Origin of the sequence: Mesorhizobium sp. L-2-11 (assembly GCF_016756595.1) — a bacterium.
In the GTDB taxonomy this organism is placed as follows: domain Bacteria; phylum Pseudomonadota; class Alphaproteobacteria; order Rhizobiales; family Rhizobiaceae; genus Mesorhizobium.
The window spans coordinates 4,809,497-4,924,593 of the sequence record NZ_AP023257.1 but is presented as its reverse complement, the minus strand read 5'-3'; the positions used below and the strand labels follow the sequence as shown (position 1 = coordinate 4,924,593).

The following is a 115,097-nucleotide window of genomic DNA, read 5'->3' as shown; positions in this document are numbered from 1 at the left end:
TCTTGGGCGCGCAGCCGGCCTCATTGCCAGTGCATTTGGTGTAATAGGATTTGTTCTTCTGGGTGACAGTCTTCCCGCCGATCTTGACCGTGCCGGTTCCGTTGTCCGTGTCACTGTCCATTCCAAACGTTGGATAGGGAACCGGAACTCCCGGCGGGGTTGCCGGAGTTTGCGGCGGAGTGAAGCAGACGTATGGAAAGGCCGCGATAACCTGGTTAGCCTGCGCCTTGCAGGCAACCTCAAGGCCATTGGCATAGACGGTCATGCCGTCCTCCCATAAGCGAATACTGCGGCGCCGCAGGCACCGGCATCGGACGAGGCCTCGATGAGAACCGGATTGCCGGCGGCATACCCTTTGCCGGCTGCGGTCCAAGCCATGCCAACCATGACTGGAACGGCTGCGGCGCCAACGTTTCCCAGAGACTCAGCGGGCGACCATAAGTCCTGAAACTCATGGCGTCCCCGCAGGAGGCGGATCGAGGCCAACGCGGTCTGCTTGAACCAGTACTGCTCGCCGATCAGGTCCGCGATGCGATAGCCGAGCCGGTTCATGTCAATCCCGGTCTCTCGGAATGCCACATCATATGCCGCCGTCATGCCATCGGCGCGTAGCGGCAAATCCCGGTCGTTGTAGATCGAAGCTTCCTCGCGCGAAAGACCGAGTCCGAAGAGCCTGAAACCGTTGTTTCGCGGTCGTGTGCAGATAACCGCAGCCGCGGCTTCGCCTGGAATGAAGCCGTTGGAATTGTCTGCGGTCAACAAGCGGCCCCTGCTGAGGTAGTGGGAAATTGTTGGCCCCGTCAGATAGCTGTCGACGCCCGCGATCATGACATAGGGAGCTTCGCCGGATGCAATCAGTCTGCGGGCCTGATCGAACGCGACATGTCCGGAAGGACGACCATAAGCCACGATACGAGAGCGCAGATGAGGTTCGATTTCAACGATCTCGCTGATCCGACGGAGCAGGGAAGAATTGTCTTTCACCGGTCGGCCGGGCCGATCCTCCTCCGGCAGGCAAAGGATGAGCGCCGTCTGTCCTCGCGCTTGCGGGTGATTTTCGAAAGCCTCCGATATAGCCCCGGCTGCCAGATGGGCTATACGCTTCTCCCCGATCCAGTTGCGTGGCAGCGGCACGGGCGCACCAGTAAGCCATCCTGCGGGTGAGCCGACGAAACGGGTTTCCTGGAAACCATCGAGCCGAGCGCGCATCGCAGCGCAAGCGGAGGGCGCGTCGAGGCCAACGGCAGTCACCATACCAACCGAAACAATCTCGATCGGAGTGGTCATGCCTCTTCCTCCTCCGGCGCGATGCCGTTGGCACGGATATACGTGCGCCCCGTCGCGCGCGCCCTCAGCATAGCCGGCGTCGGCGGACCGACCCAGCACTCCGAGAAATCGAGGATGGTCCGTTGGATGCGCTGCGAGATGCGCCAGACGAGCGAGAAACGCCGATTCTCGGGATCGAGGAGAACTGTGTCTGGAAGGATGTCGGCCTCATAGGCCTTATGCCTGCCCTTGAACAACGTCATTGGCAGTGCTGTCGAAGGCAGCCGGAAGCTCACCCGTCCTTCCGATGTCAGGTTGACCAGCTGCACCTCCTCGCCACCCCTCGGCAGATCGATCTGCTGGTCGGCCGGCGCCATCTGAAAATAGCGTTCGTCGAAATCCGGCGGCAGGAAGGGAAAGATGTTCTTCGACCAATTGTCGTCATAGGTGCCGCCATACTCAATGCGGCCAGGCCAGCCACGGCCCATCGGCCCGAAACTCATCGGCTTGTAGTCGCCGAATGGCGAGCGGATCTCCTCGTCGACCACCTGCGTGTTCGGCAGCCGCAGGCCCGGAATGAGGCGCTGGTTCTTGGTGCGCGACCAGCCGGTGCCGACCGGATTGTATTTGTAGCTGGCCGGGAGCTCGTCTTCGGGGTCCAGTCTGTCTACACCGCCCCAGGCGACATCATAGGAGATGGGCATTTTTAGGAAGGGCTGAGGCGAGGTGGCGGTAAAGACCGGGCCGATGGAGCGCCATTCACGATGGCCGACGACCTCGAAGAGCTTCGACCAAATGCCCACCTTGATGCCGACCGGCACACGCTCCGCCGGGCGTCCTCCTGGCGCGTAGGCACAGCCGTTGGCAATCACGTCGCAGCGAGGTTTGCGGAATGCAAAATCGGTTTCCCAGAGCGTGGCGGAATAACCCGGTTGGCCAGTTTGCGTGTCAGCGAAAACCAGAGGAACTTGTTCCGCCGATTTGCGCACATCTCCGCCAGGTGTCTCCGGAAAATCGAACGTCCCCTTCACCACGACGACGAGCCAATCGTGCCCTGCAACATCCGCTGCTGCCGTGAACTGATGCGGATACCCCATCTGGTTCCAAATCTGCATCAGCTGGTCTCCCAGCTTGCCGCAAAGATCTGCTCCAGCGTGGCTTGCGGCGACAGCGGATCAACGTCGAAAATGTCCGAATGCGCAGTCCACATCACCATGTCGCAAATAATCTCGTCGCCCGGCTCGACCGGCGGCACCGGCAGTGCGCTCAAAGCGGTATCGAATTCGTCAGGCGTCAGCTCGCCCCGTTGGGCGGCGATGGCCGCCTCTTCGATCGCGGCAAACCACGCATCGGCGCGAGTCAACTGAATAGAAGCGTCAGCAAGCTGCGCGACGACGCTCAAAGGGAACTGCCTTCCGACCCTGTCGGCGCTCTGCAGAATGATGCCGGCCGAGGCGCCGAACGCAGCCGGGCCGGCCAAAAAGCGCAGCGCGGTGGTGCGCGGCCAGGTTTCCGAGCCGATCAGCGGGACGATGTACTGCGCCAGCCAGCGGTCCCAAACGCGCACAAAATCGGCCGGCAGCCGCCGCGTGACGAAATCGCCGTTGGCGGGCATTTTGCCGTAAAAGCCGGGCAGGATCATATCTGCGGCGGACATGAGAATTTCTTGAACATTTGCAAATTGTAGGGATTTTCGACGCTTGCCGCCTTGAGCTCGAAATCGGCGTACATGCCTTGTGTGCCCAGCCGCAGGCTGTAGACGTCGGACAGCGAGGTGCCGGTGAAGCGGCCGCTGCGCAGCAGTCTCAGCCATGCCCAGCTGCCGGTTTCGTTCAACATGACTTCGGGCGAGCCGTCGATCGGCTGGAAGGCGAGCGAGATGACGCCGGTGCCGTCCTTGCCGGGCCAGGTCATCGGCTGCGGCCGCGTCGCGTTGTTGTAGTAGACGAGGTTCTGGCCATCGAGATTGAGCGTCACACGCGTGACGTTGGGCGACAGGTCCTTGGGTTGCAGCGTAAAACTCATCACCGGCCCCGTACCACCTGGAAACAGATCGTCGCGGATCCGCCTGGCCTGTTCGAATGCCGCCAGGGCCGCCGCATCGAGGCCGAAATCGGCGCGCCATTTCCATGGCTGGCTGGCGGTGTCGACATAGCTGATCAAATGGTCGTTGATGAAGGTGTCGATCATCCCGGCCGGCCCGAACAGGCGGGCGAAATCGCGGACATTGACGTCGACCGCGCTTTCGGGGCTGAACGGATAGCGGTCGTTCAGCGCCGCCTGGCAGAACGGCAGGATGTCGGCGCGCCAGATGGCGTTAAGCTCCGAGGTGACCGCCTTCTGCGTCAGGCCGCTGGTGTCGCCGGCAATGCCGCCGAGCCAGTCATCGACCGGATCGGGCAGGATCTGCGCCTGCCTGGCGACAGCTCCGGTCAGTTCGGCCAGCCCGCCCTGTTTCTTGATGGCGTCCTGCGGGTCGGGATTGGCGGTTACCGTCTGCAGCACGTTCGAAAGTGCGGTCAGCGCCACCACCGCGGCGTCGAGTGCCGGCGGCTGGCCGTCGACCTCGGCGATCGCCCCCTTGAGCGGCTTGAAATGTTCGGCCACCAGACTGCCTGTTAGATCCACCTCGTTGGCCGAGCCCGCGCGCGGCAGCAGTTTTGCGCCTGTCTTGGCCAGCTTGCCAAGCTTGCCGAGTTTGCTGAGCAGTTTCGAGCCGGCCTTGGTTGCCGCCTTGTTGTCGGCCGGCGCTTCGTCGGACCGGGTCAGCTCGGTCTCCTGAACGACCGCCGTCAGCAGGCGCTTCAGCGCGGAGTCGGCGCTCGAAAGGTCCTTGAGGTTCTCGCTGGCGACATTCAGGTCGGCCAATGGCGCGAGCCTGATATCGCGCAGGATGCTGTCCCATTGCGCGATGTAGTCTTCGTAATAGAGTTTTAGAATATCCTCCGACAGCGCCGAGACCGAGGTTTCGGCATTTTCCGAACAGCCTCCGGCAAAGACCGCCCGATCCAGCGCGGCCTGGGCGGCGACATCCTCGACCCGCTCGAGAATGGCGTCGTGGAAGCCGGAATAGGTGAACGCGCCCGAAATGCCGACGCGCAGCGTCTTGTCGGAACGCCGTGCAAAGACCTTGGCGCCGTTGGGGCCGGCGAAATTCGCCGGGATCCATTCCTTGAGGCCGGCCACCGCCGGGTCGGCCAGCAACTGCCTGTAGGCACGCGCCGGCAGCGAAATCGTGCAAACCGTTTTCAGCGCCTCGGCAACCAGCGCCTGGTCCGGCGCGATGTAGCTGTCGTCGACCGCCATGCGGCGGATCGCGGCAAGCTGGTGCTCTTCCGCGTCGGCGGTCGGAAAGGGCGCTGCCGGTGCGAATTCCGGCAAGTCGTTGACCCACCAGTTCTGGACGTAATCGGCGTCCATCTGCGACAGGCCCGTCATCATGCGATAGCTCTTCAGCGCCCCCAGCATGAAATCCGGATCGCGGATCTGCCGCCACATCGTCGCCTCGAGCAGAGCGACCATGTGCGGCTCGAGAATGTTGCGCAAAGCGTGTTCGTAAGTGTCGGCCTGCGCCCGCAGCAGCTCCGCCGATGCCGATGGCCCGAGCAGGTCCTGGGCACTGCTTGGCGGTGCCGTTCGGGCATTTGCGACCTCGGCCATCGCGTTGAGCGCGCTGTCGATGGCCGGCTGCTCCACCGATGCCGGGCTTGCGGCTGCCGCGGTCAGCGGCGCCTGCAGTGCTTCGAACTGGCCCGCCTGCGCTGCGATCGCATTGCTGTTGTCATAGTAGGACCAGGTGAACATCGCACCGGCCAACAGGGCGGCGGCGGCACAGGCGGCCGCGGCGCCACGCCAGATCCAGGCGCGGCGGCGCTGCGCCAGCGGATCGAACGTTCCCAGGCCGGCTTCCCTGAAGATGACCTCGGTCAGCAGGTTCTTCAGGAAAAAGCTGCGTTTCTCGACGCGCGGTGCCGGCATCGCCCGTCGCGGCGGAAGCCCGAAGGATGACGACAGCGCTGCGGTCAGCCGGTCGATGGGCGCGCCTTCCTGGGTCGCCGAGGTCAGATAGAGGCCGCGCAGCCAGGCGGCTTCTTCATAGCGGCTTTCGCCGAACATCGCCTCGACCAGCACCTGGATAGGCTCGGACAGGCTCGTCAGCTGGGCGGGAAACCTGAAAATCTCGGCGCGGGCGGCGAGTTTGTCCTCGTCCTCCAGGCGCGGCACCAGCCGCCGCTCGAGTTCCGTCGCCAGGGTGGCGATTTCCCGCTCTATGGTCTTTGCGTCGACACGCGCATCCAGCGCGAAGGTCGTGCCCCAGACCTGCTCGCGCGAGGCCGTCGACAGGCCGCCGAAGAAAGCCTCGAAACCCTTGATCAGATCGGCCTTGGTCAGCATCAGATAGACCGGAAGGCGGATTTCGAGCCGGTCGTTGAGCTCGGCCAGGCGACGACGGATCTTGCGGCCATAAGCCTTGATGGCTTCGTCGCCCTCTGAAAGCGCATCGATCGAAAGCGCGACGATCAACCCGTTGAGCGCCCGGCGGCCACGGTGCTTTTTCAACAGGTCAAGGAAGCCCAGCCATTCCGCCGCATCGACGTCGGGCTGGCTCTCCTGCTGCACATAGCGGCCCGCAGTGTCGATCAGAACTGCGTTCTCGGAGAAAAACCAGTCGCAGTTGCGCGTGCCGCCAACTCCCTGCAGATCGTCGGTGAGATCGATCGGAAAGTTCAGGCCGGACTGGCGCAAGGCCGTGGTCTTGCCGGTGGCCGGCGGCCCGACGATGACGTACCAGGGCATCTCGCGCAGGAACTTGCGTCCGCCCAGCTTGCGGCGCTTCAATTCGGCCATCACCTCGGCGAACTTGGCGCCAACGGCGGCGACGTTCTCTTCGCCGGGGCTCAGCGGCTTTTCGACCACGGGCGCAGCGATTTCGGCGACGAACATGCGATTGGCTCGGATCGCCCGGCGCTGCGCGACGATCAGCCAGATCAGCCAAAAAATGACCAGCAGCGCAATGATGACGATGCGGACGTTTTCCGAGGCGAAGGGCTCGTAAGCGCCGATCCTGACGATCGGGCCGAACACCCAGATGACCAGAGAAAGCAGCGCGATGCCGATCAGCGTCCACAGCCAGCGCGATGTCAGAACCGCCCAGAGGAAGCGCAGGATGAACATCTCACAGCCTCTTTTCGACCAGCACCTCGACGCGGCGGTTCAAGGCCCGTCCCGCGCGGGTGCTGTCGTCGGCCACTGGATCGGTAGCTGCACGTCCTTCGAAGCGAATGCGGTCCTGCGGCACGCCGTTCTGGACCAGCATCTCGGTAATGGTTGCTGCGCGCGCTTCCGACAGCCGCTGGTTGGTGGAAAGCGGATTGGACCGCTGCAAGGGAATACTGTCGGTATGGCCGACCACGGTGATGTTTCCGATCAGTTCCTGATTGGCGAGGATCACTTTGGCGATTGAACCGATCAGCGGTTCGAAGCCTTCCGTCAGTGTCGGCCGCGACGACTGGAACAGTTCGGGGTTGGAGGCCTGAATGATCAGCCTGGCCAGCGAAACGCTCTCGGTGCCGCTTAGCGCGGCTCTGAGGTTGGCCGGCGCTCCGGCCTGGAACTCCGGCACCAGCGCGAAATCCACTGCCTCCGGCGGCGGCGCGTCGACCTGTGGCGATGTCCGGCTGATATCGCCGCGTGCCGGCGGCGGCAAAGCACGAACCAGCGTCGAAAGCTCGACCGCCTGACTGCTCAGTCCCATCGACAGCCCGAGATAGATTGCAGTGGCGAGAACCGCCGCGCCGAGCCCCATCACCCAGATCGGCACGATGAAGCGCTGCGGCTCGTCGGATGCGATCACGCCTTTCCAGTTCGGCGACAGCGGTGCGCCGTCGGCATCGGCATCGCGCAGAAAGCGCGCTGCAGCAACGCGAACCGCATTGATCGAGCGGTCGCCCGACCGGCCCGGAACACGATATTTGCCGCGAAAACCGAGCGCCAGGCAATGATATTGCAGTTCGAGCAATTCGCGATCCCGGTTCGGATGCCGCTCCAGTTCGTCGAGACGCGTGAAGAACTGCGTGCCGGCATCGACATCGCCTCGTAGCATCACCACAAGCGGCTGGCGCGGCCATGCGCTGGCGCCGCCCCATGGCGTGTTCAGGGCCAGATCGTCGAGCAATGCCGCCACCACCCAGGCTGCCTGGTCGGCGCGCTCCAGAGAGGACCCCGACGCCATTGCCGCGTCACGTGCTCGAACCAGCTCGTCGAGCAACCGGGTGCGCAACGCTTCCGGGTTTTCCGGCGGCAGCGCGCTTTCAAGCTCGGGGGCGAATTCGAGCAGGGGGGCGAATGCGTTGACCAGCGTGTTCGGATGCGTACGCGACCGTTTGATCGGCACGCCCGACAAGAGTGGCGTCATCGGTCGCGGGATCGGCGCGCCGGTCAGTCGTATGCGCGTGCGTTCGCGATCCTCCGACAGTCCGAAAGGATCATCCCGGCTCATCATCTCACCTGTTTACCGAATAGCAGTCGACCTGCGGTTCGCTCGGCAGCACCCCCGACACACCGATGACGAAACCGGGGGCATCGAGCAGCGAGGCCCAGTGCTCGCTTTTCTGATCCAGCTCAAGGCACAGCCGATCGCCATCGTAGGGGATTTCGCGGGGCTGGGAATGAAGCGGCTTCAGTGGAATGCCCGGTAGACGGGATTTCCAAAGGCCCTCGAACTGATCGGCCGAACCGACGGTCGCCTGGTTGACGAAAATCTTGCGCAGGGCGTCTTCCGACAACTCGGAACCGACCCGGATGACGATCCGGCTGGCCACCAGCAGCTTCGGGTTGTCGATGCGGATTTTCCAGACATTGGTTGAATGCCGCATGACCGGCAGTGCGCGTGATTTGGGCTCGATGTAGCGCAGGCTCAGGATGAGCGAGCGCAAGGCGTCAGCCAGCGCCGAATAGGCGGGGCCGGGCGCCATGTGATCGTAGGCAGGCAACTCGCTCAGCCGTCGCGCGCTTGAGCCATAGGTCGCCATCGAACCGGCAAGACCGGCAAGCTCCAGGTAGAGTTCGGCCGGATGGAAGACATCCTGAGCCAGCATGTGCGCCAGCCGCGGACGCGCCGCATTGGCGAGATTGAGCATCAGCAGGTCTTCGACGCTGCGCCCTGGCCCGCCCATGACCATTTTGCCATGCGCCTCGGCGATCTGGTCGAGGCCGGTGACAACCTCCAGAAGCAACTGCCGGTACCAGGCCACCGCTCCGGTAACCAGTGTCGGCGGCAGGAACGTCTCGTCCAGCGAGACGCCGCCATCGGCTCGAACCCCTTTGATGTCGGCGATCGGCAGGGCGGTGTAGCCGCCAACCGATTTTCCGGGTGCAATCAGCAGCGCCTGCGGGCGGGCGATCTCGATTTCTTCAGGATCCGAACCGCCCTGCACGGCGTCGCGCACCGAAACGATCCGCCCATGATAGCGTGCGCCGGTCGATGCGGCGTGCGCCGGATCGAAGCCGACACCACCGGCCGGCTCGAGCGGCAGGCCAACCAGCACCGGTCCCGCACCCGTATCGGCGGTGACCGGCAGCGGTCGTGGCGCGTCCATCAGGTCGGGGATGGAGAACGGGGTTCCATCCGGAAAGATGCCCCGTGCCGACAGGATCGAGACTTGGCCGGCATCGAGCATTGCCTGGTCCAGCGTCAGCTGCTGAAAGCCGAACGTATGCAGCTGCCCGGCCTGCAACGCGCCGCGCACGGTCGCCTCGAAAAAGCGATCCTGCTGCTGAAAATGCTGGGTCCGCAGAAACAGGCCTTCGGACCACAGCACCCTGTTTGCATCGCTCATGCCGCTACTTCCTGCATCGAGCACCCCTTGCCCTGGCCGCTAGGCAGAAATGCCGCCGCTGCCAAGCGTGACGTTGACGGTAACTGTTGATCCCGGCGACACCGACTTGGTCGTACGCCAGCTGCGGCCGCCGGGCTCGCGAACGAGGGCAACGAAGCCCAGCGCAGCCGCGTCCGGCTCGACCGTGATGGTTTTGGATGCGGTCTTTCCGGGCCCGACGGAGATCTGGTCGGATCCGATGAGATCGCCTGCGAGTGCCGAGCCGGCATCCCCCTGCAGCGCGAAATAATCGGCCGAGTTGAATTTACCGGTGCTGCGCAGCCGCATCACGAGGACCGTCACCGGCCGGTCGCCGCCGCCTGGTCCCGGGTTCATGCCGGCCGCGCCGGTCAGGTTGACGGTCACCGCGGATGGCTTTGGCGGACCGCTCTGGCAAGCAGCAAGCAGCCCGGTTGCGCCCAGGGCAACGACAAATTCGCGGCGATCGATCATGTTTCACTCCTCCTCATATGCATCTCGAAAATCAGCGCCGATTTCGCCCAAAAAACTCGATTCCGCGCTCTGGGCGATTTCACGATGGCGTTTCTGGTAAAGCTCCCACAGCCTGGCGCGGCGCCCGCCCGAAAGCACGGTGCCGATCGCGGAACTCGATTTGAGCTCTTCCTCGATTGCTGCCGGGTCAAAACGGTCGATCATTCGCCGCAAGGCGGACTGCACGCCTCGCCAGGCGCGCACATGATGTTGCGCGAGATCACGGACCGCGTCGGCGATTGCCGCTTCGCCGGCCAGAAATCCGGGGCTGCGCTCCGCGATGAGGGTCACGATGGCGTCGTCGACCGTCGGCAGAAACTTGAGCGGATTGACTTCAGAGGCCCCAACCACCGTCTGGGCGACGCGAGCGTTTCCCTTTTCCTCGGCCCGCTTGCGCAGCAGCTGCATCAGGCCTTCCATCATCAGCCGATACTCGCGACCGAATTTTTCCATTTCCGCGACGCTGTCGCGTCCGGGAAAATCGGCTTCCTCGATGCCCATGCCACGCAGGAAAGCGCTGCGAAGGGCCATGTTCGCCGGTTGCGCCGCTGCCGGGGAGGGGGCGGGCTTGGGCGCAACGCCAGCCCGTGGCGCAGATGGGATAGCTGCCGCCGGGCCAGGTAAATCCCAGGGATGGGCCGGCTCTCCGGCGACGTGTTTGCGTTGACCGGCCGAGCCGTTTCTCAAATCGGGCGACGCGGCCGGCCCGAAACCGAAACCGTCATCGAATTCGGAGGACCTTCTTGAAACGGGCTGGCCTGGAACGGGCTCGCTTGCACCGGAAGGTGCCGGATCGAAGCTGAATGGGTCTGCGGCGTCCGGCGCACCACGCGGTTCGGAATAGCCGGCGCCATTCGGCGCTGGCGTTGCTACCGGATCGAGGCTGAACGGGTCGTCGAAGGCAGGCGAACTGCGCTGGTTGGCGCGCTCGAACGCTCCCGGAACGGGTTGTTCGAACGGGTTCGGCAGATCGGCGGGACGCGGTCGGCGCGGCTCTTCTTCGACCGGGGCTGAAAAGAAGTCATCGCGGCCGATGCTTACCGGCGCGCGCGATGCCGGCGGCGACGGTTCGGCGAACGATTGACTGGCCACAGGTGCATGAGCGACCGGCGTCTGCAGATCGACGCATACGATATAGTCGCCCAGCCTCAGCCGCATGCCGTTCTGAAGACGGGCCGACGTGCCGGTGCCGAGCGGGCTGTCGGAATCGTTTATGAACAATCCGCTGCTTGATGTGTCGGTGACGAAATATCCATCCCGCCCGCCGGTGATCCTGCAATGGGCGCGTGAAACGAACATGTCGGGATCGTCGATCTGCCAGTCCGCGTCCGCGCTACGGCCGATCACCAGTTCACCCTCGTCCAGCCGGGTCTGCCGTACCGCCTGGGTGCGGGGCCCGTGCTCCAGCGTCAGCAGCAGACTCATGCCGCGACCTCCGCCATTTCTGGCCGCCATCCGACGATCGTCCGCAGCCGCATATCGTCAGCATCGCCCCTTTCGGCGGGCCGCGCAAGCCAGGTGGTTCGGCCGAGCTGTACCGCTCCGATAAGCGGCGGCGGCACTGCTTCACGCGCGAGCACGATCCGCAGATCGACGTCGAGCGATTCCCCGACCATGTCGCGAACCGCCTGCTTGAACATTTTCAGGCGTTGGCCGCCCGGCAGGAACGTCTTGAACTCCTCGTAGCCGATTGGGCCGACGCGCAGCTCGATCCTGCTTTGGCGGCTGAAAACGCGCGGGCCGATCGTCGCCCCGCGGCCCAGCACTGCGTAAGCCTGGGTAAGCCGGGTCTGCAGCGCCGCCGGGATGGTCATCCAGGTGGCAACGAATTCCTTGATCGCGACCGGCACCTTGAACGCTTCCGCCAGGAACAGCGTCAGCCGCTCCGGACCGTCGACCTGGCTGGCGAGCGACGCGGCCTGGCGAAGTTTTACTGCGTCGAGCTCGGGATTTTGGGTGCCGGGAAGTCCGGTTCCCGCCATGGCTTCAAGCATGGCCCTTACCCGACCGCCGACCGCACGTTCAACCTGTACCGCCGGATGCGCGTCGGCCCAGGCCCGATAATACAGGGCGATCATCCGGTGTTGGAGAATATTGACGAAATCCACGAACGTCGTGTCGACGGTCTGTCTTGCGTCAGCGCCGGTGAACCAGCGTTGCGACAGACGATCGAGCACCCAGCGTGTCAAATGAAGCGGCATCGGGCCTTCCGGTCCCATCAGCCCGAGATTGGCAACCGTGACCCGGGCCGGCGTCCCGTCCTTCCCCGACGACTTGTCCTTCGCTTGGCGGAACTCAACCACGTCCTTGGCGGAAAAGCTGAGGCGCACATGCTGCCCGAGCCGTGCCGGCTCGCGATCCGCGCGGCCGGAATAGCCGAACAGCCCGCCCCGTTGTTCTAGCCGGCGCAACAGTTCGAAAAAGTCGAACGTATCATCCAGCGCTTCGGCCCGGCCCGGATCGAGCGTGCCTAGATCAGGTAGCGATTGCCGGGCGTCATCGGCCATGGCACATCCTCCTGCTTCTGCAGCAGCCGCGTGCGGGTCCGCACAAAGCCGTTTATTCCGGCGTGACGGGCAAACAGCCGGGCAAGCAAGGCCGAAAGCAGCAATGTGCTTTGCCCGGCCAGCACCGACTGGTCCACATGCAAAGTCACTTCCGTGCCCCGTCCGAAGCACATCGGCCCATCGATCTGCAGCCGTTCGATGACGGACCGCGAGTCGATGCGAACGATCGAGTGCACGTTGCGAGCCAGGCTCGGATCGCCCCGGTCGGCATAAAGATCGAGCAGCGCATGCAGCGGATCGACACCGCGGCCTTCCTTGGCGAGGCTGAGAAAGTTGAGGGCCAGCTGCGCCACCAGCCGCCATGCGAGATTATCGGCGCGGGATTCGCCTTCGGCGCCGGCGGGCAGCGCGGCCGGGATAGCCGGCTGGGGCGGGCGCAAGGCACCGATGAGCCGGACCGTTTCGACCGGATCGCCTGTCTCCAGCGTCAAGGTCGGGTTGTCGTCGAGGATCGGCAGATCGCGATTGGTGCAAAGTGCCACGATGTCGAGACGCTTCAGCGGCCGGTTCGCTGGGCTTCCGGCCGGCCGTGAAACCGAAAGGAAAACGTCGTCTCCGGTGTAAGAAGTGCGGGTCAGTCCGTCGCGCCGCTCATCTTCGGTGGCCCGGCGAGGGCGCCGTTCGGTGGAATAGACCCAGCCATTGCTGCGGTTTTGCCCCAGGCTGAACAGCTCCGGAATTTCGGCGTCAGGACCCTCGGCATCGGCGTCCTCGACGCGGGTCACCCGATAGATTTCGAAGTCGCGCGCCCGCGTGCGGTCGGCATGCAGCACTTGCCGTGTTCTGCGCGGATCTAGCTCGATGACATTGCAGTCACGCTCGAACAGGTTGATGATCGGCGTCGCGAAAAGTTCGAAATCCGCCGGCGTCACATCGGCAAGCTCGGGTACCGGACGCCGGAACATGAAGATGATCTCGACCCCGGCCTCGCATCGGCGCACGACCGATTGCAGTCCTGAAACCCGCACGTAGTGAAAGCGCTCGGGCATCATGAAATATTCACGCAGCAGGCGGTAGCCTTCGAATGTCGGACGGGTACGAGGCATCAACGCCTCGTCGTCGCTGATGCCGACCATTTCGGGTTCCGGCAACGGCGACAGCGGATTGGCCTTGCCCTCGGCGCGGGCGCCAACGGCCGAGCAGGCGCCGAAAATCGCGTCGAACAGCAATGGCGCTTTGGTGCGTCCGGCAAAATAGAAATCAAGCCGGTCGAGCGCCAATTCGCCGAGCTTGCCTTTTCCGGTCCGACCCAGCGTGATGCGCAGCGCCGCCTCGCCGCCTACGCCGCCGATCGGCGTTATGCCGGCCGCCGCCAACCCGCTGCGATCCTGGAAATAGCTGACCGCCGTGATGGTTATCGGCCACAGCGTGATTTCCTGCGCGGTGGTGAATGTGCAGCGCGTCGACAGGCCGGGGTGCAGACTGGACACCAGCCGCGTGTTCCGCTTGATGACATGGCCGGCAATCATCGACTGGACCTGCTGGCCGGGTTTCAGCACTGCCATCGCCGTTGCCGGCGCCGGGGTTACCAGATCGGGATAAAGCACATCCAGCACGCTGCGTGAAAACCGCGAACGCTCGGCGTCGACTTTCATTCTGGTGCGTGCAGCCAGGAATGCGACGCCGTCAAGCAGTCGCTCGACATACGGATCCGGGCAGGGGACGGTATCGAGAGAAAGATTGCGTGCCACCGCCGGATGCATGTCGGCAAATTCCGCCGCGAGTCCGCGGATATGGGTCAGTTCCTCCTCGTAATATTCTACGAAGACCCGATCCATCTCAGCTTTCCCTGAATTCGGTCCGCGCCAAACCGTTATCGAGGTTGACTGTTGTGCGCAGGCGCATGCGTTCCGGCGTCGGCGTCATGATCAGCACAGCGTCTATCTCGATCTTCAGGCCCGCACTCTTGTCACCAAGGGTCACCGCTACCTTGGTTGCGCTTTCCCTAAGACGCGGCTCGAATGTGGCAAGAACCGAGCGGATCTCGCGCGCCAGGGCATCGCGATCGAAGTCGCGGGACGAACGGCCCGAAAACGACGGCACGCCGTAGTTGACCACGCTTCGGCGCACTTCGGGAAAATCGGCCAGCGATGGCGGATTGTCTGCAGCCTGTTCGTTTTCGAAATCGGAAAGAAGCGGAACAGCTTCGAAACGCTCGGTGTTGAACAGGGCCTCGATGTCGCGCCGCACCGCCTCCCTGAGGACGCGGGCCGATACGACCACGCCACGGCTTTCGATTTCGGCGCGGTGTTGGATCTGAAAGCCCAGGCGGTGCAGACGCCGCTTCTGATCGGATGTCAGTTCCATGTCGGCATCGATGAGCCGCGCGCTGCCGGCAAGGAGCGTATCCAGCCGGTCCGCGCCCAGCTCGTCCTGCAAGGTCTGACGCAGCCCGTCTATCTCGGAGGTGACGCCCGGCAGGTCGTTGACGAGGCGGTCCCAAAGAGAGGGCTGGACCGCCTCGCGTTTCGCCCGCGAACTGCCGGTAACCTGTAGCTTGTCGGCGCCGGTCCGCCGCGCCTCACTTGCCGACATAGACATCCATTTCGATTTCGTCATCCTTGTCATAGACGAACTTGATCTTCTTGTAGGCGAAGCTGACCTCCTCCTCGATCAGGTCTTCCTCGTCCTCGGCCTGCGTCATGTCGTATTCCATGATCGAAGCGTCGGTCAGGGTGACGACCAGGTAGTCGCTGGTTTCGCCATCTATGGTCCGGCGTGCGGAGAACACCACTTCATCCAGCGCCTTGTTGTCGAACAGCGCCTTTTTCAGATAGGGCGAGGACTTGTCATAATGCTTGGTGAACTTGATCATCCCCAGCGACACGCGGCCGCGGCGCGAGAGCGAATTCGGATCATATGGCGCGATCATCTTGTAATCGACCCCGTGGACTTCGATTTCGTCCTCGTGGCCGTCGCGAACGCTTGGCCCTTTGATATCCGGAACTTTTAGAAAACCATCAATTTTCACGGGCATTGTCTTCCTCCAGCGTTTTCAAACAAAACAGGACTATGTTGCTGCAAATCAAGCCTTTACGGACGGTAGTTCCGACACCAGTCGAAGCGAGGCGTTGATGCCCTCCAACTGGTAATGCGGGCGTAGATAGAAGCGGGCGTTGTAGTAGCCCGGCCGCCCCTCGACGCTGTCGACCTGGACCTCGGCGGCGGCAAGCGGGCGCTTGGCGCGCGCTTTGTCGTCGGCAAAGGCCGGGTTGGCCAGCACGTATCGGTTGATCCACTCGGTCAACCAGATCTGCATGTCCGACCGCTCCTTGAACGACCCGATCTTGTCGCGCGCGATGGCTTTGAGGTAATGCGCAAACCGCGAAACCGGGAAGAGATAGGGCAGGTTGGCGCTCAGCCGCTCGTTCGACTGCGCGTCGGGATCGACCAGCCGGCCGGCGCGGGTCTCGTCGTCCTGCAGCGAATGCGCGCCGATGAAAGCCGCCAGATCCGTGTTCTTCCGGTGCAGGATGGGCATCAGGCCGAGCTTGGCCAGTTCTGCCTCGCGCCGGTCGTCGATGGCGACTTCCGTCGGACATTTCATCGCCACCGATCCGTCGTCGGTGGGGAAGGAGTGCACCGGCAGGTTGATCACTGTGCCGCCGTTCTCGACGCCGCGGATCTGCGTGCCCCAGCCATAGAGCTTGTGGCTGCGGTTTATGTTCACGCCCATTGGGAAGGCGGCGTTCATCCAGACGTATTTATTGTGGTCGCCCTGGACCTCTTCCTCGAAGGTGAAACCCTTCACCGGAACGGTATCAGTGCCGTAGGGCAGTCGCGCCAGGACCCGCGGCATAGTCAAGCCGATATAGCGCGCATCCTCGCTCTCGCGCAGCGATTGCCACGAGGCGTAGGCGGCGTTGGAGACGATCTGCTGCAGGTCCTGCGGGTTCGGCAGTTCCTGCCAGCTGTCCATGCGGAACAGGCGCGGCGAGGCCGCCGCGATAAACGGCGTGTGCGCCGAGGCGCAGACGCCCGAGATGTTGCGCAACAGGCCGACGTCACGCGGATGGTTGGAGAATTCGTAGGCGCCGATCAGGCAGCCGATTGGCTCGCCGCCCAGCATCGAATACTCGTCCGTATAGACCTTCTTGAAGATCGGGCTCTGGTCCCACATCTGGCCTTCATAGTCTTCAAGCGTGTCGGCGAGTTGCTCCTTGGAAATGTTCATCACCCGGATCTTCAGCTTCTGATCCGTCTCGGTGTTGTTGATGAGATACCACAGGCCGCGCCATGTGCCTTCCATTTCGCGCACTTCCGGCGCGTGCAGGATCTCGTTGACCTGCTCCGACAGCATCTTGTCGATGCCCGCGATCAGCGACTTGATCGACTTGATCGCGTTGGACGAGATGGTCGTGGTTTCGGATCGCGACTGCGCCGCCAGCGCGAGATTGCGAACGAGTTGCTGCAGCTTCTCGCTATCGTCCTTCTTGACCTTGAAATCCTTTTCCAGGAGCCCGCTGAATTCTCCGAGATCGATGGTCTCCGCCTCGGCGGCGACGTCTGCGGTTTTTTGCTGTTCGGCCATGACTTACACCTCAACCTTGTCTTCGTCCGACAATGCCTGGCTGGCGATCTTGCCAAGAAGCGGCTCGTTGTTCAGAAGCTGCGCGATGCGCTTTTCGGCGTCGACGCGGCCATCCATGAAGCCGAGCAGTTCTTCGAGCTGGCGACGCATCTTGAGGATCTCGGCCAGTTGCGGGACCTGTTCGGCAATCTTGTCCGGGGCGAAATCGCCCATCTTGGTGAAGGTAAGATCGAGCGCCAGCTCTTCCTCCCGCTCGGCGCCCTCCGCCTGGGGTAGTGTATTCTTCACGCGGGCTTTCACGCGTGGCCCGAGCGCCTCCATGAACTTGGGGAAGCGATTCGCGTCGGTTTCGACAAAGGCGCGGTCCAGTACCGACTTCATCGCTTCCTTGGTCTGTGAGGCGCCGGAAAGATCGGCCATCACCCCCATGACGAACGGCAATTCGATCGTCGTCGGGCTACCATAGGTTTCCACGTCATAGGCGATCTGCACGCGCGGAGCGCGGTTCCGTTCGATGACTTTCGCTTTGCTTTCAGCTGGCATGGCTCGTTACCTTTCATCCTTCTGGGCCGTCTTCTTGGCATCGGGAACGCCGGCAAGCAGTCGGAATTCCTTCAGCCCCGACGGAGCGAGATCTTCCATCAGTTCAACGAAATCCATATGCACCATCCGGCGCACCCGGCGGGCCAGGTGCGGGATCGGGCTCGACGGTTCGGTGCGGTCATAAAAGGCGACGACGAGGTCGAGGCATTTCACGACGTCGTCGCGCGAGGAAATCCGCTCCGGCAGCCCCGTGCTCGGTTCGGCGTAACTCGCCAGACTTGCCATAGTATCGGCTCCCTGACCCTTTTGAGCAGGCATTTGACCGTTTCGAGCGGGTAGTTCCGGATTTGCCGTCGTCGGGGCTGGCTCGGCCGCGCCGTTCGTCGCGGTCTCGATTGCCGAATTCCGTTCGAGGGTCGACAGCAAACGCTGCAGAAACCGTTTCAATTCCGGAACAGCGGCGCCACCGCCCTGCAGACGAACGTTGAGAGCAGTCTCGACCGCATCAAGGGCGGTGATCGCCGCTTGGGCGTCGGCAATGAGCGACATCATCTCCGCATTGGCTTGATCGGCCTGCGCCTTGCATCCGCTATGAACCCGGTTCAGAAGTTGACTGTGCGCGCTGGCCAGCGCTGCCTTTTCCGCCGCATTCAATCCCGAGGCCGCTTCCAGAAGCACGACCCGTTCGTCGAGTGCGCCTTGTTCCAGATCGCGTCCGCTGATCGGTCCGATAGGGCGCGGCGCGAAGAACGTCATTCGTCGCAAGTCCGCCAACAGCCCGTCCTGACCATTCTGGAGGTCGAGCAGCGCGTTTATGCGACGCAAGGCGGCGTCGCGTGGTGAAGCACCGGGCCGCAGGGCCGGGTGCATGGTCTCCCAGTGCTGATCGAAGGTCCGCGCAACAAGCGTCAGGCCATGCGCGAGCCCGGCGAGCCGCTGCTCATTGGCCAGCGCGCGCGTGACAATGACGAGCAGGCGCAGATCCCGGCCATGCGCACGCAATTCCTCCGCCTTGTCGAGGACGGCAGGCCAGTCGACCGGAATGGTGCTTTGCGATGAGGGCTGGTTGTGGCCGCCATGGACGACCTTGACCTGCGGCTCGGTGAGACGCTCCAGCTCATGAAAGGCTGGATCGTTGCGCAAATCCTCCCCCGACGGATTTTCACCGTCCAGCGGATTCAGCCAGAGTGCGAGATCGATCACACCATCCCCCGCGCGCGGCTCTTGGGCCGTGCCTGACCCAGCGTTACCACACTGCGACACTTTACCACAATTTAGTTGATGCTCAATCTTAATACGAGCCTGCAACCGGCGCGCTGGGTTCAAAAGCGCTGGCGCGATTGTCGAACCATTTCGGTGAATTTATCGCCAACAGGCGGGGCGTTCGATGGCGCTGTAGCCGATCGCGCCGGCGCCTGCCGGGACGGAGGAAATCGACTGAATCGAACACCCGGACGCCCTGCTCATAAACGCTCTTTGTCAAGTCGCTGCTTATGTGGCAATTTGTTGGCTGGCAGATTGGAGGGGCAAGTTCGATGGAACAGCGCCGGTCGTCGCAGAGCTTTAAACGCAAGGAACTGGTCGGCAAGCTCAACCCCGTCTGTTTGCGCGCCTTCAAGGCGGCGGCCGACACCGCCAAGCTGCGCGGCAATCCTTATGTCGAGCTCGTTCACTTCATCGAGCAACTGGTGCTTTCAGAGCGCTCTGATGTGCAACTGATACTGGCAGACGCTGGGGTGGATGCGAGCCGGCTCACGGCCGATATGACCCGCGCCGTCGACAAGCTGCCTTACGGCGCCACGTCGATCGAGGAATTTTCCGATCATATCTTTCACGCCATCAAGGAGGCCTGGGGCCTGGCCGGGCTGGAATTCAGCGTCGACGAAGTGCGCAGTGCGCATATTCTGCTCGCCTGCCTGAAGACGCCGGTGCTGGAAGGCCTGCTGTCGAAGATCAGTGGCGAATTCGACAAGATCGATGCGCAGGCCGTCATTGCGCGGTTCGCAGACGTCGTGGAGGGTTCGCTCGAAGCCGGCGCCGCGACTGCGGTTGCCGCCGCCGAAACACCGCGGCGGGCTCCGGGCGGGGATTCGGCGCTGGCGAAATATGCGACCGACCTGACCCAGCGCGCCCTCGACGGCAAGATCGATCCGGTCGTCGGGCGCGATCCCGAGATCAGGCAGATCGTCGATATCCTGATGCGACGCCGGCAAAACAACCCGATCCTGACTGGTGAGGCGGGTGTCGGCAAAACCGCCGTCGTCGAGGGCTTTGCCTTGCGCATTGCCCAGGGCGACGTGCCGCCGACGCTGCAGGGCGTCAGCGTGCGCATGCTCGATGTCGGCCTGATGCAGGCGGGCGCAAGCGTAAAGGGCGAATTCGAAAAACGGCTGAAGGCGGTCATTGACGAGGTGCAATCCTCTGAGACGCCGGTCATCCTCTTCATTGACGAAGCTCACACCTTGATCGGCGCCGGCGGCGCGGCTGGAACCGGTGATGCGGCCAATCTGCTGAAGCCGGCGCTGGCACGCGGTGAGCTTCGCACGATCGCGGCAACGACCTGGGCCGAATACAAGCAGCACATCGAGAAGGATCCGGCGCTTACCCGTCGCTTCCAGGTCGTTAAGATAGATGAGCCGTCGGAAGCGGTGGCCGTTCTCATGCTGCGCGGTGTCGCCGGTGTCCTCGAGCAGCATCACAAGGTGCAGATACTCGACGAGGCGATCGAGGCGGCGGTTGGCCTGTCCCACCGCTACATCCCGGCGCGGCAACTGCCCGACAAGGCCGTGAGCCTTCTCGACACCGCCTGCGCCCGTGTCGCCATTTCGCAGCATGCCACCCCTGCCGAGGTCGAGGACATCATGCGCCGCCGCCAGGCGCTGGAGGTCGAATTCGCCATCATCGGCCGCGAGGCAGCGATCGGCATCGACGTGGCCGACCGGCAGGCTCGGGTCGAAACTGGGCTTGCCGAGACCGAACTCACGCTTGCTGCCGCGCAGCAACGTTGGGATCGGGAAAAGGCGCTGGTTGGCGAGATACTCGAACTGCGCGCCAGGCTGCGCGGCGAGGGTGTGCCGCTCGACGCCGTGGAGCCTCCAGAGGCGGTCGCCGAAACCGCGGGCGCCGATGCCCCCGAGGTCATAGCGCCTGAAACCGATGCGCCTGAAACCGATGCGGATATGACGGCCGTTGCCGATCCTTCTCCACCCGATCCGGCTGCCGATCTCGCGCGGCTGCGCGAACTGATGGCCGAACTCGCACAAGCGCAGGGCGAGACGCCGCTGATCCTGCCGTCAGTCGACCGCAACGCCGTGGCCGCCGTGGTGCAGGACTGGACCGGCATCCCGACCGGCCGGATGCTGTCGAGCCAGACCGAAAAGGCGCTGCGGCTCGCCGTCACACTGTCCGAGCGCGTGGTCGGTCAGGATCACGCCATGGAAATGATTGCCAGGCGCGTGCAGACCAGCCGCGCCGGGCTCGGCGCACCCGAAAAGCCGGTGGGGGTTTTTCTGCTCTGCGGTCCCTCGGGCGTCGGCAAGACCGAAACCGCGCTGGCCCTGGCCGAGACGCTCTATGGCGGCGAGCAGAACCTCATTTCGATCAACATGTCCGAGTTCCAGGAGGCGCACACCGTCTCAACCCTGAAGGGTGCGCCACCCGGATATGTCGGCTACGGCAAGGGCGGCATCCTCACCGAGGCGGTTCGGCGCAAGCCCTATTCGGTAATCCTGCTTGACGAGGTCGAAAAGGCGCATCCGGATGTGCATGAAATCTTCTTCCAGGTCTTCGACAAGGGAATGATGGACGACAGTGAAGGCCGGCGGATTGATTTCAAGAACACGCTGATCCTGCTCACCTCGAACGTCGGCTCCGAAGTCATCATGGACCGGACCAGCAGCGGCACGGTGCGGGCGGGGCTCGACGATCTCGACACAGCATTGCGCGCCCCGCTGCTGAAGGTTTTCCCAGCGGCGTTTCTTGGCCGGGTGGTAACCATTCCCTACTACCCGCTCTCGGACATGATGATCGAAGCGATCACCCGCCATCAGTTCGCTAAGATCGCCCGCCGCCTGCGCTCGAGCAACGACGCCGAGTTGGTGATCGGTGACGGCGTCATGGATCTGGTCAAAGCCCGCTGCACCGAGATCGAATCCGGCGGGCGAATGATCGACGCCATTTTGACAAACACGCTTCTGCCGGAATTGAGCCGTGGCGTGCTGAACCGGTCGCTCGAGGGCGAAAAGATGACGAAGGTGACGGTCGGAGCCTCCGAAGGAGGTTTCACCTATTCCTTCGAATAGCTGAGCAGCAATTCAGATCGACGATCCCCGCATTTTACGATCAGCTTCGAGAAGATCCGCGCGAGCAGAGAACCCGGTCTGCCAAGACGCAGCACGCGTCACGTGGGAACCAGCCTCGGCAAGACACGTTGCTAAGCCATCGACCCTCACAAATAGGGATCCGTTCAATGGCGATAGAGATATCTCGCGAGGAAGAGCAACGCGGCACCGGGAAAGTCATGATGTGGGGCGCTATAATCTCCGCTGTGCTTTTTGTTGGCCTGATTGCCGTATTCGTCCTCGGGCCGATCTGATCTGGTTGCGGGAGCGAGCTTCGAACTGTCCGTCACATTGGCTTATGTGATCGGCCAAGGCCTGCAGTTCTGTTCGTTTCGCGCGTCGGACCCGACGCTGCCGCCGGCGCTCAACTTACCCAAGCTACCCTAGTCCCAACGCGGCAACGCCAGACCTTGTTCGAACTGGTTTCGCGCGTGGGTTGCATCCCGACCGCAGACACGCTACTATTACCTTCTCGCGTTCCCGGGGGGGAAGGTGGATGAGCATCGTCCATAGGGTCGGTCCAGTTCTAGATCAGGCGATTGCCGCAGTCCTCAACAGGGCCGGATATTGCGACACCGTCTCGGTCAAAGCGGCATTGGACCAGGTTCGGCAGGCTGCACCCGGTTTGGTCGCATCCGATGACGATTTGACCGAAGCTATCCTCGAAGTCGCTGCTGCGCTGGGCCTGTGCGTGGCTTTCGATGAGTGCGAGCAGTATCCTCTCAATCCCGCTTAGTTATCCGATCACTGCTCGGAAGGTTCTAATGCATGTCGCCTAAAGGCATGCCCTCGGGCCTGAACCGTGGGTGCGCAGCGGTTTTGCGATAACGACATCCATAAAACAAACAACCTTAAAGCGCGTCGCATGAATCCATTCAGCTGCGATGCGCTTTTAGCGAAATGATCCGACCTCTCATGGAACCCTTTAGCCAGCGACGAGTTCCGTTCAAAGCTAAAGGTGACCGTCATGGCAACCCGAGAGAGCGATCGCGGATTCCGAGAGTTGGTGCATTCGGAAGACAATCGTCGGAGTCTTCGCAAGCGATTAGGATTGGACGGCGATCAAACCCTGTCGCCGAGACTTCTCGCGTTAGCTCTGAAGCTTCAGAAGGAGCTTGAGCGGCGAGAGCAAGAACTGGCTGACGAGAACCCTCCATCACGCTGAAGTTGGTCATGGCACTCATTCCGGTGACCGGAGACGGCAACGCGTGACAGAGCGGGCCATAAGACCCTTGCCGACGCCGTTCGCGAATTTGATCGGCACCAAAGACAATCTTCGTCACGCACACAAGCTGTTGGAGCTGGCAGTTGATCCAAAATTACCTCCAAAGCTGCGCGGTCTTTCAGCGCGAGCGTCGCTTGCTGGAGCTGCGTTAGTCGGTTGGAGGCCAATGGCATTTTTTATGGAAGGCTAATATAAATAGAGGCTCGAACGAGCAGCGCCTGCCAAACACCTAGGGGACGCCATGCGAAGACTCGTCTTAACGGCGATGTGTATCGCCACCGCAACCGCCGCTAGCGCCCATGATTGGTACGAGGGCAAGGTTGACCCACTGACGAAATTCAAGTGTTGCGGTGGCTCTGATTGCCGCGCCATACCGCGGTCGTCGGTGCGGTCCAGGATAGACGGTGGTTACACTTACCTGCCGCATAATTTCACCATCCCACGCGACCGTGTGCAGGAATCCCCGGACGGCCAATACCACATCTGCGAGAGTACCTACGTCGTCACCAATCAGCTGTATTGGCGTTGCTTTTTCGCGCCTCGCGCAAACGTCTCTCTAATTGTTCCAGGCGCACGGCCGCCGGCATTCGCACCCATTCGTAATCGACGACACGCACTCGGTCTGGCCGACCAGGAACTAAGCCCGCAATATGCGGCCGAGATAACTTCCGAGCGCGCCGGCGCGAAACAGCATGAACGCGATCATCGCGATCCAGAGCCCGTGGTTCCCCAACGAGGCCTGCAGGAAATAGGCGGTCCCGAGAAACACCGCAGTCGACAGGAACATGCTGTTGCGCAATTCGCGGGTGCGCAGTGCCCCGATGAAAATACCGTCCAGGAGAAAGCCTGCAAATGACGCGATTGGAAGGATGACGACATAGGGCAAAAACCTGGCTGCGGTTTCCCTGATTGCCTGCTGGTCGGTCAGCAGGCTGACGATCGCATCGCCCGCCAGCCAGTAGGACAGTGAGAACAGCAGCGCCACTGCCAGCGACCAGATGCCGGCAGCCCTGATCACGCCGCGCAATGCGGTCCTGTCCCTGGAGCCTATGGCTGAGCCGACCAGCGTTTCCGTCGCATGCGCGAATCCATCGAGGCCGTAGGCCATGAAGCTGTGCAGGTTCATCAGAACCGCATTGGCAGCCAGTACGACTTCGCCTTCGGCGGCTCCCGCACGCGTGAACCAGCCGAACGAGACCAGCAGGAAGAAGCTGCGCAGGAAAATGTCTATGTTGACCCCGAACAATCTTGCGAAGGCTGCCCGGTCGAGGATGGCCCGAACTATCGCCGGGTTCATTCCCTTGAAGGGCTTCACAAAAAGCAGCGCTGTGAGGAATGTCGCCCATTCCGCGACTGCAGTGCCTGCGCCGATGCCGGCGACGCCCCAATCCAGGCCAATCGCGAGAAAGAGAGTAGCCACCAGATTGAAAATATTCATGCCGATCTGCAGGACCAGTGCCAAGGTCACGCGCTGGCTGCCGAGCAGATAGCCGAGCACCACAAAATTGCCCAGCGACGCCGGCGACGACCATATCCGCGCATAAGCGTAGTCCGCCGCGCTATGCTGCACCGCCGCGCTGCCGCCCATCAGAGTGATGCCTGTGCTGATGATCGGCCACTGCAGGCAAACGATCACGACACCCGACAGAGAAGCGATCAGCAAGGCACGCAGGAGGTGCTTGCGCAATTCGACATGGTCGTTGGCTCCATAGGCCTGCGCAGCGAGCCCCGTGGTTGCCATGCGCAGGAAACCGAAGCTCCAGAACAGGAAGCTGAACAGGATGCAGCCCAGCGCAACGCCGCCGAGGTGCTGTGGGCCACTCAGGTGCCCGGCCACGGTCGTGTCAACCATGGCAAGTATTGGTAGCGCGAGGTTAGCCAGAATGATGGGAAGCGCCAGCCTCACCACGCGGCGGTTCCAGTCCATGGTCCCCGTTGAGTGGGGCGCCCCTTCCATGTCAGGCCGGGAGGCCGTAGCCGTCGCGCGAAAGCCGCCGGAGGTCGTCGAGCGACATAGCGTCCATGTCCAGCGCCGCGAGAAGATCGTTCTCGCCGACGAAATCACGTCCGTAAAGCGCCGAAAAAATCTGGATACCGGATTCATGCAACGCAGCCGGCTTGCCGACGAGACGGCCGAGCTTGGCCGTTGCGACCAGACCAAAGGGCACGTCCTCGAGCACATAGCGGCTGTCCGCCGTCGTCGGTCCTTGCCCGCCATTGCCGGCTTCATGCATCGCCTGGTTCATCTGCGAGATCGAGGCCAGCGGCACGTGGAACGAAAGATGGAAGTGCTGGAAGATGGTGCGCACGTCCTGCCCGAGCGCGGCAGCGATCGCCAGCCGCTCCTCGTCGAGTTGCTCGAGCAACCGTCCAACCTTGGGCGTGACGTTCTGCCCCTGGCTCCAGGTCTCGCCGCGCTCCATGCGCGTCAGATTGCAGAGCGCGATCCCCATGTGATTCTGCGGGTTAAGGTTGCTGACCGCGATTGCCATCAGGCTGCCACGGTCGACGAAGCGATCGCCGAACAGCTTTTCGCACAGCGCCATGCCTTCGGTGCTGCGCGCATGGGGTACAGTGGCGATGTCTACTTTCTTGCGCACAGTCGAGACATTGACTTCGGCCTGACCCTTCTGCCGTCCTGCAACGACTGTTGTTCCCCAGGCGATGATGGTTGCCGTCACGTCGTGTGCCGCGAGCTCGCGTGACAGATAGAGCGCGCCGAACGAGGCGTGCGAGCTGATGATGACGGTCTGGTCGGTGCGCACATGCGGCGCAATCGCGTCGAAGGCGAACTTGTGCCCATAGCCGGGCAGGGCGACCACGACCACCTCGACACTGTCCACCAGCTCGGCAGCACCTGCGGCGACCTTCGGGTGAAACTCTCCCGTGATCGCGCCGGAAGCGGTGAGCGCTTTGCCCGTCGCCAATTCCTTCGTGCGCTCGCCCGATGGCGACCAGAGCATGGCCTGATGTCCCATCTGCTCCAGCAGGCAGGCAACTCCAAACGCGATCGACCCGGCGCCCACGATACCAACTCGCATGTCATGCCTTTCGATGTGCTCGACTTCTATCTCGTTCACGCGGGCCTGGTGACGTCGAAGGCAAGCTCCTCCTGCGTCAGGTCGCGCGCCTTGCGCTGCGTCTGCAGGCGCAGCGCAAGGCGGGCGGTTCATTCCGCGACCGGCTCCCCAAGCGTGTGCATCAGCCGGTTCGCCCAGCCGAACAGCGAGGCCGAAAGCACCAGGTCGAGGATTTCCTCGTCGCCAAGGCCGCAGTCTCTCAGCCGCGCAACGTCCTCGCCGTCGGCTGCGGGCGGACATTGCGAAAGCTTGACGGCGAATTGCAGGATCGCCGATAGCCTGGGCTCAAGCTCAGCATCCACGCCGTCGGCGAAAATTTTGCCGATGGAGGCTTCGTCTTTGGAAAGCTGGGAATAGCGCTCCGCATGGACGGCGGCGCAGTAGATGCAACGGTTAACCAGCGAGGCACCGACCGCGCCGATTTCGCGCTCGGCGCGTGACATGCCGCCGCGATTGTACATGATGCCATTGAACAGCGGCGACCGGTGCTTCAGCGTCTCGGCGTCATGCGCCAGAACAAGCACATAGTCCGAGATTTTTCGGTTCGACGGCGTCACCTGCAAAGCGTCCAGCTGCGCGGGCGTTGCATGTTCGAGATCGACCGGCGTAACATGCGGCTTCCAGATCGGAACTTTGGTGGTGAAATCCTGCAAGACGCGTGTCATGCCGATTGCCTCATCAGTCGCAGTCCTGCCACGACCCGGATCTGGTAGCTGACAAACGCCACCAGCTCGGAGAGACGGACGACATCCGCCTCGGCGATACCCGCCTGGCGCAACAGCTCGATATCTCTGCCGCTCGCCGAGCGCGGGTTGGCCGCGACCAGGTCGGCATGACGGATCAGCGCGCTGATGCGGGGGTCGCTAGCTTTGAAGTCGAGGTCACTGACCTGCCGCTCTATTTCATCAGGAGCGGCCTGATCGAGCATCGCGCCGAAATGGTCGCGAAACGCCGCATCGCCGTTCAGGCTGGCGATGCGGCAGGCAATGGCCGCGCGCATCGCATGCGACAGGCCACCGGGATCAGCGGGACGCAGGGCCGCGTCATGGGTTTTTTCCGTCAGCTCGAAAATGTCGGCGCGTTTGGCAATGACTTTGGCGAGTTCGCTCTGCGGATCGATTCCTGACAGGCGCAGAAGGACATCGTTCATAGCGCACCTCGCTTCTGGGATGGTCGATCGAACTCGCGGTCGGGGAGCTCGGACGCCGTCCACTCGTCGCCTTTGAGTTCAGGCGTGTCGTAGTCGAGCAGTCGCTGCCAATGGACCTCGACGTCCTCGCTGTAGAGTTTTGCGGCAATGGCCCGCGCCAGCCAGCCTGCGCCCTCACTGATGCCGGGGACGTCACCGCTGGTCTTGCCGAGGCTCACGCTGGCGCCATAGTTGAAACAATGGATGCGAGAAAGCCACGTCGCCTCGCCCGCGTTGCGCTCGACGAAGCTGAAATCGTCGGCGAGGTAGGGGAAGGCGCCGAGCTGCTCGTTTGCCAGTCCGGCCGGCGGCTGGTAGCGGTCGCGCCACAGGGCGATGCGGTCGGCATATCCTTCGAGCTCGGTACGCGCCAAAGGGTCGACGATAAAGCCGGTTCCGAGGATGATGAAGTCGGTGTCCAGCACCTTGCCGGATGTCGTCGTGATCTCCAGCGCACCATTCGCAACATCGACCCGGTCAATGCCTGCGTCGAAGTGGAAATGGGCGTTGGCGTGACGGCTGACCCGCAAGGTCGAGCCGCGCGGCGCGGGCGTCTGCGTCTGGAAGGAATAGTGCATGATGCGCCAGCGCCAGTCGTCGCCCAGGTCGGGAAAGGCTGCCGTAAACCCTGTCGAGCCGATACCCATCAGCTTGTTGATGGTCGGCATCTCGCGTCGCCGCGCCAGGTGCCGCACTTCGGCGGCGCCTGCTTCCAGCGCCTCGGCCGCATTGTCGACAGCGGAAGCACCGACGCCAATCACGACGACGCGTTTGCCCTTCAACCCGGCAAAGTCGATCGCCTCTGACGAATGCGCCCAAAGCGTCCTGGGCAGATGTTGCACAAAGTCGGGTATGTTCGGCCGGCCGGTGCCGTCGCGTCCCGTCGCCATCACCACACGGCGCGTCAGCACGATGTCCTCGCGTCGCCCGGTTCCAGCCAGATCAAGCCTCAGCAGGTCGCCTTCGGGAACGATCCGCCTGACATCGACGTCGTTCTCGACTGGCAGCTCAAGCACCTGTCTGTACCAGCGCAGGTAGTCCATCCACATCGGCCGCGGGATCTTGTCGAGGGCTTCCCATGCACCTTCGCCAAATTGCGCGGTAAACCACGCCCGAAACGTCAGTGAGGCCATACCATAGGCGGGACCGGTCAGCTGTTTCGGCGAGCGTAGCGTCTCCATGCGGGCATAGGTCACCCATGGCCCTTCGAGCCCGCGCGGCGCGCGATCGAAAATGCGGATGTTCCTGATGCCGGCGATCTGCAGCGCGAAGCTGGCGACCAGCCCGCACATGCCGCCGCCGATCACCACCACGTCATGCACGGGGCGGCCGTCTGCTGGCGCTCTCGGCGCGACCCAGTTGACTGGTGGCACGCACAGACACGCCAGATCGTCGCGAACACGTCGAGCGAGCTGTTCCAGGCTGTCGGCCATCTCGGTGTGGCGAACCCTGGTCATCCCGCGGCAGACTCGTCGCGGATGACGGTGGCAGCACGCGGGTTCCAGCCTAGCCACACATCCTCGCCGGAAATGGCTTCGCTTTCGCCGGGATGGACGAGCGCGTTCAACTGGCTACCATCGTCGACTTCTATCGTCATCGACGTGTGGTTGCCTTTGAAGACACGCTTTCTGATCTTGCCGGTGAAGCCTTCGCCGCTCGGCACGGACAAGAAGCGAAGCGCTTCCGGCCGCACGACGATCAGGACAGAGTCGCCCTGTTTCATCGCATGCGCGCTGGGCAGCGCGCCGACCTGCCTGCCGTTCCAGGTCAGGGCGGTTCCCTGCGCGTCCGCGCCAACCACCTTGGCCCGCAGCAGGTTGGCGTCGCCGATGAAGTTCGCCACGAAGACGCTCTGCGGTCGCGAGTACAGAGTATGAGGGTCGCCCATCTGTTCGACCTTTCCATTGTTCATGACCACGATCTGGTCCGACATGGTCAGCGCTTCCTCCTGGTCATGGGTGACGAACAGGAAAGTCTTGCCGGTTCGCTCCTGGATCGACTTGAGCTCGATCTGCATCTGCTGGCGCAGCTTGGCGTCGAGCGCGCTCAAGGGTTCGTCGAGCAGCAGGACCTGCGGGTCTGGCGCCAGCGCCCGCATCAGCGCGACGCGCTGTCGTTGCCCGCCGGACAGCTCCGACGGCATGCGCGTCGCGTAGTCCTGCAACTGCACGAGCGCCAGCAGTTCCATGACGCGCTTGTGGATGGCCGATGCATCTAGCCCTTTCAATTCGAGCCCGAAGGCGATGTTGCGCGCGACATTCATGTGCGGGAACAGCGCGTAGTCCTGGAAGACGATGTTGACGTTGCGCTTGTTCGGCGGTAGCCGCGTCACGTCCTTTCCGGCCAGCAGGATGCGTCCCGAATTGGGGATTTCGAAGCCGCCGAGCATGCGCAGCGTGGTCGACTTTCCGCAGCCGGACGGCCCAAGCAGCGTGACGAACTTGCCGGCCTGGATTGTGAGGTTGAGATCATCGACGGCGACGGCCTGGCCATAGGCCTTGGTCACATTCTGAAATTGAACGACCGGATCCATCAGCGGCTCCTCGAACGGCGTGTGTAATATTCGGCGTAAAGTCCAACCGCTCCGGTCACCAGCAGCACCAGTGTCGCCATCGCATTGATCTCTGGCGACATGCCGCCCTGGACTTTGGCGAAAATCAGCATCGGCAGCGTCGGGCGATAGCCGCCGAGGAAAAAGGTGCGCACGAAATCGTCGATCGACAAAAGGATGCAAAAGATCATGCCGCCGCCGATGGCAGGCCCCAGATAGGGCAAGGTGACGCGGAAGAACGCGACGACGCTGTCGGCGCCGAGATCTCGTGCCGCGTCGACCAGGTTGGCCGGCATCGAGCGCAGCCTCGTCAGCGCCATCACGACGACGAAAGGCACCGCATGAACGGTGTGGCCAAGCACGATCGCGGCCGTGCCGGTCGGCATGTCGATGGTGCTGATGAAGATGCGCAGCGAAATGGCGGAAATCATTCCTGGCACCACCGCGGGCAGGCAGGCGAGCGCGAACAGCACGGCGCCCCAGCGCCCTTCGGTCGTTGCGATCAGCATCGCGATCCAAACGCCGATGACCGTCGCCGCAAGCGTGGTGAGCCCTGCCACCAGCACCGAATAGACGCAGGCTTCCAGGAACGGCTTGTCCTGCATAACCTTCAAGTACCAGTCGAAGGTCCAGTCGCCGATCGGGAAGGCGATGAAGGCGGCATTCTTGAAGCTCATTGCCATCATCAGCGTGAGCGGAAGGAAGAGGTAGAGCACGAAGCCCCAATAGGCCATCGTCAACGCGGTGCGCGGCGCGTCGGCAAGCATCGTGCGCATCACATCAGCCTCGTCGATTTACCGCCAACGATCCGCATGAAGATGGCAGCGGTGGTAAGTGCCGAGACCAGCATGATCATGGCAAAGGCTGCACCCACAGGCCACTTGTCGCTGGCGCCGTGGAAGAAGCCGCTGATCGTCTCAGGAAACAGCACGGTGGTTGGCCCGCCCAGCAGCATCGGCGTGGCGAAGACGCCGATCGACGTCAGGAACACCAGCGAGCATCCCGACACGATGCCGTCGCGCGACAGCGGTAGCACAATGCGCCTGAAGCGCGTGAACGGCCCAGCGCCGAGATCGGCTGCAGCGTCGAGCAGATGTTTGGGGATCTTGTCGATGGCCGAGTAGAGCGGCAGGAGCATGTAGAGGCTGATCAGGTAGACCAGGCCAAAGCCCAGCGAGAACGGCGTATAAAGCAGCGGGATCGGCCGGTCGATCATGCCAACGTCGCGCAGGAAAACGTTCAGGGCGCCGCGATTGGCGAGCAGCATGATGATGGAGAAGGTCCGGATCAACTCGCCCGCCCAGAACGGCACCAGCAGAAGCAGCAGCGCCTTCGATCTGCGATCGGGCTGCACGATCTTCGCCACATAGTAAGCGACGGGATAGACGACCAGCAGCGTCACCGCCGTCGCCGAAGTCGCATAGACGAAGCTGCGAATGAGCGGCATGAAATACAACGGCTCGGAAAAGAAAATCGCGTAATTGGCGAAGGTGACGGTCGGCGCGCGGCCATGCTGGATCGGATAGTTGCTGAGCAGGCTGATCTTCAGCATCTGGTAAATCGGCCCGATATGCATCATGACGATCCACACGATCGGAACCGCCGCAAGCAGCACCATCCGCGTCGTCTTGTTCGAGACCAGCGCGCCCAGCGTCGACTGGTAGAGACCCGAGTTGAAGAGTGCGGGAAGCCGCGTTGAATACGCCGGCGCGGCGACAGCTGGCATCGCTCCGCCACGGACAAGGGTCGAGTTGCTGGCCATTATTTGTCCACCTGCGCAAGGAGGCGCCCGACCCCGCCGGACGGTTGAAGGTTGCCGCCCGCAAATGATCGCGGGCGGCGGTGCTTAGGCAAGATCAGGCTGCCTTGACTTCGGCGGTCGCCTTGTCGATCATCTCGTTCTTCATGTCGCGGTTGACCGGCGAGAAGAAGACGATGCGCTCGACCTGTTCCTGTGGCAGCGTGCCGGCCGCACGCTCGATGTCGGTCAGCACTTCCGGAACGCCGGAAATGGTGGAGGCGAAGCCCGATTGGCGTTGCATCGAGGCGCCGACATCCGGTGTTGCCAGGATCGCGTCGAGCAGCTTGTAGGCATTCTCTGCATTGGGCGCGTTGTTGACGACATTGAGGGTGTAGCAAAAACCGTATGTGCCTTCCTTCGGAACCGACAGCTTGATCGGATGGCCGTCGGCAATGAGCTTGGCGGCCGGACCCGACCATGCGTGCCCGAGATAGATGTCCTCGTTGATGAACATCTGCTGCACTTCCGAACCCGCGTCGTAATATTTGCGCACCATGTCCTTGTGCTTGATCAGGTGATCGCGCGCGGCATTGGTGGCCTTCAAAGCCTCCTCGGGCTTGTCCGTGTAACTTACGAAGTCACCGTCGAAGCCGAGATATTGCATCGTGATCGTCATGAAGTCGCTGACAATGTAGGAAGTCAGGCCCTTGAACTGAGGGTCGAACATGACGTCCCAGCTCTGCGGGTCCTTCACGTAATTGGTGTTGACGGCCAAGCCCTCATAGCCGGCGAGGATCGGCAGGCCCCAGAGCTTGCCGTCGACCCGAGCCCAAGGCGCGTTCTGATAGGCGGGGTTCAGGTTCTTCCAATTCGGAATCTTGCCGGTGTCGAGAGCCTGCAGAAGGTTCGAACTGATGAACTGCGAATATCGGTGGCCAGCCACTGTCACCATGTCCGTCGAAGGGTTGGCACCCTCTGCCGCCAGCAAATTGTACTGCTTGCCCTGATCGTCGGTCAGGCGGACATTGACCTTGATTCCGCTGTCCTTCTGGAATTTGTCGAGAAACTCCTGCGGCAAGAATTTGTCATAGGTGGTTACGTTGAGCACGGTCGACTGCGCCCAGGATGGCAGCGGCCGAATGATGTAGGGCATTGCCAAGGCGCCAGCGCTGCCTCCCAGCAAGTGCAGTGTGTTTCGGCGATTCAAAACAAGCTTGGTCACTTTCGATCCCCTTTGGTTTGATTGGCAAGCGTATGGTGGGAGATGAAGGTGCAGGGCTGCAGCCATGTATCAGCTGGAAGGGACGCTCGACCCACGCCGGGGGCTCGTCCAGTAAACCGTCCGCAGTTTCCCTCATATTGGAATTGGAATTTTCGTAGGCAATTGTCTGCGTAGATCGATGTGGGCGATGCTGTTTTTCTCATCGGAGCTCATTGCACTCGATCCACGTGCCGAAGGCGCGATTGGCTGCAAGTCCGATATCATACATTTACATTTCACCAAGGCAACTTTCAGTGCAACTGCGGGCTCAAGCTGGTACCTGGTCTCGTCAGCTTTTGGTCGGAGGCAAACTCCGCCCTAACGACCGAAATCAGGCGCATGCTGGCATACGCAACGCGGACAATGAAGGCCACCGATGCTGCATCGGCGTGAGTTCGCCCGAGCGGATGCGAGCTTCCGTTTGAGCTGGACCAGCCCCAGCGCTTCGGCCGCAGAAGCAGCTGTTGTGATCGCTCAGCCGGGGAACATTTTCGTCAGCCTTCAATTTAAGCAGAGAAGCTGGTTTGGAGCAGATCAATGGGCATTTTTTCCGACCTCAACAAGAAGCTGACGGAAAATCTCTACGCGCACGGCAACGACCTCGTCGATCCTGCTGCGGATCTTCCCGAGAGCGTCGAGGAACGGGTCGAACTGTTGATGCCGTTCGTTCAGCCCGAGGCTCGCGAGTTGGTCCGCTCGCAAATCCTTGGCCTCATTCACGAGTACAGGAACGAGGAATCCGCCCCATCGAGCTAGAGACCGTGGTCATGCGGTCATCATCACCCCTGAGCAGCTGGCCGAAAGACGTGTGCTTTCGCAGCGCCGGAAAAACATCGATGATATGGAAGAGATACGCGCCGAATGGAACGGCGACGATCTCGTGGCTATCGGAGATTTGGGGTCCGATGAGAATTCTCGTTGCTGGAGCCACCGGTTTGATCGGCGCTTCGGTCTGCGCCCGCCTCGTTTCCGAAGGACATGAGGTGGTCGGCATCGTCCGTCGCCCTCGGGCAAATGCAGTCCGTGATTACCAGACATTGGTGCTGGACATGGCCGCCGCGTTACGCCCTGAAGATTGGCTGCCGCATCTGACTGGCGTCGATGTCGTGGTGAACTGCGCCGGCGTTCTGCAGGACAGCCCTCGCGAAAAGACCGGGCAAGTCCATCGCGATGCGGCGGCGGCTCTTTTTCTCGCCTGCACGCGGGCCGGCGTTACCAAGGTCATCCACTTCTCGGCAATGGGTGTGGATCGGGCACAGCCTTCGTCGTTCTCGGCGACGAAATATGCCGGCGATCAGGCGCTTATGGCGCTTGACCTCGACTGGATAATCCTTCGCCCTTCCGTTGTGCTCGGCCGGCCTGTGTTTGGGGCCAGTGCATTGTTTCGCGGCCTGGCCTCGCTGCCGGTCCTGCCGTCAATGCCAGATACCGGCCGGCTGCAGGTCGTGCAGCTCGATGATGTGGTCTCGACGGTGCTCTTCTTTCTCAATCCCGGCAGTCCGTCTCGTCTGGCGCTGGAACTTGCAGGTCCCGAACAGCTGACCATGGATGAGATCGTCGGCAGTTTCCGCCGCTGGCTCGGCTGGGCTCCCGCTGCCAGGATTGTCCTGCCGGGATGGGTTGCGCGGCTTCTCTACCGCCTCGGCGATTTTGCCGCGATGCTCGGCTGGCGACCTCCTATGCGCACCAACGCCGCCAGGGAGATCGCACGGGGAGCGGTCGGAGATCCCTCGGACTGGATTTCCCTGACCGGCATGCGGCCGCAAAGCCTGGCGCAGTTCCTCGCGCTCAACCCTGCGACGGTGCAGGAAAAATGGTTTGCCGGGCTTTATGTCACCAAGCCTGCAATCTTCGTCGTGCTGCCGTTCTTCTGGATCATGACAGGGATTGTGTCACTGACCACTGGCTACGGCAACGGCATCGACCTCATGCAAAGCACGGGGGCTGGCATGTTGTCGGCGCCTACAGTGATCGCCGGCGCTCTTGCCGACATCGTCGTCGGCGCACTGATAGCCTGGCGGCCAACGGCGCGAAAAGGCCTCTACGCCGGCATCGCGCTCTCGCTGTTCTACCTGATCCTCGGCACTTTCCTGCGCCCCGACCTGTGGAACGAGCCACTTGGGCCGTTCCTGAAGGTCTTGCCGATCATCGTCCTTCACTTCGTTGCCTTGGCGATCCTGGAGGAGCGCTGATGCTCTATTTCGTGCTGAAGTTCCTGCATGTCATCGGTGCCAGCGTGCTACTCGGCACCGGCGCCGGCATCGCATTCTTCATGCTTCTCGCCCACAGGACCGGCAATGCGGCAACCATTGCGGCAGTGGCGCGCATCGTCGTGGTCGCCGACTTTCTCTTCACGGCAGCTGCAGTCGTGGCGCAGCCGATAACCGGCGTCGCGCTCGCCTGGCTGGCGGGCTACTCGCTCTCCGAAGGCTGGATCGTGCTGTCCATCGCGCTCTATATCGTCACCGGTGTATTCTGGCTGCCGGTGGTCTGGATGCAGATGGAAATGCGCAATCTGGCGTCCGAAGCCGCCAAGGCGGGGGCCCCGCTGCCGGCCCGGTATATCAGGCTTTTCCGGCTGTGGTTCGCCTTCGGCTTTCCCGCCTTTGCTGCCGTCCTCGGGATTTTCTGGCTGATGATCGCGCGGCCGGCGATCGAGTGGTAACGCCTTGCCGCGATAATGCATGTCGCGCAAAAGCACGCCCTCGGGCCTGACCCGAGGGTGCGCAGCGGTTTTGCGACAACGACATGCATAAGACAACAACTCAAAGCCCGTCGCCGTTCAAATACGACGCGCTTGTCGTGGCTCGATTTCGGCGCTGGAACATCTTTCCCATGAATGCGTTCGGCGCGCATGGATCAACCCGCGCGCAAACGCCGACATTCAGCCTCGTCCGCGACCGAAGCGGATGTTCTCATTGTTGGCGGTGGACCTGCGGGGCTGGCGGCTGCTGTCTATCTCGGCAGGTTCCGTCATCGGGTCGTCGTGGTCGACGCGGGTGAATCGCGGGCGATGCTGATTGCGGAAAGCCGCAACTGTCCGGGATTTCCGGAAGGGATTAGCGGCCCCGATCTTCTGCAGCGGCTTCGTTCCCAGGCCGCCAAGTTCGGAGCGACACTGGTCCAGGTTCAGGCGTCATCAGTCGAGCCGACCGTAGGCGGGTTCGGCGCCGAGACCAACGGCGGGCGGATCGTCGCCCGCAAGGTATTCCTGGCGACAGGTATCGTCGATGTCGTGCCTGCAATTCCGCGTCTGCGCGAGGCCATCGCTAAAGGCAGCGTACGCCTTTGCCCGGTTTGTGACGGCTACGAAATCATAGATCGTCAGGTCGCGGTCATCGGTCACGAGGCGCAGGTGCTGCGAGAGGCCTTGTTCCTCAAGCAGTACACGCAGCACGTCACAATGCTCGCACGCTATCTTCCAGATTTTTCCGCCACCACACGGCGCGTGGCCATGGAAGAGAACATTGCGGTTTGCGACGCGTTCAAAAAGTTTGTTCCCACCGACAGCGGCTACCAGGCCATCCTCAAGGACGGCGAGGTGCGCCACTTTGACGTCATCTATCCGGCGATGGGATGCCGGGTGCGGTCCGAACTCGCGCTGGCAATGGGCGTCGAATGCTGCGACGAGGGCTATGTCGTCGTCGACAAGCATCAGCGGACCTCGGTTGAGGGGGTGTATGCCATCGGCGATCTGGTCAGAGCCCTGAACCAGATCGCAGTCGCTTTCGGCCAGGCTGCGATCGCCGCGACGGATGTCCACAATGACCTGGCTCTCGGGATCGAATAGCTCTCGAAACCTGCCTCGCTAGCCCAGCATGGCTGCTAGCACGAAGGCCGCAGCCGCTACGAGAACGACTGCGGCAATCACCAGCACCGGCCAGTTCTTGCCAGGCTGAAGACCAGGCTCGCTTCCTATCGGGCGCATCGCGTCGCCGAAGCTTGCTTCATTGGTGAACTCGGGCTGTCGCCGTCGACGAACCTCGGCGCCAGGATTTGGCATACCGGCCGCTTCGGCGTCGGTCTTTTCAGGTGCCGCGGCAGGGTCGAACCCCGGGGTCTTATCCCTTATCGCCCCGTCCTGAATATCGCCTCTCGCTTTGGTCTGATCTCGTCGGACGGCCATCATGGTCTCTCCCCTGACACCAAACTTCGATCTGCGTCAGCGGTTCCAGTCTGCGCCGCATTTGCTGAACACCCCCATTTCTGAGCACAGCCAGTTTGCTGAGCACAGTTGGCGCTGATCCGGGCTTCTTCGGAACAGAGGGCGCCGTTCGCAGTTGTGTTGGATCATTGCCTGGTGAGTTGGCCATGCCGTCTGCACTTGAGCAACTGGCCCGATCCGTGAAAGAGCGACGAGCGATCTTGTTCGTTGGGGCGGGGGTGTCGATGAGCGTCGGCCTGCCATCCTGGGAGAAGCTCATCGAGCATATGGTGGATGAACTCGGCCTCGATCGAGAGGTGGTCGACAGGCCTGAGTCAAGTTACCAGGCTCTTGCCGAATATTACCGGCTGAAGCATGGCAGTCTCGGCCCCCTGCGCAGCTGGATGGATCGCGAATGGAGCGTCTCGCGGGAAAAGGTCAGGGGATCGGCGATCCACAAGCTGATCGTGTCACTCGATTTCCCGATCATCTACACCACCAACTATGATCGAAACCTTGAGGTCGCGTTCGAAGTCCACGACCGCGCGTTCGTGAAAGTGGCCAATGCCAAGGACATCGCCAAGGTGAACGGCGAGGTTACCCAGATCATCAAATACCACGGCGATTTCGACGACGATGCATCGCTGGTTCTGGCGGAGTCCGACTATTTCGAGCGGCTGTCGTTCGAGTCGCCGTTGGACGTGAAGTTCCGCGCCGACGCACTGGGGCGCACCGTCCTGTTCATCGGCTACAGCATGTCGGACATGAACATCCGTCTGTTGCTGTATCGGCTTTGGGAAACCTGGCGCCGGTCCGGTTATGAAAGGAATCGTCCGAAATCGTTCGTCTTCATGCCGCAACCGAGCGTCGTCCAGGAAGCGGTTCTCGGACGCTGGGGTATCGACATGCTGACCAACGAGGCCGATCGGCCGGAGGATGCCCTGGTGGCATTCCTGAGCAAGCTCAGGGACGCGATAGACCGCGCCTAAATTAGTAGCATGCAACGCGCTGAAGCCGAATCGTTGGCGGCAAAGTTAGGAAAGCTCGCCTCCGTTTGACCAGGCGGGGAACATTGTAGATCGTTGCGACGTTCATAGCCGCGAAGGGATGCTGTTTGCGGAGGCCTAAGATGGGCCAGTTCCAGATGATAGATCTCGTTTCCGTCATCGACGCCTGCACCACCGACCGCGCCGCAGGGCGATTGGTGTCGATGGCCAAGGCCGTCGAAGAGTTACGGGTGCTGACCGGTGATTTCATCTCGCCGGACGAAGTCGTGGCCAACGCACTGTCGCCGGTGGCGTGGGAGCGCGGCTGCGCGGTTCTGTTCGACGAGCAGCCGGGCGCCGACATCCTGCACGCGCCATGGCAGGACGCCTGACCGGCGCAGGACGCCTGAGCGTCGCCGAACATCGGCAGCCGTGTGACCGCGGGGTGCTGCGCGCCGCATATGGCGGCCCCTCAGGAGTGCCGGCAGCCGGAACCCTGACGTCACAGGACCGTTTAATCGCCAAGCAAGCTAGTGAGGCAATCGGAGAAACGCCGTGACTGAAAACGAAACCCGTTACGAGCATGGCGCGACCAAGTACCCTCGCAAGAAAGTTGCGGACGCGTCGGATCAATTCTCCCAGGAGGCGGCCGGCAACAAGAAGCCTGCCGGCGGCATGGGCCTGACCCGGTCAAGGGACGAGGTGGAGGACAAAACCCGTCAATCCGAAGGGCAGGACCCGCCCAGGCAGTCCACGCCAGATTCGGCGAGCGAAAAGACATCCACCGCCGCCAAGCAGTGACCGGTCAGGAACCCTGCAGGTCAACGGCGCTTGGTCGCCAAACAGGCAAGCGCCGTCAGCCCATCATCGTCTTCAGCGGCTCGCGAGCGAGGTTTGCCTCGATCTCCTTGCGGCCCGGCGTTTCCGGCAGGGCTGTGCGCATGTTCTTGCGATATTCGTCCGGCATGCGCGGCGGCAGCATAGGTTCGTAGGCGTCGACGACCGCCTCTATGATCACCGGGCCTTCCGCGGCAAACGCGGCATCAAGAACCCCATCAACGTCTTCAGGCCGGGTGACGCTGTAGCCGATGCCCCCCATGGCTTCGGCGGCCAAAGCGAAATCGATCGGCTGGAGTTCGCAGGCAAATTGCGGGTTGCCAAGGAACATCATTTGCTCCCAGGCGATCTGGTTGAGCATGTTGTTCTTGATCACCAGCAGCTTGAGCGGGATCCTGTAACGCACGGCCGTCGAAAATTCGCCAAGTTGCATCGCCAGCCCGCCATCGCCCACCACCGCGAAAACCGGCCGGCCCGGATAGGCAATCCCGCCGGCAATCGCATAGGGCAGCCCGCAGGCCATCGATGCCAGTGAGCCGGAGACGGCGAAATCCTGCCCCGCCTTGATATCGATATGACGGGCGGCAAGTTCGGTGTTTTGGCCGGAATCGCTGGCCAGGATCGCATTGGCCGGCATTCGGTCGCCGAATGCCTTGACGACGCGCTGCGGCTTGAGCGGCACGTCGTCCCGGCTTTCCGCCTGGGCCATCATCTTGCGCCAGCGCTGCAAGCTCTGCTGCGCCTTCTCGAGAAAGGTTCTGTCCTGCTTTGGCTTCAGCCTTTCATTGAGCAATTGCAGCGTGATGGCCGCATCGCCGACGAGACCGGCCTCGATGGGATGGCGAAGGCCGATGCGCTGCGCATTGCGGTCGATCTGCACGCCGCGCGCCTTGCCGGGCTTCGGATAGTATTCGATGTAGGGGAAGGTCGAGCCGACAATCAGCAGCGCCTCGCAGTCCTCCATGATCTCCTGCGAGGTCAGCGAGCCCAATATTCCTATTCCGCCCATGACGTGCGGGTGATCGTCCGGCAGGACGGCTTTTCCGAGCAAAGCCTTGGCGACGGGTGCGGCGAGGAGGTCCGCCGTCCTCTCGAGTTCCGCCTTCGCGTGCAGCGCACCGCGCCCGGCAAGTATCGCCACCTTCGAGGCTGTGTTGAGGATGTCAGCTGCAAGAGCAAGCTGGGCTTCGTCGGGTCGCTTGTCCCCTTCGAACCACCGTTCGGGCGTGTGATTTGGAAGGTTGCGGGGCGAGCGCTTTGCCGACGCCTGTTCCTGCACGTCGCTGGCTATCGATAGATGGGAGACGCCGCGTCCCGCAAGCGCGGAACGACAGGCCAGGCCGGCAACGTTTTCCATATGCGCTGCGTCGCTCACCTGCGTGTTGAAGATGGCGACGTCGTTGAAAACGCGGGTGAGATCGACATCCTGCTGCGTGAATGTCTCGATCAGGTCGTGAAATTGCATGCCGGTTATGGCAAGGACCGGCGCCTGGTCTAGCTTTGCGTCGTAGAGGCCGGTGAGCAGGTGAGTGCCTCCCGGCCCTGAGGTGGCGAGGCAGACACCGAGCTTGCCGGTCCATTTGGCATAGGCCGTCGCCATGAAGGCGGCGGATTCCTCATGCCGCACCTGAACGAAGCGGATTTTGTCCTGCCTTGTGCGCAGCGCCTCCATGATGCCGTTTATGCCGTCCCCCGGCAGGCCGAAGATCACGCGCACGTCCCAGGCGATCAATGTGTCGACAAGGATCTCGGCAGTGTTGGGCATGGTTGCCTCCTGTGTGTGTTGTCCCGGGCCTGCAGCTTTACGCGCTCGCTGCGGCGTCAGACGTCGACTTGGGCGATCAGTCGCCGAACGACGGAGATGCCCTGATGTTCCATCGGAACACCGCGAGGAGAGAAACCTGACGGATCATGGCAGATGCGGATGAGCAGCCCGGGTTCGATGAGCGATGGACCGGTTTATTCGGCCGCCATCTCGGAACGATCCCGCCGCCCTGCGATTATCGTCATAAGGACCGGCTCAGATCGTGGTGGCCCACGATTGGTCCGCTTCGGCAACGACCGTGGCCGCCTGCAATCACTGGAAGTCGACGATTGCCGCCAGCGATCTGGGCTCAAATCGAACGCGAGGCAGCTTGGAGGAAACCAATGGCTGGACGCAGAACCCATGAACAGCAGTTGCGCATCATTGAAAAGCGGGAGAACACGAAGGGCGCCGGCAAGGATTTCGACGCAGAGGCTGACCTGAAGCGATCAGCAGCGGAACGTGAAGCGCTGCGCAAGGGGTCGGAAATCAGGCCCAAGACACCCGACCTCGTCGACCCTGACGATCGCAACATACTCCGCGGAGAAAATCAGGAGAGCGTTCATCACAAGAACCGTCCCGACGATTAAGAATTGGAGCAAGCCTATGGCAAAAGGTAACAAGAAGCACATCGGAGCGGGTGCGCGGGGAAAGGGTTCCGGTGCAGGCGCCATGACCACCACCCCAAAGGACAAGCTCGAGGAAAACAAAGTCCTGTCCAACCGCGACAAGGCCCAGCATACGAAGGAACGCGGTCTGGATTCCAGACAGATCGCGACTGAGCAGCGCCAGGATCACGCTGCCAATCGTTTGCGCGATTGACAGCTCAACCGCCGCTGGCGCGCGGTGGCGCGGCCCTGACCGGAACCGCGTCAGGTTGACTGCAAGCTCAAGGGGAGGGGGCCGTACGGCTCAGGCCCATTCGCCACTGAAAAGCGGTTCTATCGGATGGCGCGATTTGGCCATTTTGAGTTCGCGCAGCATTTCTGAATGGCGTTCGTCCTCCTTCTCGACGTCAATGTCGACATTGTAGGCCTTTTCCGGATCGGTTCGCGCGCCGACAAGGATGAATTCGGCGCCTTGGATGTCAAGCAGCTTGATGTCCTCGCGAGCGAAACTGCGGCCGCGGAATTCCCGCTGAAGCCTGTCCGGATAGTCGGGCTCCTGGGCCTGTCCCAATCCAAGACCGGGAGGGCTGGGCTTTTCGGGGTTCTTCACCGAAAGCGCGAAGCTTGCCTGCGGCGCGATCTTGAAGGCGCGCTGCACTTCGGATGGCCGCTCCGGAAGCTCGAGCGCGTAGCTGAGATGCAATTGTCCGTTGAGCAGGGCGACAAGATAACGGCCTTCGCCCGCCGGGCGTGCTGCAGGCAGACGCTGTCGGCCGCGCGTCTTGGTGTCATAGGTTTCTTCGCGGAGATCCTTTTCCAGCGCGGCGGCAGAAGCCGCAACCGCGCCGACGAAACCCCAGTGACGCTCGTGCTCATGCGCATCGGGCAGTCGCTTGCGCCCGACAACGAGAAGCCGCACCTTGGTCGCGTGCTCCGGCCGCAGCACGACGAAGAAGCGCTGCACGTCGGAAAGACTGTCTGGATCGGTTTCTCCCACCCTGGGCCGGTAGAGAAAGAAAATATCACCGCGCTCGACGATCTCCATCGGTTGTCGGTCCTTGCTAGCCATGACGTGCTCCTTAGGCAGATCGCGTCGACGACCTGCTCTCAAACTGCTCTGCCTCACGCAGCAGCCGGATCACCTCCGCGTCCGTGGTCTGTTCGAAATCCTCATAATACCGGCCCACCGCAACAAACGGCTCGGGCGTGGCGAGACACACCACTTCCTCCACATCGGCTTTGATCAGGTCGAGCGTGTCCCGGGGTGCGACCGGGACCGCCAACACGACATGCGCGGCGCGGTCCTTTCTTAGCGCCTTGAGCGCCACTCTGACCGTGCCTCCGGTCGCAATGCCGTCATCGACGACGATGACGGTCCGGCCCAGGACCGAAGCCGCAGGCCGGCTGCCGAGATAGAGATTTCTGCGACGCTCGATTTCGAGCAGTTGCCGCCGCTTCTCTGCTTCGACGTATTCGTCTGACGGCCGGACCAAAGCCATCGCCTCCTCGTTGAGGACGAGCTGCGGATTTTCCCCGTCGACGACCGCGCCGATGCCATATTCGGAATGGCCCGGCGCGCCGATCTTGCGCACAAGCAGCACGTCGAGCCGGGCACGGAGTGCCTTCGCCACTTCGAAGCCAACCGGCACGCCGCCGCGCGGCAGCGCCAGCACCAGTGGGTCGGTTGCCGCGAACCTGGTCAAAGCGGCGGCAAGCTGGCGCCCCGCATCCGTTCGATCTTTGAATTTCAAGGCGTCAAAGCGCATGGTCTTCAGCTCCAAGGCCGAAACCCTGGCGTGGTGCTGCTCAGGCCTCCTCCTCGCCCAAATTCAGCTTGCTTGCGAAACGGCGATTGGGGGCAAATTGTTTCATCAACCCTGGCAAAAATCGGGCGACGATGCGATTGAGAACCCGGTTCTGGGCCCGGATGCTCTCCGGCAAAGGGTTATCCCGTGGGCTATCAACGGTAGCCGAAAGCCGCAGACTACCACGCCTTCGTCATCCCAGGGCGGAGCAGGAGCGAAGCGACGTCGCGGAAACCCTGGATCCATGCCGATACATCCGCCGAAGAATGCTGCGGTTCAGAAACGGCGCCCGGTGGTGCGCCCGATTCTGGTCGGCCGGAGCACTGCCGCGAGGTCTGTGCCGTGTCCCTGCCGCCGTGCTGTTTGTACGTCCCGAACTGCGCTTGCGTGCATCGGTTCCTTCACAAACCGGAAAAGAGATGGATTCTTGGCTGCAAATCTACGCGCGCGAAAAAATCGCTGCTGGAACAATCGATCGCCCTGCTGCGTTCGACTGTTTTACTCCTGCCGGGGGTGCTCGATGGCGCCACGTCCTTTCTGGAAAGGCTATCTGAAGCTTTCGCTGGTGACCTGTCCGGTGGCGATGACGCCCGCTACCACCGAGAGCGAGAAGGTCCGGTTCCATACGCTCAATCGCAAGAGCGGGAATCGCGTGGTCAGCCAATATGTCGATGCCGTCAGCGGCAAGCCCGTTGCTGAAGACGACGAGGTGAAGGGCTATCAGCGCGGCGAGGACGAATACGTCCTGCTCGAGGACGAAGAGATCGACGCGGTTGCGCTGGAGAGTACGCGTACCATCGACATCGACATGTTTGTCGATGCCGATAGCATCGGCTGGATCTGGTACGACAAGCCCCACTATCTCACCCCTGACGACCCGGTTGGGGAGGAGGCATTCTCGGTCATTCGCGACGCGATGAAATCGACGGGGACGGTCGGAATATCGCGACTGGTCATGTACCGCCGCGAGCGCGCCGTCATGCTTGAACCACGAGGCAAGGGCATCGTGCTGTGGACATTGCGCTATGGCGACGAGGTTCGCGATCCCAAGGATTATTTCGGCAAGATCGATGACGTCAAACCCGACCCGAAACTGATGGATATGGTCACGACCCTTATCGATGAGCGAACCGGGCAGTGGGATCCCGCCATGACCAGAGATCCCGTCCAGGCGCGGCTGCTCGAGATCATTGCCTCGAAGAAGAAGGGCAAGAAGGGTCCGGCCAAGGCGAAGGCCAAGGCCGAGCAACCGGCCAGCAACGTGATTAACATCATGGATGCGCTGCGCAAGAGCATCGGCTCGGAGGCCGGAAAGCGGAAATAGGCGCCCGGGAGCAGGGAGCACAAGGCAGTACAATGAAGGTCATCGCCCGCGACGGTGGGTTCGCCCTGCCGCTCGACACGCCAACGATGGAAGCCAGGGCGGCTGATGCGATTCCCGAGGGAGATGGATGGCAATACGAACGCAAATGGGATGGCTTTCGCTGCCTGGCGTTCCGGCAGGATGATACGATCGAGTTGCGGGCAAAGTCGGGCAAGCCGCTCGGACGGTATTTTCCCGAACTCGTCGCGACATTGATGGAACTGCCGTCGCGCCGTTTTGTCGTCGACGGCGAAATCGTCATCTCGATCGACGGCAAGCCGTCGTTCGACGCGCTCCAGATGCGGCTTCATCCGGCCGAGAGCAGGATTCGCAAACTGTCCGCCGAAACCCCGGCGCACATCGTCCTGTTCGACATTCTCTGCGACCAGCACGGTACCGTGTTGTTGGCCCGGACCCTGAAAGAACGGCGGGCGATCCTTGAGGCTTTCGTCGCTTCGGCAAACCGCACGGATATCGTGCTTTCGGACTGCACGCGCGATGTCAAGGCAGCCCGCTCCTGGCTAAGTGGTGCTGGACATGGCGAGACAGACGGCATCGTCGCCAAGCGTCTGGACGATCCCTACCAGCCGGGCGTGCGGGCGATGGTGAAGGTAAAGCGGCTGCGGTCGGCCGATTGCGTGGTCGGCGGCTTTCGCTATCTCAGCAACAGTTCGCAGGTCGGTTCATTGCTGCTGGGCCTGTACAACGACGCCGGCAAGCTCGATCACGTCGGTTTTACCTCGACCATCGCCAAGGATGACAGGGCCGAGCTTACCCGCAAGCTCGAAGCCATGCGCGAGCCTCCCGGCTTCACTGGAAAGGCGCCGGGCGGGCCGAGCCGCTGGAGCACCGAGCGCAGCGGCGAATGGGAGCCGGTGCGGCCCCAACTGGTGGTCGAGGTACGCTTCGATCACGTCACCGGCGACCGTTTCCGGCACGGCACCAAGTTCCTGCGCTGGCGGCCGGACAAGGCTCCGGAGCAATGCACGTTCGAGCAGATCGCCTGATTATTCCGATGCATGCACTCGCAGTGCCGTCCTCAAGCCGCTTTCTTGCGCCGGTTTGCGCGGTTTTCGATTGGCGCTGCTGCCGCGCGGAAATCCTGCCAGGGGTCCGACGACAGCGAGGCAAGCCGGGTCGGCGTGTTTTCGACGGTAAAATAGGCCGGTCCGATGCTGGGGCCGAGTTCGTCCCAGGCAAGCGGCATCGACACCGCTGCACCCGGTCGTGCTCTTGTCGAATAGGCTGCGACCGCGGTCGCACCACGCTGGTTGCGCAGATAATCGACAAGGATTTTCCCGCGCCGTTTCGATTTGGTGATGGTCGAGACATAGCGGCCGGGACTGTCGGCGGCCATCGAGTCGGCAATCGCCTTGGTGAAGGCTTTTACCCCAGGCCATTCGGCTTTCGGCTTCAACGGCGCCACGACGTGCAGACCCTTGCCGCCGGAGGTCTTGACGAAGGGGACAAGCCCCGCATCCTTCAGCCGGTCGCGGGTTTCGACGGCGGCCTCGATCACCGCCTCCCAGCTCACGCCTTCGCCGGGGTCGAGATCCATGATGATCGTGTCCGGACGCTCCCAATCGCTCACCGTCGAGCCCCAGGGGTGGATCTCCAGCGCCGCCGACTGGACGAGACCGATCAGCCCATCGAGATCATTGATGCTGATCAGCCGCTCGTCGGGCGGATCCTTGGGGTCGCGGACCAGCACGATATTGGGGTTGAGCCCCTTCCAGGCATGCTTCTGGAAGAACTGCTCGCCCGAAATCCCGTTGGGACATCGCACCAGCGCCAGCGCCCGGCCGACGATGTAGGGCGACGCATAGCGCCAGACCTCGGCATAATAGTCGGCGAGACCTTCCTTGGTCACGCCCTGGTCCGGCCAGTAAAGGCGGTCGGGATGGGTGAGCTTGACGGTCCGGCGCTGAGGTTGGGGCGCTGCCTTGCTCGTCTTCGGCGTCTCGCGCACGATCTCCTTCGCCGGCTTGTCTTCACGCAATCCGCGGAACGAGGCGTGGCGCAGAATGCCGTCGGCGGTCCACGCCCGGAACTCGACTTCTGCGACGAGTTCCGGCCTGACATAGCGGACTTGCCGAGCCTCCCCGGCGGCCAGCCGTTCGTCGAACGGGCTTGACGGAACGCGTATCCGCTCGAGCTTCTTGAACAGGCTCTCGGCGACCGCCGCCGTGTAGCCGGTGCCGACGCGCCCGACATGATGAAGCTTGCCGTGGTCATAGACACCCAGGACAAGCGAGCCGATCGCCTTGCGCGAGGTTGTCGAGGGGACATAGCCGGCCACGACAAATTCCTGCCGCGCCGAGCATTTCGACTTCACCCAGTTCTTGCTGCGGCCGGCGCGGTAGGGCGCATCGCGAAGCTTGGAGACAATGCCTTCCAGGCTCAGCCGACAGGCGTGTTGCAGCACAAGGGCGCCATCCTCCTCAAAATGGCCGCTGTAGCTGATGATGCCGCTGTCACTGCCGATGATCTTTTCCAGCAATTCCTTGCGCTTGATCAACGCAACCTCGCGCAGATCGTAGCCGTCGAGATGGAGCAGGTCGAAAACGTAGAAGCGAAAGCGATCACTGCGGCCCTCGCTGAGATCGGCTTGCAGCGCGGAAAAATCCGATACGCCGGCGGACGTCTCGACGACGAGTTCACCGTCGATCAGCGCCGTCCCGACAGGGATATCGGCCAGCGCCGAAACGACCGCCTTTCCGAATTTCTTCGTCCAGTCGAGACCGCTTCGCGTCAACAGTTTGACGCGGCCGGCTTCGATCCTGGCCTGCAGCCGGTAGCCGTCGAATTTGATCTCGTGCAGCCAGCGCTCGCCGGACGGAGCTGACGAGACCAGGGTCGCCAGCGTCGGCTCGACGAAATCGGGAAGCACCGCCTTCTTGGCGCCCTTGATCTTTGACGGTTCGGGAACGCTGACAGTGGCCGGAGGCTCTTCAGCTGGAGTTCGCCTGGTGCTGCCGCCGCGTCGCTTGCGAATGCGTCCCGTCTTGGACGACCAGCCGGGCTCTTCGCCGGCGACGTCCTCGATCTTGCGGCCGGTCGCGACGGATTCCGGCCGCTCGTCCAGAATGTCGGGATCACCTTCGGTGCGCGCGGCGTCATCGTCGCCTTTGATCAGCAACCAGTTCTCGCGCTTCTCCCGGGGCTTTCCGGCCATCCGGACAAGATGCCAGCGGCCGCCAAGCTTCTCGCCGTGAAGTTCGAAATCGAGATGGCCTTTCGCATAGCCGCGATGCGCGTTGCCGATCGGCGTCCAGGTGCCTCTGTCCCAAAGGAGGACGGTGCCGCCGCCATACTCGCCCTTCGGGATAGTGCCTTCGAAGTCGCCATATTCCAGAGGATGGTCCTCGACATGGACGGCAAGGCGCTTCTCGCCGGGGATCAGGCTCGGCCCTTTTGTGACGGCCCAGCTCTTCAGGACACCGTCCATTTCGAGACGAAAATCATAATGGAGCCGGGTGGCATCGTGCTTCTGTATGACGAAGCTGTTGCCTCTCTTGGGCGCCCTGCGGCCTTGCGGCTCCGGGGTAACGGAAAAATTGCGCTTCTTGCGGTAGGTCTCGAGCGCCATCGGTCAGCCGGCCTTCCGACGCGGCGCTGTCTGCTTCGCCTTGGCATGGCGCGCCGGCTTTGACTTTGCCGCGGGCTTTTTTGTCGCGGGCTGCTTGCCGCCAACGCTGGCACTCTGGCGCAGCGCATCCATGAGATCGACGACCTTCTCCCGCTTGGCCGGCTTCGGAACGGCGATCTTCTTGCCTTCGAGCTTTGCCTTCACAAGCTCGGCCAGCGCCGCCTCATAACGATCGTCGAATTTGGTCGGATCGAACTTGCCCTTTTTGGTCTTGATGATGTGCTCGGCCAGTTCGAGCATCTCGCCCTCGATCTTCAAATCGGGGATGCTGTCGAAAACCTCCTCCGCCGAGCGCACCTCGTAGTCGAAGTTCAGCGTCGTCGCGAGCAGGCCTTCATCATAGGCGCGGATGAGCAGGGTCCGGACGCGGCGGAACAGAACGGTCTGGGCGATGGCGGCGACCTTCTTCTTGCGCATGCCTTCGCGGATCAGCCCAAACGCTTCCTCCGCGTGTTTGTCCGACGGGGCCAGGTAATACGGCTTGTCGAAATACACATCGTCGACATCGGAACAGCCAATGAAGGCCGAGACCGACAGCGTTTTGTCGCTCTCGGGGACAGCGGCCGCGACCTCTTCGGGTTCGAGCACGACGTACTCACCCGAGCCGATCTCAAAGCCTTTGACCTGTTCGTCCTTCTCGACCGGCTTACCGCTATCGCTGTCGACGAAGGCGCGATGCACCCTATGGCCGGTGGCGCGGTTTATCGTGTGGAAAGCGATCCGCTCCGAGGTTGAGGCAGCCGTATAGAGCGCCATCGGGCAGCTGAGTTCTCCAATTTTCAGAAAACCCTTCCAATTTGCTCTCGGCGCCAAGACGATAGCCTCACTGTCAAGCATTGCACAGGAAATGCAACGTGGCGGCGCCGAGATTTGTTCCTTTTGCGGCTGCGCGGCGATGATCGGAAGGGTCCTGGGCCAGCAGACAAGCCATTCCGCTGCAACCGAATTCACCACCCGTCGTTGTGTCGAGCAGCAAGGGAGCGGTTGGCCATGACGCTATTATCAATGACGAGACTGTCGTTTTTGTCGGCGTTGGTGGCGGCTCTGGCTTTGGCGGGTTGCAGCAACGAGGCCGAGCCGACACAGGGCGGCACTGGCGGCACTGAGCCGACCCAGAGCAACACCAACACCGTTGATCAAAATCCCGAGGTCGACAAGGACCCGACGCCGAAGACGACCACGGGCGGCGATCAACCCGGTACGCCGCCGGCGCAATGAGGGACGTCATCCCAGCGCGGAGCAGTCGCGAAGTGGCGCAGAAACCTGGGAAGAATGCAACGGTTCAGAGTAAAAGCGCTCTGTAGCGATCCTTCGCGCCCCCCTCTGTCCTGCCGGACATCTCCCCCACTTGGGGGGAGATCGGCAGCTTCGCGGACAGCGTCTTTTTTGCAAGGCTGGTAGTTGGCGAAATCGGTGATGAAGGCCAATCTCCCTCCTTGTGGGCAGGGCTGTCCGGGGAAAGTTATTCATATATGAAGGCCATCTGATTGGGGGAGGCTCGGTCCTTTGGTCGGCTTGGATTGACCGGTGGCGGCTTGTCGATGGTGTGCAGTTTCCGCCGCCCGAACAAGTATTGAGCGACCAGTTCTGTGAACCTCAAGATAGGAATAGTGATGCGGCGGGTGCGCGCGACAATGCGCAGCAGCGCAAAGGCGATCATTGCTGCAAAGAGTTGCAGGCGAATTGCATTGCCGTTGTTGCCGAGGAACTTGCGGATCTTGAGGTGCTGCTTGATCCATCGGAACAGAAGCTCGATGTGCCAGCGGCCTTTGTAGAGCCGTCCAATCTCGACGGCGGAGCGCTCCAGATCGTTGGTCAAAAGCGTGATGGTGTCGCCCGTTTCGCGCTGAACGCGCAGGCGACGCAGCCGCATCGGCAGCTTGCAAGCAGCCTTGCTGACCAGGCTTACCTCACTGTCTTCCACAACCAGGAAGCCGTCGCCCTGCGGCTCGGCTATAGGGCGATCACGCAGCAGCGCCAGCCTCATGTTGGATTTGGGCCGCGTCACGAAGATCGATCCGGCTTCGGCGATCGCCGTCCACCAGCCATAATGGCAGTAGCCCTTGTCGAACACGTAGGTCGCTCCAGCTTCGATCGTGATCTGGCGACCGACCTGGGCGTCGTTGACGTTGGCGTCGGTGATGTCGAGGATGCGCGGACAGTCGGTCTTCGGGTCATAGACGACATGCACCTTCATGCCGCGGATGCGCCCGTTCGACTTGGCCCAATCGCACAGTTTGCCGAGCGGAATGGGGGTCGAGTCGATCAGCCGCAGCATCGCTTCGCCCTCGCGCCGCATTTGCCTGTCGAGCAGGTTCGCCACCAGACCGAACGCCTCGGCAAAGATGGCGACCGGACGCCGTCTGTTGGCATCCGACAAGGTCGAACGCATCAACGGACCGCTGCCCAGGTGATAATGATGCTGGCTGTTGGCGTTCCAGCCGGCTTCCAGGCCACGCAAGCTGCTGCTGCCGCAGAACTGGGCATAGATCAGCGCCACCAGATGATCCCAGCTTCTGAACGATTTGTCGTACGCATCCCCGTCGTGGCGATCCACAATTGCTTGGAATTGACGCCGATCGATGGGTTCAAGAAGCTGCCCGAAGATGCTAGGTGCAAAGCGCATGCCCCGTTCCTTTTCTGAGTCTCGACAACCAGAGAAAAGACGGACAAACCCCGTTTTACGGGGCATGCACATGTGGCATTTCGATTCACTCAAAACTTTCCCCGGACGTGGGGGAGATGTCCGGCAGGACAGAGGGGGGCGCGAAGGATCGCTACAGTGCGCTTTTATCGACCTTCTCTGCCAATCGGCCCCGACCTGTCAAACTCGCTGTGCAGAGGGACCAAATGGTAGCTATACCGGTCTCGAATGAACGCGTTGAAGAACCGGCCTTTTGCCGAGGCCTTGCAGAATGCTGCGTAGGTCTGGGGCGGCACGTCGTGGTAATCATAGCGATTTCCGCTTGGGACAAACCATACGGAGAGGGTCCTCGTCGCCGGATCGTAATTCATGCTTTGGATAACAGTTGAAGGCATTTCCCAACACTCGACCCCAACACTCGACGCGCCTGGGCAATAACCCGCCCCGGCAATCCGGGTTCCGTCTCGCTCAAGATGTGCAGGCGATGATCGGGCCGGCTCGTCGCCTCCAAGGCCTTGCCGCCAGCGGCCGACTTCACCAATTAGGGTTGATGCCATCGCTCAAAACCAGGCAGCCGGAATTCGTTGGCCAAGGTGACCTGTTTCGCGCGCCCGACTTTCGTGCGCCCGCCTTTCACGCACGTGACGATCTGCCGGAAGGATTTCACTACCAGCCGGAGCTGATCACGGCGGAGGAAGAGGCCGAACTGGTGCGGCAGCTCGAAAGTCTCGCCTTCCAGCCTTTCGACTTTCATGGCCATCTGGCAAACCGGCGCGTCGTCGGTTTTGGCCTGCGCTACGATTTTGACCAACGCAAGGTGGTCGAGGCGTCGCCGATCCCTGCTTTTCTGATGCCGCTGAGGGACAAGGTGTCGGCATTTGCGCGGCTGCCCGCCGATGCTTTCGTGCAGGTCTTGATCAACGAGTACCGGCCCGGCGCGGGTATCGGCTGGCATCGCGACAAGCCGCAATTCGATGCCGTGGCCGGCATTTCTCTTCTTGCGCCATGCAGCTTTAGGCTCCGCCGGAAGAACGGCACGAGATGGGCTCGCGAGAACGTCACCCTCGAGCCAAGGTCGGCTTACCTGATGACGGGCCCGGCGCGCACCGAATGGCAGCACAGCATCCCGCCGGTTGCCGCGCACCGTTATTCGATCACGCTGCGGACCCTGCGACCGCAACGGTCGAGATGACCAGAATCGAGACCGGATCCGGTTTTTGCGGTTCGATAAGTGCTGAGATGCACGGCGACCCGTTCTGGATTTGCTTCTTCACCTTCGATACCTAGTGTTGAGCAAGGCATAGATCGGCAACAGGCAGCAAGATTTGGCACAACGATCGGGAAGCGCAGACCTTCCACTTCATGGCGGACGCGTGCCGAAATGGCTCGGCGACCGGATGACGCGGCTTGGCGCGGTCATGTGCGAGGCGATCATTCACCACTACGGTCGCGAAGAGCTGCTGCGCCGGCTGGCGCATCCCTTCTGGTTCCAGTCGTTTGGCGCCGTCATGGGAATGGACTGGCATTCCTCCGGCATCACGACCAGCGTCATCGGCGCCCTGAAACGTGGTTTGACTCCACTCTCCGGCGAACTCGGTATTCACGTGTGCGGTGGCCGCGGCGCGCATTCGCGCAAAACCCCGCACGAGCTTGCCGCCATCGGCGAGCGCGTCGGCTTCGATGGAACAGGCCTGGCAACGGCCAGCCGGCTCGTCGCCAAGGTTGACAGCGCCGCCGTCCAGGACGGCTTCGACCTTTATCTGCATGGCTTTATCGTCACCGATGACGGCGACTGGGTCGTGGTGCAGCAGGGCATGAACGGCGACAGCAAGCTGGCGCGCCGCTATCACTGGCTGTCCGAAGGCCTGAAGAGTTTCGTCGACCAGCCGCATGCCGCCATCGAAGGCGCCAACCAGGGCGAGATCGTCAACCTGACCGACCGCCGTGCCGATGCCTCGCGCAAGGGCCAGTTGGAACTCCTGCAGGATCTTGGACCGGATCGCATTCTGAGGGAATTCGCCGCGCTCGAACGTGATATGGCTGCCGCACCGGAGCCCGACCAGCCAATGCTGCCGCACCTGGTCATGCCGGCGCACCACGATGTTCGCGAAAGCGATGTCGTCATGCGTCGTCTGCATGGCAACATGGCGGCGGCTGCCGAGCGTGGCCCCGCCGATTTCTCCGAGCTTCTCCTGGTGCCCGGCGTCGGTGCGCGCACGGTGCGGGCGCTGGCGCTGGTGGCCGAGGTTTTGCATGGCGCGCCATGCCGGTTTTCCGATCCTGGCCGCTTCTCGCTGGCACATGGCGGCAAGGACAGGCATCCGTTCCCCGTGCCGCTGAAAGTCTATGACGAGACGATCGGCGTGCTGAAGTCGGCCGTCCACAAGGCCAGGCTCGGTCGCGACGAAGAAATCGGCGCCCTGAAGCGGCTCGACGACCAGTCGCGGCAGGTCGAACGCTATGTCACCGGCCCCAGCGCCTGAAGGAAATCGTTGCCGGAGAGTTCGATCGGTCGCATCTGCTCGGCGGCCGCAGCGTGTTCGGCAGGGAGACCGCACCGGAGGCGCCCGCGGATGCCAAACAAATCAAGCAAAAGCGGTGATCGGACCGGAACGCGGTTCAGCCGACCTGGCCTGATCCGTGTTCAGGCATCCAGATCGATCAAGGCGATGCCGAGTTCCGGACGTTTTCTGCGGCGCAGATGACCAGGCGCTTCCACCAATGTGACTTCGAGTGTCGGCCGAACGATGCCATCGAGCAGATGTCCGCCCTTCGTGCTGCCTTCGCGCAATCCGAGCACCGCATGGACGTGAAGGCTGGGCTTGCTGTCGTCGCCGATCGCAACGTCGCCGATCGCGCTGAGCACCTCGCACTGTTCCAGCACCGGGATTTTCCGAAGTTTTTTCCTCGATGTCGAACCAGCCGATAGTCGCCTTTTCGAAGGCGCCGAGCGCGGTCAGCGAGGCGCCGCCAATATCGTTATCGACCGCGAAAGCCGTAAGCGCAGCGAACGCTTCCTCGCCCGGATCAAGCACCACCACGAACGTCCTTTGTCCAGCGCTTTCGGCGACGAGTTGCGATTTCATGATTTCACTCCAGACGATGTGTCGGCCTTGGGTTGTCATTCGATCGAGAGCCTGAACGGAAAGCTGGCTCGCGAGTTCCCAACAGGTTTGGCCTGGGTTTGAACGTTGCTGCGCCGTTCGACTGTGGGTCCGGAACAAGATTGCCCAGGAAACATTGTTCCCCGCAGGCAATCTCTGAGGAGCGGACGTGGCGCCAACCGAGATCATCGACAGGCATGCGCTCACGCCGCGTGAGTTCTGGATTGGTCTTGGCCGTGCCTTTGCAGGAGCGTTGATCTTCGCCGTCCCGGTGCTGATGACCATGGAGGCTTGGGCGCTGGGCTTTCACCTTCACCCATTGCGGCTCGCCCTGTTCCTCGCTGTCACTTTGCCAATGCTGGTGCTGCTGCACAAGTACGGAGGCTTCCGCCACACTGTGGCGCTCCGCGACCGCATCGCCGATGCTTTTGTGGCCATACTTGTGGCCGCCGTGGCGGCTACGGCGGTGCTTTTTATTTTCGGCATCGTCACCGCCGAAATGCCGCTACGGGAGGTAATTGGCAAAATTGCGGTGCAGGTTGTCCCGGCCAGTCTCGGAGCGTCCCTGGCACGCGCTCAGCTCGGCCCGAGTTTATTGGAGGAGGGGGACATTCCCGAGTCCGGCTACACCGGAGAGCTGTTCCTGATGGTGGTCGGAGCGCTGTTTCTATCGGTGAACATCGCACCGACGGAAGAGGTCGTCCTCATCGCTTACAAGATGCATCCCTGGCAGGAAATCGCTCTGGTGGTGGTCACCCTCGCTCTCATGCACGCCTTCGTCTATGAGTTCGAATTCCGCGGCTCGCACAGTCCCGAGCCAGGCGCTGGTTTCGTCAGCATCTTCTTTCGCTATGCGATCGTCGGCTATGTCCTGGTGATGCTTGTGAACCTTTATATCCTGTGGACCTTCGGCAGGACCGATGGCGCCGGCTTTTCGGAAACACTTAGTGCAGTCGTGGTTCTGTCGTTTCCTGGCGCGCTCGGGGCGGCGGTTGCGAGGCTCATTCTGTGACAAGAAATCCCGCAAAAGGCGACAAGCAACAGAAGCAGCAGTCCGACGACAAAGGAAAGACGCGCAAACCCGGGACTTCGGTCACCGAGTGGGTCGTGGCGGGAATAAGCGCGATAGCCCTGCTTGCCGTGCTCGGCTATCTTGTCGTCGATGGCTTGAGCACGCGCGACGGAACCACCCGGATCGTTGTGCTGCCGCTCGTGGTCGCGGCCACCGAGGGCGGCTACGTGGTCGAGTTCGCCGCCGCAAACAGGGCGGGGAAATCAGTTGCTGCTGTCGAGGTCAAAGGCGAGCTCCGCAATGGCGATGAGGTCGTCGAGGAGAGCAGCGCTACCCTCGATTATGTCCCGCAGAAATCCCAACGGAGGGGCGCGTTGATCTTCACGCGTGATCCCGAGGCCTATGATCTGCGCCTGTTCGCCAGTGGATACAGTGAACCCTGAGCATCGAAAACGCCATGGATGAAATGCAACTTGGCATGGAGTCCTTGGTTCCGACCGTTCGCTGCGGTGTTCATCCTCTATTCCTCCGGGGCAGTGGCAGGCGCCGTATAACGGCGACGGACCGCATCCAGAACGTGCTTGCGGCTTTCCTGCGCCGATAGCTTTTCATCTTTTTCCGCCTCGGCGGTCTCGCGCGCCAGCTCCTTGTCCCTGATCTGTCGGCGAAACCATTCGGAATAGTCGCCGGCGCGCAGATGATGCTCCCAGGTCCTGTCGTCGATGCCCTCGGCAATCTGAGCGAAGATCATCAGATTGTGGGCCCGCAGGTTCATCGCGTTGTCGGGACCTCTGAAATAGAAGCTGCCGGCCTCGTCGAGTTGACCTTCTGCATATTTGCGGCTGTGGCGCCTGAGCGACTGGCGTGGCTCGATCGCTTTGACCATGGCAATTTTCTTGCGGGCCTGTGGCCGCCAGAACAGCACGCGCTCGCCTTCCGGCGAGGGAATATCCTTTGGCGGCTTGGTGTCGGTCTCCCGACAAAAGGCCTTGATGACATTCTGGGCCTTGGGGCCGAGCGCAATGACGGCAGTGACCAGACGCAGGGCGTCGGTCGAGATCGCTTCCGGATGAACCGTGATCAGGACAGTTCCCGGCAATTCCAACGACAGGACGGCGCGCGTGTCGTCGCGCCGCTTGGGCAGAAGATGATGCGCCTCGTCGATGACCAGCCAATGCGGCCTCGCCGTGCGGTAGCGGAAATTGCCAAGACCTGGGAGCAGGTCGGCAAAGAAGTCCGGTCGCTCATCGACCCGCAGCGCCAAGCCGTTGACGACCACATTGGTGTCGGGTTTTTCGATCAGGTCGAGCACTTGCGCCTTTGTCGGTTCGCTTGAGCCATCGCCTATCCGGACGGCGCCTTCGAGGCCATCATAGTCGCCTTCCGGGTCGAAAACGCAGAATTGAAAGCGGTTCTCGACGAAGCGCTCCGTCAGCGCGGTGGCCAAGGTGGATTTGCCGATGCCGGAGCTTCCGGCGATCAGAACCGTGTCGGTCGGCGTCAGGTAGACCTCGTCGCCGCCGATCGAACCGAGAAGGATGCCGTCACGGGCTTTTCGGACAAATTCCCGATCACGCTTTACCAGCTTTTCGATCAGTTCCTCGACGCCTTTTCCACGCGCGCCGCGCGTCACAAGATCCGCTGTATCCTTGACCGCCGCAAGGGCGTTGGCGACAGCGACGCTGCAGCCGCAGGCCCGCAGGAACGCATGATCGTTTTCAGCATCGCCAATACCGACCACATTGTGTGGCGACAGCTTGAGGTCCTCAAGTGCGGCTGCCAGCCCGGCCGCCTTGTTGATGCCGGTGGGCAGCACCATCACCGCGCCCTTGTTGAAGATGATTTCCAGTTCCAGCCCGAGCTCCTTGATGACCTCAAGAACTGTTGCCTGGTGTGGTTCCCAGGTAGCAACGATCGACCGTCCGACTGAAAGCGGCTTGACGCCGCGCTTCTTCAAGCTGGCGACCAATTTCGGCGCCGGTGCCGGTGAGATCGCGCGTTCTTCCTCGCTGGCCGGCGTGTAGATCAACGCTCCATTTTCGGCGACGACCTTGTCGAACACGCCGAGCTCGGGAAAAACCCGCTTGAGGTCGGGCAGTTCGCGGCCGGTGACGAGGATGAGCTTGCGGCCACTCTTCTTGAGCCGTTCGACGGCTGCAAGCGTCTTTTCAGCGACGATCCCATCGTGCGCCAGCGTGCCGTCATAGTCCGTCGCCAAGGCAATGAAATACATCTGTCGACCATTTCATATCTGAGGTCGCCGCTGCCGCCGTCACAGGCGAGAGGTCCACGATGATCGGGCAGGGCGGGCGACAAGCACTCAGTAGCCGCCGATGATCGGCAATATCTCGCCGGTGATGTAGCTTGAACAATGCGGCGAGGCGAGAAACACATAGGCGGGCGCGATCTCCTCCGGTTGCGCCGGCCGTTTCATCGGCGTGTCTGCGCCAAATTTCGAAACGTCGCCGGCCTGCTTGTCCGACGGGTTGAGCGGCGTCCACACCGGGCCCGGCGCCACGCAGTTCACCCGAATTCCCTTTTCGATGAGGTTACCGGACAGTGCGCGGGTGAAGGCATGAATGCCGCCCTTGGTCATCGAATAATCGACCAGCTGCTTCGAGCCTTCTATGCCGGTTATGGAGCCGCTGTTGATGATTGCCGAACCGGGCTTCATATGCGGAATGGCCTCCTGCGCCATGTGGAAATAGCCATAGAGGTTGGTTTTCAGCGTCGTGTCGAAATGCTCCTCGGTCAACTCGCTGAAGTCGCTGGAATGGATCTGGAAAGCGGCGTTGTTGACCAGCACGTCGATCCGGCCGAATGCCTTCACCACCTCAGCCACAGCCTTGTGGCAGTGGCGGCGTTCGGTGACGTCGGCCCTGACCAGCATGCAGCGCCGGCCCTCGGCTTCGACGGCCCTCCTGGTTTCTTCGGCATCCTTGTCCTCGCACAGATAGACGATCGCCACGTCGGCGCCTTCGCGCGCGTAGAGCACGGCCACGGCTCGGCCGATGCCGGAATCGCCGCCGGTGATGACGGCCACTTTGCCGTCGAGCTTTTTTGATCCGATATAGAATGGCGCGTCGTAAAGCGGCGCCGGCTCAATCGCCCATTCGTGCCCGGGCTTCGGCTGGTGCTGCTCGGGAAAGGGCGGCTCGGGATATTTGCGTGCTCCGGCCTGCATGGCGCCTTGCTGCTTGCCGTTGCCCTTCGATTTGTCCTTGGCGTCGATGCCGCGCTGGATGTGGCGTTGCTTGGCGGCCTCGCCGGCGATTTCCGATTTCATCTGCATGGCTGTCTCCCTGGCTTGAAGAACGAACAACGCATGTCCGGCGAAAAAGTTTACGCGAAGCCGTCATTCCTTCGGTGGCGAATCAAAACTCCAGGAAATCGATGGCGCGTACTACTCAATCGGCAACGAAAGACGCGGCCGGACGTTGGGGCACAAGCGGTGTCCGAGACCCTGAAAGCGCGCCAGCCAGGGCAGAAGGTATTCCGAGGCTGGTGACCTGAAGATTTCCCGCCTCTCGTCCGTACAGGGATTTTGACACTGGATCGCGCCAAGGGAGAGTAAAATGGCTGAAGGTCATGGCAAACCGAGCGGGCCGGATCTGGTCGAGGGTATCGCGTTATCCGACCTTCCCGATGGCGGAAAGCTCCTCGGCCATTGCGGCGATGAGCAGGTGCTGCTGGTGCGCCGCGGGGCCGAGATCTTCGCCATCGGCGCGACTTGCACACATTATGGCGGCCCGCTCGTGGACGGTCTTGTGGTGGAAGACACCGTCCGGTGTCCCTGGCATCACGCGTGTTTCGACCTGCGAACAGGCGAGGCCTTGCGCGCCCCGGCTTTCAGTCCACTCGCTTGCTGGTCGGTGGAGCAACGCGATGATCGGATATTTGTGGGCGAGAAGCGCAAGCGGACGGCACCCAAGCCGCGCAATGGAGGCTCCGGCCAGGTTCCGGAGAAAATCGTCATTGTCGGGGGCGGCGCCGCCGGTTTCGCGGCGGCAGAAACACTGCGGCGCGAACATTATCAAGGCAGCATTGTCATGCTCAGCAACGACGAAGCGCCGCCGGTTGATCGGCCCAATCTTTCCAAGGACTACCTCGCCGGCAAAGCACCGGAGGATTGGATTCCGCTGCGCAGGGAGAGCTTCTATTCGAAGAACGATATCGACCTGCGCCTCGATGCGGATGTCGCCAGCATCGATGCACGTTCTCGCGAAGTCGTGCTCGCGGACGGCACCCGGACTGCCTACGACAAGCTACTCCTGGCGACCGGAGCCGAACCGGTTCGCCTGACCATACAAGGCGCCGACCAGCCACATGTTCACACGCTGCGCTCGTTCGCAGACTGCAAGGCGATCATCGAGCGAGCCACGACTGCGCGCCGCGCCGTCGTGCTTGGCGCCAGTTTCATTGGCCTGGAAGTTGCCGCGGCCCTGCGCTCTCGCGAAATCGAAGTTCATATCGTGGCGCCGGAAAAACGGCCGATGGAACGGATCATGGGGCCGCAAATGGCCAACTTCATCCGCATCCTCCATGAGGAGAATGGTGTCGTATTCCATCTCGAGGACACCGCCAGCAGCATCGACGGCAGCGAGGTGAAACTCAGCGGTGGCGATATTTTGGCGGCGGATCTCATCGTCGCTGGCATCGGCGTACGACCCCGGACAGGGCTTGCCGAAACGGCGGGGCTCACGCTTGACCGCGGTGTCGCGGTAAACGCCTTTTTGGAGACGAGCGCACCAGGCATCTTCGCGGCCGGCGACATTGCGCGGTGGCCAGATCCCCACAGTGGCGAGAACATTCGGGTCGAGCATTGGGTCGTTGCCGAGAGGCAAGGGCGAACCGCGGCCCTCAACATGCTCGGCCAGCGCCAGAAATTCGTCGCCGTGCCTTTCTTCTGGAGCCAGCATTACGATGTTCCCATCAACTATGTCGGCTATGCCGCGCATTGGGACGAGATCGCCATCGATGGTGACATCATGGCCAAGGATTGCCTGCTCCGCTTCAAGCGCGAAGGGCGAACGCTGGCTGTCGCTTCGATCTTCCGCGACATCGAAAGTCTGGCGGCCGAGGTGGAAATGGAGTGCCAGACGACCTAGCCCGGATATCTCAAGCGAAGCGCACATGTGCGGCCGGTTCAGTCCCGGCGCGCAAGAATCCAGTCGGTCGCCGCCGCGAGATCGGCGACGGTTGCGGTCGGGCGCGGATCAAACCGCTTCTCGTCGCCCTGCCGGTATTTGCCGGTCCGCACCAGCAATGCGCCCGACAGTCCAGCGTGCAGCGCGCCAGCTATGTCGGCCTCGGCGTCGTCGCCGACCATGATCGCGTGATCTGGCGGACAGTCCATGCTTGCCAGCGCCGACAGAAAGAATTCCGACGAGGGCTTGCCGAGAACGGTTGCGCGCTTCAGCGAGGCAAATTCCAATGCCGCGACGAATGGCCCTGCATCGAGGCTGAGCTCGCCGTCGGCATCCCGAAACGTCCGGTTGGTGGCAAGGGCCAGCAATTCGGCTCCGGCGCTCAGCTCGCGGAACGCGTCATTCAACGTCGCATAGGTGAAGGCGTCTCCGGCATCGCCGACGATTACGGCGCGCTTGTCGCGATCGGGCAGTTCGCAAAAATCCGGCGCAAGACCGGGGTGAATCAGCAGATATGGCGCACGGCCATTGCGAAGCAGCCAATCGCGTGCAGCGTGCGCCGGGGTGAAAACATCTGCCTCGGCAACGGTGAGCCCCATCGCCTGCAGACGTTCGAGAACCCTCTGTTTCGACGAGCGCGTGGTATTGCTGACGAAGCGGATGACCAGACCGGCCTCGCGCAAACGCGTGACGGCGTCGATCCCGCCTGGTATTGCGGTCTCGCCATCATAGAGGACGCCTGCGAGGTCCAGCAGTACACCCCTTGTCATCGGTCCAGCATCCCCACGAGTCCGTCAGGCGTCAAATCCGCAACAGGCCATGGTTGTTCCTTTTGGATCAGCGGGGCAGGGCGGCGATTAACGACCCTCACTGCCACCATGCGGGGAAGGCCGTCCGTGCGGCTTGGGCCAGCGTCGCAATCTCCTTGTCGGGAACCGAGCTGTAAGGCCAGAGCAGTCGCGGGCCAAGCGGCGCCCAGCCGCCGGCCGCGGCCATCGCTTTGTCGAGCGCCGCATCGCTGACGTCATAGCGAGCGCGAAAGGGCAGTACGTGGGTGGCGAGAAAGGCCTGGATGCGCGTCTCGACCTCGGCAGCGGCTGCCGCGTCGGTGCGGATCGTCTGCCACCACATCATCGCGCCCTTGGGGTTGAGGCAGGCGACGTTGGAGTAGCTGCCATGCGCGCCCTGGGCAAATCCCGTCGCCAGCGTATGGCCGGGCACGAAGACCGAAAATCCCGGCAGTTCGCGGCGCATGTCGGCGTACCAGCCGGCGTCGCCGCCCGGCAGCTTGGCGCCGACCAGCGACGGCACCGCTGCACGCAGTCTGGCGATGCCCTCGAACGTCAGGCGGCGCTTGGCATGCGGTGGATTGTAGAGCACCAGCGGCATGTCGGGCGCGGTCTCGCACAGGCCGCCGACGAAGCGCATGACCTCGCCGTCGCTGGGCGGCCACCAGTCGGGCAAGGTGAATTGCACCGCGGCCGGGCGAAGCGCCGACACGCGCACCAGCCGCTCGCGCGCGACGCGCGGATTGGACTGGCTGATGCCGATCTGGAAGGGCAGGCGCGCGCGGCCGGCAATCGCGGCCACCAGGGCGCAAAGCCGGTCGAACTCCGGCTCGGTCTGGCAGTGGAATTCGCAGGCCGTGCCGTTGGAATAGATGCCGTCGACACCTGATGCGCATAGCCGCGCGATCGTCTCCTCAGTCGCTTCCCAGTCGATTGCCCCGCGATCGTCGATGGCCAGCATCACCGCGCCCCAGACGCCGCGCGGCGCATGTGCAGGCAAATGGGTCAGATGGTCGTTCGATTCAGCGGGCACCGGCGATCTCGTGCTCGCGCCGGGCTTCGTTCGACGCAAAGGCGGCTTCGATGATGGCGATGATCTTGCGGCCATAGGCGCCGTCGACCGGCACCGGCTTGTCGTCGGCAATGGCATCGCGCATCGCGCTCCATTCGCGCACCAGCGCAGCATGCATCCAGTTCGGCTCGAACGATCCGGGCAGGTCGGTCCAGGCCGCGTCGCGGCCCAGCATCGTGCCGCGGTTCATGTCGATGCGCAGCGTTCCCTGCTCGCAGACCAGGTCCATGGCGTAGCTGGCCGCGCCATTGCGATAGCCGACGCTCTGCACCTGGCCGAGCCCGCCGCCGGCGAAGCGCAGTCCGAGCAGGGCGGTGTCGTCGGCTTCCTGGTCATGGGACATGGCGCCAAGCATGGCGCTCACCGACACGACGTCGTCATCCATCAGCCAGACCAGGCGGTCGAGCGCATGGATGCCGGCCGTCAACAGCATGCCGCCGCCGGTGGCCCTGCGCAGATGCCAGTCGCGGCGATTGTGCTCCATCCACAGCTTGATGATCCAGCTCGATCCGACGAGCGGCCGGCCGAGCGATCCTTCCTCCAGCACCTGCCTGGCCGCTATGCAGGGCAGCGCGAAATGCATGAGTTGGGCGACCATCAGCTTGACGCTAGCAGCGGCCACCGCGGCGTTGATCGCATCGCAGGCCGTCGCCGTCGGCGCCATCGGTTTTTCCAGCATGATATGCTTGCCGGCGTCCGCCGCGCCGATCGCCATTTCGGCATGGAGATGGTGAGGACTGGCGATGAGGACAGCGTCGACATCCTTGTCGTCGAGCAGCTTGCGCCAGTCGGTGTAGCCGCGACCTCCATGTTCGCTGGTGAAGGCGGCCAGGGCATCGTTATTCCCGCGGCACGCCGCGACGAGATGCAGGCCCTGCACCTGCTTGATTGCCCTTGCATGGGCGGCGCCGAAATCGCCCGCTCCGATAATGCCTATTCCAATCATCGTCCTGCCTTTTCATACGCGGCGTCGATCAGCGACATCGCCGCAACATAGTCATCGATCGAAGTCGCCGGCGGCGCTTTTCGAGCCAGCCGGTCGAGCGTATCGCTCATGCACAGCCGGTAGCGCGTCGCCGGCAATTCGATCGGCAATTCGATGATAGCGCCATCGTCGAGGGTCGCACAGAAGGCGCGCTCGCCATAGTCGATGAGGGTCGCATTCTCACTGACGATACGCCATTCGAAATCGCCGCCGGGGCGCATCGAAGCAAAAGTGTATCCGGCCTCGACGACGAACAACGCTCCGGCAGCGTCTTCCAGTACAAGCAGCGCATGGTCCTCGACCGCGGTGCGGTGAATGCGGTTCTCGATCGAAACGGTTTTTAGCCTGAGCGCGCCGGTTGCCAGGCCGAGCGCGGCGTTGACGCCGTGTATGCCGAGGTTCCTCAGCGCGCCGCCGCCACCGATCGCCGGATCCACCACCCAGGCGACGCCGTCGGCCGCATAGCGCTGCGGCGGCCCATTGACCAGCCGGAACTGGCAATGCGCAACCGCACCGGCGCGGCCTTGGCTGCGCAGCCGTTCAAAGGCAGTGACGGCCGGTCCAAAGCGGTTGGGCAGGGGAACACTGACAAAGGCCTGGTGCTGCCTCGCCAGGTCGCGCAGCTCGGCCAACGCTGCGGTGCTGCTCGCCGCCGGCTTTTCCAGGATCAGCGGTATGCCGGCTTCGATGACGGTGCGCGCCCGCGCCGGCATCGTAAAAGGATGTCCCATCAGCAGGATCGCGTCCGGCGGGCCGGAGAGGATTTTCGCGAAATCGGCGATGAACGGCAAATGCTGGCGCATCGCGAAGGCGCGCGCATGCTGCGCGTCCTCATCCCAGATGCCGGCAATCTCGGCGCCGCAAAAACGTGCAGCGTCGAGATGCATTTCGGCGTGCCAATGGCTTGAGCCGGCCAGGACGATCTTCATTCAGCGATGTATTCCTCCTGCTTGCAGGATATCCTACAAGTCGCTATGCTACAAGCATCGACCGCTTTTGCAGCGCGCCATCGGGCGCCATTGCAGCGGCACTGGGAGCAAAATGCCGGAAAGCAAGTCGATCTCGGAAACCAAGTTGAACCCGGAACAAACATCAATCGAACCGCTGGCCCGACCGCCGCTGCTTCACGTCAGCGTGCAGGAGAGCCTGAGGAACTATATCCAGAGCAACAAGCTCAAGGCGGGGGATCCCTTGCCCCCGGAGACGTTCCTGGCGCAACGGCTCGGCGTCGGCCGCAACTCGGTGCGCGAAGCGATCAAGGCGCTGGAGTCGATCGGCATTCTGGAGACGCGTCGCGGCATCGGCGTGTTCGTCAAGGAATTCTCGTTCAAGCCCTTGCTGGATAATCTGGCATATGGCCTGCAGGATTCATTGCGCGACGTCGAGGAACTGCGCGAGATCCGCCGCGTCCTTGAGACCGGCCTGATTGCAAAAACCATCGAGATGATCAGCGCCGAAGACATCGCCGCGCTGCGCCAGCTGACCGAAAGCATGCGGCGGCGCGCCGAGCGCCAGGAGAGCTTTGCCGAAGAGGACCAGCAATTCCACCAGTTGCTGTTTCGCTGCCAGAACAATCACATGTTGAGCGCGCTGATCGACATTTTCTGGGTGGCGTTCAACAAGGCTTCCAACTTCACCAGCCTCGACAATCCGACGCCGCTGGCGACCTGGCGCGACCATCACGAAATCGTCGAGGCGGTTGCCGCCAAGGATGTCGACCGGGCGCGTCAGCGCCTCGACGACCACTACAGGGGGATTCAGCAAGTGATCGCCAAAAACCGGATTACCTGACCCAACGCCGGACTACCTGACAAATGCCAAGGGAGGAAAAACCATGCGCATCAAGACCATAGCTCGTCATCTGACTGTTTCCGGGCTGCTGCTCGGCGGCCTGGCCCCCAGCGTCCAGGCAGAGGACGCCAAGGCCATAACCGGGGGCTTCGACGTCGGCCCCGGCGGCTTTCCCAAGAACTTCAATCCGCTGGCTGCGACCGGCGGCTTTACATGGCTCAGCACATATTTTGAACCTCTGGTCATCTACAACGCCGAACTGACCGAGCTCGAAGGCGATCTGGCCAAGGACTACAAGGTCAGCGACGACCAGCTGACCTATACGTTCAACCTTGCGCAGGAGACCTGGCACGACGGCAAGCCGTTCACATCCAGGGACGTCAAGTTTACGCTTGAGCTCGCCAGGAACAAGGCCTCCGGCAGTCTGTTTGCCGCGCGTCTCGGCGATATCGCGTCGGTCGACGCGCCGGACGATCGCACCGTGGTCGTCAAATTGTCCAAGCCCAACGGCTCCTTCCTGTCCATTCTCTCGCAGGTGATGATCCTGCCGGAACATGCCCTGGCCGCGATGCCGCCGGAAACGCTGGCCACAAGCACCTGGTGGTCCACCACGCCGGTCGGTACCGGCCCCTTCAAGTTCAAGCGCTATGTCAGCGACCAATATGTCGAACTGGCTGCGGATGACGACTATCGCAGCGGCAAGCCGAAGGTCGATGTGCTCATCAACCGATATTTCGAGAGCCCGGCAGCGGCCGTTGCGGCGCTGCGCGCCGGCGAAATCCAGTTCACCTATGTCGAGCCCGACGATGCGGTATCCTTCAAAAGCGACAGCAATTTCAAGGTGATCGAGGGCGCTTCTTATGTGGTCAACTACATCGGCCTCAACCAGAAGGTCGAGCTGTTCAGGGATGTTCGCGTCCGCCAGGCGATCATGTACGCGATCGATCGCAATGCCATTATCGAGAGCCTCTATGGCGGGGCGGCCAAGCCGGCGAATTGCGGCTATGTCGCGCCGCATCTGCTCCCAGAAGGCCTCGAACCCTATGCCTATGATCCGGCCAAGGCCAAGGCTCTGCTTGCCGAGGCGGGCTGGGATAAGATCAACGGCGACAAGCCGATCACCTTGCTGACCTATTACGGCTCGCCGCAAGCCGCCAATGTGATGGCCGCCATCCAGTCGATGCTGGCCGAGGTCGGCATCAATGTGGTGCCGCGCGTCGTCGATACGCCGACTTACAACGGCATCGTCTACAAGGAAGGCACGCCGGACTGGAACGCGTTTGCGATGGTCTATGCCGGGCTGCAGAACGGCCCGAATCCGGCTGGCATCAGCCCGGGTCTCAACAAGTCGCAGATTCCGCCGGCAGGCTTCAACACCATGCGCATCGAGTTCGACGATCTCAGCGCCGCATTGGACGCTGCGCTCGCCCAGACCGATCCGGCCAAGATCGATCAATCCTGGCAGCAGGTCTGCAAGGTGATGAACAAGGATCTGCCCTGGGCGACATTATGGGTGGCCAACCGCTATGGCGTGGCCTCCAGCAAGCTGCGTGACTTTGTCTGGACGCCGGCGCCGGCCGGCGGTCCCTATGCGGCTCACCCGGAACGCTGGGACATCCAGTAACGGCTGGCGGGCCATTCCGGCCCGCCAACGAAACGGGCCGGCACGATGCCGGCTCCGCTCACCATCGCCACGGACAGCCAATGCTGAGTTTCATTGCCCGCCGCAGCGCTACAGGACTGTTGATGCTGGTCGCGCTCAGCGTCCTCATCTTCATCCTTCTGCGGCTGGCGCCCGGCGATCCGATCGATGCCTATATCAATCCGTCCAGTCCGATGTCTGCCTCCGACCTCGAAGTCCTGCGCGACCGGCTTGGGCTCGACCAGCCGCTTCCCGTGCAATACCTCGCCTGGCTTCGCGCTGCGCTCGGCGGCGACTTCGGCTATTCGATCCAGCGCGGCGGCGTTGGCGTGCTGCCGCTGGTCATGGAGCGCATCGGCCCAACCGCGCTGTTGATGGGCACCGGCCTGGCCATCGCCATCGTGCTCGGCATCTCCGCCGGCATCTTCAGCGCCGTCCGCCGCAACGCGCTGCCCGACATCGCGCTGTCGGTGGTTGCTTTCGTCGGCATCTCCAGCCCGGCCTTTCTGACGGCGCTTCTGGGACTGTACTTTTTCTCGGTGCTGCTGCGCTGGGCGCCATCAGGCGGCATGCAGACCGCCGGCGCGCCTTTTTCCGTAGCGGACGTGCTCGCGCACCTGGTTCTGCCCGCCTGCCTGCTGTCCATCGGACACGCCGCGCTGATCATGCGCTACATGCGCGCGTCGCTGCTGGAAGTGCTCAACCAGGACTATGTGCGGACCGCACGTGCCAAGGGCGTGCGCGAATTCTGGGTGATCATCAAGCATGCAACCCGCAATGCGCTTTTACCGGTCATCACCCTGATCTGCTCGACGGTCGGCATCGCCATCGGCGGCGCCATCTTCCTCGAAAGCGTGTTCAACTGGCCGGGCATGGGCCTGCTGCTGGTCAACGCCGTCGGCACAAGGGACTACCCGGTGATCATGGGCGCCACACTGGTGATCGGCATCTGCGTCATTCTGGTCAATCTCCTGACCGATATCGTCTATGCCGTCGTCGACCCACGTATCCAGGTGTCGCGATGACGATCACCGCACCAGATCCGGCAATTGACCCGACAGCCCCGACAGCCGGGCCGCAAACCAAGGGACCGGTCCGCCGCGCGCTCGACCGCTTCTTTGAAAATCGTGCGGCGCGCGCCGGTCTGCTTATCATCGTGCCCATCCTGCTGGCGGTCTCGACCTATTCCCTATGGTGGCCGTTCAGCCCCAATGCCATCGATCTCAGGGCGATCAACAAGGGACCGTCCGCCATTCATTGGCTGGGCAGCGACGGCGTCGGCCGCGACGTCATGGCCCGGCTGCTGCAAGGCGGACGAATCTCGCTGCTGGTTGCCGTCTGCTCGGTCGCCATCTCGATCGTCATCGGCTTCCTGGTCGGCGCTGTCGCCAGCTTCGGCGGGCGCCTTGTCGACGGCACCGTGATGCGCTTCGTCGACCTCGCAATGACGCTGCCGCCGGTGATCTTCCTGCTCGTGCTCGCTTCGATCGCCGGCACCGGCATCGCGCCGACCATCCTGGTGATCTCGCTGCTCTCATGGCCGGTGCTGTCGCGCATGGTGCGCGCCCGGCTGCTCGAGCTGCGCGAGCGCGACTTCGTCGTCGCCGCGCGAGGCATGGGGGCGGGAATGCCGCATCTCCTGTTCCGTCACGGCCTGCCGAACTGCATCGACATTCTTGTCGTCTACGCCACGCTGCAGATCGCCAATGCCATTCTGCTCGAAGCCGGCCTTTCCTTCCTCGGCCTCGGCATCGCGCCGCCCGAAGCCAGCTGGGGCAACATGCTCAATCTCGCCCGCTCCACCGTCGTCCTCGAGCAATACCCCTGGCAATGGATGTTTCCCGGCGCCGTGCTCGTGCTCACCGTGCTGGCCATCAACTTCATCGGCGATGGACTGCGCGATGCATTCGACCCTCGTTCCGATCTCAACTGACCTGAAGGTTTTTGAAAAATGCCCCTGTTTACCGGCGTCGTGCCACCTGTCGTCACTCCGCTCAATGCCGATTTCAGTGTAGACTTCCCGTCGTTCACGCGGACAATCGAAAACCTGCTCGACGGCGGCGTTCATGGCCTGTTCGTGCTCGGCTCGACCAGCGAGGTGGTCTTTCATGACGAGGCCAGCCGCCGGGCCATCCTCGAGCACGCGGTCAAGATCAACAATGGCCGCGTTCCGATCTTCGCCGGCGTCATCGACCCGACAACCGATCGCGTCATCAACCACGCCCTGACAGCCAGGTCGGCCGGCGCTGACGCAGTCGTGGTCACCGCGCCGTTCTATGCCCGCACCAGCCAGCCCGAGATCGGCGACCACTTCCGCTATATCAAGGACGCGGTCGACATCCCTATCATCGCCTACGACATCCCGGTCTGCGTCCATGTCAAGCTGGAGCGAAAGACCACCGTCGGCCTGGCCAGCGAGGGCGCTATTGCCGGTATCAAGGATTCCAGCGGCGATGACGGCAATCTACGCTATGTGCTCAAGGACATGGCCAACGATCCGAATTTCTTCGGCATGACCGGATCCGAGATCCTGGTCGACAGCGTGCTTGCCATGGGCGCGCATGGGGTCGTGCCGGGCCTCGCCAATGTCGACCCGCACTGCTACGTCAGGCTGTGGAACCTGATGCAGGCGGGCCAGCACGCCGAAGCTCGCCTGGAGCAGGAGCGGCTGTTGAAGCTGTTCGAGATCGTCTGGATCTCGCTCGGCAGGACGAGCGCCGGCTCGGCCGGGGTCGGCGCCTTCAAGACCGCGATGAGGAGCCTCGGCATCATCGCCTCCAACACCATGGCGCGGCCGCAACGCAGCCTGAACAACGAGGAAGCCGCAAAGGTCGACATCATCCTTCGCGACGTCGGCTTGTTGCGCTGACCGTGGACGCTCCGATCCTCTCGATTTCCGGTCTGCGGGCGGTGTTCCGTATCGCCGGACGCGACATCGCCGCCGTGCAGGATGTCGATCTGGTGATAGGTTCGGGCGAGACGGTTGCGCTGGTCGGCGAGTCGGGATCGGGCAAGTCGGTCACCAGCCTGTCGATCATCGGCTTGCTGCCGAAGAAGATCGGACGCATCGCCGAGGGCTCGATCACGCTGCGGCGCAGGGACGGCACGGTCACCGAGCTGACCGGCCTCGATCCCGAGTCGCTGCGCAAGGTGCGCGGCAACGACATCGGCATGGTGTTCCAGGAGCCGATGACCAGCCTCAATCCGGTCTACAGCATCGGCGAACAGATCGCCGAGCCGATCCGCATCCATCTCGGCAGGTCGCATCGGGATGCGGCCGCTGATGCCGTGCGGCTGCTGGCTCAGGTCGGAATTCCAGACCCTGATCGGCGGGCGCGACAATACCCGCATGAATTGTCGGGAGGGATGCGCCAGCGCGCCACCATCGCCATGGCCTTGTCGTGCGATCCGACCTTGCTGATCGCCGACGAGCCGACCACCGCGCTCGACGTCACCATCCAGGCCCAGATTCTCGACTTGCTGGCCGCGCTGCAGGCGCAACGCGGCATGGGCATTCTGTTCGTCACGCACAATCTCGGCGTCGTTGCTGAGATCGCCGACCGGGTCGCGGTGATGTATGCCGGTCGCATCGTCGAATCGGGTCCGGTGAGCGAGGTGTTCACCCGTCCGCGTCATCCCTACACCGCCGGGCTGATGCGTTCGGTGCCGCGACTTGGCCAGGCCACCACGCTGAAGGCAGCAGGAACGCCGCTGCCGACCATCGCCGGGAATGTTCCATCACTTGCCTTGCTGCCCAAGGGCTGCTCTTTCGCGCCGCGTTGCGCTCTGGCTGTCGATGCCTGCCGCACTGCTGTCCCGCCATTGTTCGCGGCGACGTCGACCCAGCAAAGCCGTTGTTTGCGCTGGGAGGATCTCTGACAGTGGACGCTCCCTTCCTTTCGGTCAGGAACTTGACCAAGCATTTTGCGCCGACGGCGTTCTCGCGCGGTCCCGTCGTCAGGGCGCTGGACGATATTTCCTTCGACATCGCGCGCGGCCAGGTGGTCGGCCTCGTCGGCGAATCCGGATCGGGCAAGACCACGATCGGCCGCTCGGTGCTGCGTCTCATCGAGCCGACATCAGGCGAAATCAGCTTTGACGGCATCGATATCACCAAGCTGAGCGCCGGGCCGCTGGCTCGCCAGCGCCGCAAGATGCAGTATATTTTCCAGGATCCGTTCGCCAGCCTGTCGCCGCGCATGACCATCGGCCAGATCCTGACCGAAGGCCTCGACATTCAGCGTATCGGCAGCAGGCGCGAGCGGCGGGCGAAGGCGGAGAAGGCGCTTGCTGCTGTCGAGCTGCCAGTTGATGCCTATGATCGCCCACGAGTTTTCAGGCGGGCAGCGCCAGCGCATCGGCATCGCCCGGGCGCTTACGCTCGAACCCGAATTCATCGTCGCCGACGAGCCAGTCTCTGCCCTCGATGTCTCCATCCAGGCGCAGATCATCAATCTTTTGCGCGACCTGCAGGTCCGGCTCGGCCTGACCATGCTGTTCATTTCGCATGACCTGGCCGTCGTCGAATATATCTGCGACACGGTGATCGTTCTCTACCTCGGCCGGATCATGGAGGTCGCGCCTGCTGCCGAGCTCTATGCCAGGCCGCAGCATCCCTATACGCGCGCGCTGCTTTCGGCCATTCCCTCGCTCGACCCACTGGCCAGGCAGGGCCGGCAGGTGCTGAAAGGCGACATTCCAAGCCCGGCAAATCCGCCGAGCGGGTGTGTCTTCCGAACCCGCTGCCCGGTTGCCCTCGACGCTTGCGCCGGAATCGTCCCGCCATTGCGGGCAACAACGTCCGATGGCCATCTGAAGGCCTGCATTCGCGACGACATCGCTTGAGACAAGACCCGACAAGGCGATTTGCTTCGCGCTGAGAGACTCTCCGAAGGGGGGCGAAGAACCGCCCGCCAGCTTGCTGCCCAGAAAAGCCAAGCTCAACTGTCTCAATCCCGAGAGATCGATTTCCGAATCTTCTCGAAAACCAACAGCTTGCTTTTGCGCACGCCGTCTTCAAGCGGGCTTCCGTTTGCCAGATGCGCGGCGATGGCGCTGGCCAGCGCGCAACCCGTCCCGCGCATCGATCCGGCAAGACGCGGCGCATCGAAGCGGATGGGCTCTTGATCGGCGCGCAGCAGGATGTCCGTCGATCGACACCCCGCGGCGTGGCCGCCCTTGATCAGCAGGGCCTGCAATCCGGCGGTGAGCAATTTCTGACCTTGTTGCAATGCGCCGTCATCGTCCTTGGCCAGGTCTGAGCCGGCAAGGACAGCCAGTTCGATGAGGTTGGGTGTGACGAGACGACAAAGCGGAATGAGTTCTTGCTTCAGGACGCCGATAGCGCCTGTGTCCAGAAGCGGCCAACCCGAAGAAGAGACCAGCACCGGGTCGATGACTGCCGATATCTGTGGGTTCTGGCGCAGCACACCCGCGACGGCGACGGTGATTTGCTCCGTTGCGAGCATGCCGATTTTGATCGCCCCTACCGCGTTGGCTTGCAGCGCGGCACGCATCTGGTCGGCCACCAGCCCGGGTTGCAAATTGTGGATTTCCGTGACGGCTTCATGCGTCTGCACCGTCACGGTGGTAACGGCAAGGCAGGTGCGCACGCCGATGGAAGAGATCGTCTCGATATCGCGGGCTATGCCGGCGCCGCCGCTGGAGTCCGATCCGCCGACGACAAGCACATGCGGTTCGCGCGTCAACGCCATCGGCCCGTCTTTTCGATCCACTCGCGCGTTCGCGCTTCCGGATCGGCATCCAACGTGATGTCGGTCACTACCGCGGCGCTGTCCGCACCGGCACCGAAGACGCCCTCGAGCCGGCCGGGGTTGAGGCCGCCAATCGCGACCAGAGGTGTCGGCGCGATCTGGCGCTTCCATTCGCCAAGCCGTTCGAGCCCCTGCGGCGCCCATTTCATCTGTTTCAGGATGGTCGGATAGATTGGCCCGAGCGCGATATAGTCCGGTCTGGCGGCAAGGGCTGTTTCGAGTTCGAGATGGTCGTGCGTGCTGAGGCCGAGACGGAGACCTGCAGCCCTTATCCGGGTAAGGTCCGCCGCTTGCAGATCTTCCTGTCCGAGATGAATGAAATCGCAGTCCTCCTCGATCGCCAGCCGCCAGAAGTCATTGATGATGAGCTGGCATTTGTATCGGGCGCACAAGGCCTTCGCCTTGCGGATCTCGGCGCGCAACGCAGCCTCGGCGAGGTTCTTGACGCGAAGCTGCACCAGCCTGACGCCGAGCGGCGCCAGCCTTTCAATCCAGGCGGCGCTATCGACGATCAGATAAAAAGGATCGAGTTTCATTGAAAGACTGCCCGGCCAATTGTCGGCGTCGATGGGACGGCGAGGTCACGCGGCTCGAGCAGGCCCGAGCGATACGCCTCACGGCCGGCATCGACCGCCTTGCCGAACGCGCGCGCCATGCCGACCGGATCGGCGGCCTTGGCCACTGCCGTGTTGAGGAGCACCGCGTCGAAGCCGAGTTCCATCACGAGAGCCGCGTGAGATGGGCGGCCGAGGCCCGCATCCACGATCAGCGGGACATCCGGGAAATGGCCTCGCATCGAGCGGAGCGCGGTGACATTTACCGGTCCAAGCGCAGAACCGATCGGCGCGCACCAGGGCATGAGCACCCTGCATCCGGCTTCCAGCAATCGCTCGGCGACGACGAGATCGTCTGTCGTATAAGGAAATACTGCAAACCCGTCTTCGCACAGGATTCGCGCGGCCTCGACCAAGCCGAAGACATCCGGCTGCAGCGTATCATGATTGCCGATCACCTCGAGCTTGATCCAGTTCGTGCCAAAAACCTCGCGCGCCATCTTTGCGGTCGTGACGGCTTCCTTGACGGAGTGACAACCGGCGGTGTTGGGCAGGACATGCAGCCGCAGCGATTGGATAAGCGACCAGAATTTCTCGCCACCCTTGCCGCCGGCCATTTCGCGGCGCAATGAGACGGTCACCGCGGACGCACAGGATGCCTTGACCGCATCGGCAAGAATGGCGGGCGAGGGGTACTGTGCGGTGCCGAGAAGCAGGCGCGACGAAAGCTTGGTTCCGTAAAGCTCGATCACGTTACTAACCTCCTTGCATGGGTGAGAGAATCTCGATCCGGTCGCCGTCCTTCAGCTGGAACAGCGCCCGCTCAGTCGCGTGCACAAGCTCGCTGTTCACGGCCGTTGCAAGCCAGTTGCCTTCGTAGTCAAGCGCCACCAGAAGCTCCGCCAGGGTGGCGGCGGCGAGCTCATGCGCTTCGCCGTTGACCGTCAGTTTCATCAGCAAATTCCACCGGTTTGTCAGAATCGAAAACAAGGTCGGCCGCCCGGCGCGCCATGGCGGGGGCCAGAAGGAAACCATGGCGGTAGAGCCCATTGATCGCGACGGTTCTGCCATGCGCTTCGACGCGCGGCAGGTTGTCGGAAAACGCCGGGCGAATGCCGACGCCCGTCTCAACGATCGCGGCCTCGCCGAAGGCGGGATGAACCGAATAGGCGGCGTTCAGGAGTTCCATCATCGCCCGTACCGTGACCGGCTCCGTGGACAGGCTCTCGACCATCGTTGCACCCGCCATGAAATGGTGGTCGGCGCGCGGCGCCAGATAGAGCGGCAAACGCGGGTGCAGCAGCCTGACCGGGCGCGACAGCGAGATGTCGGGTGTACGCAGGATCAGCATCTCGCCGCGAACGCCGCGAAGCCTTTCATCGCTGGACGCCATTCCCATGCAGTCGATCTCGCGGCCGAATCCCGTCATGTGCCGGGCGTCCACTCCGAAGCGGAACTCGACGCCGCTTCCGGCGAGTTTTTCATGCAGCGCCGCCATGGCACGGCGTGGGTCGAGATGGGCTTCGCCCGGGAAGAACAGCCCGCGTCGGAAGCGGCCGGCAAGATCGGGTTCCAGGAGCGCGATTTCGTCTTCGTCGACCCGCCGATGACCCGACGTGCGGCTTGCAAACCGGTCGAGTTCGCCCGCATCCCGCGGCATTGCCAAAACGAGCGTTCCCGCCCGCGTGACATGACCCGGCAGCACCGCATCCCACCAGTCGGCGGCATCGCGTCCGAGATCCAGCACCGGCTGCTCGGCGCTTTCGCGTTCGCACCAGGGCGCCAGCATGCCGCCGGCCATCCATGATGCGTTGTCACCGAGGCCATGCCGGGTCTCGGCAATGGTTACCGCAGCACCGCGGGCGGCGAGTTCGAAGGCGGCGGTGAGGCCGGCGACGCCGGCCCCTTTGACCAGCAGCTTCATGACGGCTCCGGCACCTTCGGCATCGGCGGTTCGCCGTCCACCGGCATATAAAGGTTGCCGCCCTCGCGGTACTTCGCCGCCATCGCCGCCATGCCCTCTTTCTGCGCCTCGGCCCGAATGTCGTGGGAGATGCGCATCGAGCAGAATTTCGGCCCGCACATCGAGCAGAAATGCGCCAGCTTGTGCGCCTCCTTCGGCAAGGTCTCGTCGTGGAAGGAGCGCGCGGTTTCGGGGTCGAGCGACAGGTTGAACTGGTCTTCCCAACGAAACTCGAACCGCGCCCGCGACAGCGCATCGTCGCGGAGCTTCGCTGTCGGATGACCCTTGGCGAGGTCGGCGGCGTGCGCGGCTATCTTGTAGGTGATGACGCCCGTCTTGACGTCGTTGCGGTCGGGGAGACCGAGATGCTCCTTGGGCGTGACATAGCAGAGCATCGCCGTGCCGTACCAGCCGATCATCGCCGCGCCGATGCCTGAGGTGATGTGGTCGTAGCCGGGTGCGATGTCGGTGGTCAGCGGCCCAAGCGTGTAGAAGGGCGCCTCGCCGCAGACTTCGAGCTGCCTGTCCATGTTCTCCTTGATCTTGTGCATGGGAACATGGCCCGGCCCCTCGATCATGACCTGGCAATCCTTGGCCCAGGCGACCTTTGTTAACTCGCCGAGCGTTTCCAGTTCGGCGAACTGCGCCGCGTCGTTGGCGTCGGCGATCGAGCCGGGACGAAGGCCGTCGCCGAGCGAGAACGACACGTCGTAGGCTCTGGCGATGTCGCAGATTTCCTCGAAATGCTCGTAGAGGAAGCTTTCGCGGTGATGATGCAGGCACCATTTCGCCATGATGGAACCACCTCTACTGACGATGCCGGTGACCCGGTCGACCGTCAGCGGGATGTAGTGCAGCCGCACACCGGCATGGATGGTGAAATAGTCGACGCCCTGTTCGGCCTGTTCGATCAGCGTATCGCGGTAGATTTCCCAGGTCAGGTCCTCGGCGATCCCTCCGACCTTCTCAAGCGCCTGGTAGAGCGGCACGGTTCCGATCGGCACCGGCGAATTGCGGACGATCCACTCGCGGATGTTGTGGATGTTGCGACCGGTCGACAGGTCCATGACCGTGTCGGCTCCCCAGCGGATCGCCCAGACCATTTTTTCGACCTCTTCGGCCATCGACGAGGTGACGGCTGAATTGCCGATATTGGCATTGATCTTGACTAGGAAATTGCGGCCGATGATCATCGGCTCGCTCTCCGGATGGTTGATGTTGGCTGGAATGATAGCCCGCCCACGCGCCACCTCGTCGCGCACGAATTCCGGCGTGACGAAGTCCGGGATCGCCGCGCCGAAAGACTCGCCGTCGCGCTGTAACCCGCCGCGAAAACTCTCGCGGCCGAGATTCTCGCGAATGGCGACGAACTCCATTTCGGGGGTGATGATCCCGGCGCGCGCATAGGCAAGCTGCGTCACCGCTTTGCCCGTTTTTGCCTTTAGCGGCCGGTGGCGCATGGGAAACTCCGGCGTCAGGCGCTCACCTGACGCGAAGCCGTTGTCCTCCGGCCTGACACTGCGGCCATCGTGAAATTCGACGTCACCGCGCGCCGTCACCCATTCATGGCGAAACCTGGCGAGGCCCTTTTCGATGCTGGTTTCGACAGACGGATCCGTAAAGGGGCCGGACGGATCGTAAACGGTGACAGGCGGTTCGCCTGCAGTCGGATGGACGGCGATTTCCCGCATCGGCACCCTGATCTGCGGGTGAATCAGGCCGGGTTTGTGGATTTTCCTCGAGGCGGGCAGCGGTCCCGTCGAAACGGCGGGGGCGATGGCATTCATTTGAGGCTCCTTTGCTCAAGCATTGGAGACCCAGTTCTGTGCCGGAAGGATGAAAAGACGCTTCTGCCTGCCTGCTTACAGGATTTCGGGCCGCAAAGCGCTTGCACCGTCCCTACGCCAGTATGAACTGGATCAGGTTCAACGGGTCACTGCGCCGCGAAAGCCAGCAGTATCTCAGCCCCTTGCCGGGACCCCCCTGGTGAATGGGTCAAATTGAGCGGGCGATCGCCATTTTGTCAAGCGCATTCGGTCCATCAATCGGCAACGCTAGCTGGGCGCGCGCGGACAATCGAGGCCGATATCCAGGAACTATTGAGCCTGCGTAAGCCATTTGGGCTTAGGCACAGCCTGCAACAGGCTTTGCGTATATTCGTGGCGAGGCGCCCCGAACAGCGCCGCGGTTTGGCCTTCCTCGACAATCTTTCCGTCTTTCATGACCATGATCCGGTCGGCGAAATGGCGCACGATCGGCAGGTCGTGGGTGATGAAAATATAGGAGAGGCCGAGCCTGGTCCTGAGGTCGGCCAGAAGATCGATCACCTGCGCCTGGATAGAGACGTCGAGCGCCGAAACCGCCTCATCGCAGACGATCAGTTCCGGCTCGCTGGCAAGCGCGCGCGCAATGGCGATGCGCTGTCGCTGGCCGCCGGAAAACTGGTGCGGGTAGCGCTCGGCGTGCTCTGGCAACAGCCCAACCAATTCCAGCAGCTCTGCCACTCGAGCCTTCCACCTGTTCTTCGGCAGGATATCGCGGTGGATCACCCAGGGTTCGGAAATGATCGAATAAACGCGCATGCGCGGATTCATCGATCCGTGCGGATCCTGGAAGACCATCTGGACCTTGCGCCGAAACGCCATAAGGCGCTTGCCGTTCATGTCGAAGATGTTCTCACCGGCAAAGACCGCCTTGCCGGCGCTTGGCGCGTTCAGGCCTAACAGCATGCGCGCGACGCTCGATTTGCCGGAGCCGGACTCGCCGACGATGCCGAGCGTTTCGCCTCTCCTGACCTCGAAGCTTATGTCGTCCACCGCCTTGAACGTCCGTTTGCTGCTGAAAGCTCCGGAAGCAAGCTCATAGTGCTTGGTAAGATGTTCCACCTTGAGCAGCGTCTCGCCGGCGATCGCCGTCGAACGCCTGTTTGGCGCCTCCGCTGCGTTGCCGTGGGGCAGGGCGGCGATGAGGCGGCTTGTATAGGCGTGCTGCGGATTGCTGAAGACTGCCTTGGCGATACCCGTCTCGACGACCTTGCCGGCGTTCATGACGATGATCCGGTCCGCCATGGACGCGGCGACTTCGAGGTCGTGGGTGATCATGATCAACGCCATGCCGGTTTCGCGCTGGAGATCGCGCAGCAGATCGAGGATCTGCGCTTGCACGCTGACGTCCAGAGCGGTCGTCGGCTCGTCGGCGATCAGGATGTCCGGTTTCAGCGCGATCGCCATGGCAATCATCACGCGCTGGCGCTGTCCGCCCGAGAACTGATGCGGATAGAAGTCGACGCGCGTTTGCGGATGTGGAATGCCGACGCGCCGAAGCAGTTCTATCGCCTTGGCGCGTGCGTCCTTGCCGCTTCCCGCGCCGTGGCTCTCAAACACCTCCTGGATCTGGCGCCCCACCGTATAGACGGGGTTCAGGTAGGCGAGCGGATCCTGAAAGATCATCGCAATCCTGCGGCCGTTGATGCTTCTGCGCGCCTCGGCGCCGAGGCCTGCCAGTTCGACGCCGTCGAACCGGCAGGAGCCGGCCACGATATCGCCTGGCGGACAGTCGACGAGATCCATCACCGTGCTGGTGCTGACGCTTTTTCCCGAACCGCTTTCGCCGAGGATCACCAGCGTTTCGCCACGGCTGACGTGGAAATAGACGTCGTCGACGGCGCGTACCGGCTCATCATCCGAAAGGAAATCGACGGTCAGGCCCTCGACTTTGAGAATGGTCGCGTTGCTCATCGGGCAGCTTTTCGCAATGTCTGAAGGCGCCAGCGTTGCTGCGGATCAGCGACGGTGCGCGCCCAGTTCGAGAGAATGTTGAGCGACAGCGTCGTCAGCATGATTGCAAGACCCGGCCAGAATGCGATCCACCAGGCGGTGGCGAGATAGCCGCGGCCGTTCGCCACCATCGCACCCCAGGTGAAGTCGGGTGGCTGAATGCCGAGGCCAAGGAAACTCAGCGCCGATTCCGATAAGATGACGGTCGCGAAATCAATGGCGGAAATCGTCACCAGTGTCGGCAGGACGAGGGGTGCGATGTGCCGGATGATGATCCGGGCCGGCTTTGCTCCCATGGCTCGCGCCGCGCTGACGAACATGCGCTCGCGCAGCTCCAGCACCTCCGCGCGCGCCGTCCTGAGGTAGATCGGCATGCGCGTGACGGCGAGAACGATCACCAGGTTGGTGATGCTGGGGCCAAGCGTATAGAGCACGATGAGCGCCACCAGCAGCGACGGAAAGCTCATGACGACATCGGCCAGGCGCAGGATGAGATGGCTATACCAGCGCTCCGAATACCCCGCTATCAGGCCCAGTGTTCCACCGACCAACATCGACGCGAACACCGCAGCCGCGGCAATGCCGACCGTATTCTGCGCGCCGACAATCAGCCTGGCCAGGATGGGTCGGCCAAGGGTATCGGCGCCCAGGATGTAGATCCAGCCACTGGCCAACGAGAACGGGGCGAGGTTGCGCTGGCGCAGCCCCAGCCGCGATGCGGCGTCGCCCACCAGCCACGGGCCGAGGACCGCCGCGATGACGACGATCGCCAGGAAAATAGCAGCGGCGAGCGCAAGCCTGTCGCGCTTTAAATAGGCGAGAAGCACGCTGCCGCTGCCTGGTACGGCCGCCGGCTTGATGTCGGGAATGATGATCGTCATGGCTTAGTACCGGATGCGCGGATCGAGAACCGCATAAAGCAGGTCGATCGCGATGTTCAGGACGAAGATTGCGGTTGCCGTCACCAGAATGGTCGACTGGACCACGGCAAAATCGCGCTGGATGATTGAATCGATCATCAGCTTGCCGATGCCGGGCCAGCCGAATATCGACTCCACGACGACGGCGCCGTTGACCAGACTGGTCGCCAGGTCGCCGGCGACCGTGACGACGGGCAGCAGCGAGTTGCGAAGCGCATGCCCGAAGATGATCTTCTGCCGCGGCAGGCCCTTGGCCCTTGCGGTTTTGATGTATGGAGAGGCAAGCGCCGACAGCATGGTGCCGCGCACGACCTGCACCAGGAGACCGAACGGGCGAAGCATCAGCACGAAGGTCGGCATGATCCAATGCGCCCAGCTGCCGGTGCCGGATGTCGGCAAAACTCCGAGTCCCACGGCGAAGACAAGGATGCCGACGATGGCGACCCAGAAATCCGGCGCGCTTGCGCCGGCCAGCGAGACGAGGCTGGCGCCACGGTCGAACATGCTGCCTGGCCGCGCGGCCGCCAGGCAGCCGACAAGGATAGCCAAGGCGGTCGACAGGGTGATCGCGACGGCGGCAAGCTTCAGCGTTTCCGGGAACGCCTCAAGCGCGACCTGCATCGCCGAGCGGTTCTGGCGCAGCGATTCACCGAAATTCAGCTGCAGCAGATCGCGCAAATATCCCAGAAACTGCCAATGGATCGGCTGATCGAGGCCGTTCAATCGCGCGAACGCGGCCCGCGCTTCCGCAGTCGAGTCCAGAGGCAGGTACAAGGCGGAAGGATCGCCGGTGAGCCGTGTCAGGAAAAAAACCAGCGTCAAAAGACCGATGACCGACAGGATGCTGTGCGACGCCCGGCGTCCAAGATAGGTGATCATTTCGGATGCCCTTCGGCGGATATCGGCGGAGGCAACGGATCAGGGGCGCAGGGCGACGATCGGCCTGGCGCCCCCGTATCGCTCAGTCTTTGATGGCGATATTGGCCAGCGGTATTTCGCTGTTGGTGGTGATATCGGGCTTCCATTCCAGCCTGGTGCCAACGCGGGTGTAGCCGATCATGTGGAACATCGGGATGTCCGCCGCCACTTCGTTGCGGGCCTTGCCGAAGATCGCCTTGAAGCTGTTGGTGCGGGCTTCGCCGGTCGCCGCCAGTGCCTCGTCTATCTGCTTGTCGAATGCCGGATCGGCCAAGGTCGAGTAGCTGCCGCTCGATCGATAGAAGATCGGCACAGTGAAGGCCGCATCGCCCTTGTTGTTGTCATGCATCATCTGCAGGAGATTGGGGCCGCGCTCCGCCGGGAACGGCTTTTGCAGATAGCGCAGCCAGTCGGCGACATCGAGCATGGTAAGCTTGACGTTGAGGCCGGCATCCTGCCACATCGTCATCATTGCCTCCATCGCTTCGGCGCCGTTCGGATAGATGCCGTTTCGCCCGATGAGCTTGATCTCGGTATCGACCGCGACACCCGCGGCGCGGGCGCCACTTCGATGAGTCTTTTCGCCTCTTCGGGATCATACGGCCAGGGCTCGAGCGCATCGTCATGGCCGTTGATCCCGGAGACGACCATCTGCGACGCACGCTTGACGTCGTCGCCGAACAACTGGGCAAGGCCTTCCCAGTCGATCGCCAGGTTGAGCGCCTTGCGCACGCGCAGGTCATTGAGCGGCGGCTCGGCGGTATCGATACGGATGGCGGTGGTTTCGGAGTTGAGGTAGGCGAAATCCGTCTCCGGATTGCTGGCGTCCTGGATGGCAACCGACGGTGTCAGGTCGGCTTCCCCGGTCTCCACCATGGCGGCTCGAATCGAGGATTCGGGTCGCCAGACATAGGTTGCCTTGGTGATCTGCGGCTTGTTGCCCCAATAGCCGTCGAACGCGTCCAGCACCACGGTCTGCGGGGAAAAGGTCGACAGCGTGAACGGGCCGGTGCCGACCGGATCGTTCACCGCCTGGTCGACCGGCGTCTTCGGCGAGACGATCATGACCACGCTCAACAGCGTTGGCATGATGGGCTCGGGCCTGTCCGACTTTATTTCGACGGTCAGGTTGTCGACCGGCGTCAGCGTCAGTTTGGCATCGCCGAATTTCGCAATGTTGCTGCAGGTAAGCTTGCCGCTGATCATCCTGTTGATGGAGAAGATGACCGCATCCGCATTGAGTTCGGTTCCGTCCTGGAATTTGACGCCCTCGCGCAGCTTGATCCGCCAGGTGGTCGGGTCCACGCTGGTCCACTCGGTCGCCAGTTTCGGCTGGGGCTGTCCACTGTTCGGATCGATGACGGTCAACGATTCAACCACGTTTTGGCTGAGTATCTGGCCGACATTGGTGATGATGGTGCCGCAGGGCTCCAGATTGGCCGGCTGCTCCGGCAGGACGATACGGATCTCCTGCGCCGCTTCCTGTGCGACGGCCGATGGCACGGCAGCGGTCATCATTACGACAGCTGCAATCGTATGCACGCTTCTATTCATGTCACTCCTCCCTTGATCTTCCATTGGGGATCTTCCATTTGGGATCTTCCGTTTTGGCTGTCGCGCGAGACGATCCTCCTCATCCCGTTCGGCCGACAATTTGCCGATCTGCGGCGGCTAGGCGGCGATCTTCTCGATCAGTCCGCGCAGCACGTCTTTCTCCTGCGGCTTCAGATCCGTCAGCGGCGGCCGAAGCGGGCCGGGTGTTCGTCCGATGAGTTCGACGCCTGCCTTGATGATCGACACCGGATAACCTTGCTCGCGATCGCGCAAAGCCGCGAACGGGAAGAAGAAGCTGTGCAGGATTTCTTCCATGGCAGCGCGATCACCTGTCCGCATCGCCCTGTAGAAGCGCTGGGCCAATTCCGGCACGAAGTTGAAGACCGCGGAGGAATAGGTCGTCACGCCGGCGCCGTTGAAGCCCTCGGCGAACAGCTCATGTGTGGGCATGCCACCGATGTAGCAGAGCCGATCGCCGAGCTTTGCGGTGACGTGGCGGACAAGATCGACCTTGCCTGTGCCGTCCTTGAAGCCGATGAGGTTTGGGCACGCGTCAGCAAGGCGGGCAACCGTGTCGGCATTGGCGACCGAGTTGGCACGGTTGTAGATGATGACGCCGAGGCCGGTGGACTGGCACACGGCTTTGACATGCCGAAAAATCCCCTCTTGCGAGGCCTCCATCAGATAGTGCGGCAGAAGCAGGAGACCGTCGGCGCCCGCAGCTTCGGCGCGGCGGGCGATCTCCGTGGCAAGCGCCGTGCCGTAGCCACAGCCGGCGATGATCGGCACGTCTCCCGAGGCATCCTTGGCCGCGCGGGTAACGTCGGCGACCTCTTCCGGCGACAGGGAGAAGAATTCACCGGTGCCGCCGGCCGCGAACAGGGCAGCGGCGCCGAACCCCGACAGCCATGCGACATGCGCGCGATAGCTTTCGAGATTGAGGCTGAAATCCTCGTTGAAATGCGTGACCGGAAACGACAGCAGCCCTGAAGCAACACGCGATTTGATTTCATCTGGCGACAAAAAACTCATCCCACAAATTAATATGATGCCGTCCTGGATTCATATGATGAGTTTCCGGACGAGTCAACCGCCGGTGTTGTCCTGATTTGTCGGGCGCCGGACGGTGAGGGCGCGATAGCGCTTTATCCCGGTCACCAAATGGCGGCGCATCGCCTCACGCGCCTTTTCCGGGTCGCGGGCCAGGATCGCATCGGCGATTTCCCTGTGCTCCTGCAGAATCGGATGGTCGCGATTGGGCAAGGGGTCGACGCCGCCCATCATCGTCTTGAACTTCACCCGCGGGATCATCCGCCGGCCGACATGTTCGAGGAAAGCCTTGAACCTGGCGTTGTTGGTTGCGGCGGCAATCGCCATGTGGAACTGGAAGTCCGCATCGTCGGTGGGTTGGCCTTGCGCCATGAGGTCGGCGAACCTTTCGACCTGGGCCTCGATTTCGGCCTCTTGCGCCGGCGAACTGCGGGCGGCGGCAAGGCCGGCTGCCTCGACTTCGATGCCGATGCGCAGTTCGAGCTCTTCGATGATGTCCGAGATCTTGTTCGTTTCGTCGGTAAACAGCTTCAATCCCTCGTCGACGGGTTTCGGGCCGAGAACGAAGACGCCGGCGCCTTGCCGCGATTCCACCAGCCCGTCGGCGCGAAGCGCGGCGATGGCCTCCCGGACCACCGTGCGGCTGAACCCGAACCGGTCGATCAGCGCCGGTTCTGTCGGCAATTTGTCGCCAGGCGCATAGAAGCCGGCTTCGATCTGGCCGCGCAGCGCATCGGCAACCTGAGAGACGAACGACCGCCGAGACGTTCGATGTTCGGCCTGCTGCATGGGTCCTCCCAACTTTTCCGGATCCTGAGGATCCATACTCCCAGTGCGGGCCAAAAGCGAGGTCATCGTATGAAAATTTTCGCCTGGAAGTAGGATGTCTTCAGGTCATCGTATGGCTTCTGTGCTCAGCATCGGCCATCAGGTCGCCCGCCGTGCCGGGCACGGCGATCAGCGAAGTCCACGCAGTGGCGGCTTTCAGGCTGCGGCCGGCAGGTGATCGCGGACCCACCTGACGATTTGTCCCGCCGTCATTGCGCCGGATGTGCGCGCGACCTCCTGCCCTTCGTGGAAGAGGATCATGGTCGGGATGCCGCGGATACCGAGCCTGGCTGCAACGGCCTGCTCATTGTCGGAATTGAGCTTGATCAGGCGAACATGCGGCTCCAGTTCGTTGGCTGCCGCTTCATAGGCCGGCGCCATCATCTTGCACGGGCCGCACCATGGTGCCCATACATCGACGACGACGGGGAGGCTGCTTCGCGTGACCTGGTGATCGAAACTCTGTGCATCGACGTCTGCCGGGTGACCCGAGAACAGTTTTGCGCCGCACTTTCCGCATTTCGCGTCCCCGGCATCGCGTCCCGGCGGCAGGCGATTGACCCCGCCGCATTTGCCGCAAACCACCAGTTTTTCCCGTGTCATGTCCATCTGTCCATCTTTGTGCGCATCGTTCGTCGCCGTCAGGATGCGGTCTTGAGTGGAGCATCCCGCGCAGAAGCGGCCGCGTCCGAAACCTTGGCCAATTCTGCGGCAATATCGGCGAGCTTTCGATCGGCGTCGACCTTGCGCCAGGTGGACGGGGTGGCCTGTCGCTGCAATTGCCGCGACAAGATATCGACCGTGGCATCAGAAGGACCGCCCCTGCGCTCGCTCACGCGCTGCCAAAGAACGAGCGGATCCGCCTCCAGCCAGAATCCGGCGAAAGCAACGTCTCTGCTATTTGCCGCCGTCTCGATGCGCTCGCGATCGGCCGGCCTGTCAAAGACGGCATCGGCGACCACCGAACCGCCTTCGGCAAGGATCAAGTCGGCGCGCCATGCCATTTCGCTGTAGACGCGGTCCGACACCTCAGGTCGATAAGCCCTGTCCGGCAGTTTCGTCTCGGCCGGCACCCCATGCAGGGCTTTGCGGATGCGGTCGCTTTCGACAATGCGTGCGCCGGGCGGCGCGCCAACATCCGCGGCGAGTGCCTCGGCAACGGCCGTCTTGCCGGAACCACTCAACCCGCCGATGGCGATCAGCCGCGGCGGCTTTTCCTGGAGAAGTGTTCGGGCAAGCTCGAAATAGGATCTGGCCTCGGCAACCAGGCCGCCGGAATCGTCACCGGCTTCCTCGACCTGGGTTGCGGTGACATGCGCGCGCACCGCGGCCCGCACTGCCATGAAAAACGGCAGGAGGATGAAGCCGTCCTCGTCGTCTGCTTTGTCGAGGTAGCGGTTCATCACCAGGTTGGCGAGTTCCGGAAAGCCGCGATGCCAGAGGTCCATCAGCAGGAAGGCCAGGTCGTAAAGCACATCGATGCTGGCGATCTGGTCATTGAATTCGATGCAATCGAAGAGGCGGGGCTCTCCGTCGAAGAGACAGATGTTGCGCAGATGCAGGTCGCCATGGCATCGCCGGATCTTGCCTGCCGTCTCCCGCCGGTCGAGCAGTTCGCAATGACGGGCGAGGGCGGTGCGGAAACCCCCGGTGAATGCCTCGATCTCGGCTTGCTCGAAAACATGGCTGGTGGCAAAGCCGGCTTCGTTGATGGCGAGCACGCCTGCCAGGTTCGAGGATCCGCTGCCCCTGTGGATCTCCGGCGCGCCGCGATGATAGCGCACTATCATGCGCGCGACATCCGTCATCAGCGCAGGCGTCAGTTCGCCACCGACTGCCATTCGGTCGAGCAGCTTCGACTGATCGAAGCGGACCATCTCGATCGCCGCATCGACCAGTTCGCCGCTTCCGTCGAAGGCCAGCTCGCCGCCGGCCTCTCGGGTGATGCGCCGCACCCCTAGATAGAGGCCGGGGGCAGTCCTGGAGTTGAGCTCGACCTCCTTTTCGCAAGCGGCGAGCCGCAGCGCCGGGGTCGAGAAGTCGACATAGGGCAGCCTGACCGCTCGCTTGATCTTGTAGGCGCGCTGGCCAACGAGGAAGATACGCGAGATATGGGTTTCGATCGCCTCGACCGGTCCGCTCTCGCCATATGCTGCAGGGTTCATCAACATCGCGGCCACGGATTGCTGATCCTCGACGATCATCGGACGCCTCTCTGTTCGTACCTGTGGAAGCCAGCGACGAGGTCGCTGAAATTCCGCGCCATCGGGCCCTTGCTGCCGCAGCGTCTGGATATAACCAGCCAGGCCACGGATGCGTTCCGTGATGCTGCTGCCCCGGCGTTCAGGCGATATTTCTCGGCGTCCTCCGGCGGCCTGAAACCTGTTGCGTCGGCCTGTGGGCATGTTGATACGGATCAAATGATGACCGGTGGCGTTCTTGACTCAGCGCTAGCAGCGCGCCGAGCCGTCTCGCTATTGTTGAGCGACGATAGGGCTTTGATGCAGAACCGGGAGCAGCCACCATGGCTTTCAGGACGATACTCACCGTTACGGGACCGAACACCGGAGACGGTGATCTCAATCTCGCCGCCGACCTGTGCAACGAAATCGGCGCCCATCTTGCCGTTCTGGTCGTTGCCATTGCTGCGCCGCCGCCAGTCGGAGAGTATGCCGCGGTCGTCTCAGGAGCCTGGCTCGAAAAGCGTCAGGCCGACGAGAATCTGTTGAAGAAGCGAACTGCTGACCTGTCGGCTTTTCTCGCCGGCAGGGCGCCTTCGGCCGATGTCTGCAGCGACCATCCGGAAGCCGGCTGGGTCGACGAAACCATCGGCCGCCGTGCCCGCTACGCCGACATTACGGTTATTGGACCGGAGCTGCTTGCCAACGAAACGCTGAAAAGCAAAGCGATCGAAGGCGTGTTGTTTTCTTCGGGAAAGCCTTTGCTGCTCATCCCCGAGGGGTCGCGGCCGACCCTGAAGCCGAAACGCGTGCTGATTGCCTGGGACGCCGGTCTGGAGGCATCGCGAGCCGTCCGCGAATCCGTCGATATGCTGCCAGGCTCCGATGAGGTGCACCTTGTCATGGTCGATCCGGTGGAGGACGACCACGGGGCCGAACCCGGAGCCGACGCCGCCGCCTATCTCGCGCGGCATGGCGTGAATGTCACGGTCGACCGGCTGCCCAGCCTGGACCGTTCAGTCGTCGAGGTGCTTCGTCGGCACGCGCTCGACATCGCCGCCGACCTGATGGTGATGGGCGCCTATGGTCATTCCCGGTTGCGTGAGCGCATCTTCGGCGGCGTCACCATCTCGATGCTTGACGACCCGTCGATGCCGATCCTTATGGCGCATTAACCGCGGCCGATACGGCATGGAGGTCACGCCCGAAATCCGCGCAAAAGATTGGGCTTGCCAGTGAGTTTCGGGCGGGGTTTCGGGCGGGAGGTGATTTTCGGGAAATGCTAAGTGCTTGTTTTTTCTGGTCGGAGTGGCAGGATTTGAACCTGCGACCCCATCGTCCCGAACGATGTGCGCTACCAGGCTGCGCTACACTCCGTGACCAGACCGCGGGCTTATAGCCGCCGTACTTCGTTCCTGCAAGCGCCAATGGCAGCGCTTCTGTCGCATTTCTTGCCGTTTCGCCTTAACGTCATACAGGTTTCAGTTCCCTGCGGGATAAACACCGCTTAACGGCTCGTGCTATAGGCGTGGCCACCTGCGTTGAAACCAGTCTGAATCCAGCCGTTTGGAGTTGCTGTCTTGTCCCTGAAGATTGTTAGCGAAGCCCTTCCCAACACTTTCGAGTTTGAAACCTCGGCGCTGATCAAGGCGTCCGGCTTTCGTGAGTATGATGCGCGCTGGTGGTTCGGCCATCCGGGCTCTGCCGAGCCGCCGGAGCTCAACCTGATCGGTGTCCAGGCGCTCGGCATGGGGCTCGGCACGCTGATCCGGCGTTTGGGCGCCGGGCCGGACATCGTGACCGGGCATGATTTCCGTTCCTATTCGCTGGCGATCAAGCTGGCGCTGGTTTCCGGGCTGATGGCCGCCGGCGCGCGGGTTAGGGATATCGGGCTGGCGCTGTCGCCGATGGCCTATTTCGCCCAGTTCGCGCTCGACACGCCGTCCGTCGCCATGGTCACCGCTTCGCACAACGAGAATGGCTGGAGCGGCGTCAAGATGGGGGCGGCGCGCCCCTTGACCTTCGGTCCGGAGGAAATGAGCGCATTGAAGGCGATCGTGCTTGCCGGCGACTTCGACCTTGTCGGCGGCGGCTCCTATGACTTCGTTGCGGATTTCCGCAAGACCTATCTGGACGACCTGACCCGCGACAAACGCATATCGAGAAAGCTCAAGGTGGTCGCCGCCTGCGGCAACGGCACCGCCGGCGCCTTTGCACCTGAAGCGCTGGAGCGGATCGGCTGCGAGGTGACCCCGCTCGATGTCGAGCTCGATCATAGGTTTCCGAACTACAATCCCAATCCCGAAGACATGAAGATGCTGCACGCGATCCGCGACAAGGTGCTGGAAACAGGCGCCGATGTCGGGCTCGGCTTCGACGGCGATGGCGACCGCTGCGGCGTGGTCGACAACGAAGGCAACGAGATCTTCGCCGACAAGGTCGGCGTCATGCTCGCGCGGGATATTTCCCGTCTCCATCCCGGCTCGACCTTCGTCGTCGACGTCAAGTCGACCGGATTGTTCAACACCGACGCCGCCCTGCGCGCCGATGGCGCTGTCACCGATTATTGGAAGACCGGCCACTCCTACATAAAACGGCGCGTGGCCGAGCTTGGCGCCATCGCCGGTTTCGAGAAATCCGGTCATTTCTTCTTCAACCCGCCGATCGGGCGTGGCTATGATGATGGTCTGATCACAGCCATCGCCATCTGCGAGATGCTGGACCGCAGCCCCAAAAGCAGCATGGCCGATCTCTATCGCGACCTGCCGCTGACCTTCGGCACGCCGACCATGTCGCCGCACTGCGCCGACGAACTGAAATATGGCGTGGTCGAGCGGGTCGTTTCCGACTTTCAGGCCATGAAGCATGACGGCGCCATCTTCGCCGGCCAGAAGATCGCCGAGCTGATCACCGTCAATGGCGTTCGCGTCGTTGCCGAGGACGGCACCTGGGGCCTGGTGCGGGCGTCATCGAACAAGCCGGAGCTTGTCGTCGTGGTGGAGAGCCCGGTGTCGCCGGAGCGGCGCCGGCAGATGTTCGAAGCCGTCGATGCAGTGCTGCGCCGCAGCCCTGAGGTCGGCGCCTACAACCAGACGTTCTAAAGTCTCCGGACGGCGGCGCCGATGAGCCTCAATAGGGGCTCGCGACGTCGCCGGTCTCGACATAGACCGACTTCAACTGCGAATAGAGTGCCAACGCAGCAAGCGAGTTTTCTCGTCCGATGCCGGATTGCTTGAAGCCGCCGAAGGGAATTTCGACGGGCGTCAGGTTGTAGGCGTTGATCCAGCAGGTGCCGGCCTGCAGCTCGGCGATGACGCGGTGGGCGCGCGGCAGGTCGCGCGTGAACACGCCGGCGGCAAGGCCGAATTCGGTATCGTTGGCGCGGTCGATCACCTCGTCCTCGCCGTCGAATTTCAGCACGCTCATGACAGGCCCGAAAATCTCCTCGCGCGCGATGCGCATGGTGTCGGTGACATGGGTGAAGACAGTCGGCTCGATGAAGAAACCGCCCTGGAAACCTTGCAGCGAAGGCACATTGCCGCCGCAGGCGAGGACAGCGCCATCCTGCTTGCCGGCCTCGATATAGAGGATGACCTTTTCGTGCTGGGCCTTGGAGACCAAAGGTCCCATCTGCGTTTCCTGGTCGAGCGGATCGCCGATACGGATTTTTTTGGTCCGCTCGACCAGCCGTTCGACGAAACGGTCGTGGATGCCCTTTTGAACGAACACCCGCGTGCCGTTGGAGCAGATCTGGCCGGTCGAATAGAAATTGCCGAGCATGGCGCCGCCGATGGCGTTTTCGAGGTCGGCATCGTCGAAGACGATCAGCGGCGACTTGCCGCCAAGCTCCATGGTGGCATGCTTCATCTTCGAGCCGGCGAGCGACAGCACCTTGCGGCCGGTCGGCACCGAGCCGGTTACCGAGACCTTGGCCACGACATCGTGGCCGACGAGGGCGGCGCCGACATCGCCATAGCCTTGCACGACGTTGAACAGCCCGTCGGGGAGGCCGGCCTCGGTGTAGATTTCGGCCAGCGCCAGCGCCGACAGCGGCGTATTCTCCGACGGCTTGAACACCATGGCGTTGCCCATGGCGAGTGCCGGCGCCGATTTCCAGCCGGCGATCTGGATCGGGTAGTTCCAGGCGCCGATGCCGACGCAGACGCCCAGCGCCTCGCGCCTTGTATAGGCAAAGGGGCCGCCGAGATCGACGGACTCGCCATTAAAGGCTGCGACCACGCCGCCGAAATATTCGAGGCAGTCGGCTGCCGACGGCGCATCCGCCACCAGCGTCTCCTGGATCGCCTTGCCGGTATCCAGCGTCTCGATGCGCGCCAGGTCGGCGTTGCGCGCGCGCAATATGTCGGCGGCGCGGCGCAGGATGCGGCCGCGCTCGACCGGCTTCAGCCGCGCCCAGGCCGGTTGTGCTGCACGCGCTGCTTCGATCGCCAGTTCCAGCACGTTCGGCGTCGCCGAACGCAGCATCGCGATGGTCTCGCCGGTCGCCGGATAGATGACCGGCAGCGGCGCACCTTGCTCATCGTCGATGTAGCGGCCGTTGACATAGTGCGATGCCTTGGGCTGGGCGCGCATGGGAGCTTCTCCAAACTGTCTTTCGCCGGGACCGGCGGGCGGACACCACCGGTGCATGGCTTATCGCATCGGCCCGAAAATCGGAATCGATTTTCGGAAAGCACGATGCGAGGACTAAAAAAGCGATAGAGCGCTTCCGAAATGGACGCACGTTGCTCTATCGATCCGACACCTGCCAGCGCGGATTGATCCATGGTTCCTGGTTGGACGGCGCCAGCGGCGTGCGGCCGAGAATGTGGTCGGCGGCCTTTTCGCCGGTCATGATCGACGGCGCGTTCAGATTGCCGTTGGTGACGCGCGGGAAGATCGAGGAATCGGCGATCCGCAGCCCGTCGACGCCGATGACACGGCATTGCGGATCGACGACGCTCATCGGATCATCCTTGCGGCCCATCTTGCAGGTGCCGCAAGGATGATAGGCGCTTTCGGCGTGATCCCTGATGAAGGCGTCGAGATCGTCGTCCGACTGCACCTGCGCGCCCGGCGAGATTTCCTTGCCGCGATAAGGGTCGAACGCCGACTGGCCGAAGATCTCGCGCGTCAGCCGGATGCAGTGGCGGAACTCGATCCAGTCGTCCGGATGCGACATGTAGTTGAAGCGGATTACCGGCTTCGACCTGGGATCCGGCGAGCGCAGCGTGACGGAGCCGCGCGACTTCGATCGCATCGGCCCGACATGCGCCTGGAAACCATGTGCCTTCGCCGCCGCCCTGCCGTCATAGCGGACCGCCGCCGGGATGAAATGATACTGGATGTCGGGATAGTCGATGCCGGCGCGCGAACGCACGAAGGCGGCCGCCTCGAAATGGTTGGTTGCGCCGAGGCCCGACTTGAAGAACAGCCATTGCGCGCCGATCAGCGCCTTGGAGAACGGGTTCAGCACCGAATTCAGCGTGATCGGCTGTGTCGATTCCTGCTGGATATAGAGCTCCATATGGTCCTGCAGGTTGCGGCCGACGCCGGGCCGGTCGGCGATCACCGGAATGCCATGCTCCTTCAGATGTTCGGCCGGGCCGATGCCGGACAGCATCAGGATCTTGGGCGAATTGATCGAGGAGGCGGCAACGATCACTTCACGTCGCGCCCTGATCACCTGAATCCGTCTGCGCACTTCGATCTCGACACCGGCGGCGCGTTGATTCTCGATGATCACCCGTCGGGCGAAACCCTTGATCAGGCTAACATTTTTCCGCCTGAGCGCCGGCCTGAGATAGGCGCTCGCCGCCGACCAGCGGCGGCCGCCGCGAATGGTCTGCTCCATCGGCCCAAAGCCTTCCTGCTTCGCGCCGTTGTAGTCGTCGGTCAGCTCGAAGCCGGCCTGACGGCCTGCCTCGACGAAGGCGCCGTAGAGTGGATTGGTCCTTGATCCGCGCTGCACGGTCAGCGGGCCGCCGTGGCCGCGCCAGCCATTCTCGCCGCCATTGGCGTCCTCCATGCGCTTGAAGTAGGGGAGCACGTCGGCAAACCCCCAGCCAGCCGCGCCCTGTTCGGCCCAATGGTCGAAATCGCGGGCGTGGCCGCGGACATAGACCATGCCGTTGATCGAGGACGAGCCGCCGATGACCTTGCCGCGCGGCGTCGCCAGCACGCGGCCGCCGAGATGCGGCTCCGGCTCGCTGGCAAAGCCCCAGTCGTAGAGGCTCATATTGAGCGGGATCGACAGCGCCGACGGCATCTGGATCAGCGGCCCGATGTCGCTGCCGCCAAATTCGATGACGATCACCGAATATTTGCCATCCTCAGACAGCCGGTAGGCGAGGGCCGAGCCGGCCGAGCCGGCACCGATGATGACGAAATCCGCTTCAAGCATGGTTCATATGCGCCCATCGTTCATATGCGTCATGAAATCGGTGAGCGAGACATTGCCGCCGGTTGCCACCACGAGCACGGTCTTGCCGCTCACATCGATCTTGCAGCCGAGCAGCGCCGCCAGTGATGCAGCGCCCGACGGTTCCAGCACCAGCTTCAACCGTTCGAAGGCGATGCGCATCGCGCCGCGCACCGATTGATCGTCGACGGTGATGCCGCGAACGCCCGCGGTCCTGACCGCCGCGAATGGCGCGTCGCCGGGCCTGCGCGCCATCAGCCCGTCGCATATCGTTTTCGGCCCGATCGGCATGGTTTCGATGACGCCAAGCGCCAGCGACGCGCCCATGCCGTTGAAACCTTCCGGCTCGACGGCAATGATCTCGGTCGCCGGCGACAGGTAGTGGAAAGCCAGCGAAACGCCGCCGATCAGCCCGCCGCCGCCGACTGAACAGAACAGCAGATCGACACTGGCATCCCTGGCATCGAGTTGCTCGAGTGCCTCCAGCCCGACACCAGCCTGGCCGGCGACGATCTCGGGGTCGTCGAACGGATGCAGCAGCGCCAGCCCCTCGGTCTCGGCGATCTCGCGCGCCGCGGCCGCGGCAACCTCCTCACGCGCGCGCTCGCCATGGTCGGTCAGCACCACGCGCGCGCCATAGCCGGTCGTTGCGTCGCGCTTGGCGGCCGGCGCGTCGATCGGCATGACGATGGTCACCGGAATGCCCAGCGCCTGGCCGGCGGCGGCCAGCCCTTGCGCGAAATTGCCGGAGGAATAGGCGACAACGCCCTTCCGGGCTTCATCGGACGGAAGCCGCTTCAGCCGCCAATAGGCGCCGCGCACCTTGAAGGAACCAGCCCATTGCAGCGACTCCGGCTTGACGAAGACGCGCGCGGCGCCGGTCTCCCTGGCCAGGGCCGCCGACTCCAGCAGCGGCGTGATCTGCGTCGCCTTGGCGGTGACGGCATAGGCCTGTTTGAGGTGATCGAGGGAGGGGACAAGGGTTGTCATCATTCGCCTCGCGGAAAGCGCTTCTGCTCTTCGAGCAGGTCGAGGTTCATGTGGTTGCGCATGTAACGCTCCGAGGCCTTCTGCAGCGGCTGGAATTCCCAGGGGTAATGCGTGCCGTTGCGCAGCGCCGGATAGACCACCCAGCGGCGCGCCTGGCTGGCGCGTACGGCGGCATCGAAGGCAGCCATGTCCCAGCGCGCCCGGACCTTGTCGGTGAAAGAAGCCACCAAAGCCGCGTGCGCCGGGTCGGCGGCGAGGTTGGTCAATTCCCGCGGATCCGATTCAAGATCAAACAGTTGCGGCGGATCGATCTCGCAATGGATGAATTTGTAACGGCCCTTGCGGATCGCCACCACCGGCGCGTTGGAGCCTTCGGCCGCATACTCCATCAGCACCGGTGCGGTGCGTTCCTTGCCGTCGAGCAGCGGCAGCAGCGACTGCCCGTCGGTCCATGGCGCAATCGCGCTCATGTCGATGCCGGCGAGGTGGCAAAGCGTCGGCGCGACGTCGAGATTGGAGACCGGTGCATCGATCAGGATGGTCGAAATGTCTTTTCCGGCGATCATCAGCGGCACCCGCGCCGAGCCTTCGAAGAAGCACATCTTGAACCAAAGGCCGCGCTCGCCGAGCATGTCGCCGTGATCCGAGCAGAACAGGATGATCGTGTCGTCGAGCATCCGCGTGCGCTCGAGCACCGACAGCAATTCGCCGACCTTGTCGTCGAGATAGGAGATGCTGGCGAAATAGCCGCGCCGCGCGCGGCGGATCTGCTCGCCGGTGATGTCGAAACTGTCATAGTCGCTGGCGCGGTAAAGCCGCTGCGAATGCGGATCCTGTTCGTCGTAGGGGACGAAGCCCACTTCCGGCTCGAGCGCCGGGCAGTTCTCGTAGAGATCCCAATAGCGCCGCCGGGCGACATAGGGGTCGTGCGGATGGGTGAAGGAGACGGTCAGGCACCACGGCCGGCGCGCGGCATCGTCCGAGACGCGGGCGAAATCATAAAGCTTCTGCACCGCGTGAAAAGCGACTTCGTCGTCATATTCCATCTGGTTGGTGATCTCGGCGACGCCGGCGCCGGCTACCGAGCCGAGATTGTGATACCACCAGTCGATCCGCTCGCCGGGCTTGCGATAATCCGGCGTCCAGCCGAAATCGGCCGGATAGATGTCGGTGGTCAGCCGTTCCTCGAAGCCATGCAACTGATCCGGCCCGACGAAATGCATCTTGCCGGACAGGCAGGTGTGGTAGCCGGCGGCGCGCAGATGGTGCGCATAGGTCGGAATCGAAGAGGCAAATTCGGCGGCATTGTCATAGACCTCGGTGCGCGAAGGCAACTGGCCGCTCATGAACGCGGCCCGGCCAGGCGCGCAGAGCGGCGAGGCGGTGTAGTTGTTGTTGAAGCGTGCCGAACGAGCCGCCAGTGCCTTCAGATGCGGCGCATGCAGGAAGTCCGCCGGCCCATCCGGGAACAATGTGCCATTGAGCTGATCGACCATGACGATCAGGAAATTCGGTCGCTTGGACGTCACTGCGCGCTCCGCCGGCTGAGTTTCGTTTCGAGATAGTCCTCGATCAGCGCGATCGCGGTCGCGGCATTGGGCACGCCGTCCTTCAGCGCGCGCCTGATGTAGAGGCCGTCGATCAGCGCCGCTGTCGCCTCGGCGACGCGGTCGGCTTCGCTTCGCGGCAGGATGCCGGTCAGCCCGCTCAACAGATTGGAATGCAGGCGGCGCGCATAGACCTTGAGCAGTCGGCGCAGCGCTGGCGATTTCTGCGCCTCGACATAGAAGGCGAGCCAGGCGGCTATCGTTTCCGGCTGGAACTGAGCGTCGGAGAAATTGACCGCGACCACGGCCGAAACGCGCTGGCGTGCCGTGCTGGCCGATCGAAGCGCGCGTCGCATGTCGGCGGTCAGCTCGGCCAGGATATGCCGCATCGTCGCCAGCAAAAGTTCGTCCTTGGCGCCGAAATAGTGATGGGCGAGCGCCGAGGACACGCCGGCGCGCCCGGCGATTTCCGACATCGTCACATCAAGCGAACCGCGCTCGCCGATCGCCGAGATCGTCGCGTCGATGAGCGCCCTGCGGCGCAGCGGCTCCATTCCGATTTTCGGCATCTTTGCTCCGGTCCGTTGCGGCAAGATTATTTTTTATTGACGGATCAATCAATAAAAATCCGACGCGATTTGGTGGCAAAAGTCAGCCGCCGTGACCAGATAACGAGATCAAGCGATTGTGTGGTGCTGGCCCCTTCACGAAGACGCTGGAACGGTTCATTCTTGAACAATGTCGATAGCGCGCCGCGACATCGCGTAGCCCGGCCCGCAGGATGGAGGAAATCATGACCGCATGCATCGTCGGCTGGGCGCATTCGCGCTTCGGCAAGCTCGAAGGCGAGACGCTGGAGGGCCTGATCACCAAGGTGGCCAGCGAGGCGCTCGATCATGCCGGCATCGGTCCGGACGAGGTCGACGAGATCGTGCTCGGCCACTTCAATGCCGGCTTTTCCGCACAGGATTTCACCGCAAGCCTGGTCCTGCAGGCCGACGACCGGCTGCGCTTCAAGCCGGCGACGCGCGTCGAGAACGCCTGCGCTACCGGCTCGGCGGCGGTCAGGCAAGGCATCCGCGCCATCGACGCCAATGCGGCGCGCATCGTGCTGGTGGTCGGCGCCGAGCAGATGACGACGACATCAGGTCCGGAAATCGGCAGGAATCTTCTCAAGGCCTCGTATCTGCCCGAGGAGGGCGACACGCCGGCAGGCTTCGCCGGCGTTTTCGGCCAGATCGCGCAAGCCTACTTCCAACGCTATGGCGACCAGTCGGACGCGCTGGCGATGATCGCCGCCAAGAACCACAGGAACGGCGTCGACAATCCCTACGCGCAGATGCGCAAGGATTTCGGCTATGAGTTCTGCCGGCACGAGAGCGAGAAGAACCCCTTCGTCGCCGGTCCCCTGAAGCGCACCGACTGCTCGCTGGTCTCGGACGGCGCCGCCGCCCTCGTGCTCGCCGACACCGCGACGGCATTGAAGATGCGCCGTGCCGTCGCTTTCCGCGCCAACGAGCATGTGCAGGATTTCCTGCCGATGTCGAAGCGTGACATCCTGGCATTCGAGGGTTGCGAGCAGGCCTGGAACCAGGCGCTGAACAAGGCCGGTGTGACCCTCGACGATCTGTCCTTCGTCGAGACGCATGACTGCTTCACGATCGCCGAACTGATCGAATATGAGGCGATGGGCCTGGCGAGACCGGGCGAGGGCGCAAAACTGGCGCTGGACGGCGAGACGGCGAAGGACGGCCGGCTGCCGGTCAATCCGTCAGGCGGGCTGAAGGCCAAGGGTCATCCAATCGGCGCCACCGGCGTTTCTATGCATGTGCTGAGCGCCATGCAGCTCGTCGGCGAGGCCGGCGGCATCCAGGTGCCGGGCGCCAAGCTCGGCGGCATCTTCAATATGGGCGGTGCCGCGGTCGCCAACTACGTTTCCATTCTCGATCGGATCAGATAAAAGCGGCCCGCATTACAGCGTCGCGCGCCCTTCCGGGCGCGCAAAGGACGCTGTAACACTTTGATTTTACGCATGACCTCGAAAATCGGATTCGATTTTCGAGGTCATGCGTTAGCGGGGAAATCATGACAAATCCGGTTCTGGTCGAAGTTTTGCGCGGCGCCGTGGTCGAGAGCGCGCATCGTGGCGCCATTGCGGTTTTCGATGCCGATGGCAAGCCGTTCCTGGAAATCGGCGATACGGCTCGCCCGGTGTTTCCGCGCTCGGCGGTCAAGGCGATCCAGGCTCTGCCGCTGGTCGAAAGCGGCGCGGCCGATGCGTACGGTTTCGGCGACCGCGAACTGGCGCTGGCCTGCGCTTCACATTCCGGCGAGGCGGCGCATGTCGAACTGGCGCGGGCGATGCTGGCCAAGGCCGGGCTGGACCTGGCGGCGCTGGAATGCGGCGCGCATTGGCCGTCGAGCCATGACGCGACCGTTGCGCTGGCCAGCACCGGCAATTTGCCAAACGCGCTGCACAACAATTGTTCTGGCAAGCATGCGGGCTTCCTCTGCACCTGCGTCCACGCCGGCGTCGCCCATCGCGGCTATGTGAAATCAGGCCATGCCTCGCAGGAGATGGTGCGCGATGCAATGCAAGCGGTGACCGGTGCTGCCCATGATGTCGATCATTGCGGCACCGACGGCTGCTCGATCCCGACCTATGCCGTGCCGCTGCGCAGCTTCGCGCTCGGCTTTGCCCGCATGGCCACAGGTATCGGCTTTGAACCCATTCGCGCCAAGGCCGCAAAGCGGCTCATTTCCGCCTGCATGGCTGAGCCCTTTCTGGTCGCCGGCACGGGCCGGGCTGATGTTGCGCTGATGGAGACCGCACCCGGGCGGATTTTTGTGAAGGGAGGAGCCGAAGGCGTCTATTGCGCGGCACTTCCCGAGCTAGGCCTTGGCATTGCGCTGAAATGCGACGATGGCGCCGGCCGCGCGGCGGAAGTCATGGTCGCCGCATGCATCGCCAGGCTCCTGCGTGACGAAAAGGCGCTGGCGGCGAAACTGATCGAACAGGCACATCCGCCCGTCAAAAGCCGGATCGGCGCCAAGGTCGGTGCTGTCAGGCCCACGGCCGCACTGAACTAGAACCGGCATTCAGCTCATATGATTGCGCCCGATGGTCTGATTTGGCCGTCGCGCCGCAGGAATCGTGCCAGACCGAATCGGCAGATCCGGTTTGCCGGCAATAGCTTGTGGAGTCGCCGCGCGAGGCATAAGCTCGACTGATGAGCAGAGCCTTCACGCGCGAAGAGGATAGCGAAAACGCCATCGCCGGCATCGGCGAGCGGCCGATCAGCCACCACCGCAATCTGGTGACGCAACGCGGCCTGGCGCTGATCGACGCCGAACTGGCGGCCCTGCGCGATGATCTGGGCAGAGCGGAGAAGAGGGCCGACCGCGAGCGCATCGCGCTTATCTCGCGCGACCTGCGCTACTGGACCGCACGGCGTGAAAGCGCCGAGCTTTCGGTGCCGGAACCGGGCAGCGACCTGGTTCGCTTCGGCATGGGCGTCACGCTGGAAGGCGAAGACGGCAGGAAAGTACACTGGAAGATCGTCGGCGAGGATGAGGCCGATCCGGCCAAGGGGACGATTTCCCATGTTTCACCGATGGCCCTGGCCCTGTTCGGCAAGAAGGTCGGCGAGATTGCCGTGGTCAATGGCAGGGAATGGGAGATTGTGAAGCTCTCCGACAACTAATGCATGTCGCGCAAATTCAAAAGCGAAGGGCTTCAGGCCTTCATGTTAATGACATGGTCGCGGAAGAACGCCGCAGCACCAGCCTCGCCGATCTCGCCGGCGGCAACCCCCATGACGAACTCATAGATCGTGCCGTTGTCGGCCGTCAGCACATAGCCGTTGACAATCAGGAACGCGCCGGCGGCGACGATGGCCGTGCGCTTGTTGCCGTCGACAAAGGCGTGATTTCTGGCGATGCCGAAGATATAGGCGGCGGCCAGATCCTCGATCGATGGATCACCATAGTTCGCCTTGTTCTCGGCTCGGGCGAGCGCCGATTCGAGGGCATTCTCATCCCTCAAACCGTGCGCTCCGCCGTGCCGACGCAACTGCTCGGCGTGCATCGCTTCGACCGCACGCCGGCTCAGGAACTCCCAGCTCATTCGGCGAGCTTCTGAAGCGCCACTTTGTATTTGTCCATGACTTGGCGAGCAGCTTCCATCTGCCGCTCGAAGCTGTCGTCCACTGGCCGAAGGGCGATGCCCTTGCTCGTTTCGACGATCTCAAGCTGATCGCCGGCCTTCAGATGTAGGTGATCGAGAATTTCCTTGGGCAGGATCACGCCTTCGGAATTGCCGATTTTGCGAATGGTCGTGTTCATGGATTCAGCCTTTGTTGCAACGCGAATTATAACTTACGTTGTCGGTCGTTGCAACATGAATTATAACAAGTTCAGCCGGCCTGCAGCAACCGGTCGATCAGCCGTTCCGCCGCCTCCGGGATGACCGTGCCCGGCGGGAAGATTTCCACAGCACCCGCCTGCCGTACCGCCTCGTAATCCTGCGGCGGGATGACGCCGCCGGCGACGATCAGCATATCGTCGCGGCCAAGCTTCTTCAGCGCGTCCCTGAGTTCGGGAATGAGCGTCAAATGGCCCGCTGCCAGTGACGAGGCGCCGATGATGTGCACGTCGTGCTCGACGCCAAGCCTGGCGATCTCTTCCGGCGTCTGGAACATCGGCCCGACGGTGACGTCGAAGCCGAGATCGGCAAAGGCAGTGGCGATCACCTTCTGGCCGCGATCGTGGCCGTCCTGTCCCATTTTGGCGACGAGAATGCGTGGCTTGCCGCCGGACTTCTCCTCGAATGCGACGATCTTGTCCTGCAGCCGGTCGATCACCGGATTGTCGCCGAGCGCCTTGCGATAGACTCCGGAGATCGTCTGGACCGAGGCGACATGGCGGCCGAAGACCTTTTCCAGCGCCAGCGAAATCTCGCCGACCGTCGCATTGGCGCGTGCGGCGCGAATGGCGAACTCCAGCAGATTTTCGCCGCTCTCGGCAGCCCGGCTCAGCGCACTTAGTGCGCTCTCGACGGCGCCAACGTCGCGCGTGCCTTTTAGCCGCTGCAGTTTCGACAATTGCCGGGCTCTGACTTCGGCGTTGTCGATCTTCAGCACGTCGACTTTGATATCCGTCTCGGGACGATGGGCGTTGACGCCGACCAGGATCTGCTCGCCGGAATCGATCCGCGCCTGCGTGCGCGCGGCGGCCTCTTCGATGCGCAGCTTCGGGATGTTTTTTTCAGTTGCGGCGGCCATGCCGCCCAGGCTCTCGACCTCCTCGATATGGGCAAGCGCGCGCGCCGCCAGATCATGCGTCAGCCGTTCGAGATAGGCAGAGCCGCCCCACGGGTCGATGATGCGGGTGGTGCCGGATTCCTTTTGCAGGATGAGCTGCGTGTTGCGGGCGATGCGGGCCGAATGGTCGGTCGGCAGCGCCATCGCCTCGTCGAAGGCGTTGGTGTGCAGCGATTGTGTATGACCCTGCGTCGCCGCCATCGCCTCGATCATGGTGCGGATGATGTTGTTGTAGGGGTCCTGCGCCGTCAGCGACCAGCCCGAAGTCTGGCAATGGGTGCGCAGCGACAGCGAGCGCTCGTCCTTCGGCGAAAAGTTCTTCAGCATCAGCGTCGACCACAAAAGGCGGGCTGCCCTCAGCTTGGCGACCTCCATGAAGAAGTTCATGCCGATCGCCCAGAAGAAGGAGAGGCGCGGCGCGAAACGGTCGATATCGAGACCCGCTGCGACACCGGCACGGGCATATTCGATGCCGTCGGCGATCGTGTAGGCGAGCTCGAGGTCGGCGGTCGCCCCTGCCTCCTGCATGTGATACCCGGAGATCGAAATCGAATTGAACTTCGGCATGTGCTGCGACGTGTAGGAGAAGATGTCCGACACGATCCGCATCGAAGGCTTTGGCGGATAGATGTAGGTGTTGCGCACCATGAACTCTTTCAGAATGTCGTTCTGAATGGTCCCGGCGAGGTCCTTCTGTGCAACGCCCTGTTCTTCCGCGGCCACGATGTAGAGCGCCATGATCGGCAGCACCGCGCCGTTCATCGTCATCGACACCGTCATCTGGTCAAGCGGGATGCCGTCGAAGAGCTGGCGCATGTCGAGGATGGAATCGATGGCGACGCCTGCCATGCCGACATCACCGGCAACGCGCGGATGATCGCTGTCGTAGCCGCGATGCGTGGCAAGGTCGAAAGCGACCGACAGTCCCTTCTGGCCGGCCGCCAGGTTGCGCCGGTAAAAGGCGTTCGATTCTTCGGCCGTCGAGAAGCCGGCATATTGCCGGATCGTCCAGGGCTGCTGGACATACATGGTCGGGTAGGGGCCGCGCACGAATGGCGGCATGCCCGGATAAGTGTCGAGATGCGGCAACCCCTTGAGGTCGCCCTGGTTGTACAGATGCTTGATGGCCAGTCCTTCCGCGGTCATCCGCTGGCCCTTGATCTCGATCGGCGCCCGGCGCGGCGCCGACCAGCCGATTTGGCTGAAATCCGGGATCATGATGCTGCTCCGATCGATTGATCGATTCGGATCGGGAACAGCGGCTCGCACACCGCCACGCCTTCCGTGAAGGCGGGCCGCCGCTCCGCCGCCAAGGTTTCGACCGGGCCTTCGCTCTTCGACGGGTGAAGCGTCGTGCCGATGATGGCCCGCTCGCCCGCCTGATACGCAGCATTGCGGCGGGCGGCGGCCGCCTGAACCCGTTTCTGGATGTGTCCTTGCTGCAGGCTGGACAGCACGCCGCCTTCCGCCTCGATCCGCTGGAATTCTTCCCACGCAGCTTCGCAGAGTTCGGCAGTCAGCGTTTCAACGGCGCCGGAACCGCAAACAGGGTCGGCGACATGATCGATATGGCTTTCGTTGGCCATGATCAGTTGCGTATTGCGGGCGACACGGCGGGCAAAGCCCGCCGGCAGGCCATGCGCGATCGTATGCGGCAGGATGGAGACCGAATCCGCCCCGCCGGCTGCCGCGGCAAAAGTGGCGATCGTGGCGCGCAGGATGTTCGTCTCCGGGTCCGCCGAAGTCATCATGCGGAACGACGTTTCGGCATGGACGTTGGCAGTCGAGGCGGAGATCGAGCATGCCTCCTGGACCCGCGCCCACAGCTTGCGCAGGGCCCTGACCTTGGCTATCGACACGAACTGGTCCTGGTCGACGCTCAGCGCAAAGCCGATATGGGGCGCCGCATAGACTAGCGGCTGGCGCGCCTCCTCGAACATCCGGAGATAGGAGACCGCCGAAGCCATCATGGTGCCCAGCTCCTGCGCTTCGGTGGCGCCGGCATTGTGGAAGACGCGTCCGTCTGCCTCCAGCAGGACCCCGGGCACGCCCATCGAGAAAAAGTGCGCCAGGGACTGCGGCATCGACGCCTGCAAGGCCTCGATCGACATCCGCAACCGGCCAGTTCCGGCGAAGATCGCCGCCGGGTCGATGCCGAAGGACAGGTTGAGCTTTGCCGGGTCTGACCGGCGCTTGCTCAAGAACGCAACCAGCCAGTCGGCCACGGCGCGGCTCCAGGGGTGCGCGTCGATGCGGACCTGGATGCGGTTGAGCGGCACGCCGTCAAGCACGGTCTCCAGCGCCTCGGCAGTCCTCGGCAGGCCGTAGCCGAACGCACTCGGCGCGCCTTCGAAGACAAGCGACAGTCCGGTGGCCCCCTGTGCGACGTCCTCCAGGGCCTGGGCTTTGGCGCGGCCGACATCCGGATCGTCGATACGCTGGCTGACGATCCACGGCGATCCAGGGTTTGCCCGCGCTTGAGGCTCTGCGGTGACCGAACGATCATAGAGCGGCTCGATCCGGATGCCATCGTCCGTATGGGATACGAGCTTTTCCTCGAAGGATCCGCCGGCCAGGGCTTTTTCCGCAAGGGCCAGCCACCGCTGCCGGTCAGGGTTCGGAAGTTCGGCATCGTGGTTCAAGGCACCGGCCATCCGCTCTCCTCGTCTTCTCGGCCGATAGGCCTGGAATGTCAGTCTACGGTTCCCCGTCGCATATCACAATGCAACACGCGTCCTGCGACGGTGAACCGTCAACCGATTGCCAAACATGCGCAAAATCCGCAAGCTCCAAAAAGCCCAATTTCGACCATGGCCATTGTCGCTGCGCAATGGCGTCATTATACCTGCGGCGAGCCCCGCTACTTTCAATAGATCAGGGTATTCAACACTTCAGGTTTGCGGAGACCGAACACATGGCTGACGACAAGAGTATTTTCATCGGAGCCAGCCGAAAGCCTGATGACAGCTACCAGCGCGCCGAAAACCTGCTGCTTCAGTATGGCAATCGTCATGGCCTGGTCACCGGCGCGACCGGCACCGGCAAGACCGTGAGCTTGCAGATTTTGGCCGAAGGTTTCTCCAATGCCGGCGTGCCGGTCTTCTGCGCCGACATCAAGGGCGACCTGTCCGGTATCGCTATGATGGGCACGGCACAGGATTTTCTGGTCAAGCGCGCCGAGCAGGTCAAGCTCGATCCCTATGATTTCCAGGAATTTCCGGTCATCTTCTGGGATCTTTTCGGCGAGCAGGGCCATCCGATCCGCGCCACCGTCTCGGAAATGGGGCCGCTGCTGCTGTCGCGCCTGATGAACCTGTCCGAGGCGCAGGAAGGCATCATGAACATCGCCTTCCGCATCGCCGACGAGGAAGGCTTGTTGCTGCTGGACCTGAAGGACCTGCAAGCGCTTCTTGCCAACATCGCCGAACGCGCCGAAGAAATCGGCGCTCGCTACGGCAATGTGACGAAACCTTCGGTTGGCGCAATCCAGCGCACGCTGCTGGTTCTGGAGCAGCAGGGCGCGACGAATTTCTTCGGCGAGCCGGCATTACGGATCGCCGACATCATGCGCACCACCCGCGACGGGCGCGGCGCGATCAGCGTGCTGGCCGCCGACAAGCTGATGATGAATCCCCGGCTCTATGCGACATTCCTGTTGTGGCTGATGTCGGAACTGTTCGAGGAGTTGCCCGAAGTCGGCGATCCCGACAAGCCAAAGCTGGTCTTCTTCTTCGACGAGGCGCACCTTCTGTTCGACGACGCGCCTAAGGTGCTGATCGACCGCGTCGAACAGGTGGTCCGCCTGATCCGTTCGAAGGGCGTCGGCGTGTACTTCGTCACCCAGAATCCGCTGGATATCCCCGAAACGGTTCTGGCCCAGCTCGGCAACCGGGTGCAGCATGCCCTGCGCGCCTACACCCCGCGGGAACAGAAGGCCGTGAGGACTGCCGCCGAGACGTTCAGGCCCAATCCCGACTTCGACTGTGCGACCGCAATCACGCAGCTCGGCACCGGCGAGGCGCTGGTCTCGACGCTGGAAGCCAAAGGTGTTCCGTCCATGGTCCAGCGGACGCTGGTTCGCCCGCCGTCGTCGCGCCTTGGCCCGATCACGCCTGACGAGCGCCGCACGCTGATCGCCGAGAGCCCGGTTGCGGGACAGTACGATCAGACCGTCGATCGCGAATCGGCTTTCGAGATGCTGCAGAAAAAAGCCAAGGATGCGCTGGACGCGGCGGCGCAGCAGCAGGAGAGCGGCGGCTCGCGCTGGACCATTCCAGGCTTCGGCAATGACGATCCCACCCCCCGCCCCACCGGCGGCAGGCGAGCGCCGGCGCCGCGAGCATCCAATCGCCAGTCGGTGGCGGAGGCGGCGATTAAATCGGTGGTTCGCTCGGTCGGCACGTCGGTTGGACGGGCGATCGTGCGCGGCATCCTCGGCAGCCTGGCTAGGGGGCGGCGCTGAAAGCACCGCATCGGATCCAAAACTGGGCGCCGATGCTTGGACTACAAGCATCGGACCTAGGAGTGGGCATCGGTTTTTGGGCCAATCCGATGCTCAGGCACAAAGTGTCGAGCCGCCGAAATGGGCGCCAGACCTGGAGAACCCGCTATTGTGCAGCAGGTGCCACCAGCCTGATTTGGGCTGCGAACGGCAACGGAGCTTTAGTCATGCAGGAAATTGATGAGCTGCTTTGCGCCAGCTTGCGTGGCGAAAACCCGCCTTGGCCGGAGCACGGCAACGATGAGTTCGTGGACCGCTTCCTCGAGCGGAGTGCTTATCACGGTGTCCAGGCGCTGCTTCATCATCATATTGTAGATCGCGAACGCGTTGACCTGGGTTGGCCGGAAGTTGTCCTGGCTACTTGTCGTCAGCAGGCCACTGCTCAAGCATTGTGGGAGATGCGCCACCAGTACCTGCTGAATCAAGTACTGGAGCGGCTAGTGGCCATTGGCATCCATCCAATTCTGTTCAAAGGCACCGCCTTAGCCTACGAGGTCTATCCGGCGCCTTTCCTGCGTATAAGAGGTGACACGGACCTCATTGTGCCGTCGGGCACGCGGGACCGGGTAGCCAAGGCATTAGAAACTCTGGGGTTTCGTGAACTGGGAACAAGAGCGGAAGTCATCAGCGGTCAGACGAGCTACAGCTGGACAGACCCCGTCTCCAGTCAGGAACACACCCTCGATGTGCATTGGCGGATCACCAATTCCACACTTCTGTCAAATCTGTTCTCGTATGAAGAATTGCGCTCCGACGCCCGGCAACTGCCGAACTTAAGCGCGAATGCCCTCGCAGCTGATCCAGTGCACGCGCTCGTGCTCGCCTGTATGCATCGAGCGGTCCATAAACACGCTTTGTATTATGTCGATGGCGTGGAATATTATGGCGGCGATCGACTGATCTGGTTCTACGATATTCAGCTTCTGTTCTCGATGCTGTCGCCGTCGCAACGCAATGAGTTTGTTGAACTTGCCGAGTGTAAAGGATTGCGGGCGACCTGCCTGGACGGCATTGAGGCGACCCGAGCCCGTTTTCATACCACTATACCCGAAGCCGTGTCTGGCGCGCTTTCCCGTCCTGGACCGAGAGAAGCCGCTTCGGGCTATCTTAGCGGATCCAGGGTGAGCCGAATATGGATGGACTTCCAGGCCGCGAGAGGCGTGCGAAACAGGTCCGGTTTCCTGACCGAACTCCTCTTCCCGCCGGCAACCCATATGCGGCAAAAATATCGCCAGGCAAACTCATCGTGGCTGCCTTGGCTCTACATGCGCCGGGCCATGGCCGGGTTTTTAAAGTACTTACACACCCCGAACAGGTGACTGCTATATGCGGCTGTGGCCCCGCAAAATCGTAAGAAAATCTACCGCGATTGATGATGCAGCCTGACTATTGGTGCTCGCTCCAGCAGATCACATCGATCGATCCCTTTGTGGAACTATGAACAGATTGTCGAAAATTAATGAGACAAACATGCTGCTGACATTAGCGGCACCTTATCGCCTGGCGTTGGCCGTTGGCCTGATATTGATGCTATGCGAAAGCGCTGCTTTGTTGGTTATGCCCTGGCTCGGTGGCAGGCTCGCTGAAACGTTTCTTCAAGAACGGGCAGGCAGCAGCACGATCAATATTCAGGTACTCTTTCTAGGTGCATTGGCGCTGTTCGCGGTTCAGTCTGTTTTAAAATTCAGCAATATATACCTGCTTGGCGGGACTACCACACGAATACTGGCGGACTTGAAGATCCGAGTTTACGACCATCTTCAGGCCTTGCCGCTTGCTTTCTCCCACCGAAGGCGTCACGGCGATACGCTCGCGTTACTCACCCATGATGTGCACGTCGTGAGCGATTACATCAGCGGCACAGCACTTGCTGCTTTGCCGCTCTTCTTCACCGTCAGCGGGGCATTGGCTTTAATGTTCCGAATCGATTCTCTTCTCGCGATGTCCGCTGCAATCATGATCCCATTGCTCTATTTACTGCTTAAAGTTTTCGGACGACGCATGCGGCCATTGGCGCGCCAACTTCAGGAGGAGCACGCCATTGCCATCGCCATTGCTGAGGAAAACCTCAGCATGCTTCCCGCCATCAAGACCTTCACGCGCGAACAGCAGGAATCGCAGCGTTATCGGAGCCAGATCGAGCGGGTCGTCAGCTTGAGCGCCAAGGAGCGCGCTATCCATGCCGCATTGGGGCCGGGAGTTCAGCTTGTGGCGGCGGCCGGGGTCGTTCTTATGCTTTGGTTGGCCCAGGGGCAAATTGGCCATGGGGCTCTCACTGTGCCTCAATTGGTGAGTTTTCTCCTCTACGCCCAGGTCATGGCGCGACCCATGGCCGGGCTCGCAGACGTCTATGGACGGACCCAGCACGCGCGCGGAGCGCTGAGCCGGCTCGCAACAGCCTTGGCCGAAGAGCCTGAGCCGAACTGGCATGCGGACAAGCGGATGGGAACAATAGACGGTAACATCGAATTCCGTGGTGTCACGTTCGCTTACCCGGGGCGTGAGCCCGCATTGAAGTGCCTCGATCTATCCATCGCCGCAGGCGAGACAATAGCCATCATAGGTCCCAACGGCGCAGGAAAGAGCACGGTGGCGCATTTGCTTATGCGATTGCATGAGCCTTCCAGGGGAAGCATCTTCATCGACGGCGTCGATATTGCCACGGTTTCCTTGCGTAGCCTGCGCAGCCAGATAGGGGTTGTGCCTCAGCACGTGTTGCTGTTCAACGCCAGCGTCCGCGACAACATTGCATATGGGCGGCCTGAGCCCACACAGGATGAGGTCGAGGCAGCAGCACGGTCGGCCCGCGCGCATGACTTCATCATGCAATTGCCGCAGGGCTACCAGACGCCGATTGGCGATCGCGGCGTGCGGCTGTCCGGAGGGCAACAGCAGCGGTTGGCATTGGCTCGGGCGCTGTTGAAAGATCCGCCGGTTCTAATACTCGACGAAGCTACCGCCATGTTCGATCCAGAGGGGGAGCGCGAGTTCCTGCAGGGATGCGTGGATGTGCTGCGACAGAGGACGGTGCTTTTGATAACCCACCGGCCGGCGAGCCTGGCGCTGGCTGATCGGGTGTTCAAGCTGGATGACGGCATTATGACAAGCGCCGGAGCCGGGTAGGTCCACACCGCGCCGTCACCCAGGCTGGGTCAACTTGACCCGGTGCTTCGGGATCAGACTATCGCGCGCGCCTGCGCCGAAGCGCGCCGATCACGCGTCGCAGCGCGTGAAACATAGCGATCATACGCGTCAATGGTGCGGGAAAGTGCAAGCTGCTTAAATTCAATACGAGCGAGACAAGAAAAAAAACTTCAAACCTTGCTGGATACACTCATGCCTCTTCAATCTTGACCAGCCCCTGGCTTTCGAGCGTTTGCAACAAGCTGAATACGTCTTTCTCCAAGGGGGCAGGCTCGACCTCGTACTCGTCGAGCATGGTTCGGCAGATTTCGCCGATGGTTTTTCCTTCGGACAGCAATATCCAGATACGTGCCCCGACCGTGTCCAGCCCAAAATAAGTTCCGCTGGCGAGATCCAGGATCACCGTTTCATTGCCCACCTGTCGCGCCATCACTTGCGCCGGAATCGCCACCCTGTCAGTCAAATTCATGCCGGTTCACCTTTAAACGCGTGTTTCACGATGGCCTGCCTGACCCGCGACAGGTCTTCAAAGCGTCGGGGATAATCCAGGCGGTAAAAAATTGGTTGCCCAGCCAGGCAGGACAATTCATCGAAATGGGCGGCAAGCGGTTCGTGTGCCTCAATTTCGAGCAAGAAAGAATGCTTCACCAGTTCCATCAGAGCTTCGCGCCCAGTGATACCCTCGAACACGGCTTCCTGCTGGACACCCTCGCCGAGAAAATACACCCGGCGCAGGCGCCGGGGATGCCCACAAAAGGCGATCTCATCGCCCGCAAGAAAACGCGCCTTCGACGTGAACTGCACCGGGGGCGCTTTCCGCGCACCATCCTTGCCGACCAAGGCTTCCTCACTGTCTTCCCATAAGCGGATCGAAGGATGGCTCGGCATAATCTGAAACCCACCGTCGCACGGCTCTACCAGCAGCCCGTCATCCGTCAGGAAGCGGAACCCGTCGGTTGCAAAGCTTGCCGCCAGCGTGGACTTGCCTCGGCCTGACTCGCCGATAAATGCGATGCCCTCGCCGCTGATTTCGACCGCGCTGCCGTGCAAAACCAGCTTCCCCTGTCTGCTGAGCGCCAGGGGCAAGACCTGATTCAGATAAAGATGCTGAATGGTCGCGTCGGAGACTCCCTGCACCGGCCACACTTGGATCTGTCTGCCATCTTGGCTCAGCTGGAAATCCGCCAGTTCGGGGAAACGCAGCAGGTAGGCTCCCCCGATGCGGTAGAAGTCCGTCCACAAAGTCCCGTCTGGGATAACCCACTGGTGAAACAAGGTGGCGTCAAGTGGCATTTGCGGGCGGGCGTCCGCCACCTGAAAGTCCACCGTCATTCCGTGTCCTTGCCCAGCACCTGGGCGACAAACCGCGCTGTTTCTTCCACGGAAGGGAACAAGCCGGGGTGTTCGCGCAGCACGGCTTCTTCAACCTGCCTGACAGTCCGTTGACCGTCGCAAAGCCCTAGCACGATCATTCTTGCCTGCCCTCGGGAATTGGGTCGGGGCACATGTGCGGGGTTCCGTCTCATGATCTCGGCCGGCGTGCGCAACTCGCCCTGCCAGGTCGAATGGCTGAATTTCAGCCCTCCGGACGGAATTTCGACTTCCCAGGCGATAACCGAATCCGTCGGGCGCGCCATCACCCTCGCCTTCACCACATCGCCGCATTTTACCTCGACGGCTTCGCCGATGGGCAGGAAAGCCTGAGAACGCTTGATTGGACGATCGGCAAGCGGCGAGTTCGTCAGCCACACCCCTTTGGCCAACTCACAATCGAACCAGCCGCCGAGTCCGCGCAGGACGCCATCGCGCTCCATGCGCAACTCCGCATCCCAGGAGAAAAAGTCCGGATTGTCTTCACGAAGATCGATGCTGCCCAGCTCAGCGGGGGCGCCAAGCAATTCTTCCCGCTGAAGATTGACCGCATACTTGTTGTTGACGGCGTATTGGCCCACCCAATGGAATTCGCTGGCTACGCCCTCTCGCCGCCACCCGTCGGCCAAGCCGTAACTGGTTTCCGATTCCACTGCGGCGAGTTGAAGCCTGAGCCTGGCGGGGATCAATGCCCCCCCTGGCTTCAGGAAACGCCGCCTGGCGTCCGCGAGATACTCGATGACACCGGCATCAAAGCCGAAGTAGCCGACTTGATCGCAGATCACCACATCGACCCGTTCGGGCAGGTTGGCGCGCGCAGAGTAGTCCCCCATGAAAATCGCCTGGTCACCCCAGCCCGCGCGAACGAGGGATTCCCGCGCGACCTCGATCATGGCGGTTGCGTCGATGGCGTACACACGGGACGCACCCGCCTGCAAGCACAACAGCCCCAGGATCCCGGTTCCACAACCGAGATCCGTGATGTAATCGCCATGTTTGACGACTTGGGCGACAGCGGACTTGAACTGTTCAAGCCTTACCGAATCGCCGACATACCCCAAGTGTTCTTGCAGCGCGGAACTCGACATTCCCCCGCACGGCTCAGTGAATAGAGGGGTGCCGTATCCTCAGCATCCCGTAGTCCACCCTCTTGTAACCGTCAGGATGAACGCTTACGGCTTCCGGCATGACCGTCTCGACCTCGTCGGCCATTACACCAAACTGCCTGCCAAGGCCCCACTGCTCGCGGTATTCAGGCTTGTAGTCGAACAGATAGAGGCCGATTCCAAGCGAATGGGTGCCAATACGGACGACGTTCTCTTTGGCGCGCGGGTCGGACACCATACTCATACCGGCGGGGCCCCCATCTAGCCCGCTTCCACTCCCGCCCCTAGTTATCGCGCTTACGGAACCGTAGATTTGCAATGTGGGAGTCGAATAGGGCGCCTTGTTTGGCTCGGCAGATTTGTTTTCAATGGTGAGGTGGGATGGCGTCTGCTGGTCGTTCAGATTGCTTTTCATTAACTCAACCCTTTACGCTGGTAATCTCTCAGGACACTGTCAGACGAACTGTCTGGACGTTCTCGGTGACTATTGAATAGGATTGGCACCTTGCCACCTAGCGAAAACGGGCGCAACCCTGACGCGCAGCATTCATCGAAAGTTTGACGGATGTGACGATCAACACACTTTACACTACGCTACATCGCGTTAACGACACGTTACATGGCATCCATTAACAGTGCGTTATATGATCCATTAACAGTGCTTATATGGCATTAACGATACGTTACATGGCATCCATAAATACTCCACAAAATCCATTTCGGCATGCCGGCCTGCGGATTGTCTCGATAAGCCCGGAATAGCCGGGCCATCCCGTCCCGATCAACCCAGGTGCTACGCTCATGGGGAATCGTCTCGGTCAATGTGGCTTGCATCCGGTCCAGATGCTCACGGAGCACGATTGAAAATTCTGCCTTGCTTTTCCGTTCGAGAATCCTCTTCGGCAGGAGATTCTTCAAAGCCTGGACATGGATATATTTGGTTCTGTCTCCACGCAGCCGCAGCCTTTCCGGTAGCGAAAACGCATACTGAACGAGTTTGGGGTCGTCGAGCGGGTGTCGCATTTCGATCCCGCAATGGGCGCTCATGCAATCAAGGTCCTCCATCGCCTGGGCATCATAAGCATCGTATAGAGCCTCAAGTAGCGCCCCCTGGCCGACGCTGCGCACTCGCCGATGGTGTGATGGGGGAATAAGCTCGCGACGCATCCGGATCACTTCCCCCATCCGCGGCGAGAGCCAGTAGCAGGCTTTGCTGGTCCCGCTCCCGCGCGCCCTGCGAACCAGGCGGCGGAGACCCACCTGGAGAGCGATTGGCAGAAGCGGGAAAAACCCCTGCCGTATGAGCCAGCTCACCGCCTGCCGCGTGCCGAATGCCGTCGCGTCGGTTTTGAGGCAGTCGTAGAGCGTACGCAAATGCAGTTGCGCCAGTGCCTCTGCGTAATACGCCCGGGAGCCTTCCAGCCATTGATCTCCTCCGTGACCGCCTAGCGTCACGCGGCTCCCGTGCGCAACGGTTTGCTGCCATAGGCCAGCATGCATTGACAAGTTCGGAAACCCCGGAAACTGCCGGCCGGACTGGGCGCGTTCCGCAAACCATGAAAGAGGCATCCGGGAAGGGGGAGTCTCATGAATCCGCAACCCTAAATACTCACCCACGGCCCGTGCGTAGGGGAGTTCGCTGGCGCGGCCGTCCGCCTCTGCGAAGCCAAGCGTGTAGCCATTTATGCCGTGTGTGAGCAGTCTGTTCGAGCGGCGCAGGTGCTCCGCCACGCAAAACACCGCGGAGGAGTCGAGTCCGCCGCTCACTTCAATGGCGACCGGCCGATGCGACCGGGATGAACGCCTGACGCGCTCGAACAGTAGTTCGCGATAATGCTCTATGTATTCTTCGTCCTTGCGAAACGGCAATTTCGCCCAAAGATCCGGTTGCCAGTATTGTTCAAGTCGCGGCCCCTGGTTCCCGGCTACCATTCGATGTGCTGCAATCAAGCGCAGGATACCGGTCCATAGGGTCTCGTCCCTGGAGTACCATTCCGCCGCCAGCATTTCGGCCAACATGCCTTCATTGGGCTCCTGCTTCACCCAAGGCAGCGCAAGGATCGCTGGCAACTCTGAGGCGAAAACCAGTGTTTTGCCGTCCCAATGGTAATTGAAAGGCTTGTTGCCCATGCGGTCGCGGGCGCAAAAGGCCTCTTGTCGCCGCGCATCCCAGATTACCAGCGCGAAATCGCCGTCGATATGCGGCAAACATTCCCGCCCCCAAATCTGGTAGGCTCTCAGCACCAGTTCAGCATCCGAGCGGTCTCGAAGCACGGCGCCGCGCTCCAGCAGTTCCCCCCGCAGTTGCTCCCAGTTGTCCACCCGCCCGTCCATGACCAGGACAAGGCTTGCATCTTCGTTCGTCAGCGGCTGGGTTTCTTCCAGCGACTCTGGCGTGGTGCGAAGCATGCATTGACCGAGCCCGATGGAGCCCTTCACCCAGTGGCGGATACCATCCGGGCCCCGGTGCGCCATAGAAGTGGTCATTTTTGCCACTAACCCGGGCTCCACCGGCTTACCGTCAAAATGAATGATCCCGGCGATGCCGCTCATATCATTCCCGTGGCATCAACCAAAATTGCGCTCGAATGCGGCAAAGCGCTCGCCAACATCGACCGTATCGTTAAGAACCTTGCCCCGGTATTCGACCCAGGCATGGGCTTCAAATTTGCCGTCAGCCTTGCGCGTGCCGATGCGCAGTTCTGCTTCGATGCCTTGCCGGCGCAGCAAAAACCACAGCGTCATGGAGCGCTTCAGGCAGTTGCCGGAATATGAACCACGATACGCGGCAATGGATACCAGACGAGCGGTCTCTTGCGCCTGCGCATAAGAATCGGTCTCGCCATCTATTGAGTGAAGCGGGTCGGGGTTGCCATCTGCAACCGGAACGTTTGAAGGCGGCGGTGATTTAGGAAGCGTGAGTGACGGGGTTGCAACCCCTTTCACGCTTCGAAGATCGCAAATCCAGATCAGAATGTTTCTTGCACGTCGGAAACCAAACATCTGCAATAGCATTGCAGTGAATGGTAACAGCAACATTGCAGCGATCACTGTCCTGCGTTGTGCGGCCGTCAGGGCCAGAAATTTTTTCAGTCGATTGGCCACTGGCGCCTGCGTTCGGTTAGGAACCGTTGATAACTGATCTGATCGCTAATTGTAACCGCTTGCTTTCGGGTGACTTGCCTCCATCGGAATCCGATGCTCAGGCAAGATGCGGCGGCGACAATCCACCGCTCCAGCGCTTTCGACCAGCTCAGAAGATCGGCTCCGAGATCGCTCTTGCCGGGCCGAGCAGGATCGATCCTTCCGGGACGCCCGCATCGATTGGAATGGCTTTGCGATCTGCCGTGGCAACCAGTTCCTGACCGACGCCGGCGGTAACGATCACCGGCGTCTTGTTGGGCACACGGTCATAAAGGTCGATAATGTCCTGATTTATCAAGCGAACGCAGCCAGATGACACCGATTTGCCGATGGTATACCACTCCGGCGAGCCGTGCAGGCGGTAAAGCGTGTCCTCGTTGCCCTCGAATAGATACAGCGCCCGCGCTCCGAGCGGATTGGTGAGCCCGCCGGGCATGCCGCCATTCTCGGCGCTGTATTTTGCGTACTCTGGCTGGCGGGCGATCATTTCGGCCGGCGGCGTCCATTTCGGCCACTTTTGCTTCCACTGGACGACGGCATCGCCAGACCATTCGAAACCGGCGCGACCCAGCCCGACACCATAACGAATGGCTTGTCCGCCGGGACGCACGAAATAGAGGTGGTGGCCGGCCGTATCGACGACGATGGTGCCGGGCGCTTGGCCGGTCGGATCGGGAACGATCTGACGCAGAAATTGCTCGTCGATTTTCTCGTAGGGTATGCCCGGCAGTTCGAACCCATTGTCGCTGACCGGACCGTACATTGTTGCATAATCCATGAGCGGCGGCTCGATATTGGCTAGCGGCGGAGGCTCGACCGGCCGCCGCGCCACCGTGGTGCAGGCAGAAACCGCAATCGAGGCGGCGCCGAGCGCGGCGGCATTGAGAAAACCGCGACGGCTCAGGCGACAGGAGTCGATTTCGGGTGTGGACATGACTGCCTTTTTTAAGTCTCAAGTCTAAACAAAACAATGAATACGCCGATCAGTACGGCGCCAGCCCTACCAATGCCTGGCGCGATAGGCGGTTCCGATTCTGGCCTGAGGGTGAACAAACAAAGGCAAAGCTGTGACGGTTCCGCCCCTGTTGCGCCGAGGCAACAGGCCACAGCGCCGCGCGCCAGCAAAGGACGCTGTAGCACTTTTATTTTGCGCGTGATCCTTTCCAAGAATCCTTTCCGAAATTGAGGTCATGCGTCAGCCTGCGGTCAGCAGGCCTTCGAGCGAGGGCAGGATCAGGGCCGGTGGAAAATCCCGGTATTCCTCGGGCTGGTCGGAGCGGTTGATCCAGACTGTCCGGAAGCCGAATTTGGTGGCGCCGGCGACGTCCCAGCGGTTGGATGACTGAAACGACACCGCACCCGGATAGAGACGCCAGCCTGTCGTGACCATGTCGTAGACCGACGGATCGGCCTTGAAGCGCTTGACGGCCTCGACGGAATAGATGTCGTCCAGAACCTGGTCGAGCGCGGCCGATTTGACCGCCGCCTCCAGCATTTCAGGCGAGCCGTTGGAGAGGATCGCCAGCTTGGCGCCCGACGCCTTGAGCGCCTTGAGTACGGCCGGCACCTCCGGATAGCAGTCCAGCCGCCAATAGGCGTCGAGCAGCTGGGCCCTGAGCCCCTTGTCCGCGGAAGGAACCTTGCGCAGGGCGAAATCGAGCGCCTGCTCGGTGAGTTGCCAGAAGTCGGCGTAGGCGCCCATCAGCGTCCTCACCCAGGAATATTCCAATTGCTTGGCGCGCCAGATCTCCGACAGGAGCTGGCCGTCCGGTCCGATCTGGTCGGCATGACGGCGTACGGCTGCGTGCACGTCGAACAGTGTTCCGTAAGCATCGAAAACGTAAGCCGCATGTTGCATGCTTACAGTTTTGCGGCGAGGCAAGGCCAGGCGCAAGCACGGATTGCAAGTCACAGACCGCTGGCCTCAATAAATCTCCGCCATATCAGTTGACGGCAGGCGCCAAAGCATCTTCCAATGGCGAGACAGGACG

The 115,097-nt window shown here is 62.3% G+C and carries 102 protein-coding genes, 1 tRNA gene, 4 pseudogenes and 1 riboswitch (1 of these 108 cut by a window edge); of the genes and pseudogenes, 34 read left to right on the top strand and 73 right to left on the bottom strand.

The window, feature by feature from the left end; genetic code table 11:
- The 16 genes in view from JG739_RS35510 to tssA are tightly spaced (at most 48 nt apart) and all read right to left on the bottom strand, a layout consistent with a single transcriptional unit that may run on beyond the window.
- Positions 1–265, bottom strand: the 5' end (the start) of a protein-coding gene (locus JG739_RS35510) for a PAAR-like domain-containing protein (RefSeq protein ID WP_244749534.1). 803 nt of this gene lie to the left of the window's left edge; 265 of the gene's 1,068 nt are visible here — the first part of the coding sequence; its start codon is at positions 263–265; its stop codon lies beyond the left edge, outside the window.
- Positions 262–1,287, bottom strand: coding sequence for a beta-ketoacyl synthase N-terminal-like domain-containing protein (locus JG739_RS23665; RefSeq protein WP_202363627.1), 1,026 nt, complete (start codon positions 1,285–1,287; stop codon positions 262–264). The genes JG739_RS35510 and JG739_RS23665 overlap by 4 nt, the downstream gene beginning before the upstream one ends.
- The gene (locus JG739_RS23660) at positions 1,284–2,381 is read right to left on the bottom strand and encodes a DUF2169 family type VI secretion system accessory protein (protein ID WP_202363626.1); all 1,098 of its coding nucleotides are present in this window, start codon (positions 2,379–2,381) and stop codon (positions 1,284–1,286) included. The genes JG739_RS23665 and JG739_RS23660 overlap by 4 nt, the downstream gene beginning before the upstream one ends.
- Positions 2,381–2,923: a type VI secretion system-associated protein TagF gene (gene tagF, locus JG739_RS23655; protein WP_244749533.1), complete on the bottom strand. Its 543-nt coding sequence runs from the start codon at positions 2,921–2,923 to the stop codon at positions 2,381–2,383. Before tagF ends, JG739_RS23660 begins: the two co-directional genes overlap by 1 nt.
- Entirely contained in the window at positions 2,905–6,441 is a 3,537-nt protein-coding gene (gene tssM, locus JG739_RS23650; RefSeq protein WP_202363625.1) for a type VI secretion system membrane subunit TssM, read from the bottom strand. The genes tagF and tssM overlap by 19 nt, the downstream gene beginning before the upstream one ends.
- Before the next feature lies 1 nt (position 6,442).
- On the bottom strand, positions 6,443–7,765 hold the full coding sequence (gene icmH, locus JG739_RS23645; RefSeq protein WP_202367599.1) for a type IVB secretion system protein IcmH/DotU: 1,323 nt from the start codon (positions 7,763–7,765) through the stop codon (positions 6,443–6,445).
- Positions 7,766–7,769: 4 nt separating this feature from the next.
- A complete protein-coding gene (gene tssK, locus JG739_RS23640) occupies positions 7,770–9,104 on the bottom strand; it encodes a type VI secretion system baseplate subunit TssK (RefSeq protein ID WP_202363624.1) in 1,335 nt (444 codons plus the stop codon).
- A 39-nt stretch (positions 9,105–9,143) separates the two neighbouring features.
- Positions 9,144–9,596: a type VI secretion system lipoprotein TssJ gene (tssJ, locus tag JG739_RS23635; protein ID WP_202363623.1), complete on the bottom strand. Its 453-nt coding sequence runs from the start codon at positions 9,594–9,596 to the stop codon at positions 9,144–9,146.
- 3 nt (positions 9,597–9,599) lie between these two features.
- The gene (tagH, locus tag JG739_RS23630) at positions 9,600–11,060 is read right to left on the bottom strand and encodes a type VI secretion system-associated FHA domain protein TagH (RefSeq protein WP_202363622.1); all 1,461 of its coding nucleotides are present in this window, start codon (positions 11,058–11,060) and stop codon (positions 9,600–9,602) included.
- Complete coding sequence (gene tssG, locus JG739_RS23625) at positions 11,057–12,142, bottom strand: type VI secretion system baseplate subunit TssG (RefSeq protein WP_202363621.1); 1,086 nt, start codon at positions 12,140–12,142, stop codon at positions 11,057–11,059. The genes tagH and tssG overlap by 4 nt, the downstream gene beginning before the upstream one ends.
- Positions 12,106–13,980: a type VI secretion system baseplate subunit TssF gene (tssF, locus tag JG739_RS23620; protein ID WP_202363620.1), complete on the bottom strand. Its 1,875-nt coding sequence runs from the start codon at positions 13,978–13,980 to the stop codon at positions 12,106–12,108. The genes tssG and tssF overlap by 37 nt, the downstream gene beginning before the upstream one ends.
- 1 nt (position 13,981) lies before the next feature.
- Positions 13,982–14,737 (bottom strand): type VI secretion system baseplate subunit TssE, encoded by a 756-nt coding sequence (gene tssE, locus JG739_RS23615; protein WP_202363619.1) that lies wholly within the window; start codon positions 14,735–14,737, stop codon positions 13,982–13,984.
- Positions 14,724–15,179 (bottom strand): type VI secretion system tube protein Hcp, encoded by a 456-nt coding sequence (locus JG739_RS23610; RefSeq protein ID WP_202363618.1) that lies wholly within the window; start codon positions 15,177–15,179, stop codon positions 14,724–14,726. Before JG739_RS23610 ends, tssE begins: the two co-directional genes overlap by 14 nt.
- A 48-nt stretch (positions 15,180–15,227) precedes the next feature.
- A complete protein-coding gene (tssC, locus tag JG739_RS23605; protein ID WP_202363617.1) occupies positions 15,228–16,733 on the bottom strand; it encodes a type VI secretion system contractile sheath large subunit in 1,506 nt (501 codons plus the stop codon).
- 3 nt (positions 16,734–16,736) lie between these two features.
- A complete protein-coding gene (gene tssB, locus JG739_RS23600; protein WP_202363616.1) occupies positions 16,737–17,276 on the bottom strand; it encodes a type VI secretion system contractile sheath small subunit in 540 nt (179 codons plus the stop codon).
- A 6-nt stretch (positions 17,277–17,282) separates the two neighbouring features.
- A complete protein-coding gene (tssA, locus tag JG739_RS23595; RefSeq protein ID WP_202367598.1) occupies positions 17,283–18,479 on the bottom strand; it encodes a type VI secretion system protein TssA in 1,197 nt (398 codons plus the stop codon).
- Positions 18,480–18,811: 332 nt separating this feature from the next.
- Between tssA and tssH the strand changes: the two genes are divergently transcribed.
- Complete coding sequence (tssH, locus tag JG739_RS23590; protein ID WP_202363615.1) at positions 18,812–21,577, top strand: type VI secretion system ATPase TssH; 2,766 nt, start codon at positions 18,812–18,814, stop codon at positions 21,575–21,577.
- 535 nt (positions 21,578–22,112) lie between these two features.
- Entirely contained in the window at positions 22,113–22,352 is a 240-nt protein-coding gene (locus JG739_RS23585) for a hypothetical protein (RefSeq protein ID WP_202363614.1), read from the top strand.
- A 1,126-nt stretch (positions 22,353–23,478) separates the two neighbouring features.
- On the opposite strand, the gene JG739_RS23580 is transcribed toward JG739_RS23585, so the two are convergent.
- The 9 genes from JG739_RS23580 to JG739_RS23540 all read right to left on the bottom strand — a co-directional run bounded on the left by JG739_RS23580 (position 23,479) and on the right by JG739_RS23540 (position 32,555).
- Positions 23,479–24,693, bottom strand: coding sequence for an MATE family efflux transporter (locus JG739_RS23580; protein ID WP_202363613.1), 1,215 nt, complete (start codon positions 24,691–24,693; stop codon positions 23,479–23,481).
- 106 nt (positions 24,694–24,799) lie between these two features.
- Positions 24,800–25,882: an NAD/NADP octopine/nopaline dehydrogenase family protein gene (locus tag JG739_RS23575; RefSeq protein WP_202367597.1), complete on the bottom strand. Its 1,083-nt coding sequence runs from the start codon at positions 25,880–25,882 to the stop codon at positions 24,800–24,802.
- A 128-nt stretch (positions 25,883–26,010) separates the two neighbouring features.
- Positions 26,011–26,586, bottom strand: coding sequence for a peroxidase-related enzyme (locus JG739_RS23570; protein WP_202363612.1), 576 nt, complete (start codon positions 26,584–26,586; stop codon positions 26,011–26,013).
- Positions 26,583–27,071: a CMD domain-containing protein gene (locus tag JG739_RS23565; protein ID WP_202363611.1), complete on the bottom strand. Its 489-nt coding sequence runs from the start codon at positions 27,069–27,071 to the stop codon at positions 26,583–26,585. Before JG739_RS23565 ends, JG739_RS23570 begins: the two co-directional genes overlap by 4 nt.
- The gene (locus tag JG739_RS23560; protein ID WP_202363610.1) at positions 27,068–28,567 is read right to left on the bottom strand and encodes an NAD(P)-binding domain-containing protein; all 1,500 of its coding nucleotides are present in this window, start codon (positions 28,565–28,567) and stop codon (positions 27,068–27,070) included. Before JG739_RS23560 ends, JG739_RS23565 begins: the two co-directional genes overlap by 4 nt.
- Positions 28,564–29,643 (bottom strand): ABC transporter ATP-binding protein, encoded by a 1,080-nt coding sequence (locus tag JG739_RS23555; protein WP_202363609.1) that lies wholly within the window; start codon positions 29,641–29,643, stop codon positions 28,564–28,566. The genes JG739_RS23560 and JG739_RS23555 overlap by 4 nt, the downstream gene beginning before the upstream one ends.
- Positions 29,643–30,437, bottom strand: coding sequence for an ABC transporter permease (locus tag JG739_RS23550; RefSeq protein WP_202363608.1), 795 nt, complete (start codon positions 30,435–30,437; stop codon positions 29,643–29,645). The genes JG739_RS23555 and JG739_RS23550 overlap by 1 nt, the downstream gene beginning before the upstream one ends.
- Positions 30,437–31,423, bottom strand: coding sequence for an ABC transporter permease (locus tag JG739_RS23545; RefSeq protein WP_202363607.1), 987 nt, complete (start codon positions 31,421–31,423; stop codon positions 30,437–30,439). The genes JG739_RS23550 and JG739_RS23545 overlap by 1 nt, the downstream gene beginning before the upstream one ends.
- A gap of 94 nt (positions 31,424–31,517) precedes the next feature.
- The gene (locus JG739_RS23540; RefSeq protein WP_244749532.1) at positions 31,518–32,555 is read right to left on the bottom strand and encodes an extracellular solute-binding protein; all 1,038 of its coding nucleotides are present in this window, start codon (positions 32,553–32,555) and stop codon (positions 31,518–31,520) included.
- A 645-nt stretch (positions 32,556–33,200) separates the two neighbouring features.
- Between JG739_RS23540 and JG739_RS23535 the strand changes: the two genes are divergently transcribed.
- The 4 genes from JG739_RS23535 to JG739_RS23520 all read left to right on the top strand — a co-directional run bounded on the left by JG739_RS23535 (position 33,201) and on the right by JG739_RS23520 (position 36,453).
- Entirely contained in the window at positions 33,201–33,419 is a 219-nt protein-coding gene (locus JG739_RS23535) for a hypothetical protein (protein ID WP_202363605.1), read from the top strand.
- A 149-nt stretch (positions 33,420–33,568) separates the two neighbouring features.
- Entirely contained in the window at positions 33,569–34,855 is a 1,287-nt protein-coding gene (locus JG739_RS23530) for an SDR family oxidoreductase (RefSeq protein WP_202363604.1), read from the top strand.
- Complete coding sequence (locus JG739_RS23525; protein WP_202363603.1) at positions 34,855–35,328, top strand: DUF2269 family protein; 474 nt, start codon at positions 34,855–34,857, stop codon at positions 35,326–35,328. The genes JG739_RS23530 and JG739_RS23525 overlap by 1 nt, the downstream gene beginning before the upstream one ends.
- A gap of 174 nt (positions 35,329–35,502) precedes the next feature.
- Complete coding sequence (locus JG739_RS23520) at positions 35,503–36,453, top strand: NAD(P)/FAD-dependent oxidoreductase (RefSeq protein WP_244749531.1); 951 nt, start codon at positions 35,503–35,505, stop codon at positions 36,451–36,453.
- A gap of 18 nt (positions 36,454–36,471) precedes the next feature.
- On the opposite strand, the gene JG739_RS23515 is transcribed toward JG739_RS23520, so the two are convergent.
- A complete protein-coding gene (locus JG739_RS23515; protein ID WP_370464274.1) occupies positions 36,472–36,792 on the bottom strand; it encodes a hypothetical protein in 321 nt (106 codons plus the stop codon).
- Positions 36,793–36,974: 182 nt separating this feature from the next.
- Between JG739_RS23515 and JG739_RS23510 the strand changes: the two genes are divergently transcribed.
- The 3 genes from JG739_RS23510 (at position 36,975) to JG739_RS23500 (ending at position 38,594) form a co-directional block, all read left to right on the top strand.
- On the top strand, positions 36,975–37,796 hold the full coding sequence (locus JG739_RS23510; RefSeq protein ID WP_202363602.1) for an SIR2 family NAD-dependent protein deacylase: 822 nt from the start codon (positions 36,975–36,977) through the stop codon (positions 37,794–37,796).
- 140 nt (positions 37,797–37,936) lie between these two features.
- Positions 37,937–38,185, top strand: a complete 249-nt coding sequence (locus JG739_RS23505) for a hypothetical protein (RefSeq protein ID WP_202363601.1) — start codon at positions 37,937–37,939, stop codon at positions 38,183–38,185.
- 163 nt (positions 38,186–38,348) lie between these two features.
- Positions 38,349–38,594: a hypothetical protein gene (locus JG739_RS23500; RefSeq protein ID WP_202363600.1), complete on the top strand. Its 246-nt coding sequence runs from the start codon at positions 38,349–38,351 to the stop codon at positions 38,592–38,594.
- A gap of 55 nt (positions 38,595–38,649) precedes the next feature.
- Here the strand turns inward: JG739_RS23500 and JG739_RS23495 are convergent, their stop codons facing one another.
- Positions 38,650–40,395, bottom strand: a complete 1,746-nt coding sequence (locus JG739_RS23495) for a thiamine pyrophosphate-dependent enzyme (RefSeq protein ID WP_202363599.1) — start codon at positions 40,393–40,395, stop codon at positions 38,650–38,652.
- Between the two features lie 383 nt (positions 40,396–40,778).
- Here JG739_RS23495 and JG739_RS23490 point away from each other — a divergent pair, with 383 nt between their 5' ends.
- The gene (locus JG739_RS23490; RefSeq protein ID WP_202363598.1) at positions 40,779–41,024 is read left to right on the top strand and encodes a hypothetical protein; all 246 of its coding nucleotides are present in this window, start codon (positions 40,779–40,781) and stop codon (positions 41,022–41,024) included.
- A gap of 16 nt (positions 41,025–41,040) precedes the next feature.
- On the top strand, positions 41,041–41,256 hold the full coding sequence (locus JG739_RS23485; protein ID WP_202363597.1) for a hypothetical protein: 216 nt from the start codon (positions 41,041–41,043) through the stop codon (positions 41,254–41,256).
- Between the two features lie 90 nt (positions 41,257–41,346).
- Here JG739_RS23485 and JG739_RS23480 read toward each other — a convergent pair whose 3' ends face one another.
- Genes JG739_RS23480 through JG739_RS36070 form a run of 3 tightly spaced genes read right to left on the bottom strand, consistent with a single transcriptional unit; the run spans position 41,347 to position 42,983 of the window.
- Positions 41,347–42,111 carry a hypothetical protein gene (locus tag JG739_RS23480; protein ID WP_202363596.1) on the bottom strand — a complete coding sequence of 255 codons (765 nt, stop codon included), beginning with the start codon at positions 42,109–42,111 and terminating at the stop codon, positions 41,347–41,349.
- Between the two features lie 10 nt (positions 42,112–42,121).
- Entirely contained in the window at positions 42,122–42,808 is a 687-nt protein-coding gene (locus JG739_RS23475; protein ID WP_202363595.1) for a phosphoribosyltransferase, read from the bottom strand.
- Between the two features lie 40 nt (positions 42,809–42,848).
- On the bottom strand, positions 42,849–42,983 hold the full coding sequence (locus JG739_RS36070; protein WP_274609399.1) for a hypothetical protein: 135 nt from the start codon (positions 42,981–42,983) through the stop codon (positions 42,849–42,851).
- A gap of 384 nt (positions 42,984–43,367) precedes the next feature.
- Between JG739_RS36070 and ku (JG739_RS23470) the strand changes: the two genes are divergently transcribed.
- Both ku (JG739_RS23470) and JG739_RS23465 read left to right on the top strand, forming a co-directional pair.
- Positions 43,368–44,171 carry a non-homologous end joining protein Ku gene (gene ku, locus JG739_RS23470; RefSeq protein ID WP_202363594.1) on the top strand — a complete coding sequence of 268 codons (804 nt, stop codon included), beginning with the start codon at positions 43,368–43,370 and terminating at the stop codon, positions 44,169–44,171.
- A gap of 32 nt (positions 44,172–44,203) precedes the next feature.
- Positions 44,204–45,217: an ATP-dependent DNA ligase gene (locus JG739_RS23465; protein ID WP_202363593.1), complete on the top strand. Its 1,014-nt coding sequence runs from the start codon at positions 44,204–44,206 to the stop codon at positions 45,215–45,217.
- Positions 45,218–45,249: 32 nt separating this feature from the next.
- Here JG739_RS23465 and ligD read toward each other — a convergent pair whose 3' ends face one another.
- Together ligD and ku (JG739_RS23455) are read right to left on the bottom strand one after the other, a co-directional pair.
- On the bottom strand, positions 45,250–47,799 hold the full coding sequence (gene ligD, locus JG739_RS23460) for a DNA ligase D (RefSeq protein ID WP_202363592.1): 2,550 nt from the start codon (positions 47,797–47,799) through the stop codon (positions 45,250–45,252).
- Between the two features lie 3 nt (positions 47,800–47,802).
- Positions 47,803–48,672: a non-homologous end joining protein Ku gene (gene ku, locus JG739_RS23455; RefSeq protein ID WP_202363591.1), complete on the bottom strand. Its 870-nt coding sequence runs from the start codon at positions 48,670–48,672 to the stop codon at positions 47,803–47,805.
- Between the two features lie 177 nt (positions 48,673–48,849).
- On the opposite strand from ku (JG739_RS23455), the gene JG739_RS23450 reads away from it, so the two are divergent.
- Positions 48,850–49,077, top strand: coding sequence for a hypothetical protein (locus tag JG739_RS23450; protein WP_244749530.1), 228 nt, complete (start codon positions 48,850–48,852; stop codon positions 49,075–49,077).
- Between the two features lie 244 nt (positions 49,078–49,321).
- Here the strand turns inward: JG739_RS23450 and JG739_RS23445 are convergent, their stop codons facing one another.
- Entirely contained in the window at positions 49,322–50,485 is a 1,164-nt protein-coding gene (locus tag JG739_RS23445) for an IS4 family transposase (protein WP_202363590.1), read from the bottom strand.
- 164 nt (positions 50,486–50,649) lie between these two features.
- Positions 50,650–50,874 (bottom strand): KTSC domain-containing protein, encoded by a 225-nt coding sequence (locus JG739_RS23440; protein WP_446720513.1) that lies wholly within the window; start codon positions 50,872–50,874, stop codon positions 50,650–50,652.
- Between the two features lie 179 nt (positions 50,875–51,053).
- On the opposite strand from JG739_RS23440, the gene JG739_RS23435 reads away from it, so the two are divergent.
- On the top strand, positions 51,054–51,695 hold the full coding sequence (locus JG739_RS23435) for an alpha-ketoglutarate-dependent dioxygenase AlkB (RefSeq protein WP_202363588.1): 642 nt from the start codon (positions 51,054–51,056) through the stop codon (positions 51,693–51,695).
- Between the two features lie 133 nt (positions 51,696–51,828).
- Positions 51,829–53,105, top strand: a pseudogene (locus JG739_RS23430) (DUF763 domain-containing protein).
- 42 nt (positions 53,106–53,147) lie between these two features.
- Here JG739_RS23430 and JG739_RS23425 read toward each other — a convergent pair.
- Positions 53,148–53,589 (bottom strand): annotated as a pseudogene (locus JG739_RS23425) (PPC domain-containing DNA-binding protein).
- Positions 53,590–53,830: 241 nt separating this feature from the next.
- On the opposite strand from JG739_RS23425, the gene JG739_RS23420 reads away from it, so the two are divergent.
- Positions 53,831–54,619 carry a TIGR02587 family membrane protein gene (locus JG739_RS23420; protein ID WP_342216464.1) on the top strand — a complete coding sequence of 263 codons (789 nt, stop codon included), beginning with the start codon at positions 53,831–53,833 and terminating at the stop codon, positions 54,617–54,619.
- Positions 54,616–55,062 carry a TIGR02588 family protein gene (locus JG739_RS23415; protein WP_202363587.1) on the top strand — a complete coding sequence of 149 codons (447 nt, stop codon included), beginning with the start codon at positions 54,616–54,618 and terminating at the stop codon, positions 55,060–55,062. Before JG739_RS23420 ends, JG739_RS23415 begins: the two co-directional genes overlap by 4 nt.
- 77 nt (positions 55,063–55,139) lie before the next feature.
- Here JG739_RS23415 and JG739_RS23410 read toward each other — a convergent pair whose 3' ends face one another.
- Both JG739_RS23410 and JG739_RS23405 read right to left on the bottom strand, forming a co-directional pair.
- Positions 55,140–56,852 (bottom strand): HAD-IIB family hydrolase, encoded by a 1,713-nt coding sequence (locus tag JG739_RS23410; RefSeq protein WP_202363586.1) that lies wholly within the window; start codon positions 56,850–56,852, stop codon positions 55,140–55,142.
- Positions 56,853–56,939: 87 nt separating this feature from the next.
- Entirely contained in the window at positions 56,940–57,911 is a 972-nt protein-coding gene (locus JG739_RS23405; RefSeq protein WP_202363585.1) for an SDR family oxidoreductase, read from the bottom strand.
- Between the two features lie 283 nt (positions 57,912–58,194).
- On the opposite strand from JG739_RS23405, the gene JG739_RS23400 reads away from it, so the two are divergent.
- Positions 58,195–59,727, top strand: a complete 1,533-nt coding sequence (locus tag JG739_RS23400) for an FAD-dependent oxidoreductase (protein WP_202363584.1) — start codon at positions 58,195–58,197, stop codon at positions 59,725–59,727.
- A gap of 38 nt (positions 59,728–59,765) precedes the next feature.
- Here the strand turns inward: JG739_RS23400 and JG739_RS23395 are convergent, their stop codons facing one another.
- The 4 genes from JG739_RS23395 to JG739_RS23380 all read right to left on the bottom strand — a co-directional run bounded on the left by JG739_RS23395 (position 59,766) and on the right by JG739_RS23380 (position 63,540).
- The gene (locus JG739_RS23395; protein WP_202363583.1) at positions 59,766–60,536 is read right to left on the bottom strand and encodes a TIGR01458 family HAD-type hydrolase; all 771 of its coding nucleotides are present in this window, start codon (positions 60,534–60,536) and stop codon (positions 59,766–59,768) included.
- 97 nt (positions 60,537–60,633) lie between these two features.
- Positions 60,634–61,515, bottom strand: a complete 882-nt coding sequence (locus tag JG739_RS23390) for a dihydrodipicolinate synthase family protein (protein WP_244749972.1) — start codon at positions 61,513–61,515, stop codon at positions 60,634–60,636.
- A gap of 61 nt (positions 61,516–61,576) precedes the next feature.
- The gene (locus JG739_RS23385) at positions 61,577–62,572 is read right to left on the bottom strand and encodes a Gfo/Idh/MocA family protein (RefSeq protein WP_202363581.1); all 996 of its coding nucleotides are present in this window, start codon (positions 62,570–62,572) and stop codon (positions 61,577–61,579) included.
- On the bottom strand, positions 62,569–63,540 hold the full coding sequence (locus tag JG739_RS23380) for a Gfo/Idh/MocA family protein (protein WP_202363580.1): 972 nt from the start codon (positions 63,538–63,540) through the stop codon (positions 62,569–62,571). The genes JG739_RS23385 and JG739_RS23380 overlap by 4 nt, the downstream gene beginning before the upstream one ends.
- Before the next feature lie 112 nt (positions 63,541–63,652).
- On the opposite strand from JG739_RS23380, the gene JG739_RS23375 reads away from it, so the two are divergent.
- The 7 genes and pseudogenes from JG739_RS23375 (at position 63,653) to JG739_RS23345 (ending at position 70,889) form a co-directional block, all read left to right on the top strand.
- Positions 63,653–64,402 (top strand): FadR/GntR family transcriptional regulator, encoded by a 750-nt coding sequence (locus tag JG739_RS23375; RefSeq protein WP_202363579.1) that lies wholly within the window; start codon positions 63,653–63,655, stop codon positions 64,400–64,402.
- A 43-nt stretch (positions 64,403–64,445) separates the two neighbouring features.
- Entirely contained in the window at positions 64,446–66,026 is a 1,581-nt protein-coding gene (locus tag JG739_RS23370) for an ABC transporter substrate-binding protein (RefSeq protein WP_202363578.1), read from the top strand.
- An 80-nt stretch (positions 66,027–66,106) separates the two neighbouring features.
- On the top strand, positions 66,107–67,069 hold the full coding sequence (locus JG739_RS23365) for an ABC transporter permease (protein WP_202363577.1): 963 nt from the start codon (positions 66,107–66,109) through the stop codon (positions 67,067–67,069).
- Positions 67,066–67,977 carry an ABC transporter permease gene (locus tag JG739_RS23360; protein WP_202363576.1) on the top strand — a complete coding sequence of 304 codons (912 nt, stop codon included), beginning with the start codon at positions 67,066–67,068 and terminating at the stop codon, positions 67,975–67,977. Before JG739_RS23365 ends, JG739_RS23360 begins: the two co-directional genes overlap by 4 nt.
- Before the next feature lie 18 nt (positions 67,978–67,995).
- A complete protein-coding gene (locus JG739_RS23355) occupies positions 67,996–68,913 on the top strand; it encodes a dihydrodipicolinate synthase family protein (protein ID WP_202363575.1) in 918 nt (305 codons plus the stop codon).
- 2 nt (positions 68,914–68,915) lie between these two features.
- On the top strand, positions 68,916–69,923 hold the full coding sequence (locus JG739_RS23350; RefSeq protein ID WP_202363574.1) for an ABC transporter ATP-binding protein: 1,008 nt from the start codon (positions 68,916–68,918) through the stop codon (positions 69,921–69,923).
- Positions 69,924–69,925: 2 nt separating this feature from the next.
- Positions 69,926–70,889 (top strand): annotated as a pseudogene (locus JG739_RS23345) (ABC transporter ATP-binding protein).
- Between the two features lie 104 nt (positions 70,890–70,993).
- Here JG739_RS23345 and JG739_RS23340 read toward each other — a convergent pair.
- The 14 genes and pseudogenes from JG739_RS23340 to JG739_RS23275 form a co-directional block, all read right to left on the bottom strand.
- Complete coding sequence (locus JG739_RS23340) at positions 70,994–71,758, bottom strand: hydroxymethylpyrimidine/phosphomethylpyrimidine kinase (RefSeq protein WP_202363573.1); 765 nt, start codon at positions 71,756–71,758, stop codon at positions 70,994–70,996.
- Positions 71,749–72,354: a thiamine phosphate synthase gene (locus JG739_RS23335; protein WP_202363572.1), complete on the bottom strand. Its 606-nt coding sequence runs from the start codon at positions 72,352–72,354 to the stop codon at positions 71,749–71,751. Before JG739_RS23335 ends, JG739_RS23340 begins: the two co-directional genes overlap by 10 nt.
- The gene (locus JG739_RS23330; protein WP_202363571.1) at positions 72,351–73,124 is read right to left on the bottom strand and encodes a thiazole synthase; all 774 of its coding nucleotides are present in this window, start codon (positions 73,122–73,124) and stop codon (positions 72,351–72,353) included. Before JG739_RS23330 ends, JG739_RS23335 begins: the two co-directional genes overlap by 4 nt.
- A 4-nt stretch (positions 73,125–73,128) precedes the next feature.
- Entirely contained in the window at positions 73,129–73,326 is a 198-nt protein-coding gene (thiS, locus tag JG739_RS23325) for a sulfur carrier protein ThiS (RefSeq protein WP_202363570.1), read from the bottom strand.
- Entirely contained in the window at positions 73,295–74,296 is a 1,002-nt protein-coding gene (thiO, locus tag JG739_RS23320) for a glycine oxidase ThiO (RefSeq protein WP_202363569.1), read from the bottom strand. Before thiO ends, thiS begins: the two co-directional genes overlap by 32 nt.
- Positions 74,293–76,122, bottom strand: a complete 1,830-nt coding sequence (gene thiC, locus JG739_RS23315) for a phosphomethylpyrimidine synthase ThiC (RefSeq protein WP_202363568.1) — start codon at positions 76,120–76,122, stop codon at positions 74,293–74,295. Before thiC ends, thiO begins: the two co-directional genes overlap by 4 nt.
- Before the next feature lie 91 nt (positions 76,123–76,213).
- Positions 76,214–76,330: riboswitch (TPP riboswitch) on the bottom strand.
- Positions 76,331–76,431: 101 nt separating this feature from the next.
- Entirely contained in the window at positions 76,432–78,072 is a 1,641-nt protein-coding gene (locus JG739_RS23310) for an ABC transporter ATP-binding protein (RefSeq protein WP_202363567.1), read from the bottom strand.
- Complete coding sequence (locus JG739_RS23305) at positions 78,069–78,992, bottom strand: ABC transporter permease (RefSeq protein WP_202363566.1); 924 nt, start codon at positions 78,990–78,992, stop codon at positions 78,069–78,071. Before JG739_RS23305 ends, JG739_RS23310 begins: the two co-directional genes overlap by 4 nt.
- Before the next feature lie 3 nt (positions 78,993–78,995).
- On the bottom strand, positions 78,996–79,910 hold the full coding sequence (locus tag JG739_RS23300) for an ABC transporter permease (RefSeq protein WP_202363565.1): 915 nt from the start codon (positions 79,908–79,910) through the stop codon (positions 78,996–78,998).
- An 82-nt stretch (positions 79,911–79,992) separates the two neighbouring features.
- Positions 79,993–81,503, bottom strand: a pseudogene (locus JG739_RS23295) (ABC transporter substrate-binding protein).
- A 117-nt stretch (positions 81,504–81,620) separates the two neighbouring features.
- Positions 81,621–82,526, bottom strand: coding sequence for a 5-dehydro-4-deoxyglucarate dehydratase (kdgD, locus tag JG739_RS23290; protein WP_202363564.1), 906 nt, complete (start codon positions 82,524–82,526; stop codon positions 81,621–81,623).
- A 63-nt stretch (positions 82,527–82,589) separates the two neighbouring features.
- The gene (locus JG739_RS23285) at positions 82,590–83,342 is read right to left on the bottom strand and encodes a FadR/GntR family transcriptional regulator (protein WP_128168011.1); all 753 of its coding nucleotides are present in this window, start codon (positions 83,340–83,342) and stop codon (positions 82,590–82,592) included.
- A gap of 195 nt (positions 83,343–83,537) precedes the next feature.
- Entirely contained in the window at positions 83,538–83,984 is a 447-nt protein-coding gene (trxC, locus tag JG739_RS23280; RefSeq protein ID WP_202367592.1) for a thioredoxin TrxC, read from the bottom strand.
- Between the two features lie 38 nt (positions 83,985–84,022).
- Entirely contained in the window at positions 84,023–85,585 is a 1,563-nt protein-coding gene (locus tag JG739_RS23275) for a bifunctional aminoglycoside phosphotransferase/ATP-binding protein (protein WP_202363563.1), read from the bottom strand.
- 320 nt (positions 85,586–85,905) lie between these two features.
- Between JG739_RS23275 and JG739_RS23270 the strand changes: the two genes are divergently transcribed.
- Positions 85,906–86,736: a universal stress protein gene (locus JG739_RS23270; RefSeq protein ID WP_202363562.1), complete on the top strand. Its 831-nt coding sequence runs from the start codon at positions 85,906–85,908 to the stop codon at positions 86,734–86,736.
- A 125-nt stretch (positions 86,737–86,861) separates the two neighbouring features.
- Here the strand turns inward: JG739_RS23270 and JG739_RS23265 are convergent.
- Positions 86,862–86,938, bottom strand: a tRNA-Pro gene (locus tag JG739_RS23265).
- A gap of 203 nt (positions 86,939–87,141) precedes the next feature.
- Here JG739_RS23265 and JG739_RS23260 point away from each other — a divergent pair.
- On the top strand, positions 87,142–88,662 hold the full coding sequence (locus tag JG739_RS23260; RefSeq protein WP_202363561.1) for a phosphomannomutase/phosphoglucomutase: 1,521 nt from the start codon (positions 87,142–87,144) through the stop codon (positions 88,660–88,662).
- Positions 88,663–88,690: 28 nt separating this feature from the next.
- Here the strand turns inward: JG739_RS23260 and betB are convergent, their stop codons facing one another.
- From betB to betI, 5 genes are all read right to left on the bottom strand, one after another.
- Positions 88,691–90,154: a betaine-aldehyde dehydrogenase gene (gene betB / locus JG739_RS23255; RefSeq protein ID WP_202363560.1), complete on the bottom strand. Its 1,464-nt coding sequence runs from the start codon at positions 90,152–90,154 to the stop codon at positions 88,691–88,693.
- A gap of 157 nt (positions 90,155–90,311) precedes the next feature.
- Positions 90,312–91,964, bottom strand: coding sequence for a choline dehydrogenase (gene betA, locus JG739_RS23250; protein ID WP_202363559.1), 1,653 nt, complete (start codon positions 91,962–91,964; stop codon positions 90,312–90,314).
- Between the two features lie 3 nt (positions 91,965–91,967).
- Positions 91,968–92,975 carry a threonine/serine dehydratase gene (locus JG739_RS23245; RefSeq protein WP_202363558.1) on the bottom strand — a complete coding sequence of 336 codons (1,008 nt, stop codon included), beginning with the start codon at positions 92,973–92,975 and terminating at the stop codon, positions 91,968–91,970.
- A complete protein-coding gene (betC, locus tag JG739_RS23240; protein WP_202363557.1) occupies positions 92,972–94,501 on the bottom strand; it encodes a choline-sulfatase in 1,530 nt (509 codons plus the stop codon). The genes JG739_RS23245 and betC overlap by 4 nt, the downstream gene beginning before the upstream one ends.
- Positions 94,498–95,088 carry a choline-binding transcriptional repressor BetI gene (betI, locus tag JG739_RS23235; protein ID WP_202363556.1) on the bottom strand — a complete coding sequence of 197 codons (591 nt, stop codon included), beginning with the start codon at positions 95,086–95,088 and terminating at the stop codon, positions 94,498–94,500. Before betI ends, betC begins: the two co-directional genes overlap by 4 nt.
- 224 nt (positions 95,089–95,312) lie before the next feature.
- On the opposite strand from betI, the gene JG739_RS23230 reads away from it, so the two are divergent.
- The 3 genes from JG739_RS23230 (at position 95,313) to greA (ending at position 98,223) form a co-directional block, all read left to right on the top strand.
- Entirely contained in the window at positions 95,313–96,479 is a 1,167-nt protein-coding gene (locus JG739_RS23230) for an acetyl-CoA acetyltransferase (protein ID WP_202363555.1), read from the top strand.
- A gap of 125 nt (positions 96,480–96,604) precedes the next feature.
- Positions 96,605–97,609, top strand: coding sequence for an asparaginase (locus tag JG739_RS23225; protein WP_202363554.1), 1,005 nt, complete (start codon positions 96,605–96,607; stop codon positions 97,607–97,609).
- A 140-nt stretch (positions 97,610–97,749) separates the two neighbouring features.
- Entirely contained in the window at positions 97,750–98,223 is a 474-nt protein-coding gene (gene greA, locus JG739_RS23220) for a transcription elongation factor GreA (RefSeq protein ID WP_202363553.1), read from the top strand.
- A gap of 32 nt (positions 98,224–98,255) precedes the next feature.
- Here greA and JG739_RS23215 read toward each other — a convergent pair whose 3' ends face one another.
- The 4 genes from JG739_RS23215 to JG739_RS23200 form a co-directional block, all read right to left on the bottom strand.
- Positions 98,256–98,645, bottom strand: a complete 390-nt coding sequence (locus tag JG739_RS23215; RefSeq protein WP_202363552.1) for a type II toxin-antitoxin system death-on-curing family toxin — start codon at positions 98,643–98,645, stop codon at positions 98,256–98,258.
- A complete protein-coding gene (locus JG739_RS23210) occupies positions 98,642–98,863 on the bottom strand; it encodes an AbrB/MazE/SpoVT family DNA-binding domain-containing protein (protein ID WP_202363551.1) in 222 nt (73 codons plus the stop codon). The genes JG739_RS23215 and JG739_RS23210 overlap by 4 nt, the downstream gene beginning before the upstream one ends.
- 71 nt (positions 98,864–98,934) lie before the next feature.
- Positions 98,935–101,058 carry a methylmalonyl-CoA mutase gene (gene scpA / locus JG739_RS23205; protein WP_202363550.1) on the bottom strand — a complete coding sequence of 708 codons (2,124 nt, stop codon included), beginning with the start codon at positions 101,056–101,058 and terminating at the stop codon, positions 98,935–98,937.
- On the bottom strand, positions 101,055–102,494 hold the full coding sequence (locus tag JG739_RS23200) for a methylmalonyl-CoA mutase subunit beta (protein ID WP_202363549.1): 1,440 nt from the start codon (positions 102,492–102,494) through the stop codon (positions 101,055–101,057). The genes scpA and JG739_RS23200 overlap by 4 nt, the downstream gene beginning before the upstream one ends.
- 260 nt (positions 102,495–102,754) lie before the next feature.
- Here JG739_RS23200 and JG739_RS23195 point away from each other — a divergent pair, with 260 nt between their 5' ends.
- From JG739_RS23195 to JG739_RS23185, 3 genes are all read left to right on the top strand, one after another.
- Positions 102,755–104,302, top strand: a complete 1,548-nt coding sequence (locus JG739_RS23195; protein ID WP_202363548.1) for a helicase HerA-like C-terminal domain-containing protein — start codon at positions 102,755–102,757, stop codon at positions 104,300–104,302.
- A gap of 206 nt (positions 104,303–104,508) precedes the next feature.
- A complete protein-coding gene (locus tag JG739_RS23190; protein ID WP_202363547.1) occupies positions 104,509–105,660 on the top strand; it encodes a nucleotidyltransferase family protein in 1,152 nt (383 codons plus the stop codon).
- Between the two features lie 151 nt (positions 105,661–105,811).
- Positions 105,812–107,464, top strand: a complete 1,653-nt coding sequence (locus JG739_RS23185) for an ABC transporter ATP-binding protein (protein WP_202363546.1) — start codon at positions 105,812–105,814, stop codon at positions 107,462–107,464.
- Positions 107,465–107,675: 211 nt separating this feature from the next.
- On the opposite strand, the gene JG739_RS23180 is transcribed toward JG739_RS23185, so the two are convergent.
- From JG739_RS23180 to JG739_RS23145, 8 genes are all read right to left on the bottom strand, one after another.
- Positions 107,676–107,954, bottom strand: coding sequence for a PqqD family protein (locus tag JG739_RS23180; RefSeq protein ID WP_202363545.1), 279 nt, complete (start codon positions 107,952–107,954; stop codon positions 107,676–107,678).
- Positions 107,951–108,817, bottom strand: a complete 867-nt coding sequence (locus JG739_RS23175; protein ID WP_202363544.1) for a hypothetical protein — start codon at positions 108,815–108,817, stop codon at positions 107,951–107,953. The genes JG739_RS23180 and JG739_RS23175 overlap by 4 nt, the downstream gene beginning before the upstream one ends.
- Entirely contained in the window at positions 108,814–109,944 is a 1,131-nt protein-coding gene (locus tag JG739_RS23170; protein ID WP_202363543.1) for a methyltransferase domain-containing protein, read from the bottom strand. The genes JG739_RS23175 and JG739_RS23170 overlap by 4 nt, the downstream gene beginning before the upstream one ends.
- A gap of 13 nt (positions 109,945–109,957) precedes the next feature.
- Positions 109,958–110,377, bottom strand: a complete 420-nt coding sequence (locus JG739_RS23165) for a tail fiber domain-containing protein (protein ID WP_202363542.1) — start codon at positions 110,375–110,377, stop codon at positions 109,958–109,960.
- A gap of 257 nt (positions 110,378–110,634) precedes the next feature.
- Complete coding sequence (gene asnB, locus JG739_RS23160; protein ID WP_202363541.1) at positions 110,635–112,515, bottom strand: asparagine synthase (glutamine-hydrolyzing); 1,881 nt, start codon at positions 112,513–112,515, stop codon at positions 110,635–110,637.
- Between the two features lie 15 nt (positions 112,516–112,530).
- Positions 112,531–113,067 (bottom strand): lasso peptide biosynthesis B2 protein, encoded by a 537-nt coding sequence (locus JG739_RS23155; protein WP_202363540.1) that lies wholly within the window; start codon positions 113,065–113,067, stop codon positions 112,531–112,533.
- Between the two features lie 148 nt (positions 113,068–113,215).
- Positions 113,216–114,040, bottom strand: a complete 825-nt coding sequence (locus JG739_RS23150; protein ID WP_202363539.1) for a L,D-transpeptidase — start codon at positions 114,038–114,040, stop codon at positions 113,216–113,218.
- A 261-nt stretch (positions 114,041–114,301) separates the two neighbouring features.
- The gene (locus JG739_RS23145) at positions 114,302–114,964 is read right to left on the bottom strand and encodes a haloacid dehalogenase type II (RefSeq protein WP_202363538.1); all 663 of its coding nucleotides are present in this window, start codon (positions 114,962–114,964) and stop codon (positions 114,302–114,304) included.
- Positions 114,965–115,097: the final 133 nt, after the last annotated feature.

Bases quoted from the DNA above. Each gene is read 5' to 3' on its own strand.
- JG739_RS23665 (WP_202363627.1), bottom strand. From the start codon at position 1,287: ATGACCACTCCGATCGAGATTGTTTCGGTTGGTATGGTGACTGCCGTT.
- JG739_RS23660 (WP_202363626.1), bottom strand. From the start codon at position 2,381: ATGCAGATTTGGAACCAGATGGGGTATCCGCATCAGTTCACGGCAGCA.
- tagF (WP_244749533.1), bottom strand. From the start codon at position 2,923: ATGTCCGCCGCAGATATGATCCTGCCCGGCTTTTACGGCAAAATGCCC.
- tssM (WP_202363625.1), bottom strand. From the start codon at position 6,441: ATGTTCATCCTGCGCTTCCTCTGGGCGGTTCTGACATCGCGCTGGCTG.
- icmH (WP_202367599.1), bottom strand. From the start codon at position 7,765: ATGAGCCGGGATGATCCTTTCGGACTGTCGGAGGATCGCGAACGCACG.
- tssK (WP_202363624.1), bottom strand. From the start codon at position 9,104: ATGAGCGATGCAAACAGGGTGCTGTGGTCCGAAGGCCTGTTTCTGCGG.
- tssJ (WP_202363623.1), bottom strand. From the start codon at position 9,596: ATGATCGATCGCCGCGAATTTGTCGTTGCCCTGGGCGCAACCGGGCTG.
- tagH (WP_202363622.1), bottom strand. From the start codon at position 11,060: ATGAGTCTGCTGCTGACGCTGGAGCACGGGCCCCGCACCCAGGCGGTA.
- tssG (WP_202363621.1), bottom strand. From the start codon at position 12,142: ATGGCCGATGACGCCCGGCAATCGCTACCTGATCTAGGCACGCTCGAT.
- tssF (WP_202363620.1), bottom strand. From the start codon at position 13,980: ATGGATCGGGTCTTCGTAGAATATTACGAGGAGGAACTGACCCATATC.
- tssE (WP_202363619.1), bottom strand. From the start codon at position 14,737: ATGTCGGCAAGTGAGGCGCGGCGGACCGGCGCCGACAAGCTACAGGTT.
- JG739_RS23610 (WP_202363618.1), bottom strand. From the start codon at position 15,179: ATGCCCGTGAAAATTGATGGTTTTCTAAAAGTTCCGGATATCAAAGGG.
- tssC (WP_202363617.1), bottom strand. From the start codon at position 16,733: ATGGCCGAACAGCAAAAAACCGCAGACGTCGCCGCCGAGGCGGAGACC.
- tssB (WP_202363616.1), bottom strand. From the start codon at position 17,276: ATGCCAGCTGAAAGCAAAGCGAAAGTCATCGAACGGAACCGCGCTCCG.
- tssH (WP_202363615.1), top strand. From the start codon at position 18,812: ATGGAACAGCGCCGGTCGTCGCAGAGCTTTAAACGCAAGGAACTGGTC.
- JG739_RS23585 (WP_202363614.1), top strand. From the start codon at position 22,113: ATGAGCATCGTCCATAGGGTCGGTCCAGTTCTAGATCAGGCGATTGCC.
- JG739_RS23580 (WP_202363613.1), bottom strand. From the start codon at position 24,693: ATGGTTGACACGACCGTGGCCGGGCACCTGAGTGGCCCACAGCACCTC.
- JG739_RS23575 (WP_202367597.1), bottom strand. From the start codon at position 25,882: ATGCGAGTTGGTATCGTGGGCGCCGGGTCGATCGCGTTTGGAGTTGCC.
- JG739_RS23570 (WP_202363612.1), bottom strand. From the start codon at position 26,586: ATGACACGCGTCTTGCAGGATTTCACCACCAAAGTTCCGATCTGGAAG.
- JG739_RS23565 (WP_202363611.1), bottom strand. From the start codon at position 27,071: ATGAACGATGTCCTTCTGCGCCTGTCAGGAATCGATCCGCAGAGCGAA.
- JG739_RS23560 (WP_202363610.1), bottom strand. From the start codon at position 28,567: ATGACCAGGGTTCGCCACACCGAGATGGCCGACAGCCTGGAACAGCTC.
- JG739_RS23555 (WP_202363609.1), bottom strand. From the start codon at position 29,643: ATGGATCCGGTCGTTCAATTTCAGAATGTGACCAAGGCCTATGGCCAG.
- JG739_RS23550 (WP_202363608.1), bottom strand. From the start codon at position 30,437: ATGCGCACGATGCTTGCCGACGCGCCGCGCACCGCGTTGACGATGGCC.
- JG739_RS23545 (WP_202363607.1), bottom strand. From the start codon at position 31,423: ATGGCCAGCAACTCGACCCTTGTCCGTGGCGGAGCGATGCCAGCTGTC.
- JG739_RS23540 (WP_244749532.1), bottom strand. From the start codon at position 32,555: ATGCCCTACATCATTCGGCCGCTGCCATCCTGGGCGCAGTCGACCGTG.
- JG739_RS23535 (WP_202363605.1), top strand. From the start codon at position 33,201: ATGGGCATTTTTTCCGACCTCAACAAGAAGCTGACGGAAAATCTCTAC.
- JG739_RS23530 (WP_202363604.1), top strand. From the start codon at position 33,569: ATGAGAATTCTCGTTGCTGGAGCCACCGGTTTGATCGGCGCTTCGGTC.
- JG739_RS23525 (WP_202363603.1), top strand. From the start codon at position 34,855: ATGCTCTATTTCGTGCTGAAGTTCCTGCATGTCATCGGTGCCAGCGTG.
- JG739_RS23520 (WP_244749531.1), top strand. From the start codon at position 35,503: ATGCGTTCGGCGCGCATGGATCAACCCGCGCGCAAACGCCGACATTCA.
- JG739_RS23515 (WP_370464274.1), bottom strand. From the start codon at position 36,792: ATGATGGCCGTCCGACGAGATCAGACCAAAGCGAGAGGCGATATTCAG.
- JG739_RS23510 (WP_202363602.1), top strand. From the start codon at position 36,975: ATGCCGTCTGCACTTGAGCAACTGGCCCGATCCGTGAAAGAGCGACGA.
- JG739_RS23505 (WP_202363601.1), top strand. From the start codon at position 37,937: ATGGGCCAGTTCCAGATGATAGATCTCGTTTCCGTCATCGACGCCTGC.
- JG739_RS23495 (WP_202363599.1), bottom strand. From the start codon at position 40,395: ATGCCCAACACTGCCGAGATCCTTGTCGACACATTGATCGCCTGGGAC.
- JG739_RS23490 (WP_202363598.1), top strand. From the start codon at position 40,779: ATGGCTGGACGCAGAACCCATGAACAGCAGTTGCGCATCATTGAAAAG.
- JG739_RS23485 (WP_202363597.1), top strand. From the start codon at position 41,041: ATGGCAAAAGGTAACAAGAAGCACATCGGAGCGGGTGCGCGGGGAAAG.
- JG739_RS23480 (WP_202363596.1), bottom strand. From the start codon at position 42,111: ATGGCTAGCAAGGACCGACAACCGATGGAGATCGTCGAGCGCGGTGAT.
- JG739_RS23475 (WP_202363595.1), bottom strand. From the start codon at position 42,808: ATGCGCTTTGACGCCTTGAAATTCAAAGATCGAACGGATGCGGGGCGC.
- ku (WP_202363594.1), top strand. From the start codon at position 43,368: ATGGCGCCACGTCCTTTCTGGAAAGGCTATCTGAAGCTTTCGCTGGTG.
- JG739_RS23465 (WP_202363593.1), top strand. From the start codon at position 44,204: ATGAAGGTCATCGCCCGCGACGGTGGGTTCGCCCTGCCGCTCGACACG.
- ligD (WP_202363592.1), bottom strand. From the start codon at position 47,799: ATGGCGCTCGAGACCTACCGCAAGAAGCGCAATTTTTCCGTTACCCCG.
- JG739_RS23450 (WP_244749530.1), top strand. From the start codon at position 48,850: ATGACGCTATTATCAATGACGAGACTGTCGTTTTTGTCGGCGTTGGTG.
- JG739_RS23445 (WP_202363590.1), bottom strand. From the start codon at position 50,485: ATGCGCTTTGCACCTAGCATCTTCGGGCAGCTTCTTGAACCCATCGAT.
- JG739_RS23440 (WP_446720513.1), bottom strand. From the start codon at position 50,874: ATGAATTACGATCCGGCGACGAGGACCCTCTCCGTATGGTTTGTCCCA.
- JG739_RS23435 (WP_202363588.1), top strand. From the start codon at position 51,054: ATGCCATCGCTCAAAACCAGGCAGCCGGAATTCGTTGGCCAAGGTGAC.
- JG739_RS23410 (WP_202363586.1), bottom strand. From the start codon at position 56,852: ATGTATTTCATTGCCTTGGCGACGGACTATGACGGCACGCTGGCGCAC.
- JG739_RS23405 (WP_202363585.1), bottom strand. From the start codon at position 57,911: ATGCAGATGAAATCGGAAATCGCCGGCGAGGCCGCCAAGCAACGCCAC.
- JG739_RS23400 (WP_202363584.1), top strand. From the start codon at position 58,195: ATGGCTGAAGGTCATGGCAAACCGAGCGGGCCGGATCTGGTCGAGGGT.
- JG739_RS23395 (WP_202363583.1), bottom strand. From the start codon at position 60,536: ATGACAAGGGGTGTACTGCTGGACCTCGCAGGCGTCCTCTATGATGGC.
- JG739_RS23390 (WP_244749972.1), bottom strand. From the start codon at position 61,515: ATGCTGGCCATCGACGATCGCGGGGCAATCGACTGGGAAGCGACTGAG.
- JG739_RS23385 (WP_202363581.1), bottom strand. From the start codon at position 62,572: ATGATTGGAATAGGCATTATCGGAGCGGGCGATTTCGGCGCCGCCCAT.
- JG739_RS23380 (WP_202363580.1), bottom strand. From the start codon at position 63,540: ATGAAGATCGTCCTGGCCGGCTCAAGCCATTGGCACGCCGAAATGCAT.
- JG739_RS23375 (WP_202363579.1), top strand. From the start codon at position 63,653: ATGCCGGAAAGCAAGTCGATCTCGGAAACCAAGTTGAACCCGGAACAA.
- JG739_RS23370 (WP_202363578.1), top strand. From the start codon at position 64,446: ATGCGCATCAAGACCATAGCTCGTCATCTGACTGTTTCCGGGCTGCTG.
- JG739_RS23365 (WP_202363577.1), top strand. From the start codon at position 66,107: ATGCTGAGTTTCATTGCCCGCCGCAGCGCTACAGGACTGTTGATGCTG.
- JG739_RS23360 (WP_202363576.1), top strand. From the start codon at position 67,066: ATGACGATCACCGCACCAGATCCGGCAATTGACCCGACAGCCCCGACA.
- JG739_RS23355 (WP_202363575.1), top strand. From the start codon at position 67,996: ATGCCCCTGTTTACCGGCGTCGTGCCACCTGTCGTCACTCCGCTCAAT.
- JG739_RS23340 (WP_202363573.1), bottom strand. From the start codon at position 71,758: ATGGCGTTGACGCGCGAACCGCATGTGCTTGTCGTCGGCGGATCGGAC.
- JG739_RS23335 (WP_202363572.1), bottom strand. From the start codon at position 72,354: ATGAAACTCGATCCTTTTTATCTGATCGTCGATAGCGCCGCCTGGATT.
- thiS (WP_202363570.1), bottom strand. From the start codon at position 73,326: ATGAAACTGACGGTCAACGGCGAAGCGCATGAGCTCGCCGCCGCCACC.
- thiO (WP_202363569.1), bottom strand. From the start codon at position 74,296: ATGAAGCTGCTGGTCAAAGGGGCCGGCGTCGCCGGCCTCACCGCCGCC.
- thiC (WP_202363568.1), bottom strand. From the start codon at position 76,122: ATGAATGCCATCGCCCCCGCCGTTTCGACGGGACCGCTGCCCGCCTCG.
- JG739_RS23310 (WP_202363567.1), bottom strand. From the start codon at position 78,072: ATGAGCAACGCGACCATTCTCAAAGTCGAGGGCCTGACCGTCGATTTC.
- JG739_RS23305 (WP_202363566.1), bottom strand. From the start codon at position 78,992: ATGACGATCATCATTCCCGACATCAAGCCGGCGGCCGTACCAGGCAGC.
- JG739_RS23300 (WP_202363565.1), bottom strand. From the start codon at position 79,910: ATGATCACCTATCTTGGACGCCGGGCGTCGCACAGCATCCTGTCGGTC.
- JG739_RS23285 (WP_128168011.1), bottom strand. From the start codon at position 83,342: ATGCAGCAGGCCGAACATCGAACGTCTCGGCGGTCGTTCGTCTCTCAG.
- trxC (WP_202367592.1), bottom strand. From the start codon at position 83,984: ATGACACGGGAAAAACTGGTGGTTTGCGGCAAATGCGGCGGGGTCAAT.
- JG739_RS23275 (WP_202363563.1), bottom strand. From the start codon at position 85,585: ATGATCGTCGAGGATCAGCAATCCGTGGCCGCGATGTTGATGAACCCT.
- JG739_RS23270 (WP_202363562.1), top strand. From the start codon at position 85,906: ATGGCTTTCAGGACGATACTCACCGTTACGGGACCGAACACCGGAGAC.
- betB (WP_202363560.1), bottom strand. From the start codon at position 90,154: ATGCGCGCCCAGCCCAAGGCATCGCACTATGTCAACGGCCGCTACATC.
- betA (WP_202363559.1), bottom strand. From the start codon at position 91,964: ATGCTTGAAGCGGATTTCGTCATCATCGGTGCCGGCTCGGCCGGCTCG.
- JG739_RS23245 (WP_202363558.1), bottom strand. From the start codon at position 92,975: ATGATGACAACCCTTGTCCCCTCCCTCGATCACCTCAAACAGGCCTAT.
- betI (WP_202363556.1), bottom strand. From the start codon at position 95,088: ATGCCGAAAATCGGAATGGAGCCGCTGCGCCGCAGGGCGCTCATCGAC.
- JG739_RS23230 (WP_202363555.1), top strand. From the start codon at position 95,313: ATGACCGCATGCATCGTCGGCTGGGCGCATTCGCGCTTCGGCAAGCTC.
- JG739_RS23225 (WP_202363554.1), top strand. From the start codon at position 96,605: ATGACAAATCCGGTTCTGGTCGAAGTTTTGCGCGGCGCCGTGGTCGAG.
- greA (WP_202363553.1), top strand. From the start codon at position 97,750: ATGAGCAGAGCCTTCACGCGCGAAGAGGATAGCGAAAACGCCATCGCC.
- JG739_RS23215 (WP_202363552.1), bottom strand. From the start codon at position 98,645: ATGAGCTGGGAGTTCCTGAGCCGGCGTGCGGTCGAAGCGATGCACGCC.
- JG739_RS23210 (WP_202363551.1), bottom strand. From the start codon at position 98,863: ATGAACACGACCATTCGCAAAATCGGCAATTCCGAAGGCGTGATCCTG.
- scpA (WP_202363550.1), bottom strand. From the start codon at position 101,058: ATGATCCCGGATTTCAGCCAAATCGGCTGGTCGGCGCCGCGCCGGGCG.
- JG739_RS23200 (WP_202363549.1), bottom strand. From the start codon at position 102,494: ATGGCCGGTGCCTTGAACCACGATGCCGAACTTCCGAACCCTGACCGG.
- JG739_RS23195 (WP_202363548.1), top strand. From the start codon at position 102,755: ATGGCTGACGACAAGAGTATTTTCATCGGAGCCAGCCGAAAGCCTGAT.
- JG739_RS23190 (WP_202363547.1), top strand. From the start codon at position 104,509: ATGCAGGAAATTGATGAGCTGCTTTGCGCCAGCTTGCGTGGCGAAAAC.
- JG739_RS23185 (WP_202363546.1), top strand. From the start codon at position 105,812: ATGCTGCTGACATTAGCGGCACCTTATCGCCTGGCGTTGGCCGTTGGC.
- JG739_RS23180 (WP_202363545.1), bottom strand. From the start codon at position 107,954: ATGAATTTGACTGACAGGGTGGCGATTCCGGCGCAAGTGATGGCGCGA.
- JG739_RS23175 (WP_202363544.1), bottom strand. From the start codon at position 108,817: ATGACGGTGGACTTTCAGGTGGCGGACGCCCGCCCGCAAATGCCACTT.
- JG739_RS23170 (WP_202363543.1), bottom strand. From the start codon at position 109,944: ATGTCGAGTTCCGCGCTGCAAGAACACTTGGGGTATGTCGGCGATTCG.
- JG739_RS23165 (WP_202363542.1), bottom strand. From the start codon at position 110,377: ATGAAAAGCAATCTGAACGACCAGCAGACGCCATCCCACCTCACCATT.
- asnB (WP_202363541.1), bottom strand. From the start codon at position 112,515: ATGAGCGGCATCGCCGGGATCATTCATTTTGACGGTAAGCCGGTGGAG.
- JG739_RS23150 (WP_202363539.1), bottom strand. From the start codon at position 114,040: ATGTCCACACCCGAAATCGACTCCTGTCGCCTGAGCCGTCGCGGTTTT.
- JG739_RS23145 (WP_202363538.1), bottom strand. From the start codon at position 114,964: ATGCAACATGCGGCTTACGTTTTCGATGCTTACGGAACACTGTTCGAC.